The sequence below is a fragment of the Streptomyces sp. NPDC088554 genome (genome assembly GCF_044752945.1).
GTDB lineage: Bacteria > Actinomycetota > Actinomycetes > Streptomycetales > Streptomycetaceae > Streptomyces.
Map to the genome: position 1 here is coordinate 54,988 of NZ_JBIVMF010000003.1, position 112,193 is coordinate 167,180.

The window sequence follows — 112,193 nt, forward strand, 5'->3', positions numbered from 1 at the left end:
TTCGGCCCCCTCCTTGTCCCGGCCCCCTCCTTCGACGCCGCGGCCACCCTGCGCGCGGTCGAACAGGAGCGCCGTACCTCGCTGTACGGCGTCCCCACGATGTTCATCGCGGAGCTGAACCTCGGTGACGGTGTCCGGGAAGGTGCAAAAGGTCGAACTGCGCGAGCGGTTCTCCGGGTGACGGCCGGTCGGGGTGCGGTCGGTCGGAATATGGTCGGTCGGGGTGCGGTCAGTCCGGTGACGGCGCCCCGGCGGAGACCAGTTCGTCCGCCGGGCCGTTGACCGGTTGCGGGGCGCCCGTGAGGTCCAGGACGAAGAGCGGGATGCCGAGGGCGTCCGCACGGGCACGGGCGTCCTCCGCGTACCCGGCCAGCGAGAAGTAGACGCCGACGGCCGACGCCGCCAGCCCGTCGAGCCAGAGGCACTCGACGGCGCGCAGGGACGCCGGGCCGGTGCCCGGGTCGACCTGGGCGACGACATCGGGCCCGCGCAGATCGACCCCGGAGTCCGGCTCGCCCTCGGTCCGTACGACGCTCCTGAAACCGAGCCAGCGCAGATAGAGCGCGGCGGCGGACACCGCGTCCCGGGGCGTGCGGATGGTGGCCGGGTGGAAGGGCGTGCGCGGCGAGGTCGCCGCGCGGGGCGGCGGGACGCGGGTGGGGCGTTCGGCGGCGGGCCCGCTCTCCCGGACCTCGGGCGCGCCCGTCTCCCGTACGGGAATCCGCAGCATCGCCCCACAGGGGCAGCCCAGTTCGGGCCGGGGCCAGTCGCCGTCGCGCCCGCACGCCGCGCAGCGGACGGTCACCCACTCCTCGGCCCAGGTCCGGTACGTGACCGGCTCCACCGGCGCCTCCTTGGCCAGCGGTGGCGCCACCGGGGCGCCGCACAGGCAGGGGTGGACCGGTGCGACAAAGGTGTGACGGCCGCCGCAGGACGGACAGCACACCGAAACGTTCTCTCCCACAGTGCTCTTCCCGAACCTCTCGCCTGCCGTGCCGTGCCGTGCCGTGCCGTGCGATGCGATGCCGTGCCGGTCCCGGGCTCGGACCCGGTCCATCGGCCGCGTCCATCGTCCACCAGGAGCGAGGTGTTTGGGGAGAGGACGTTGATGCCCCGTCGGCCGGCCTCTACCTTGCCTCTACCTTGCTTCCGTATAGCTGAACGCAACTTACGCATCGCGGAATATGTGCGGGAATTGGGAAGTCGTCACGGAATCATCGTGGGATCGAGTGCCGGGAGTGCTCCATGGCCCGAATGACCGCTGCCCGAGCGGAAGTCGAGATCATCAAGCGCGAAGGCGTAACCCCATGTGGGGTCCGGTGGGTGCGGGTCCGTGGAGAGTGTGCATTTCTTCCGTATTGTGGAAGTTATTTTCTTGTGCATGGAAGATTGTCGGTAGGGCGGGGGCGTCAAGGGGGGATCGCGGGATGGGTGGGGTCTGATTTCGGCCCGCCAGGCCCAGGAATGTCCTGATTCATACTGCTGCGCGCGGCAACCAAAGGTATGCCGCACTTGTCTTGCTCGTGTGGGTCGGAAGTGGGTCGCGGAGGCGCGACCGGAGCCACGACGAGGCACAACCAGAGGTATGACCAGAAGGTATGACCGAGGGGGTTGTCCGTACATGAAACGCTGGGGAATCGTACTGACCGCGCTGGGGCTGGCCGTGACAGCGGGCGGCCTGGCGCCCGCGGTGGCCGTCGCCGACGCGCCGCGGAGCGCCGCCGTCTGCGCGACGGACTGGGGCAGCGGGCACAAGGAGCTGGAGAGCCACCCGGAGCAGCCGCTGACCAACGTCAGGACCGGCCGGCACGACTGCTTCGACCGGATGGTCTTCGACGTCCCGGGGATGACCACGGCCACCCCGGCCGGTCACTGGGCGCGGTACGTGGACGAGATCGTCCATGTCTCGGACACCCCGATCCCGGTCGCGGGCGGCGCCATCATCGAGATCAGGATCAGTACGCCCGTGTTCCGGCCCGGGACCACCATCCCGGCGTACCCGGTCAGCGCGCTCGCCGCGCCGCTCCCGGGGGTGAATCTCGCGGGGTACCAGACCTTCCGCGACGCGCGGTACGCCGGTTACCACCACGGCGCGACCACCATCGGGCTCGGCGTCCGGGCCCGGTTGCCCTTCCGGGTGCTGACCCTCCCGGACCGGGTCGTCGTGGATGTGGCGCACACCTGGTAGGTACGGGACGCGGCCCTGTCAGGTGGTGCGAACGGACGGACGTCGGCCCGGGAGAGGCCCCCGGCCGCCCCCGGGCGGGCGTCCTGTCTCAGGAGCCGGCGAGCCGGTCGGTGACCCAGCGGTGAAAGCCGCCGATGTGGTGTTCGCTGGGGACCAGCACACCACCGGCGCGGTAGGCCCGGGAGTCCATCGCGGGCTGGGTCCGCTCGCACGCTTCGAAGTCCTGCGCGTTGACCCGGTGAAACAGCTCCACGGACTTCGACACGTCCGCGCCCGACGCGACCACCTCGGGTGCGTACAGCCAGTCACACTCCACAACGGTGTGATCGGCCGCGAGCGGGAACATCCGGTGGACGATCACATGGTCGGGCACGAGATTGATGAACACCTGCGGTTTGACCGTGATCGCGTAGTAGCGGCGGTCCTGGTCGTCGGAGACCTCGGGGAGCCTGCCGAACCCCTCGCTGCCGTCGACGGTGAAGCCGAGCGCCTCCTCGGCGAACTCCGCGCCGTGGCCCACGTAGTACTGGGCGGCGAAGCCCTCGGCGAACTCCGGTAGCACATCGGTGAGTTCGGGGTGGATGGTGGCGCAGTGGTAGCACTCCATGAAGTTCTCGACGATCAGCTTCCAGTTGGCCCGTACGTCATAGGTGATCCGCCTGCCCAGCGCCAGCCCCTCGGTGCGGTAGCGCTCGATGGACGCGGTGTCGCCGAGCCGTTCGACGGCGGCGCCGATGACATGGTCCTCGAACGAGGGCGGGTCCTCGGCGAGACAGAGCCAGGCGTACCCCAGCCACTCCCGCAGCCGCACCGGGATCAGCCCGTACGCGACCCGGTCGACGTCCGGCATCTTCACCAGATTGGGGGCGGCGATCAGCTTGCCGTCCAGGTCGTACGTCCAGGCGTGGTACGGGCATTGGAGGTTCCGTCTGACCTGGCCGGACTCCTCGGTGCACAGCCGTGCGCCCCGGTGCCGGCAGACATTGAGGAATGCCCGCAGCTCGCCCGTACGGGAGCGGGTGACAAGCACGCTCTCCCGGCCGACACGCACTGTGCGGAAGGCGCCGGGGGTGGCCAGATCGGCGGACCGGACAGCGCAGAACCAGAGCGATTCGAAGATCTTCTCCTGCTCCTGCCGGAAGATCTCGGGGTCGGTGTAGTAGTGCCCGGGAAGGGTGGGGATCAGGGAGGGCGAAGGGCGGGTGGTCATGGCGAGATGGCTCCTCAGGCACTCTTGGCCGTGAGCCGGCCGACGGCGAAGAGATCGATGGGGTGTGCGGTGGTGCCGGTGAGCGCGAGGTCGGCGAGGATCTCCCCCACGACGGGGACGAACTTGAAGCCGTGACCGGAGAAGCCGCAGGCGACGACCACGGACTCGGGATGCCGCGGATGGCGGGCGATCACGAAGTGCTCGTCGGGGGTGTTGGAGTACATACAGGTCGCGGCCTTGAGGAAAATCCCAGGGAGCGTGGGGAGTTGGGCCGCGAGATGGTTCGCCATGGCGGCCACCTCATGCTCCTGGACGGTACGGTCGATGGTCTCCGGGGTGCAGACGGTGCCCTTCCGGAAGAAGGCGACCTTGGCGCCCGCGTCCGGGCCGTCGATGGCCGGGAAGCCGTAGATCTGGACGCGCTCCGCGTTCTCCCAGATGTAGATGGGATGGTGCTCCGGGCGGTACGGGCCGGTGCCGCCCTCGGGCTGGAACCAGTACATGACCTGCCGCTCGATGGTGAACGGCACCCCGAGATCGCCGAGCAGCTCCGGCGCCCAGGCGCCGGGGCAGATCACCAACTGGCCCGCCGTATAGGTGTTCTCGGCGGTGTGGACCCGCACACCGCCGGACGGCAACGGCTCCCAGCGGGTGACGGGCTCCTCGAAGCGCAGCTCGGCGCCGTCCCGGGTGGCGAGCTGGAGATGGGCGGCGACGGTGTTCTCCGGGCGGAGCAGCCCGGCCCGCTCCTCGTACAGCCCGACCTCGTCCGGGCCCGGGGTGAGGGTGGGGAAGCGCCGGTGGATCTCCTTGGCGTCCAGCATCTCGTGCGGCAGGTCCCACTGCCGGGCCGACTCGAGACTCCCCGCCACGGTACGGCTGTCGGGCGGTCCGAGCATGACACCACCGCACAGGGCGGCGACCGTCCGGCCGGTGTCGCGCTCCAGCCGTTCGTACAGCTCGTAGGCGCGCAGCAGCAGGGGGACGTACGCCGGATCCTCGAAGTACGACTGCCGGGTGATCCGCGAACCACCGTGGCTGGAGCCCCGGTTGTGGACCGGGCCGAACTTCTCCAGGCCGAGGACCCGGGCGCCGCGTGCGGCGAGATGATGGGCGGCGGCGCTGCCCATGCCGCCGAGGCCGAGCACGATCACGTCGTACGAGGGGGGCATGACTCTCCTGACGGTTATTCGGAAGTTCGGAAACAAGGAAGTCAGCGCCGGATGCGGTCCATCCCCGGGTCGAACAGGGGCTCTTCGGTGACGGTGGCCGCGACCGGCGCACCGAAGTAGTCGATCAGGACACCGGTTCCGGGGGTCAGCCGCGCGGGCAGCCAGGCATAGGCGATACACCGGCCGACGGTGTAGCCGTAGGCGGCGCTGGTGACGTATCCGGCGGTCGCCCCGTCCACCCGTACCGGCTCCTTGCCGAGCACCACGGCGGTCGGGTCGTCCAGGGTCAGACAGGTCAGCCGGCGCTCCGGCCGTTCCCGCTCCCCGCCGCGCGCGGCGAGCGCCGCCCGGCCGGTGAACTCGCCCTTGTCCATCCGTACGGCGAAGCCCAGACCGGCCTCATAGGGAGTGTGTTCGGCTGTCATGTCATGGCCCCAGGAGCGGTAACCCTTCTCCATTCGGAGGCTGTTGAAGGCCGAGCGCCCGGCCGCCACCACCCCGAGCCGCTGTCCGGCCTCCCACAGGGTGTCCCACAGCCGGGCGCCCAGATCGGCGGTGGTGTACAGCTCCCAGCCCAGCTCACCGACGTAACTCAGCCGCATGGCGGTCACCGGCACGAAGTCGAGGTGGGTCCGCCGGGCGCGGAAGTAGCCGAACCCCTTGTGCGAGAAGTCGTCCCGGGTCAGCGGCTGCACCAGCTCCCGTGCCAGCGGCCCCCAGACGCCGACACAACAGGTGCCCGAGGTGATGTCCCCGATCTGTACGGAGTCCGGCGCGTGCCGCAGCAACCAATCCAGATCGGCAGGGGAGTTGGCGCCGATCTGGAAGTGGTCGGGGCCCAGCCGGGCCACGGTCAGATCCGACCGGATGCCGCCCGCCTCGTCCAGCAGCAGGGTGTAGGTGACGGCGCCCGGCTTCTTGGCGAGGTTGTTCGTCGTCATCCGCTGGAGGAACTCCAGGGAGCCGGTGCCGGTCACCTCCAGGCGGCGCAGCGGTGTCATGTCGTACAGCGCGACCTTCTCCCGGGTCGCGCGCGCCTCGGCGGCGGCGATCGGCGACCAGTAGCGGGCCGCCCAGGCGTCCCGCTCGGGTGGCGAAACGCCTTCGGTGAGCGGTGCGTTGGCCTCGTACCAGTGCGGGCGTTCCCAGCCGCCGCCCTCCAGGAAGTACGCGCCCAGCTCGCGCTGCGCGGTGTGGAAGGGGCTGGTGCGCAGCGGGCGCGGGCGCTCCAGGGGCTGGAGCGGATGGACGATGTCGTACACCTCGATGAAGTTCCGGGCGCCGCGCTCCTCGACGTACGCGGGGGAGCGCTGGGCGTCCTCGAAGCGGTAGAGGTCGCACTCGTGGATGTCGGTGGTGGCCCGTCCCTCGGTCATCCACTGGGCGACGGCGCGCGCGACCCCGGCGGAGTGGGTCACCCACACCGCCTCCGCCAGCCAGAATCCGCGCAGCTCACGCGCCTCGCCGAGGACCGGCATACCGTCCGGGGTGAAGGAGAAGACCCCGTTGAACCCCTCCTCGGCCCGGCTCGCGCCGAGCGCGGGCAGCAGCTCGGCGGCATCCCGCCAGCTGGGCGCGAAATCCTCCTCGGTGAAGGGCAGCGAGGACGGCATCACGGGCGCGTCCTCGTATGCCGGGAGGGTGAACGGATCGACGGGCAGTGGCCGGTGGGCGTACGAACCGATACCGATCCGGTCGGTGTGTTCCCGGAAGTAGAGGTCCCGGTCCTGATGGCGCAGCACGGGCCGACTCGCCTCGGTACGCGGGTCGTTCACCCCGGCCAGCTCGGGCAGCGGCCCGGTCCTCGCGTACTGGTGCGCGAGCGGCAGCAGCGGTACGGGGACCCCGGCCAGCCGCCCGATCACCGGCCCCCAGAACCCGGCCGCGGAGACGACGTGGTCGGCGGGGAAGGTGCCCCGGTCGGTGACGACCCCGGTGACCCGGCCGTCCCGCGAGTCGATCCCGATGACGGTGTGGCGGTCCAGGAAGCGGGCGCCGCGCGCGGTGGCGCGCTCCTGCTGGGCCCGGCAGGCGAGCAGGGCGCGGGCCAGCCCGTCCCCGGGGGTGTGAAAGCCGCCGATGATTCGCTCCTCGTCCAGCAACGGCCATAGTTTCAGGCACTCCTGAGGGGATATCAGCTCACCGTGCACCCCCCACGACTCGGCCAGTCCCGCCTTGCGGTGCAGATCGGCCCAGCGCTCCTCGGTGGTGGCGACCTCCAGACCGCCGACCGGGTTGAAGCAGGAGAGCCCGTCCACGGAGAGCGAGGTGAACTTCTCCACGGTGTACGAGGCGAAGTCGGTCAGGGCTTTGGAGGGGCTCGTCCGGAAGACCAGCCCGGGGGCGTGCGAGGTCGAGCCGCCGGGCGCGGGCAGCGGGCCCTGGTCGAGGACGGTGACATCGGTCCAGCCGCGCGCGGTGAGTTCGTCGGCCAGCGAGCAGCCGACGATACCGGCGCCGATGATGACAACACGGGGAATATCGCTGGTGGTTGCGGACATACCACTCCTCGTTCCGGGTGAACGTTCGGCAACGTTGTGGGCGCTACGGGACGGGCGCTACGGGATGGGCGGTGCGGGGCCGCGCAGGGGGGGCGGTGCGATCGTGCGCGTGCGGCGTGCGAACGTTCAGAGTGTGACGACGGAGCGCAGCGCGCCGCCGCCCTCGCGCATCCGGGTGAGAACGGAATCCACCTCGTCCAGGGCGACGGTCTCGGAGACCAGGGCGCCCAGATCGAGTCTGCCGCGCAGATAGAGGTCGGCGAGGACCGGGAAGTCGCGGCTGGGCAGCGCGTCCCCGTACCAGGAGGACTTGAGCGCCCCGCCGCGCGAGAAGAGGTCGAGGAGCGGCAGCTCGATCAGTGCGTCCGGCTCCGGTACGCCGACCAGCACCAGCACCCCCGCCTGATCGCGCATGTCGAAGCCCTGCCGGTAGGTCTCCGGGCGGCCGACCGCGTCGATCACCGTGTCCGCGCCGAACCCGCCGGTCAGCTCCCGGACGGCCGCCACCGGTTCCGTACCAAGGGCGTTGACGGTGTGCGTGGCGCCGAAGCGCAGCGCGCCGTCGAGTCTGGCGTCGTCGACGTCGACGGCGATCACCTGCCGCGCCCCGGCGAGCGAGGCCCCGGCGATGGCGGCGCTGCCCACCCCGCCGCAGCCGATCACGGCGACGGTGTCCCCGCCGCGTACCCCCGCGGTGTGGACGGCGGCGCCGTACCCCGCCATCACCCCGCAGCCGATCAGCCCGGCGACCTCGGGCCGGGCTGCGGGATCGATCCGCACCGCCTGCGCGGCGGCGACCAGGGTCAGTTCGGTGAAGGCGCCGATGCCGAGGGCGGCGGAGAGCGGGGTGCCGTCGAGCAGGGTCATCGGCCGGCGGGCGCCCAGGCTGTCGAAGCAGTACCACGGGCGGCCCCGGCGACAGGACCGGCAGTTTCCGCAGGGCGCGCGCCAGGCCAGCACGACATAGTCACCGGGGGCGAGATCGGTCACGCCCTCGCCGACGGACTCGACGGTGCCCGCGGCCTCGTGCCCGAGCAGAAAGGGGAAGCCGTCGCCGACCGCGCCCTCCCGGTAGTGCAGATCGGTGTGGCAGACCCCGCTGGCCTGGACCGACACCAGGACCTCGCCGGGGCCAGGGTCGGGGACCAGGATCGTCGTCACCTCGACGGGAGCGCCCCTTTTTCTCGCGACAACAGCGCGGACCTCGTGTGACACGGCCTGACTCCTCTTGCGGTAGCCCTGCGTAGCCCTGTTCTCACACGCCCTTGTTGCGTATCGCACGATCGGTTGCGTGATGAGAGACATCTTGGGAACGGGGGAGTCCACCGTCAAGAGTGCCGAGTTAACCCCCGGTAAAAGGCCGCACGCCGGGGAGGGACGCGGCCGGAACGCTCCGGCCGCGTCCCTCCCCGGCGAGTTATCGCTCTTGATTTTTCCCTGAGGGGTACGCGAAATTCTCCTGACGGACCATCAGAAGGCGTACCCCATGCGCCGGGACAGCTCCGCCGCCGCGCCCAGCGTGCGTTCGGCCAGTACGGGAAGGCGCTCCTCGCCCAGCCGGTAGGCCGGGCCCGAGACGCTGATCGTGCCGATCACCGCCCCGTCGTGCGCCCGTACCGGCGCGGCCACCGCGTTCAGCCCGATCTCCAGCTCCTCCACCGTGCAGGCGTAGCCGCGCTCCACCGCCAGTTGCAACTGCTCGCGCAGCTCGCCGATATCGGTCACGGTCCGCTGGGTGAAGCGCGCCAGCTTGCGCGCCAGCACATGCTCCTGGCCGGACGGCGGCAGATGCGCCAGCAGGATCTTGCCGCTGGAGGTGGCGTGCAACGGGGTCCGCCGGCCCAGCCAGTTGTGAGCGGTGACCGAGGCGGCGCCGCGCGCCTGCATGATGTTGACCGCCGCGTCGTCGTCCAGCACCGCGATATTGACGGTCTCGCCCACCTCGTCGGCCAGTTCGCGGCAGAGCGGCGCGCTCTCCTGCGAGATGTCGAGCCGTACCGCCGCCGCGCCCGCGAGCCGGAGCACCCCGGCGCCCAGGTAGTACTTGCCGCGGTCCTTCGCCTGACCGACCAGGCCGCGGTTCTCCAGCACGCCGAGCAGCCGGAAGGCGGTCGACTTGTGGACCCCCAGCTCATCGGCGATCTCGGTGACCCCCACCTCGCCGTGGCGGGCGAGGATCTCCAGCACACTCACCGCGCGGTCGACGGACTGCACCGCGCTCGCGGCGCCCCTGGGCTGTGTCTTTTCCTCGTCGTCCGCCGTAATGGTGTTGTCCTTCCGCTGGGTCCTGCCTGTTCTGTCGGTCTTCCCGGTTCTGTTGGTCATCGGGTCTTTCTCACCCACCTGGCGGGCCTGATCCCGGCCGTCGTCCTCGGGGAGGTCTTGACGAGTCAGCTCCCCATTGCCGATTCTGTTGCGCATCACGCTCCCTGTTCGCGCGATACGGAACACCGATACGGAACACAAGGATACCGATGAGTGAGAGGGGGGCCAGTGATCCCCGTCTGTCGTCTTGAAGACCTCCCCGAGGGTGAGGCCATCCGCATCGACACCCAGCCACCGATCGCCGTCTTCCACTCCGAGGGCGAGTTGTACGCCATCGACGACACCTGCACCCACCAGGACGCCTCCCTCGCGGAGGGCTGGCTGGAGGGCTGTCAGGTCGAATGCCCGCTCCACGCCGCTTCATTCGACCTCCGAACGGGACAGCCGACCTGTCTGCCCGCGCGCCGTGCCGTACGCGTCCACCGCGTCACCGTCGACGACGGAATCATCCATGTGCACCCCACAGCCGAGGAGCACGTAGCGTGAACTCCAGTGGCACAGCAGGGGAGTTGGCTACGGGCACCGTGGTCGAAGCGGCTCGCTTCCTCTGCTGTCCCAACTCGGCCCGGACATGGCGGCGTTCTGCGCCGGACTGCACGCCGCGCACGGAGTGCCCCTGCTCTCCGGTACGGGAGTGGCCGCCCTCCTCGGCACCGGCGCGGGACGGGTGCGCGGGGTCGAGCCGGCGGACGGCCGCGTGCTGCCCGCGGAGGTGGTCGTGGTGGGCATCGGCGTTCGCCCCAACACCGGCTGGCTGGCGGTCTGCGGGCTGCCGCTCGACGACGGTGTGCGCTGCGACGCCGGTGGTGTGACCGCACTGCCCCGGGTGGCCGCGCTCGCCGCCGACCGCCCGCGCCCCTTCACCCGGCTGCGCCGCGAACTCGCCCGCACTCCGGAGTCGGCCGTCCGCTCATCGCTCCCCGCCGACGGGCGGTCCGTTAAGGTCGTATGACGGTGGACGGGGCTTGTCCGATGGAGGCGTCCCGCGATGGAGGCACAGTGCGGCTGAGAGTGGAGTTCACGACCGAGCCCTTCGACCTGGACGAGGCACCCGCGCACGCGCTGGTGGCCCGCGAGGTCGTCCGGGGCGCGGAGCTGGACGCGGTGGATGTCGGCCCCTTCGGCAACACCGCCGAGGGCGGCGCCGACGCGGTGCTCGCGGCCGTGGAGGAGCTGCTGCGCAGGTCGCTGGAGGCCGGGGCGACCAGGATCTCGCTCCAGGTCAATGTGATCGGGGCCGATACGTGAGCGAACCGCCGGACCACCCCTTCGTCACGGCGGTCAGACCACTGGTCGACGCCATGGGCGGCGAGCTGCTCCCGCCGCACGAGGCCCAGCCCGACGATGTCGTCCTGGCCTGGGAGGGCGAGGACCTCCTCGCCGTACGGCTGCCCCAGCTCTCGGAGTCCCTCGACCACATCCTGGCGGCCCTGGAGCGCGGACACGGCATGCCGCTGGCCGAACTGGACCGCAGGACCAAGCAGTCGATCGTACGGAACCTGGAGGCGCGCGGCGCCTTCGCCGTACGGCACGGGGTGGAGACGGTGGCGACCGCGCTCGGCGTCAGCCGTTTCACCGTGTACAACTACCTGAACCGCGAGGGCGCGGGCGAACAGCGCGCCAGGGGCGGCAGCGGCTGAACGCGCCTCGCGCGCCCGGCGCCCTCGGGGGAGGGGCACTGGACGCGCGAGGTCGGGTACGTCAGCGGCCGGGGGCCGACGGCCGGAATTCAGCGGCCGGGGGCCGACGGCCACGGCCACGGGCCGGTCGCCGGGGGGCAGCGGCCGGGGGCCGTGGATCAGCTGCCCGCGGCGGTCCTGCGGCGGCGGGTCACGATCATGACCGCGCCACCGGCGGCCAGCAGCAGGGCGGCACCACCGGCGATCGGGAGGACGCTGCCGCCACCGGTCTCCGCCAGGCCACCGCCACCGCCGGTGCTGCCACCGGCGGACGCCGGGCTCGGCTCGTTGGACGGGGTGGACGTCTCGGAGGTCGGCTCGGACGCGTCCGGCGTGGGCTCGGAGGCGTCCGGGGTCTCCGGGGTGGGCTCGCTCGCGGAGGGGGTCGGGCTCTCCGGGGTGCTCTCCTCCGGTGCGGGCGGCTCGGACGGGTTCTCGGTGGAGGGGGGCTCCGTGGCCGGCGGCTCCTCGGGCGTGGGCTCGCTCGTGGGCGGCTCCGGCGCCGGGGGGATCTCCTGCGCGGTGCAGTTCTTCGTGCCACCGTTCCAGGCCGCGATCAGCTTGTCCTTGATGACCTTGCGGCTGGGCCCGATCGGCAGGTCGCCGTGCTCGAACCCGTCGTTCGCGTCCTTGAGGCCGTCGTACTTGACCTTGCCCCGGTAGAGGTCGATCTGCGCGTAGCAGCCGACATCGGGGATGGCCACGTCGAGTGTGTCCTGGCCGCCCTGCTTGACGTCGACGGAGTCGAAGTCGTGGAAGACCTGCTCGCCGGAGGTCTCCCAGGTGGGGCCGTGGGTACGGTACGAGGCCAGCGACACCGTGCAGCTCGACGCGTCGGACGCGGTGCGCACCTTGACGTGCACCTTCCCGTCGTCGGCGGGCTTGAGGTTGATGTCGTCGACCTTGATCTGGGAGTACCAGCCGTTGCCGTCGAGTGAGAACTCGCACTTGTCGACCGCGGTGGTGGTGACCGGCGTACCGGCACCCGTGCCGGGCTTGTAGCCCCCGTGGTTGCCCTTGTCCCATCCCCGGCCGCCGGGGCAGTCGGTCGCCCAGGCGGAACCCGCCGCGGCGGTGGAGAGGGCCAGAACGGCGGCGCCGACTCCGAGGAGTCTCAGCGACGTGACACGTCTCGATATGGCCATGCGTTTCCCATCTTGTGCTGGGCTCGGCCCGGCCTGTGCCGTGTGCCTGTGCCGTGTGTTCTCGGACGTACGGACAACGGACACCACGACTCGACCCGCCGCACGCGGGAGCGGGGCAGGCAGAAACAGGGCCGGGCTGAAGTGGTTGGCAGCGCACCGGGCGTTGGGCTCTCGGTGGCACGACGCATATTCCTGGGGGCGCGACACCCATGTCAATCCGTCGCGGTGGCCGGAATTCGATGTTCCGTCGGGGCGTGACCGGGAGCGCCGACCCCCGGTACTTACGTGAAAAAGGCTCAAACGGCCCGGACAACGCCCTGGTCGGCGGCGGGTTCGGGCGCGCGCGGCGGTGCGGACCGTCCGGCGGCGGGCTCGATGATCAACATGCGGCCCGATGGTTGCGGTGAAGTCCAGCCGAGCAGTACGTGGAGAGACTGTAAATTCAACAAACTGTTGACGCCGTGTCGCGCAGGGCGTTAGCTGGACGCGTTACTCCGAAGTAGCGCCGTCTGCCCCCGCGGGCGGGACTTCGGAATGACGCGTCCAGGCCGGACAGGCCCGAGACCGGCCTGGTACAGCACAGCCACGGAGGCTCCCCGTGACATCGACATCCTCTGATACGTCCGTCCCGCCCGATCCACTCAGCGGATCGCGGGGCCTTGTCCGCCTCAATGCCGCCCCCGGCCCCGAGGCCCTGGCCGCACTGCGCGACGTGTGCGCCAGTACGGCGTGGGGGAACGCGGTGCTCGCCCGGCGCCCGTACGCCGGCGTGGCGGACCTCCTCGCCGCCGGTGACACCGCGACGGCCGGGCTGGACGGCGAGGATCTCGCCGAGGCCATGGCCGGACACCCACCGATCGGCCGCCCCCGCCCGGGTGACCCCACCTCGGCCCGGGAGCAGCGCGGGATGACCGACGCGTCCGAGCGGCTCAGGGCGGAGATGCTCGAACTGAACCTGGCCTACCAGGAGCGGTTCGGCCATGTCTTCCTGATCTGTGCCACGGGGGCGACCGGCGAGCAGATGCGCGACGCGATCGAGGAGCGGCTCGGCCACACGCCCGAGCGGGAGCGCGAGATCGCCCGCACCGAGCTGGGCAAGATCAACCGGATCAGGCTGACCCGTCTCGTCACGACGGAAGCAGCGACGGAAGCGGCGATGGAAGAAGCAACGGAAGAAGCAACGGAAGAACAGGCGGAAGCAGCGGCGGAGAACGCCGAGACCCCCGCCTCCGTCTCCACGCACATTCTGGACACCAGCCTCGGCCGCCCCGCCTCCGGTGTCCCCGTCGCGCTCGCCGCCCGCGGCGGCCCCGACGCGTCCTGGGTCGCGCTCGGCGCCTCGAAGACCGATGGCGACGGGCGGTGCAAGGATCTGCCGACGCTGCCCGCCGGGACCGTACAGGTGCGGCTGGAGTTCGACACCGACGTGTACCTCGCCGCCGCCACCGGCACGGCCACCACCACCATCACCGCCGGAAACGGCACCCCCCCAGCCGAGACGCGGCAGCAGCACACATCGCCGTTCTTCCCGGAGGTCGCGGTCACCTTCCGTGTCACCCCGGGCGAGCACTACCACGTACCTCTGCTGCTCAATCCGTTCGGCTACTCCGTATACCGAGGGAGCTAGCAGGAATGCCCACCATGCTCGGACAGAACCAGTACGGCAAAGCGGAGAACCGCGTCGTCAAGGTGGTACGGAACGGCGCCACCCACCACATCAAGGACCTGAACGTCTCCATCGCGCTCTCGGGTGACATGGCGGACGTCCATTACTCCGGATCCAACACCCACGTCCTGCCGACCGACACCACCAAGAACACGGTGTACGCGTTCGCCAAGGAGCACGGCATAGCGTCGGCCGAGCAGTTCGGCATCGAGCTGGCCCGGCACTTCGTGACCAGCCAGGAGCCGATCCACCGCGCCCGCGTCCGGATCGAGGAGTACGCCTGGGAGCGCATCGCCACCCCCGGCGAGGGCGAGCACTCCTTCGTCCGCAAGGGCCAGGAGACCCGCCTCGCCGAGATCACCTTCGACGGTGAGCGGCTCCAAGTGGTCTCGGGGCTGAAGGACTTGACCGTACTGAACACGACGGACTCCGAGTTCTGGGGGTACGCCAAGGACGGGTACACCACACTGAAGGAGGCGTACGACCGGATCCTGGCCACCGATGTGTCGGCGCGGTGGCGTTACGGCTGGACGGGCGGCGAGGGCGAGTCCGTCCCCGACTGGGACCGGTGCTACGCGGAGGCGAGACAACACATACTCGGCGCCTTCGCCGAGACCTACTCCCTCTCGCTCCAGCAGACGCTGTACGCGATGGGCACCCGGGTCGTCGAGCGGGGCGAGGGGATCGACGAGATCCGTTTCTCGCTGCCCAACAAGCACCACTTCCTGGTCGATATGGAGCCGTTCGGTCTGAAGAACGACACCGAGGACGGAGCCGTCTACTTCGCGGCGGACCGCCCGTACGGCCTGATCGAGGCCACCGTCCTGCGCGACGGGGCCGAGCAGCTCATCCCGGCGGACACCACCAACCTCTGAGCTGTACGCGGCCGTACGCGGCCGTACGCGCCGTACGAAAAAGAGCACGTACAACGTTTCACGCGCAACGTTTCACGCACACGTTTCACGAAGAAGAAAAGGACCCGTCATGGCGGCTACGCGCATCGTCATCGAGAACTGCGCCATCGCGACGGTGGACGCACACGACACCGAGTACGCCACGGGCCATGTCGTCGTCGCGGGCAACCGGATCGAGTCGGTCGGCGCGGGCGCCGCCCCCGCCGGGCTGGAGAACGTGGTCCGCCGCATCGACGGCACCGGCCATCTCGTCACCCCGGGCCTGGTCAACACGCACCACCACTTCTACCAGTGGATCACCCGGGGTCTCGCCACCGACCACAACCTCTTCGACTGGTTGGTCGCGCTGTACCCGACCTGGGCCCGGATCGACGAGCCGATGGTTCGCGCCGCCGCGCAGGGCTCGCTGGCCATGATGGCGCGGGGTGGTGTGACCACCGCGATGGACCACCACTACGTCTTCCCGCGCGGCTCGGGCGACCTCTCCGGCGCGATCATCGGAGCGGCGGCGGAGATGGGCGTACGGTTCACCCTGGCCCGGGGATCCATGGACCGGGGCGAGTCGGACGGCGGGTTGCCGCCGGACTTCGCGGTCGAGTCCCTCGACGGCGCCCTCGCGGCGACCGAGGAGACCGTCGACACCCATCACGACGCCTCCTTCGACGCGATGACCCAGATCGCCGTCGCGCCGTGCTCCCCGTTCTCCGTCAGTACGGAACTGCTGCGCCAGGGAGCCGAGTTGGCCCGCCGCAAGGGGGTGCGGCTGCACACCCACGGCAGCGAGACCGTCGAGGAGGAGCAGTTCTGCAAAGAGCTGTTCGGGATGGGCCCGACCGACTACTTCGAGTCCACCGGCTGGCTCGGCTCCGATGTGTGGATGGCCCACTGCGTCCATATGAACGACTCCGACATCGCCGCCTTCGCGCGTACGGGCACGGGCGTCGCCCACTGCCCCTCCTCCAACGCCCGGCTGGCCGCCGGGATCGCGCGCGTCCCCGACATGCTGGCGGCGGGTATCCCGGTCGGCCTCGGTGTCGACGGCACGGCCTCCAACGAGTCGGGGGAACTCCACACCGAACTGCGCAACGCCCTGCTCCTCAACCGCCTCGGCCCGCACCGGGAAGCATCCCTGACGGCCCGTCAGGCACTGCGCCTCGGTACGTACGGCGGCGCCGGGGTCCTCGGCCGCGCGGACCAGATCGGCTCCATCGAGGCCGGGAAACTCGCCGACCTGGTGCTGTGGAAGATGGACACACTGGCCCACGCGTCCATCGCCGACCCGGTGGTCGCGCTGGTTCTCGGCGCGGCGGCCCCCGTCACACTCTCGCTGGTCAACGGCAGGGCCGTCGTCGAGGACGGCCGACTGACCACGGTGGACGAGGACGCCATCGCCCGCGCCACCCGGAGCGAGGCGCGCCGGCTCGCCCGGATCGCGGCCGGTGAGTGAGGGCCGCCGGGGGCGTGGTCAGTCGATGCGGTAACGGTCCCCGTATACCTTCCAGTTGAGGGGTGTGTCGAGGTTCAGGTTGCCCTGGTCGAGGAAGACGCGCTGCGCGGTGTCGAGTCGGCTGGTGTCGTTGTGGGACGGCTCGCTGCGGATCGCGGCGACCCGCGCGTCGAGGAACGCGTGGAGATACGCGCTCTGATCCCCGCCGCGCCGGGGCGACCTGGCCGCGCGCAGGGCGTTGGCGCGGATCGTACGGAAGCCGACCGAGCCCTCCGTATCGCCGTAGCCGTGCATGACATAGGCGTCGTAGTAGATGAACTGTCCCAGGGCGCCGAGCCCGTCGGCCTTGGCCCGGGAGACCGCCGGGTCGAAGTACAGCAGGTCCCGCTCCTCGTCCTGGGCCCGCCGCAGCGCGGCGTCCCCGGCGGCCTTCCGCCAGGCGGTGGTGAAGGCGGTGCCGAGCCCTTCGTGGGAGGCGCTGCCCTTCACCGCCCGCAGCGCGGGCAGGAACCGCACGAGCCCGTTGTCCGGCACGGCCAGGGTGTAGCGCTCGACGACCTTGAGGAGATCGCCGCAGCCGGTGCAGAACCCGACGATGCCCGCCGTGTAGCCCCGGCCGTCGCCGATGTCCTCGATGTAGCGGTACTGGTCCTTCCAGTCCAGCGAGGAGTTCTCCGCACTGGACACCAGCCGCATCGCGATGTCCTTCTTCCCCGGGTCGTCCAGCCCCACGGCCGCACCGGAGGCCGAGGTACAGGCGGCGGTCATGGCCAGCACCGGCAGCAGCAGGACGAGCATCAGTCGGCGGAGCGTGTGGATCACGTACCGGCCCTTTCCCTGTGGGTGTGGTGTGCGCAGGCCCGGCCCCCGAGGGTACGTGAGCGGACCGGTATCACCCGGAAACGCCGGTACGGGGGGCACGGACCGTGCTACGTCCCTTCCGGTCCGCCCGGCTTGACGAACCGGCTTCGACACCCGCACCCCGCACGCGTGGACGGGCGCGGGCCCGGAGGCGGTGGAGTTCCTCAGCCTGTTCGGGCGGCAGGGCGAGCGCATGCACGTACAGGCCCGCCCCACGGAGAAGTGACCGCGCGCCCGACCCGCGCGCCCGCGCGCCTGAGGCCCGGCGGGTCGCGCCGGGCCTCAGGGTGCATCGGGGAAGGCGGTGGCCGTCAGCCGCGGAGCTGCTCGTACGCGGGGAGCGTGAGGAAGTCCGCGTAGTCGTCGTCGAGCGCGACGGTCAGCAGCAGGTCGTGGGCCTGCTGCCAGCGGCCCGCGGCGAACGCCTCGTCGCCGATGTCGGCGCGGATCGCGGCGAGTTCGCCGGCGGCGAGGGCGCGGGCCAGCTCCGGGGTGGCCCGTACGGTCTGTCCGTCGTGTTCGAACTCGACGCCCGCGTTGATCCACTGCCAGATCTGGGAGCGGGAGATCTCCGCGGTGGCGGCGTCCTCCATCAGGTTGAAGATGGCGACGGCGCCGCTGCCGCGCAGCCACGCCTCGATGTAGCGGATGCCGACCTGGACGGCGTTGTGCAGGCCGTCGTAGGTGGGCCTGGCGTCGAGGGAGTCGATGGCGATGAGATCGCCCGCGGCGACGGAGACGTCCTCGCGGAGGCGGTCCTTCTGGTTCGGGCGGTCGCCCAGGACCGCGTCGAAGGAGGCCATGGCGATCGGCACGAGGTCGGGGTGGGCGACCCAGGAGCCGTCGAAGCCGTCGGCGGCCTCGCGGTCCTTGTCGGCCTTGACCTTCTGGAAGGCGACCTTGTTGACCTCGGCGTCGTGCCGGGAGGGGATGAAGGCCGCCATGCCGCCGATGGCGTGGGCGCCGCGCTTGTGGCAGGTGCGGACGAGGAGTTCGGTGTAGGCGCGCATGAACGGCGCTGTCATGGTGACCGCGTTGCGGTCCGGCAGGACGAACTTGGCGCCGCCGTCACGGAAGTTCTTCACGATCGAGAAGAGATAGTCCCAGCGGCCCGCGTTGAGCCCGGAGGCGTGGTCGCGCAGCTCGTACAGGATCTCGTCCATCTCGTACGCGGCGGTGATCGTCTCGATCAGCACGGTCGCGCGGACGGTGCCCTGCGGGATGCCGACGTAGTCCTGGGCGAAGACGAAGATGTCGTTCCAGAGGCGGGCCTCCAGGTGCGATTCCGTCTTCGGGAGGTAGAAGTACGGACCCTTGCCCAGCTCGATCAGGCGCTTGGCGTTGTGGAAGAAGTACAGCCCGAAGTCGACCAGCGCGCCGGGCACCGGCTCGCCGTCCAGCTGGAGGTGGCGCTCCGCCAGATGCCAGCCGCGCGGGCGGGTGACGACGGTCGCCAGCTCGGCCGCGTCCTTGAGGGCGTACGACTTGCCGGTGCGCGGGTCGGTGAAGTCGATACGGCGGTGGTAGGCGTCCATCAGGTTGAGCTGGCCGCCGATCACGTTCTCCCAGGTGGGAGCGGAGGCGTCCTCGAAGTCGGCGAGCCAGATCCGCGCGCCCGAGTTGAGCGCGTTGATGGTCATCTTGCGGTCGGTGGGTCCGGTGATCTCCACCCGGCGGTCGTTCAGCGCGGCCGGTGAGGGGGCGACCCGCCAGCTCTCGTCCGCGCGGACGGAGGCGGTCTCGGGCAGGAAGTCCAGGCTGGAGGTACGGGCGATGCCGGCCCGGCGCTCGGCCCTGCGGGCCAGCAGCTCGTCACGGCGAGGGGTGAACCGTTGGTGCAGCTCCGCGACGAACGCGAGGGCCGCTTCGGTGAGTACCTCGTCCTGCCGGGGCAGGGGTTCGGCGTCGACGATGGCCAGCGGGGAGGGCGCCGGTGCGGACATGAGCTGTCACTCCTTCACGAGCGCCGTCAGGGTCGGGCGCCTCTGCTTTGTGGATATTAGTTTCCTTATCGTGGAACTTCAATGTTTTGTTGAAGTCCGGACATACCGGCCCGGTGCTCCGGACATACCGGCCCGGTCGCTCCGGGGCATACCGGCCCGGTGCTCCGGACATACCGGCCCGGTCGCTCCGGGACACACCGGCTCCGCGCTCCGGGCTCAGGGCGCGGGCTCCAGGCGCGCGAGATCCTCCTCCGTGTCGATGTCGTACGCCCGCGCGACATCGCCGCACTCGACCAGGACGATCTCGCTCCCGTGCGCCCCCAGATACCCGCGCGCCCCGCGGTCGCCCCGGGCCGCCGCCGCGACATCCGCCCAGCGGGCCGCGCCGAACAGCACCGGATGACCGCGCTCGCCGCCGTACGAGGCCGCGACGAGCGAATCGGGCGTACGGTACGCCGCCACCACCCGGGCCACCGCCGCCGCGCCGATCCCCGGCTGGTCCACCAGCAGCACCAGCGCCGCCCGTGCCCCCGTACCGGAGAGCGAGGCGAGCCCGGCGCGCAGCGAGGAGCCCATGCCCTCGCCCCAGCGCGGGTTGTCGACCAGGGCGCAGCCGGGCAGCTCGGCCCGGTCCCGTACCTCCCGCGCGGCCGCTCCCAGCACCACGTGCACCGGGCCGCAGCCGCCCTCGCGCAGTGCGCGCGCGGCGTGCTCGACCAGCGGGCGGCCCCGGTGCGCCAGCAGCGCCTTCGGCCGGCCGCCCAGCCTGCGGCCGCCGCCCGCGGCGAGCAGCAGCCCGGCGACCGGCGGGTCCGATGTGTCGTGTGTGCCTGCCATGAGCCCTGCATACCACCCCGGAGTGGCGCACACCGTACGGGATGGCGTTAACTTGCCCGCGAACCTTGGCGCTTGACCATCGTCCAGGGGGGAACGGCAAAGCGGGACAGAACCGTACCGGGCACAACGGCGTGCCGGGGCGAGCGCGAGGGGGAGTACGTTGCTGCGGAGTGTGGGGCAGACGCCGCCGACGGAGCGGGACGAGGATCCGAGAGTCGTGCGGCTGCGCGCCGCCGTGTCCCGGCTCCGGCGCGAACTGGCCGGTTACCAGGCGGAGTTCCAGGACCGGGCCATCGCCGAGGACGAGCTGGCCGCGCTCGCCGCGATGGTCGCGGACGGCGCTCCCGAGACCGCCAGGATGCGGCGTTCGCTGCTGCTGATCGTCGGCTCGACCGGCTCGGTCAGCGCGCTGGGACCGGCGCTGATGGGCGTACGGCACGCGGTCGACCTCTTCGGGGACGCGCCCCGGCGGGCCGCCGAAGTGCCCCGGCAGCCCGCCGACGTACCGCGCCTGCCGCGCTGACGCCGCGATCGTACGAGGGCCGAGCGGATCCGGCGTGTCCGGCCGATGCGTTCGGGGCGCGGCGGGAGTCTTGACCCCGACCGCACGCACCCGCAGCCGGAGGTGGCCCGATGACCAGCCTGAAGACCCTGCTGGACCAGCACGTCGACGAAGGCCCGGTGCCCGGGATCGTGGGCCTGGTGGCCCGGGGCGGCCGGGTCGAGGTGGCGGTCGCCGGCTCCGCCGACGCCGCCGGGACCTCCCCGCTGGCCAGGGACTCGATCTTCCGTATCGCCTCGCTCACCAAACCCGTCACCGCCGCCGCGACGATGGCCCTGGTCGAGGACGGCCGGATCGCGCTGGACGCCCCGGTCGCGACCTGGCTGCCCGAGCTGGCGGCGCCCGTCGTCGTCCGTACCCCAAACTCCCCGGTCGACGACGTGGTCCCGGCGGCGCGGCCGATCACGGTGGCCGATCTGCTCACCTTCCGCGCCGGATACGGCTTCCCCGCCGACTTCTCCCTGCCCGCGGTCGCGCCGCTGTTCGACGAGCTGAAGCAGGGGCCGCAGGTCCAGCAGGTGGCGGCGCCGGACGCGTGGATGGCCGCGCTGTCGCGTATCCCCCTGCTCGGCCAGCCGGGCGAGCTGTGGCTGTACAACACCTGCTCCGACATTCTGGGCGTGCTGATCGCCCGGGTCGCGGGCCGCCCGCTGCCGGAGTTCCTGGCCGAGCGGCTGTTCGACCCGCTCGGGATGGCCGACACCGGATTCGCCGTACCGGCGGGCAGCCTCGACCGGTTCACCAGCTATTACCGGCCCTCCCCGGCCGGGGGCGTCGAACTGGTCGACGCCCCCGACGGACAGTGGAGCCGCCCGCCCGCCTTCCCGTCCGGCGCGGGCGGGCTGGTCTCGACCGCCGACGACTGGTACGCCTTCGCCCGGATGCTGCTCGCGGGCGGCACGGCGGACAGCGGCGAACGGCTGCTGTCGGACGAGTCGGTCCGGCGGATGACCACCGACCATCTCACCCGCTCCCAGCGCGCGGCCGGACAGCTGTTCCTGGAGGGCCAGGGCTGGGGCTACGGCGGCTCGGTCGATGTCGCGACCATCGACCCGTGGAACGTGCCGGGACGCTACGGCTGGGTCGGCGGCACCGGTACGGCGGCGCACCTCACCGCCTCCACCGGCACGGTCACCCTCCTGCTCAGCCAGCTGGAGATGACCGGACCGACCCCGCCCGAGCTGATGCGCGACTTCTGGCGGTACGCGGCGGCGGACGCCTGAGCGCGGGCGCTCAGAGCTGCGCCTGCGCCGCCGTGTTCGTCAGCGCCGCCGAGAGATCCCGCGCGACCTCCTGGAGCACCGGTACGATCCGCCGCGTCGCCTCCTCCGTCACCCGGCCCGCCGGGCCCGAGATGGAGAGGGCGGCGGCGGTGGGGGAGCCGGGCACCGTCACGGCCAGACAGCGGACCCCGATCTCCTGCTCGTTGTCGTCGACCGCGTACCCCGTCGCCCGCACCAGCTCCAGGGCCTCCAGGAACCCCTCGGGCGTGGTGATCGTCCGCTCGGTGGCGGCCGGCATGCCCGTACGGGCCAGCAGCGCGCGTACCTCCTCCGGCGAGGTGTGCGCCAGCAGCGCCTTGCCGACGCCCGTGGAGTGGGGCAGTACCCGGCGGCCGACCTCGGTGAACATCCGCATCGAGTGTTTGGAGGGGACCTGGGCGACGTACACGACCTCGTCGCCGTCGAGCAGCGCCATGTTCGCGGTCTCGCCCGTCTCCTCGACCAGCCGGGCGAGATACGGCTTGGCCCAGCTCCCCAGCAGCCGGGACGCCGACTCACCGAGCCGGATCAGGCGCGGCCCGAGCGCGTACCGGCGGTTCGACTGCTGCCGTACGTAACCGGTGGCGACCAGCGTGCGCATCAGCCGGTGGATCGTCGGCAGCGGCAGACCGCTGCTGGCCGACAGCTCGCTCAGCCCGACCTCGCCGCCCGCGTCCGCCATCCGTTCGAGCAGATCGAAGGCGCGCTCAAGGGACTGGACGCCACCGCCGGAAGCGGATTTGGCGGCGTCGGAGGTGCTGGCGCTGGACGGCGGCACGTCAACGGTCCTTTCTGGGGGGTGAGGTGGGGCGGCGCGGGGGCAGGCACGCAGCCTACCGGCCGGGATGGCCGGGCAGTCCGGGGCAGGTCGACGCGGGGACGCGGACGGACCGCCCGGACCCACCGCTCTTGACGGGTCAGGTTCCGGCGTGAACACTCGTTCAACAGTTCGTTGAGCTCCAGTGGGCACGTTGCCATGGGTAAGGAAGCGAGGGCACGGGTGTCCGAGGTGAGCCTGATACTGCGGTCGACGCGTGTGATCACCCCCGCGGGGGAGCGGCCCGCAGCCATCGCGGTCACCGGTGGCACGATCACCGCGGTCCTGCCGTACGACACGGAGATCCCGGCCGGGGCCCGGCTGGCGGACGTCGGCGACGACGCCGTACTGCCCGGTCTCGTCGACACCCATGTCCATGTGAACGACCCCGGCCGCACCGAGTGGGAGGGGTTCTGGACCGCCACCCGCGCCGCCGCCGCGGGCGGGATCACCACGCTGCTCGACATGCCGCTGAACTCGCTGCCGCCCACCACCACCCCCGCCCATCTGGGCGTCAAGCGGGATGTCGCCCGGGGCAAGGCCCATATCGACGTCGGCTTCTGGGGCGGCGCCGTCCCCGACAACGTCAAGGAGCTGCGGCCGCTGCACGATGCCGGGGTCTTCGGCTTCAAGTGCTTCCTGTCGCCCTCCGGCGTGGAGGAGTTCCCCGAGCTGGACCAGGAGCGGCTGGCCCGCGCGCTCACCGAGATCGCCGGCTTCGACGGACTCCTGATCGTCCACGCCGAGGACCCGGCCGAGCTGGCCGCCGCGCCCCGGCGGGGCGGCCCGGCCTACGCCGACTTCCTGGCGTCCCGGCCGCGCGACGCCGAGAACACGGCGATCGGGAACCTGATCGCCCACGCCAAGCGGCTCGACGCCCGCGTCCATGTGCTGCACCTGTCGTCGTCCGACGCCCTGCCGCTGATCGCCGAGGCCCGCCGAGAGGGTGTCCGGATCACCGCGGAGTCCTGCCCGCACTTCCTCACCCTCACCGCCGAGGAAGTCCCGGACGGCGCCACGGAGTTCAAGTGCTGCCCGCCGATCCGCGAGGCCGCCAACCAGGACGCGCTGTGGCAGGGGCTCATCGACGGCACCATCGACTGCGTCGTCTCCGACCACTCGCCCTGCACCACCGACCTCAAGACCCCCGACTTCGCCTCGGCCTGGGGCGGCATCTCCTCGCTCCAGCTCGGCCTGCCCGTGATGTGGACCGAGGCACGCCGCCGGGGCCGCCCCCTGACGGATGTCGCCCGCTGGATGTCGACGGCCCCCGCCGCCCTCGCCGGACTGACCCGCAAGGGCGCCATCGAGCCGGGCCGCGACGCCGACTTCGTGGTCCTGGCGCCCGAGGCCGTCTTCACCGTCGACCCGGCGGAGCTGCACCACCGCAACCGGGTGACCGCGTACGCGGGCCGCGCGCTGTACGGCGTCGTCAGGTCGACCTGGCTGCGCGGCGACCGGATCGCCCACGACGGCCTGCTCGCCGGGCCGTCGGGCAGACTGCTCGACCGGGACCACCCCACCCACCAGGTGTCCACCCGCCACGTAAGGAATGACTGACTGTGCCCGAAGCCCCCTCCACCGGCTCCGCCATTCCCTCCTTCACCGGTGACGCCCGGCCCTACGGAGGCGGCGACCCGTACGCCGACTACCGCACCGCCGACTTCCCCTTCACCCGCTTCGTCGACCTCGCCGACCGGCGCCTCGGCGCCGGGGTGACCGCCGCCAACGACGAGTTCTTCGCCGAGCGCGAGAACATGCTGGGCATCGGGCCCGCCGAGTTCGACCCGGAGCGGTTCGGCCACAAGGGCAAGATCATGGACGGCTGGGAGACCCGCCGCCGCCGGGGCATCGGCGCCGACCAGCCGCACCCCACCGACGCGGACCACGACTGGGCGCTCGTACGCCTCGGCGCGCCCGGCGTGATCCACGGCATCGTCGTCGACACCGCCCACTTCCGCGGCAACTACCCGCAGGCCGTCTCCGTGGAGGCCACCTCGCTGCCCGGTACCCCGTCCCCCGAGGACCTCCTCGCCGACGACGTCACCTGGACGGTGCTCGTCCCCCGTACCGCCATCGGCGGACACGCCGCGAACGGCTTCGCCGTCGACGCCCCGGGACGCTTCACCCATCTGCGGGTCAACCAGCATCCGGACGGCGGGATCGCCCGGCTGAGGGTGTACGGCGAGGTCGCGCCCGATCCCGCGTGGCTCGCCGCCCTCGGTACGTTCGACCTGATCGCCCTGGAGAACGGCGGCCGGGTCGAGGACGCCTCCGACCTCTTCTACTCGCCCGCCACCCACACCATCCAGCCCGGCCGCTCCCGCCGGATGGACGACGGCTGGGAGACCCGGCGCCGCCGCGACAAGGAGAACGACTGGATCCGCTACCGGCTGGCCGCGCAGTCCGCGATCCGCGCGGCCGAGATCGACACGGCGTGCCTGAAGGGCAACGCCGCGGGCTGGGCCGCCCTCTCCGTACGCGACGGGGAGAGCGGTGAGTGGACCGAACTCCTGCCCAGGACCCGGCTCCAGCCCGACACCAACCACCGCTTCGTCCTGGACGCCGAGGTGGTCGCGACCGACGTACGCCTCGACATCTTCCCGGACGGCGGGATCTCGCGGCTGCGGCTGTTCGGATCGCTGACCGAGCGGGGTACGGCGGAGCTGGCCGCCCGCCACCGAGGGGCGTAGCCGTCCCCGACCGAAGTTCGGCCGTCCCCGGACTTCGGTCGCTGTCGCGCCCCCTCCCCTCGACAACCGGGTCCGGATCGCCCTGCTGGTCCACGACGCGGAGCTGTCGGACCCCCTGAGCGGTGAACGGCTACCAGCCGCCGGGGATCTCCTTCAGGGCCACCGAGCGGCGCTCGCGGCGGGACAGCTCGCAGGCCTCCGCGATCCGCAGCGCGTGCAGTGCCTCCCCGCCGTCGCACGGGTTCGCCAGCTCGCCGGTGACGACCTTGAGGAAGGCGTTCAGCTCCGCCTCGTACGCCGGGGCGAACCGCTCCACGAAGCCCGGCCACGGGTTGTCGCAGCGCGGCGGGCCCTTCGGCTCGGTGGAGGTGATCGGCGTCCGGTCGTCGAGCCCGACCGCGAACTGGTCCAGCTCGCCCGCCAGTTCCATCCGTACGTCGTAGCCCGCCCCGTTGCAGCGGGTCGCGGTCGCCGTGGCGAGCGTCCCGTCGTCCAGGGTGAGCACGGCGGCGGCGGTGTCGATGTCGCCCGCCTCGCGGAAGACCGCGGGCCCGGCGTCCGAGCCCGTCGCGTACACCTCCACGACCTCGCGCCCGGTCACCCAGCGGATCATGTCGAAGTCGTGCACCAGCGCGTCGCGGTACAGCCCGCCGGAGAGCGGCAGATACGAGGCGGGCGGCGGCGCCGGGTCCGAGGTGACCGTCCGTACGGTGTGCAGCCGGCCCAGCGCCCCCGACCGGATGAGATCGCGCGCACGGCCGTACCCCACGTCGAAGCGGCGCATGAACCCCAGCTGGAGCACGGTGCCCGCCGTCGCGACCCCGCGCAGCGCGGCCAGTGTGCCCGCCAGGTCCAGCGCGATCGGCTTCTCGCAGAAGGCGGGCAGCCCGGCCCGGGCGGCCCGGCCGATCAGATCGCCGTGCGCCGAGGTGGCCGAGGCGATCACCACGGCGTCCACGCCCCAGTCGAAGACCTCGTTCACGGAGGGCGCGGCGGTCGACCCCGTACGGTCGGCGACATAGGCGGCCCTGGCCGGGTCGGTGTCGGCGATGACCAGGGAGCCGACCTCGCGATGGCGGCTGAGCACGCCCGCGTGCAGGGTGCCGATCCGGCCGGCGCCGATGAGTCCGATGCGCATGGCCCCAAGGTGGCGGTCCGCCGCTCACGATGTCAAGCAATTGTCCGGACAATCGAACTACCCGACTTCCCGTCAACATTCCATGCGACTACGCTCGGTGCGTGCCCCAGCAGCCGAGATCATCCCGACCCGGACCGGAGACGGCCGACACCCGCGCCGACAGTGCCACGCCGCTTCAGCTCAGCGTCGACCGCACCAGTCCGGTCCCGCTCTATTTCCAGCTCGCGCAGCAACTGGAGGCGGCGATCGAACGGGGCCGGCTCGCGCCCGGCAGCCTGCTCGGCAACGAGATCGAACTCGCGGGCCGGCTCGGACTCTCCCGGCCCACCGTCCGCCAGGCCATCCAGTCCCTCGTCGACAAGGGGCTGCTGGTGCGCCGCCGGGGCGTCGGCACCCAGGTCGTCCACAGCCAGGTCAAGCGCCCGCTGGAGCTGAGCAGCCTCTTCGACGACCTGGAGGCGGCCGGCCAGCGCCCCGCCACCCGCGTCCTGCTCAACACCCTCATGCCGGCCACCGCCGAGGTCGCCGCCGCGCTCGGAGTGGCGGAGGGCTCCGAGGTGGTGTTCGTGGAGCGGCTGCGGTACGCCCACGACGAGCCGATGGCGTATCTGCACAACTGGCTGCCGGCCGGGCTCTTCGACTGCGACACCGGGCGCCTGCGGGCCACCGGGCTCTACCGCATGATGCGGTCCGCCGGGATCACCCTGCACAGCGCCCGGCAGTCGGTCGGCGCGCGCGCCGCCACCGAGGAGGAGGCCGAGCGGCTGACGGAACCGGTCGGCGCGCCGCTGCTCACGATGGAGCGGACCACCTTCGACGACACCGGCCGGGCCGTGGAGTTCGGCTCGCATCTGTACCGCGCCTCGCGCTACGCGTTCGAGTTCCAGCTGCTCGTACGGCCGTAGTGCCGCCGCCGCTTCGCCACTCCCGTACGACCGCCTCTGACCAGGGCCTGCGCGCCAACACGGTAAGCGCTCTCTCCGTACCCGATGCGTTACCGGCGGGTGCCCATGACCGATACTTGGGCAGGCCGGGCCGAGGCCTGTACGCGCCCCCCCGGCCGTATCCAGGGACACATGCGGAGAAGGGCACGGCACGTCGTGGCAACGGTTCGGACAGGGGTACGCGCGCTGGGCGCCGTGCTGGCGGCGACCGTGGGGGTCCTCGCCCTCGCGGGATGCAGCAGCACCGGCGGCAAACGCGCGGAGGAACGCGACCGGCGGGCCGCCGAGCAGGGCAGGGCCGCGGTGAACACACCCAGGTGGACCGTGGCCATGGTCACCCATTCGGGCGACGGCGACACCTTCTGGGACATCGTCCAGAGCGGCGCCGAGCAGGCGGCCGCCAAGGACAACATCAAGTTCCTGTATGCCAACAGCGACCAGGGCCAGGAGCAGGCCCAGCTCGTCCAGTCGTACATCGACAAGAAGGTCGACGGGCTGATCGTCACGCTCGCCAAGCCCGACTCCATGAAGGACGTCGTCACCAAGGCGGTCCGGGCCGGCATCCCGGTCATCACCGTCAACTCCGGCGCCGCCGACTCCAAGAAGTTCGGCGCGCTCACCCACATCGGCCAGGACGAGACCATCGCGGGCGAGGCCGTCGGCGAGGAACTGGACCGGCGGGGCCGGAAGAAGGCCGTCTGCGTCATTCACGAACAGGGCAACGTCGGCCACGAACAGCGCTGCGCCGGTGCGCGGAAGACCTTCGGCGGCACGATGCGGAACCTGTACGTCGACGGGACGAACATGCCCGACGTCCAGGCGTCCGTCGAGGCCAAGCTCCAGACCGACAAGAGCATCGACGCGGTCGTCACCCTCGGCGCCCCCTTCGCGGACGCCGCCGTCAAGGCGAAGCAGTCGGCGGGCAGCACGGCCGAGATCGACACCTTCGACCTCAACGCGCGCGTCGTCTCCTCGCTCAAGGCCGGCACGCTCGGCTTCGCCGTCGACCAGCAGCCCTACCTCCAGGGGTACGAGGCCGTCGACCTGCTCTGGCTCTACCGCTACAACGCCGATGTGCTCGGCGGCGGCCGGCCGGTCCTCACCGGGCCGCAGATCATCACCCGCGAGGAAGCCGGCGCGCTGGAGGAGTACACGAAGCGGAGGACCCGTTGAGCACGACCGCGCCCCCGGCCCCCGCGCCCGGCCGCTCCGGTGACGAGCGGCTGCTCCACACCTCCACGCTCCGCAAGCTCCTCGGCCGCCCCGAACTGGGCTCGGTCGTCGGCGCGGTGGCGGTCTTCCTCTTCTTCTCGGTGATGGCGGACTCCTTCCTCCGGCTGTCCAGCCTCGGCACCGTGCTGTACGCGGCCTCCACCATCGGGATCATGGCCGTCCCGGTGTCCCTGCTGATGATCGGCGGTGAGTTCGACCTCTCCGCCGGGGTGATGGTGACCAGCTCCGCGCTGGTCTCCTCGATGTTCAGCTACCAGATGACGGCGAACGTCTGGGTGGGCGTCGGGGTGTCGCTGCTGGTCACCCTGGCCTTCGGGGTCTTCAACGGAGTGATGCTGACCCGGACGAAACTGCCGAGCTTCATCATCACGCTGGGCACCTTCCTGATGCTCACCGGCCTCAACCTCGGGCTGACCAAGCTGATCAGCGGCACCGTCTCGACCAAGACCATCGCCGACATGGAGGGCTTCCCCTCCGCGCGGAAGCTCTTCGCCTCCCAGCTGACCCTCGGCGGGGTCGAGCTGAAGGTGACGATCCTGTGGTGGGCCGGGCTGATCGCGCTGGCCACCTGGATCCTGCTGCGCACCCGCTTCGGCAACTGGATCTTCGCGGTGGGCGGCAGCGCCGACGCCGCGCGCGCGGTCGGGGTCCCGGTGGCGCGGACGAAGATCGGCCTCTACATGGGCGTGTCCTTCGGCGCCTGGATCGCGGGCCAGCACCTGCTGTTCTCGTTCGACGTCGTCCAGTCGGGCGAGGGCGTCGGCAACGAGCTGATCTACATCATCGCGGCCGTCATCGGCGGCTGTCTGATCACCGGCGGCTACGGCTCCGCGATCGGCTCGGCGGTCGGCGCGGTCATCTTCGGCATGACGAGCAAGGGCATCGTGTACGCGGAGTGGAACCCCGACTGGTTCAAGTTCTTCCTCGGGGCGATGCTCCTTCTGGCGACCCTGCTCAACGCCTGGGTGCGCAAGCGGGCGGAGTCGTCCCGATGACCGCGCGGGCCCCGGCGGCGAGCCCGTCGACCGGACCGGCGACGCCGCTGGTCGCACTCGACACCATCAGTAAGTACTACGGCCATGTACGCGCCCTGGAGGGCGTCTCGCTGGAGGTCCGTGCCGGGGAGATCACCTGCGTCCTGGGCGACAACGGCGCCGGGAAGTCCACCCTGATCAAGATCATCGCCGGGCTGCACCAGCACGACAGCGGAGACTTCCTGATCGACGGCGTCCGGACCACCCTGGGCTCCCCGCGCGAGGCGCTGGACCGGGGGATCGCCACGGTCTACCAGGACCTCGCCGTCGTACCGCTCATGCCGGTCTGGCGGAACTTCTTCCTCGGCTCGGAACCGAGGAAGGGGCGCGCCCCCTTCACCCGGCTCGATGTCCCGCTGATGCGCGCGACCACCCGTTCCGAGCTGCTGCGGATGGGTATCGCCCTGCGCGATGTCGACCAGCCGATCGGCACGCTCTCCGGCGGTGAGCGCCAGTGCGTGGCCATCGCCCGCGCCGTCCACTTCGGCGCGAAGGTCCTCGTCCTGGACGAGCCGACCGCCGCCCTCGGGGTGAAGCAGTCCGGCGTGGTGCTCAAGTACGTGGCCGCCGCGCGTGACGCAGGACTCGGAGTGGTACTGATCACTCACAACCCGCACCACGCCTATCTGGTCGGTGACCGTTTCGTCCTGCTCAAGCGGGGCGCCATGGCGGGCAGCCACACCAAGGACTCCATCACCCTGGACGAGCTGACGCGCCAGATGGCGGGCGGTTCCGAGCTGGAGGAGCTGAGTCACGAGCTGCGGCGGGCACCCGGCCCGCAGGGCTGACCCGGGGCGGTCACCGGCCCCTTTCCGGCGCCCGCCACCCGGGCCGTGCGGCGCCTCCGCCCGGCCCGGATGGCACAATCTGGCACGGCGGACTCCGTCCGCGGCCGCCTGCCCACCCGGGCGGGCCGGTCCCCGACCCCGCAGGGACGACACGACTCGTGCGAGCATCCAGCCGCTGTTCCACCCGGTACGGCAAGACCGAGCCGACGGACACGGGGAGGCCGCGCCGATGAGTACGTACCGTGATTTCGCCCATCGGGGCACCGCCCGCGCCACCGTTCTGCGCACCGTCGGCACCCGGGAGCGCCGCTCCCTGCTCACCGCGCCCCGGGTACCGACCGTCGGCATCGACATCGGTGGTACGAAGGTGATGGCCGGGGTCGTCGACCCGGACGGCAACATCCTGGAGACGCTCCGCACCGAGACTCCGGACAAGTCCAAGAGCCCCCGGGTCGTCGAGGACACCATCGTCGAACTGGTCCTGGACCTCTCCGACCGCCACGATGTGCACGCGGTCGGCATCGGCGCGGCGGGCTGGGTCGACGCGGACCGCTCCAGGGTGCTGTTCGCACCGCATCTCGCCTGGCGCGACGAGCCCCTCAGGGACGCGCTCTCCGACCGGCTCGCGGTTCCCGTGATGGTCGACAACGACGCCAACACCGCCGCCTGGGCCGAGTGGCGCTTCGGTGCCGGACGCGGCGAGGACCATCTCGTCATGATCACGCTCGGGACCGGCATCGGCGGGGCGATCCTGGAGGACGGCCAGGTCAAGCGCGGCAAGTTCGGCGTCGCGGGTGAGTTCGGCCATATGCAGGTCGTCCCCGGTGGCCACCGCTGCCCGTGCGGCAACCGCGGCTGCTGGGAGCAGTACAGCTCGGGCAACGCCCTCGTCCGGGAGGCCAGGGAGCTGGCCGCGGCCGATTCGCCGGTCGCGTACAACATCATCGACCGCGTCAAGGGCAACGTCCACGAGATCACCGGACCGCTGATCACCGAGCTCGCCCGCGAGGGCGACGCCATGTGCATCGAGCTGTTCCAGGACATCGGCCAGTGGCTCGGGGTCGGCATCGCCAATCTGGCCGCCGCGCTCGACCCGTCCTGCTTCGTGATCGGCGGCGGGGTCAGCGCGGCCGACGATCTGCTCATCGGACCGGCCCGGGAGGCGTTCCGTCGTAACCTCACCGGCCGCGGCTACCGCCCCGAGGCCCGGATCGCCAAGGCGCAGCTCGGCCCCGAGGCTGGCATGGTCGGCGCCGCCGATCTCTCCCGGCTGGTGGCCAGACGCTTCCGCCGCGCCAAGCGCCGCCGGGTGGAGCGCTACGAGCGGTACGAGCGCTACACCCAGGCCATCCGCAGTCCGCGCGCACCGCAGGACCCGCCGTCATGACCCTGGAACGCCCCCTGCCGTCCCCGGACGGGGACGGCAGGGGAAACAGAGAGCGGCCCGCCGCCCCGGCCGGTACGGGCGCCCCGGGCGGCGCCGGTACCGGCGGCCCGCCGCCGGAGGCCCGCCGCCACCGCAACCGGCGCCGCTGGCTCACGGCCATCGTGATCGTGCTGCTCATCGGCATCCCGGCCGGCTATCTGGTGATCTCGGCCGGGCAGAGCCGCGAGAGCGGCCGCGACAAGGAGGCCGAGTCCTCCGCCACCGGCCTCCAGCAGGTGCGCCCCTCCAGGATGAAGCGCAACATCTTCGAGGTCCCGATCCCGCTGGGCGCCACGGGCGTGCGCTACTACGAGACGAGCAACTGGCGCACCAGCAGGCTGTACGTCCAGTTCGACGTCACCTCGGGACGCCTCGACACCTTCCTGACCGAGCTGGGCACCACCCGCTCCGCGCTCCGGGCCGGCTCGATCACGATCACCCCCCGCGACCGTTCCGCCGTCGGCTGGAACTTCGACCTCCCCGGCCACGACTGGGCCGGAGTCAGCCACCGGCAGAAGAGCCCGCGCCCCAGCCAGGACATCGTCGTGGACCTCACCGACCCCGGTTTCCCCCGGGTGTTCGTCGTCTCCACCACCACTCCCTGAGCGGTCGCCGGCCCGCGCGTGTCCGCCGGCGGCCCGTGGTACCGGATCTTCACACCCGTGATGACGGCCACCCCGTGACCGGCACCCGCCACCGCCTCACTAACCTGGCGCGGGTGAGTGAGACGACGCCCCCCAAGACCCTGCAGTACCGCATGGACGGTCCGGAGGACGCCCCCGTACTGATCCTCGGCCCTTCTCTCGGGACGACCTGGCACATGTGGGACCGCCAGGTACCCGAACTGGCCCGGCAGTGGCGGGTGCTCCGCTTCGACCTGCCCGGCCACGGCGGCGCCCCCGCGCACCCCGCCACCAGCGTCCCCGAACTGGCGGAACGGCTGCTGGCCACGCTCGACGGACTCGGGGTGCAGCGCTTCGGCTATGTCGGCTGCTCCATCGCCGGGGCCATCGGCGCCGAGCTGGCGCTGCGCCGCCCCGACCGGATCGCCTCGCTCGCCCTGGTGGCCGCCTCGCCCCGGTTCGGCACGGCCGACGAGTTCCGCCAGCGCGGGGTGATCGTCCGGGCCAACGGGCTGGACCCGATGGCCCGGACCGCCCCGGAACGCTGGTTCACCCCCGGCTTCGCCGCCGCCCAGCCCGCCATCGTCGAATGGGCGGTCCAGATGGTCCGCACCACCGACCCCGGCTGCTACATCGCCTCCTGCGAGGCGCTGGCCGCCTTCGACATCCGGGCCGAGCTGGGCCGTATCGCCGTGCCCACCCTGGTCCTGGTCGGCGCCGAGGACCAGGTCACCGGCCCCGCCGAGGCCCGCACCCTGGTCGCGGGGATACCGGACGCCCGGCTCGCGCTGGTGCCGGGCGCCTCCCATCTGGCCCCCGTCGAGCAGCCCGCCGCCGTCACGGACCTGCTCGTCCACCACTTCTCCACCGCCTGGTACAACCCGTCCGACACCTCCACCAGCCTGACCGTGATGCCCGACCGGATGGCCCAGCCCGTGGCCTCCGCGTCGCCGGGACCGGTCGCCGAGATCGCCCCGGCCGCCGAACAGCCCCAGGCCGTGTTCACCGGGCGCGCCGACCCGTACGACGCGGGGATGCGGGTCCGCAGGGAGGTCCTCGGCGACGCCCATGTCGACCGGGCCACGGCCGGCGCCGACAGCTTCACCGGCGACTTCCAGGAGCTGATCACCCGCTACGCCTGGGGCGAGGTGTGGACCAGGGACGGTCTGGACCGCCGTACCCGCAGCGCGGTCACACTGACCGCGCTGATCTCCGGCGGACATCTGGAGGAGCTGGCCTTCCACACCCGGGCCGCGCTGCGCAACGGCCTCACCCCGGCGGAGATCAAGGAAGTGCTGATCCAGACGGCCGTCTACTGCGGGGTCCCGGCGGCGAACACGGCGTTCCGGGTGGTCGGCACGGTGATCCGGGAGGAGACCACCCCCGAGGCGTAGCAGGATTGACGTACGAGGACCACAGGGGAAAGCCACAGAGAGGCGGTCAGCGGTGAAGCTCACCAAGAAGACGCACGCGTGTGTCCGGCTGGAGAAGGACGGGCACACGCTCGTCATCGACCCAGGTTCCTTCACCGAGGAGGACGCCACCAGCGGCGCGGACGCCATCCTCGTCACACATGAGCATCTCGACCATTTCAGCGAGGACCGGCTGCGGGCCGCGCTGGAGGCGAACCCGGCCGCCCGGCTCTGGACGCTGCGCAGCGTCGCGGACCGGCTCTCCGCGGCCTTCCCCGGCCGGGTCCGTACGGTCGGCCACGGCGACGCCTTCTCGGCGGCGGGCTTCGAGGTCAGGGTCTACGGCGAGCTGCACGCCGTGATCCACCCGGACATCCCCCGGATCACCAATGTCGGCTATCTCGTCGACGGTACGGTCTTCCATCCGGGTGATGCGCTGACCGTCCCCGACCATCCGGTCGACACCCTGCTGCTGCCCGTGCACGCGCCCTGGAGCAAGGTCTCCGAGGTGATCGACTACGTACGCGAGGTCAAGCCCCGGCGAGCCCTGGACGTCCACGACGGGCTCCTCGCCGGTCTCGCCCGGCCCGTCTACGACAACCTGATCGGCTCCCTGGGCGGTACGGACCACGGCAGGCTGGACCCGGGCGGCTCCACCGAGCTGTGACGTCCGTTGTCGTACCCCGCCGATAGGCTGTCCTCCATGCGCATCGCCACCTGGAACGTCAATTCGATCACCGCCCGGCTGCCCCGCCTGCTGGCCTGGCTGGAGAGCAGCGGTACGGACGTGCTGTGCGTCCAGGAGACCAAGTGCGCCGAGGAGCAGTTCCCCGCCGCCGAGCTGCGCGAGCTGGGGTATGAATCGGCGGTGCTGGCCACCGGGCGGTGGAACGGGGTCGCGCTGATCTCCCGGGCCGGCCTGACGGACGTCGTCCACGGCCTGCCCGGCGGCCCGGAGTACGAAGGGGTGGCGGAGCCCCGGGCGATCTCCGCGACCTGTGGTCCGGTCCGGCTCTGGTCGGTCTATGTGCCCAACGGCCGCGAGGTCGGCCACGACCACTACGCGTACAAGCTCGCCTGGCTGGAGGCGCTGCGCGCGGCGGTGGCCGAGGACGCGGCGGGCCCGCGCCCGTTCGCCGTCCTCGGCGACTTCAACGTGGCCCCGGGCGACGACGACGTATGGGACCTCGCCCCGTTCGAGGGCGCCACCCATGTCACCCCCGCCGAGCGGGCCGCGCTCGCGGCCCTGCGCGAGCAGGGGCTCACCGATGTGGTGCCCCGCCCGCTCAAGTACGACCACCCGTACACCTACTGGGACTACCGCCAGCTGTGCTTCCCCAAGAACCGGGGCATGCGCATCGACCTGGTCTACGGCAACACCCCGTTCGCGGAGGCCGTCAAGGACAGCTACGTGGACCGTGACGAGCGCAAGGGCAAGGGCGCCTCGGACCACGCCCCCGTGGTGGTCGATCTCGACGTCTGAGCCGCTCGCACGGCCCCGCAGGTCCGCGCGTCCTATGGTGCCCCGCTCGGGGGGAATGGCAGGCTGAGTGGCATGAACATCCCTTTCTTGGACAACTGGCGCAGGCGGCACGGCGAAGCGGGCCAGGAGCTCGCCTCCGCCGTGGGCGACGACCCGGCGGGCGTGGCCGAGCTGCTCTCCGAGTGCGAGCTGCTCCGGGCCAGGGCGACACGCGAGGGGCTCGAACTGGACGACTCCCCGGCCTCGTTGGAAGCGCTCGACCAGCTTCCGCCGCGCTGGCGCGACGACCCGGAGGAGCTGCCCTGGCTGGGTAACGACGCGGGGCTGTATCTGGGCACGGTCATCGTCCGTACGGTCCCGGGCGCCCGCTGGCGGATCTGGCCGGGCGGCCATCCCGTGGTGTGCCTGGCCTCCGGACGGGAGCTCCCGGTGGTCGAGGCCGGTCTGGACTGGGCGGCCACCGGCGCGCCCGAGCTGTCCCAGGTGTACGCGGAGGCGGCCGAAGCCTGACCCCCCCTCCCGGGGCGACTCCCCATTAAATACTGCTTATGCCCCATATGTGCGTGTCGAGTGCGAAGTCCGTTGCCCCGCTGGATAGTTTGCGCGGACCTCGACACAGCCGAGAGTGGGTGGGGCAGGGTATGGCCGTCGATCCGTTGATCGAGCTTCGTGATGTGAACAAGCACTTCGGAGAGTTGCACGTCCTCCAGGACATCGACCTCACGGTCGCGCGCGGCGAAGTGGTCGTGATCATCGGGCCCTCGGGTTCCGGCAAGTCCACGCTCTGCCGGTGCGTGAACCGGCTGGAGACGATCGAGTCGGGCACCATCACCATCGACGGCGTCCCGCTCCCCGCCGAGGGCCGCGGACTCGCCCGGCTCCGGGCCGAAGTCGGCATGGTCTTCCAGTCGTTCAACCTCTTCGCCCACCGGACCGTGCTGGCCAATGTCTCCCTCGCGCAGATCAAGGTCCGCGGGCGCGGGAAGGGCGAGGCCGACCGGCGCTCCCGCGAGCTGCTGGAGCGGGTGGGCCTCGCCGACCAGGCCGACAAGCTGCCCGCCCAGCTCTCCGGCGGCCAGCAGCAGCGCGTCGCCATCGCCCGCGCGCTCGCCATGGACCCCAAGGTCATGCTCTTCGACGAGCCCACCTCGGCGCTCGACCCGGAGATGATCAACGAGGTCCTCGAAGTCATGCGGCAACTGGCCGCCGAGGGCATGACCATGGTCGTGGTCACCCATGAGATGGGCTTCGCCCGCTCCGCCGCCAACCGCGTCGTGTTCATGGCGGACGGCCGCATCGTCGAGGACCGCACCCCGGAGGACTTCTTCACCGCTCCCCGGAGCGACCGGGCCAAGGACTTCCTCTCCAAGATCCTCAAGCACTGACGGGGGTGCGGTTCATGATGTCCGTCCGCATGCCGCGCCGGAGCGGGACCCGGCTCGCCGCGTTCCTCCTCCTGGCGCTCCTGCCCCTGCCCGTCCTCGGCTGCGGCAAGGAGGGCAGCCCACCTGTGAAGGGGCCGCGCCCCGAAACCCTGCCCCAGTACCGGGTCGACCGGGGTTTCACGCTGCCCGACTCGCCCACCTGGAAGAAGGCGAAGCGGCGGGGCCATCTCGTCGTCGGCGCCAAGGAGGACCAGCCGTACATGGGCGAGAAGGACCCGGCCACCGGTGTCTACTCCGGCTTCGACATCGAGATCGCGAAGATGATGTCCGCCTCCCTCGGCTTCGCGCCGAAGAGCGTCAGCTTCCGCACGATCGCCTCGGCCAACCGCGAAACCGCCCTCCAGAACGGGCAGATCGACTACTACGTCGGCACCTACACCATCAACGACAACCGCAAGAAGCTCGTCGGCTTCGCCGGCCCCTACTACATGGCGGGCCAGTCCCTCCTCGTACGGGCCGGCGAGAAGCACATCAAGGGCCCCCGCGACCTCGACGGCAAACGCGTCTGCTCGGCCGCCGGATCCACCCCGTACCAGCGGATGCGGGACGACTACCCGCGCGTCGAACTCGTCGGGTACGACACCTACTCCGTCTGCGTGGACAACCTGCTCACCTATCAGGTCGACGCCGTCACCACCGACGACACCATCCTCCAGGGCTTCGCGGCCAAGGTCCCGAACGAGCTGAAGGTGGTCGGCGCGCCCTTCTCGAAGGAGCCGTACGGCATCGGCGTACCCCGGGGCGACAACGCGCTGCGGCTCGCGCTCGACGACGCCCTCGCGGTCCACGAGCGCAACGGCGACTGGCAGAAGGCGTACGACGCGACGCTCGGCCTCTCCGGACGCGCGGCGACCCCGCCCCCGCCCATCGACCGCTACCCGGCGAGCTGAGGCCGACGCCATGGACGTACTCACCAAGAACTTCGCCCTCTACGGCAAGGGCTTCCTCGGCACCCTGGAGCTGACGGTATACGCCTCGCTGCTCGCGCTCGCGCTGGGCTTCGTCATGGCCTCCTTCCGGGTCGCGCCCGTCCGCGCGCTGCGGGCGCTGGGCACTGTCTGGGTCACCGTGCTGCGCAACACCCCGCTGACGCTGCTCTTCTTCGCGGTCGTGCTCGGCCTGCCGCGCTTCGGGCTGATCCTGCCCTTCCAGCTCTTCGCGGTCCTCGCGCTCGGCTGCTACACCTCGGCATTCATCTGCGAGGTGCTGCGCTCGGGCATCAACACCGTGCCCAAGGGGCAGGGGGAGGCGGCACGCAGCCTCGGGATGAGCTTCGGTCAGACCCTCGGCACCGTCGTACTGCCGCAGGCGTTCCGTACGGTCATCCCGCCCGTCGGATCCACGCTGATCGCCCTCGCCAAGAACTCCGCCATCGCGGGCGCGTTCAGCGTCACGGAGCTGCTCGGCACGTACAAGGACCTCAACGAGAGGGGCTACAGCATCGTCTGGACCTTCGTCTGGATCGCTGTCGGCTATCTGATCATCACGTTGTCCATCAGCGCGCTGTTCACCTTCCTGGAGAAGCACTACGGAGTCGCCCGATGACCGAGTCGACCGCGCTGTACGACATCCCGGGCCCGGCGACCCGCCGCCGCCACCGCGTCTACGGCGTGCTGGCGTCGGCCGCGATCGTCGCGCTCCTCGGCTGGCTGCTCTATCTGCTCTTCGACACCGGGCAGTTCACCGCCGCCAAATGGACGCCCTTCGAATACCGGGGCATCCAGGAGCTGTTGCTGCGCGGGCTCGGCAACACCCTCAAGGCATTCGCGTACGCCGCGGTGCTCTCGCTGGCACTCGGCGCGCTCCTCGCCTCCGGGCGGCTCTCCGAACACCGCCCGGTGCGCTGGATCTCCACGGCCCTGGTCGAGTTCTTCCGCGCCATGCCCGTACTGGTGATGATCTTCTTCATCTTCGTGGCGCTCAAGGTGCAGGCCCTGCCGGCGCTGGTGGCCGGTCTCACGCTCTACAACGGCTCCGTGCTCGCCGAGGTGTTCCGTACCGGAGTCAACTCGGTGGAGCGCGGTCAGCGGGAGGCGGCGTACGCGCTCGGCATGCGCAAGACGCAGGTCATGTCGTACGTGCTGGTGCCGCAGGCGGTCCGCGCCATGCTGCCCACGATCATCAGTCAGCTGGTGGTCGCTCTCAAGGACACATCACTGGGTTATTTGATCACCTATGAGGAGTTCCTCCATGCCGGAAAGCTCATCGCCTCGAATCTCGACTACGATTTGCCGTTCATCCCCGTGGTGATGGTGATTTCGCCGATCTACATCGGGATGTGCATGCTGCTCTCCTGGTTCGCCCACTGGATGGCCAGGCGTCAGCGGCGCAGTCCGAGAACAGAGGCCGCGGGCATCGCCCCGGCCTCCCCAGGGACGCTACTGCCGGGCGGGCGGTAGCACAGGGGCAGTGGCCCGCCCGGCGGCAGCCGGAGATCACTTCTCGTACGACAGAGCCCGACTCTCGTACGGACGGGGAGAAGGTCAGCTGCGCGCCGGGTCGGGTCGTGTTCCCGTGGGTCGACCACCCGCCTCCGGCCTCCGCGCACCCATGGGCGCGCACGTCGGCGCTCCCGCTCCGTGATGAGACGGTCCTGACGTGGCGGGCCCGGTGAAGTTACGCTGCGCGGACTGTTCTCGACTGGAGGTCCGGAAATGCGTCGCTCCGCTTCGCGGAATGTCCCTGTGACGGCTGTTGCCGTGGCCCTGCTTGCGGTGGGCGCCGCGGCGCCGCCCTCCCACTCCGCGACCGCGCCGCCACCGGAGAAGACCCCGGTGGCGGCCGGCTACGGGGGAGCGGTCGCCAGCGTCGACGCCGACGCCTCGGCCGCCGGGATCGAGGTGCTGCGGCGCGGCGGGAACGCCGTGGACGCGGCCGTCGCCACCGCCGCCGCGCTCGGAGTCACCGAGCCGTACTCCGCGGGCATCGGCGGGGGCGGCTACTTCGTCTACTACGACGCCCGCTCCCGTACCGTCCACACCATCGACGGCCGTGAGACGGCGCCGCGTTCGGCCGACAGCTCGCTCTTCCTGGAGGACGGCAGGCCCATCCCGTTCGCGGAGGCGATGACCAGCGGCCGGGGCGTCGGCACCCCCGGCACCCCCGCCACCTGGGACGCCGCGCTCGGCGCGTGGGGCAGCCGGTCGCTGGGGCAGCTGTTGAAACCCGCAGAGCGGCTCGCGAAGCACGGCTTCACCGTGGACGCGACCTTCCGCGCGCAGACCCAGTCCAACCAGGAGCGGTTCGCGGACTTCCCCGACACGGCGAGGCTCTTCCTGCCCGGCGGTGCGCTGCCGGTCGTCGGATCGGTCTTCAAGAACCCCGATCTGGCGCGCACCTACGCGGAGTTGGGCCGCAAGGGCACCGGGGCGCTGTACCGGGGCGAGCTGGGCCGCGACATCGTCCGTACGGTACGCAATCCCCCTGTCTCCCCGGACGCCACCCGGGTCGTCCGGTCCGGCGACCTCACCGCCGGGGACCTCGCCTCGTACCGGACCAAGCGGCAGGCGCCGACGAAGGTCTCGTACCGGGGGCTCGATGTGTACGGCATGGCGCCGTCCTCCTCGGGCGGTACGAGCGTCGGCGAGGCGCTCAACATCCTTGAGGGGACGGACCTTTCGAAGGCGTCCCAGGCGCGGTACCTGCACCGTTACATCGAGGCGAGCCGGATCGCCTTCGCGGACCGGGGCCGCTGGGTCGGTGACCCGGCCTTCGAGGACGTACCGACCGAGGGACTGCTCTCTCAGCGGTTCGCGGACTCGCGCGCCTGCCTCATCAAGGACGACGCGGTCCTCAAGAGCCCGCTGGCGCCCGGCGATCCGGCCGATCCCACTCCGTGCGCGACCGGCGGGACCGCCGCGCCGACCACCTTCGAGGGCGAGAACACCACGCATCTGACGGCCGCCGACAAGTGGGGCAACGTCGTCGCGTACACCCTGACCATCGAGTCGACCGGCGGCAGCGCGATCACCGTGCCGGGGCGGGGTTTCCTGCTCAACAACGAGCTGACGGACTTCTCCTTCGCCCCGGCCAACCCGGCGGTCCACGACCCGAATCTGCCGGGCCCCGGCAAGCGGCCGAGGTCCTCGATCTCCCCGACGATCGTGCTCGACCGGCACAACAGGCCGGTCCTGGCGGTCGGTTCGCCGGGCGGCTCGACCATCATCACCACCGTGCTCCAAACCCTGACGGGCACGCTCGACCGGGGGCTGCCACTGGTCGACGCCATCGCGGCGCCGAGGGCCAGCCAGCGCAACACGGCGGCGACGGAGCTGGAGCCGGGGCTGTGGAACAGCCCGGTGCGTCAGCAACTGGAGGCGCTGGGGCACGTGTTCACCCAGAACCCCGAGATCGGCGCGGCGACCGGGGTGCAGCGGCTGCCGGACGGCCGCTGGCTGGCGGCGGCCGAGACGGTACGCAGGGGCGGCGGTTCGGCGATGGTCGTCCATCCGGCGCGCGGGAGGTAACCGACTGCGGCTCCCCCGGAGTCGACCGGGGGAGCCGGGGTGGGAGCGGTGAACGGTCGGGGCGCGGACGGTCAGAGCGCGGTGAGGATCCGCGGGCCGGCGTCGGTGATCGCGACGGTGTGTTCCGCGTGGGACGCGCGGCTGGAGTCCAGGGTGCGGATCGTCCAGCCGTCGCGGGCCGTGTAGTGCTGGTCCGTACCGCTGCCGGTCAGCATCGGCTCGATCGCCAGCACCATGCCGTGGCGCAGGGGCATCCCGCGCCCGGGGCGCCCCTCGTTGGGCACGCCCGGGTCCTCGTGCATGGTGCGGCCGATCCCGTGGCCGCCGTAGCCGTCGGGGATGCCGTAGCCCGCCGCGCGGCAGACCCGGCCGACCGCGTGGGCGATGTCCCCGATGCGGTTGCCGACGACGGCGGCCGCGATACCGGCCTCCAGCGCCTCATTGGCCGTGTCGATCAGCCGGAGGTCGTCGGGGCGGGCGCGGCCGACCGTGAAGCTGATCGCGGAGTCCCCGACCCAGCCGCCGAGTACGGCGCCGCAGTCGATGGAGACGAGGTCGCCGTCCCGCAGCCGGTACGCGTCCGGGATGCCGTGCACGATCGCGTCGTTCACGGAGGTGCAGATGACGGCCGGGAAGGGCGTCGGTGCCCAGGAGGGGTGATAGTCGAGGAAGGGCGAGCCCGCGCCCGCCTCCCGCAGGACGGCGTGCGCGATCGTGTCGAGGGAGCGCAGGGTGACCCCCACGGCCGCGGCTTCGCGCACCGCCGCCAGCGCTTGTGCGACGACCCGGCCCGCGGCACGCATGGACTCCAGGGACGCATCGGTTTTGATCTCCATCATTCCAATAACTATACCGGTCCGGTGGGTGGAGCGGAATCCATGGGGCCGGTATTACAATGACGGAATGGTACGCAGCCCCCTCACCCAGGAAGAGCGCGAACGCGGCGAGCGGCTCGGCCGCCTCCTCCGCGAGGCGCGCGGCACCCGCAGCATGGTGGAGATCGCCGCCGTCGCCGGGCTCTCCGCCGAGACCCTCCGCAAGATCGAGACCGGCCGCGCCCCGACGCCCGCCTTCTTCACGGTGGCGGCGCTCGCGGGGGCGCTGGGGCTGTCCATGGACGAGATCGCGGCGAGCTGCGTACCGGTGCCCGCCTGACGGGGCTTCACGGGGCCGGGAGGCGTAGTCTCCTCGACTGTGACCATCCTCGAAGAACTCGGCCGAAGCCGCTATCTGAGCCTCACCACCTACCGCAAGGACGGTACGGGGGTCGCCACCCCGGTCTGGCACGCGGTGGACGGAGGCGAGCTGTTCGTCTGGACCCGCTCCGACTCCTGGAAGGTCAAACGCCTCCGCAACGACACCCGGGTGCTCGTGGCCGCCTGCGATGTGCGCGGGCGCATCGCGCCGGGCGCGCCGAGCGCCGAGGGCACGGCCCGGCTGCTCGAAAGCGCCGATGGGGTGGGCCGGGTGCGCGGACTGATCGCACGCAAGTACGCCTGGCAGTTCTGGCTGGTCGATGTGCCCGCCATGGTCGTACGGCGGGGCAAGCGCCCGCACACCGGCATCGCGATCACCCTCTGACCCCGCGTCGGCCGGTGTCGGGGCGGGAATACCGGAACCGCTCCCGCAAAGTGTCCTTAGCGCTCCCGTAACACGGCTGGGGTCCAATGCCTGCGGAGCGAAGTGTTCTTCCGTAGGGGCAAGGGCCCGGCGCGGCTCGGTAGGGACGGGGCAGCGATGGTGGTGCATCAACTCCCGGCGGAACGCAGGGAGTTCGCGCGGTATCTGAGAGATCTGGCGGCACTGCTCGATCCGGCCGGCGGCTGGTACGAAGTCTTCGGGCACCGTGACCCCGACGGGCTGCGCGCCTGCTTCGACGGCGCGCAGATCCCGCCCTGGGACGTGGTCGAGTCACTGCTCCAGGACTTCGCCGCCGAGCGCGACGAGCGGACCCTGGCCCACGAGACGGCGCGGGCGCGACGGCTGTACGCGGCCGCCGTCGCCGTCCACGACCGGCTCCCCGGCGGGGGCGACGCGCTCTCCGGACGGTTGCGGCTGATGTTCCGGGAGCAGAGCTACGCGGCGGGCCGCGCCGAGGAGTTGGTACGTACGCTCCGGACGGTCCCGGAGGGCTCGCCCGGAGCCGAGCGCCTCACCCACGACCTGGCCTGGATCCGCGACGACCACGCCCGGGCCACCGCGCGAATCGCCGAACTCTCTTCCAGGATCGCCGCGTTGGCGGTGCCAGGGCACACCGCCCCGGGGCCGCGCCCACCGGCCCCGGACGAGGGGCCACCGGACGAGGAGCCACGGGGCAGGGCGTCCACCCTGTTCAAGTCGTCCAGGGCAGGAAAAGAGTCGTCCAGGGACAGGAGAGAGAAGAAGGAGAGGGGGAAGGAGAAGAGGCCCGCGCCCCAACGCAAGCCGCGCGGCGCCCGGTTCGCGGGACTCGATGAGGACGAGACCGAAGAGCCAGGCCAGGAGCCCGCCCCAGCCCCCGCCGTCCCCACCGCGCCCAGGGGCGCGCGCTTCGTCGCGGTCCCCGCCGAGCCGCTGAAACCGGAGACGGCCACCGTCTCGCCGGAGGACCGGTGGGCCGCCACGGGGATCGTCGCGGAGCTGATCCGGCTGCGTGCCGAGGGCCGCTCGGGCGAGGCGCACGTCGTACTCTGCGAGGCCGCCGGACGGCCCCCCGGGCAGCTCCCCCTGCTCGCCGCCGAACTGCACCGCGCCGGACTCGGCGCCGACTGGGCCGAGCTGCTGTGGGAGGCGTCCTTCCTGCCGCCCGCGCAGCTCGCCGCGGCCGCCGGGGCGCTCGCGGTGGCGGGCCGGGACGACGACTGCGGGCAGTTGCTGCGCCAGGTCGTCTCCCGCCCGGCCGAGGACATCGCCGACGCCGTGCTGGCGCTGGGCGGGGCGGGGCGCGGCCAGGAGGCGAAGGCGCTGCTCAGCGCCTTCGTACAGACGCGTGCGCCCGAGGATGCCGCGCTGGTGGCCACCCCCGACCCGCGCCGCCTCGTCCCGCAGCTGATCGAGGCGGCCCGCGCGGTCTCGGCGGCCAGGGAACGTGCTCTCGTCCACGCCCTGCGGGCGGCGGGACTCCTGGCGTCCTGACGCGTCGTCCCGCCCGGCCGGTCCGACCCGAACTGTCCTCTGTCGACCGCTCGGGTATGAAACTTGATCGACTCAGCGGGTTAACGACGATGGTCTTGCCCCCGTGTGGGACGCGGTTTACGTTCTCCTCCTACGCATCGGTCTACGTGCGTAGAGTTACGGAAGCACCCGCCGAAGGAGCAGCTCGTGGCTTCAGTCGTACGTGCCGCACTTGTCCAGGCGACCTGGACGGGTGACACCGAGTCCATGATCGCCAAACATGAGGAGCATGCCCGCGAGGCGGCCCGGCAGGGCGCGAAGATCATTGGATTCCAGGAGGTCTTCAACGCGCCCTACTTCTGTCAGGTGCAGGAGCCGGAGCACTACCGCTGGGCCGAGGCGGTTCCGGACGGGCCGACTGTCAGCAGGATGCGGGAGCTGGCCAGGGAGACCGGGATGGTGATTGTCGTCCCCGTCTTCGAGGTCGAACAGTCCGGTTTCTACTACAACACCGCCGCGGTGATCGACGCCGACGGTTCGTATCTCGGCAAGTACCGCAAGCACCACATCCCGCAGGTCAAGGGGTTCTGGGAGAAGTACTACTTCAAGCCGGGCAACGCGGGCTGGCCCGTCTTCGACACCGCGGTCGGCAAGGTCGGCGTCTATATCTGCTACGACCGTCACTTTCCCGAGGGCTGGCGCCAACTCGGCCTGAACGGCGCCCAGATCGTCTACAACCCCTCCGCCACCTCGCGTGGACTCTCCAGCTACCTCTGGCAGTTGGAGCAGCCGGCCGCCGCCGTCGCCAACGAGTACTTCATCGCCGCGATCAACCGTGTCGGCCAGGAGGAGTACGGCGACAACGACTTCTACGGCACGAGCTACTTCGTCGACCCGCGCGGCCGGTTCGTCGGTGAGCCCGCCAGCGACAAGTCGGAGGAACTCGTCGTCAGGGATCTGGACTTCGCCCTGATCGATGAGGTACGTCAACAGTGGGCGTTCTACCGTGATCGCCGCCCCGACGCGTACGAAGGACTGGTGCAACCGTGACCGAGCTCTACAACCGCCACCGCGAGGTTCTCCCCGACTGGCTCGCTCTCTACTACGACCGGCCGATCGAGATCACCCACGGCGAGGGGCGCCATGTCTGGGACGCCGACGGCAATCGCTATCTCGACTTCTTCGGCGGCATTCTCACCACGATGACCGCCCACGCGCTCCCCGAGGTCACCAAGGCGGTGAGCGAGCAGGCCGGACGGATCATCCACTCCTCCACGCTCTACCTCAACCGCCCGATGGTCGAACTCGCCGAGCGCGTCGCCGCGTTGTCCGGCATCCCGGACGCCCGGGTCTTCTTCACCACCTCCGGCACCGAGGCCAATGACACCGCGCTGATGCTGGCGACCGCGTACCGAGGGTCGAACCAGATCCTGGCGATGCGCAACAGCTACCACGGCCGGTCCTTCTCCACCGTCTCCGTCACCGGCAACCGCGGCTGGTCGCCGACCGGGCTCTCCCCGCTCCAGACGCTGTACGTGCACGGCGGCGTCCGCAACCGTGGCCCGTACGCGGGCCTTACCGACGAGCGGTTCATCGACGCCTGTGTCGAGGACCTGGAGGACCTGCTCGGCCACGTCCGTACGCCCGCCGCGCTGATCGCCGAACCGGTGCAGGGCGTCGGCGGGTTCACCGCTCCGCCGGACGGGCTGTACGCCGCGTTCCGTGAAGTTCTCGACCGTCACTCCATCCTGTGGATCAGCGACGAGGTGCAGACCGGCTGGGGCCGTACCGGCGAGCACTTCTGGGGCTGGCAGGCACACGCCGAGAACGGCCCGCCGGACATGCTCACCTTCGCCAAGGGCATCGGCAACGGCATGTCGATCGGCGGTGTCGTCGCCCGCGCCGACATCATGAACTGCCTTGACGCCAATTCCATTTCGACCTTCGGCGGCAGCCCCGTCACCATGGCGGCCGGCCTCGCCAACCTCGCCTACCTCCAGGAGCACGACCTCCAGGGCAACGCCCGCCGCGTCGGCGGCCTGCTGATCGAGCGGCTGCGGGCCATCGGCGCCGGCATCGACTCCGTACGGGAAGTGCGCGGCCGGGGGCTGATGATCGGCATCGAACTGGCCAAGCCCGGTACGGGGGAGGCGGTGCCCGAGGCGGCCGGTGCCGTCCTCGAAGCGGCCCGCGAGGGCGGGCTCCTGATCGGCAAGGGCGGCGGTCACAACACCAGTGTCCTGCGGATCGCGCCCCCGCTCTCGCTGACCGTCGCCGAGGCGGAAGAGGGCGCGGCCGTTCTCGAACAGGCCCTGCGCGGCGTCTAGTCGTACCGAACAGGCCCTGTGCAACGCCCAGTCGTACCGAACGGGCCCTGTGCAACGCCCAGCCGCATCGAACCGCCCCTGCGTAACGCGTAGTCGTACCCCGAACAGCGAGGGAGCGCCACCCGTATGAGCAGTACCCGCACCCTGATCCGCGGTGGTCTGGTCATCACCGCGTCCGACGAGATCCACGCCGATGTGCTGATCGAGGACGGCCGGATCGCCGCGCTCGCCGCGCCCGGTTCCGGGGCGGCCGAGGGCTGGACCGCCGGCCGTACGATCGACGCCACCGGGAAGTACGTCATCCCGGGCGGGGTCGACGCGCACACCCATATGGAGCTGCCGTTCGGCGGCACGTTCGCCTCGGACACCTTCGGGACGGGCACCCGGGCGGCGGCCTGGGGCGGCACCACCACCATCGTGGACTTCGCCGTCCAGTCCCGGGGGCGGGCACTGCGCGAGGGGCTCGACGCCTGGTTCGCCAAGGCGGACGGCAACTGCGCGATCGACTACGCGTTCCACATGATCATGTCCGACGTCACCGAGAGCACCCTGAAGGAGATGGACCTCCTCGTCCAGGAGGGGGTCACCTCCTTCAAGCTCTTCATGGCGTACCCCGGCGTCTTCTACAGCGACGACGGCCAGATCCTGCGGGCCATGCAGCGCGCCTCGCACAACGGCGGGCTGATCATGATGCACGCCGAGAACGGCATCGCGATCGATGTCCTCGTCGAACAGGCCCTGGCCGCCGGCCGGACCGACCCGCGCTACCACGGGGAGGTGCGGAAGGCCCTGCTGGAGGCCGAGGCCACCCACCGTGCCATCCAGCTCGCCCGGGTCGCGGACGCGCCGCTCTATGTGGTGCACGTCTCGGCCGAGGAGGCCCTCGCCGAGCTGGCGACCGCCCGCGACAAGGGGCTGCCGGTCTTCGGCGAGACCTGCCCGCAGTACCTCTTCCTCTCCACCGACAACCTCGCCGAGCCGGATTTCGAGGGCGCCAAGTACGTCTGCTCCACACCGCTGCGGCCCGTGGAGCACCAGGCGGCCCTCTGGCGCGGGCTGCGGACCAACGACCTCCAGGTGGTCTCCACCGACCACTGCCCCTTCTGCTTCTCCGGCCAGAAGGAGCTGGGCCGGGGCGACTTCTCCAAGATCCCCAACGGACTGCCGGGGGTGGAGAACCGGATGGATCTGCTCCATCAGGCCGTGGTGGAAGGCAAGTTGAGTCGCCGTCGCTGGATCGAGATCGCCTGTGCCTCCCCGGCCAGGATGTTCGGTCTCTACCCACGCAAGGGCACCATCGCGCCGGGCGCCGACGCCGATGTGGTCATCTACGACCCGCTGGCCGAGCAGACCGTCTCCGCCGAGACACACCACATGAACGTGGACTACTCCGCGTACGAGGGCAAGCGGATCACCGGACAGGTGGAGACGGTGCTCTCCCGCGGTGAACTCGTCATCGACCGACGGGAGTTCACCGGCATGGCCGGACACGGCCAATACACCCCCCGTGCCACCTGCCAGTACCTTTCTTGAGAACCAGGAGCGCCACGTCATGGACTTCGGACTCGTCCTCCAGACCGACCCGCCCGCCTCGGCGGTCATCGGTCTCATGCAGCGCGCGGAACGCAACGGCTTCACCTACGGCTGGACCTTCGACTCGGCAGTCCTCTGGCAGGAGCCGTTCGTCATCTACAGCCGCATCCTGGAGCACACCACCAAGCTGACGGTGGGGCCCATGGTCACCAACCCGTCCACCAGGACCTGGGAGGTGACCGCCTCCACCTTCGCCACACTCAACGACATGTACGGCAACCGCACCGTCTGCGGCATCGGCCGGGGCGACTCCGCGATGCGGGTGGCCGGCCGCAAGCCCAACACACTGGCCCAGCTCGGCCGGGCGATCGAGGTCATCCGCGATCTGGGGGAGGGGCGCGAGGCCGTCATCGACGGCCGGCCGCTGCGGATCCCCTGGGTGAAGGACGGCAGCCTGCCGGTGTGGATGGCGGCGTACGGGCCGAAGGCGCTCGCCCTCGCGGGGCAGAAGGCCGACGGCTTCATCCTCCAGCTCGCCGACCCGTTCCTCACCGAGTGGATGGTCAAGGCGGTCCGTACGGCCGCCTCCGACGCCGGGCGGGACCCGGACTCGATCACGATCTGCGTCGCGGCGCCCGCCTATGTCGGTGACGATGTCGCGCACGCGCGGGAGCAGTGCCGCTGGTTCGGCGGGATGGTCGGCAACCATGTCGCCGACCTGGTCTCGCGCTACGGGGAACACTCCGGACTGGTGCCCGAGGCGCTGACGGAGTACATCAAGCGCCGCCAGGGGTACGACTACAGCCACCACGGCCGCACCGGGAACCCGGACGCGGACTTCGTACCGGACGAGATCGTCGACCGGTTCTGTCTGCTGGGTCCCGCCGAGGCGCATATCGAGAAGCTCGGGGTCCTGCGGGACCTGGGCGTCGACCAGTTCGCCGTCTACAACATGCATGACGCGCGGGAGGCGACGATCGACGCGTACGGTGCCGAGATCATCCCCGCGCTCCGGGGCTGACCCGCCGCGACCGTCCCGTACCCACGACTCCCTCCGTGCCGCCTCGGTAACTCCCCTTTGCGCGCAGCCACTCGACCGCCCGCACGGCCTCGTTCGAACGTCCCCGACAGCTGTCCTCGAACCCCCGCGCGGTGCTCGCCTTCACCGTCGGGGGCGTCCTGGCCGTGGGCGGGTCCCACTCCGCCCCGGGCAGGGGGACCTTCCCCGAGGACGGACTGGTCCCCTTCCTGAAACCGCTCGCCGACTACGGCTGGGCGGTGGGACTGGCGGCCTCGCCGGCGCTGTACGTCGCGCTCATGCTGCCGGGCCGACGGAATCCGTGAACACACGGCGACGGAATCCGTGAACACACGCCGACGCAACCCGTGTGCACACCACGGCGTGCACGGTACGGTCAGGCCGGGCCGTCGACGTCCCGGATTCCGCCCGCCGACGCGTGGGGGAGCACCGGCAGGCCGGTCAGCTCCGCCGACCGCTCCCACAGCAGCTGGGCCAGACGCGCGTCGCGGGCCTGCTCGTTCTTGGGCTCCTCACGGTTCAGCAGGTGGAAGTAGGCGCCGTTCACGGACTGGGGGTCGGCCACGCCTGCCAGGTGCAGCAGGGGAGCGGCGCCCTGTTCGGGGGAGAGCAGCAGGATCTTGCCCAGCGGGGACTTCATGATCGCGCGTTGCAGTGTGTTCTCGCGGGTGACCTCGGTGGCGACCGCTCCGGGGTGGAAGGCCGAGGTGGTGAGGCCCGTCCCCCGGGTGCGGTGGGCCAGCTCACGGGTGAAGAGGATCGTACCGATCTTGGACGCCCCGTACGCCTCCAGCTTGCGGTAACGGACCCCGGTGCCGTTCAGGTTGTCGAGATCGAGACGCGCCTTGCGGTACTGCAAGCTGCCCGTGTTGATCACCCGTGCGTCGGGGGACTGGGTCAGCCGGTCCAGGAGGAGGTTGGTGAGGAGGAACGGCGCCAGATGGTTGACCTGGATGCTCATCGCGTGGCCGTCGCCGCTGATCCGGTGGCTCTCGAAGATGGCGCCCGCGTTGTTGGCCAGGACATCGATCCGGTCGTACGTGGTCAACAGGTCGGCGGCGAGCGCGCGTACGGAGTCCAGCGATCCGAAGTCCGCCAGATGAGCCTTGCCGCCGACCTGGGCCGCGACGGCCGCGGTCTTCTCCGGGGAGCGGCCCACCACCGCCACGCTCGCGCCCCGCTCGGCGAATGCGCGGGCCGCCGCGGCGCCGATTCCGGCACTGGCACCGGTGATCACCACCGTCTTGCCCCGGAAGTCCTGTGCCGCAGTGTTCATCATGCTCCTCGTGCTGGTCTGTGAACTGTGGTGCTCTTACGTGTTTTTACGCGCTCCGACGTGTTTTCGTCGTGGCCGCCCGAGGCGTCCGCGCGGTCAGTTCGGGCCGATCATGCTCTGGATCGCGGCCGACATCGTCTGCGTGGACTGCTCGCCCGCCGGAACCCGGACGGCCGTGTCGGTCAGTTCCCTCACCCGGCTGCTCGGGACCGGCGCACCCGGGTTCTGGAACATCCAGCCCAGCGCCTCCTGCTCGCTCAGGCCCTGCGGGGGCTTCGGCAGGTACGGCAGGACGTACACCTGGGTGCCGGGTTCGCTGCGCCAGCTCTCGGCAAGGGGGCCGATGTCCACGGCGTCGTAGCCGAGGACGTCCAGCAGCCGGGCCGCCTCGGCCTTGGCGGCCGTGTGGTCACCGGCGATGGGCAGCGCGCTGCGGTCACCGGTGCCGGCGGGGCGGGCGGCGGTGGACAGGCTGAAGAAGCCGATGCTGTTGAACGCCTTGACCACGTGGGAGTCGGCCAGATGGCGCTGGACCAGCTCGCTGGAGGTCGCCCCGCCCGAGTCCAGCTCGGCGAGGTGGCCGTCGCGGTCCGGGTAGTAGTTCATCGTGTCGATCACCGTCTTGCCGGCCAGGGCGGCGGCGGGCAGCCTGTCGTGGGAGCTGAACGGGATGGTCGCCACGATCAGGTCGGCGGCCTCGGCCACTTCGGCCGGGGTGGCCGCGCGGGCACGGGGGCCGAGTTCGGCGACGAGGTCGCTGAGGGTCTCGGGGCCGCGAGAGTTGCTCAGTACGACATCCAGGCCGGCGGCGACGGCCAGCCGGGCCAGGCCGCTGCCGATCATGCCGGTGCCGATGAATCCGAGGGTCTTCGTCATGTCAGGTCTCCAAGTCATCGATAGGCGGGGGGTTGGGATGGGCTCGGTCGTGGAGGGAGCGGCACCGGAGCCGCTCCGGTCTCACTCGCGCAGGCTCATGCCGCCGCATATCGACCAGATTTGGCCGTTGACCCATTCCGCGTCGTCGGAGAGCAGGAAGGCGACGGTGCCGGCCAGATCGGCGGGCTCGCCCGGCCGGTGGCTCCGTGTGGCCAGCAGATACGCGGCCGGCGCCTGGCCGTCCTGCTGCTTGTCGCCCAGGACCAGGCCGGGGGCGACGGCGTTGCAGCGGACGCCCTCCTTGCCCCAGCGGGAGGAGACGTGGCGGGTCAGCGCGTTGATCCCGGCCTTGGACGCGGCATACGCGGGCCGCTCCGGCTCGCCTATCCACGCGGCGGCGGAGGACGTGTTGACAATGGCACCGCCTCCCTGTCCCAGCAGATGCGGAAGGACCGCCCGGCAGGCGACCGCGTAACCGAGCAGGTTCACCTCATGCGTACGGCGCCACACCTCCGGATCCATCTCCAGCAGATCGAAGTCCCGGCCGATGGTCCCCGGCGAAAGATCCGCGCCCACGTTGTAGAGCCCGTCGACCCCACCGAACTCGGTGACCGCCCGGTCGACCAGCGCCCGGATCGAGTCCCCGTCCGCAAGGTCGAACTCCACGGCGAAGGCAGTACCACCGGCCTCACCGATCCGCTCGGCCGTGGCCCGCGCACCCGCCAGATTGATGTCACCGACAACGACCGACGCACCCTCCTCGGCAAGCCGCTCGGCCGTAGCCGCACCGATCCCCGTCGCACCCCCGGCGATGACGATCCGCTTGTCCCGCAGTCCCCTCATGTCCGCTTCTCCTCACACACTGCCTGGCCACCGAAGCTGTCCACCAGGAGCCGGATAGAATCGATATTCGGCTATCGATTGCTCCACCAGCCAACCTCATTTCGTATCGATAGTCAACTATCGACTGTTGGTGTCGGGCAGTAGAACCTCCGGATTCCTCCCCGTTCGCGGACGTGGGGCGTTCGCGAATGTCGCCGCTGTCCCGTTCGTGTCGCGCCCCGCGTCGTTCACGTGGCGTCTTCGGCTGTGCGGTCTGCGTGATGTGCGTGCGCGTGCGCCCCGGTCCGCCGAAGCGCCTCGGGGGAGGAATTCCGCTGCGGGACCCTCTCCGCCCTCGCCCCGGACGGCAGGCGTGATCGCCGCGCTCGCGGCCGTCGGCGCTGCGGCGGGGCCGCCCTGGTCGTAGCCCCGGTGGCCGTGCTCATCCCGGCATCCCGGGGTGCCGGGACCGTTCGGGTCACCCGACATCGGCAGTTGATAGTTGACTATCGATACGACATGGGGTTGAGTAGTGGCTAAGCGATAGTCGAATATCGCTTCAGATCCTATGGTGTGTCCCGCCGCCGACGAAGGCGTGAAGCCGGATCGGCGGATCCGCACCCGTCCGGTGCGGTCTCGGGGGGCGAAGCGAGCGGGTGCGGCCGGAAAATAGAGGAGGTTCCCCATGAAAGTGGAGATCGAGGAAGCCAAGTGTGTTGCCGCCGGGCAGTGTGTGCTGGTCGCGCCCGAGGTCTTCGACCAGCGTGACGAAGACGGTGTGGTCGTCCTGCTGACCGATACGCCCGGACCGGACCAGCACGAAGTGGTCCGCGAATCGGCGATGATCTGCCCGGCCGCCGCGATCCGCCTGGTCGAGTCGTGAACCGGATCGTCATCGTCGGGGCGTCGGCCGGCGGGCTCGCCACCGCGGAGGCGCTGCGCCGGTCCGGATACGGCGGCGGGATCACGGTCCTCGGCGAGGAGCCGTACCTGCCGTACGACCGTCCGCCGCTGTCGAAGCAGATTCTGACCGGGGAGTGGCAGCCCGACAGGCTGCCACTGCGGGCCAAGGCGGACATCGACGCGCTGGACCTGGACCTGCGCCTCGGCGTACGGGCGACCGGGCTGGATGTGGCGGCGCGGACGGTGACCCTGGCCGACGGCTCCCGCCTGCCGTACGAGGGCCTGGTCGTCGCGACCGGGGTGCGCCCCCGCCGCCTGCCGGGCTGCGAGGGTGTGACCGGAGTGCACACACTGCGCACCCTGGAGGACGCCCTGACCCTGAAGGCGCGCCTCCTTCCGGGGCGGCGGCTGGTGATCGTCGGCGCCGGGTTCATCGGCGCGGAGGTGGCCGCCGTGGCGCGTGGGCTCGGGGTCGAGGTCACGGTGCTGGAATCGGGCCCGGTCCCGCTGGCGCTGGCCGTCGGCGAGCGGACCGGACGGTGGCTGGCCCGGTCCCACCAGGACCACGGGGTCCGGATACGTACCGGAGTCTCGGTGTCCGAGGTGCTCGCCACCGACGGCGAGGTCACCGGTGTCGCCCTGGCCGACGGGAGTGTGATTCCGGCGGACGACGTGCTGGTCGCCATCGGCTCGGTGCCCAACACCGAGTGGCTGGAGGGCAGTGGGCTCACCGTGGACAACGGGCTGGTGTGCGACGAGTTCAGCGCCGCCGCACCCGGTGTGTACGGGGTCGGGGACGTGGCCCGCTGGGACAACCCGCTGTTCGGTACGGCGATGCGCGTCGAGCACCGTACCAACGCAGCCGAGCAGGCCATGGCCGTGGCCCGGAACCTGCTCGCCCGGGAGCCGGTCCCGCGCAGGCCGTTCGCGCCGGTGCCGTACTTCTGGTCCGACCAGTACGAGATGAAGATCCAGGCGTACGGGTATCTGCGCGGCCACGACGAAGCGGTGGTCGTGGACGACGACGCCTCCCGGGGACGTCTCCTCGTCGCCTACCGCACGGGAGACCGGCTGGCCGGAGTGCTGGCCGTCGGCGTACCACCGAAGACACTGCGCTCATGGCGGGCGCTCATCGCGGCGGGCAGCCCCTGGGCGGACGCCCTCGGCACCGAGGTCGCCGCGTAACTCCTCCACACCTCCACCTCATTGGAGCACATCATGAGTACGACCCACCCGACGACGCACACCGACGACGCCGCCGCTCTGCCCACCTTCCCGGGCGTACGCGACGCGCGCTGCCCCTTCGACCCGCCCGCCGAGCACACCGGCTGGCGGGAGCGGGAAGGGCTCCAGCGGGCGATGCTGCACGGCGAACCGGTGTGGATGGTGAGCCGCTTCGCCGACATCCGCGAAGCCCTCAACGACCCGCGGATCAGCGCGGACAGCACCCGTCCCGGCTTCCCGCAGGCCCAGGTGGGCAGTGGGGAGATGCCTCGGGCCTTTCCCCGGATGGACGACCCGGAGCACGCCCGGCTGCGCCGCATGCTCACCGGAGACTTCACCGTCAAGCGGATGGAGCAACTGCGCCCCAAGATCCAGGAGGTGGTCGACGGCATCCTCGAGGAGATGATCAGCCGGGGGCAGCCGGCCGATCTGGTGCGCGACTACGCGTACCCCGTGCCGTCCGTCATGATCTCCCTGCTGCTCGGTGTCCCCTACTCCGACCACGAGTTCTTCCAGCACCACAGCGAAACCCTCATCTCCCACGGCGCCGCGCCCGAGGAGAAGGGGGCGGCCATCATGGCGCTCTTCCAGTACCTGATGGAGCTGGTGGCGCGCAAGGAGAAGGATCCGACGGACGACATCATCAGCCGTCTGGTCCACGAGCGGGTCGCCACCGGCGAGATCGACCGGGAAACAGTGGTGATGAACGCGCTCACCATCCTGTTCGCCGGTCACGAGACCACGGCCAACATGATCGGTCTGAGCACACTGACCCTGCTGCGGAACCCCGACAAACTCGCCCGGATCCGCGACACCGACGACCCGGCCCTGATCGCCAACACGGTCGAGGAACTGCTGCGCTATCTGACCGTCCCCCAGGACGTGGTCCTGCGGGTGGCGAGCGAGGACATCACCGTCGGCGGGCAGCTCGTCCGGGCCGGTGAGGCCCTGCTCATGAACATGCCCACGGGCAATCGCGACGGGGCCTTCTTCGACCGGCCCGACGAATTCGACATCGACCGCAACACACGCGGCCACCTCGCCTTCGGCTACGGCATCCACCAGTGCCTCGGGCAGGCGCTGGCGCGCGTGGAGCTCCAGATCGCACTGCCCACACTGCTGCGCAGGCTGCCGGGGCTGCGGCTGGCGGTGCCGATGGAGCAGGTGATGTTCCGGACCGACCTGAGCACCTACGGCGTACGCGAACTGCCCATCGCCTGGTGACACCAGCTCACAACAGCGGCAACGAAACAGCATCGAGAAAAGGAGAAGGAATATGAGGGGACTGCGGGACAAGCGGATCGTCATCGCCGGGGGTGCGACGGGGATCGGTGCGGCTACGGCCGAGCGGCTTGCCGAGGAGGGTGCGTCGGTCGTTGTCGGTGACATCAATCTGGCGGGTGCGCGGGCCACGGCCGAGCGGATCGGTGAGGCCGGTGGTACTGCCTTCGCCGTGGAGTTCGACCTTGCGGACGGGGACTCGATCCGGGCGCTGGTCGACCGGGCGGTCACCGAGTTCGGTGGGGTCGACGGGCTCTACAACGTGGGCGCGGATCTTTCGCCGGGGACCATCGGCCGGGACTTCGATCTGCTGGAGATGGATCCGGAGGTGTGGCGCCGTACGCATGAGGTGAACCTGCTCGGTTACGCGGTCGCCTGCCGGGCGGTCCTTCCGTATCTGCTGGGGCAGGGGGGCGGTGCCATCGTCAACACGTCCTCCGCCGCCGCGTGGGGCGGCGAGCCGGCACGGCCCGCGTATGCCGCGTCCAAGGCCGGGGTCAACGCGCTGACCCGGCACATCTCCTCCCGCTGGGGCAAGGAGGGCGTTCGCTGCAACGCCGTCGCCCCCGGCCCGGTCGTCACGGAGGCCCTGGGTCGGACGCTCGACGAGCAGACGCAGGCCGAGGTGCTGGGGATAGTACGCAGTCCCCGTCTGGGCAAGCCCGATGACCTGGCCGGCACCGTCGCCTTCCTGCTCTCCGACGACGCGGAATGGATCAACGGCCAGACCTGGTCGATCTGCGGCGGTTCGAGCCTGCGCGAGTGAAACCGGTGCCGGTGCCCGAGTCCGTGGCTCGGCAACACCGTTTCCACCCTACGGAGTTCATCCCTGAATCCACACCGAAGTTCAGCTATGAAATGGAGAAGTGACACCATGACGAAGACCCTCGGATTCATCGGCACCGGCATGATCGGCAGTGCACTGGCCAGGCTGGCCGTCGCGGGCGGCCTGGATGTCGTACTGAGCAACGCGGACGGTCCCGAGAGCCTCACCGAGCTGGTCGCCGAACTCGGGGAGCGCGCGCGGGCGGCCACGGTCGTCGAGGCGGCCGAGGCGGGCGACGTGGTCGTGGCGACCATTCCCCTGAGCGCCCACGACCAGCTTCCGGCCGCCGCCCTGGCGGGCAAGATCGTGATCGACACGATGAACTACTACCCGCAGCGTGACGGCCGTGTCGCCGTGCTGGACGCGCAGGAACTGACCTCCAGCGAGCTGGTGCAGCGGCACCTGGCCGGCTCCCGTGTGGTCAAGGCGTGCAACACCATCGACTTCCGGCGTCTGTTCACCCTCGCCCGGCCCTCCGGCGCCGACGACCGCAGCGGTATGGCCATCGCGGGCGACGACCCGGCGGCCAAGGCGGAGGTGGCCCGGCTGCTCGACCTGATGGGGTACGACGCGGTGGACATCGGCACCCTCGCCGACAGCTGGCGCAGCGAACCGGAGACCCCGGTCTATGTCCAGCCCTACTTCCCGGCGCAGCCGCCCGCGGGCATCACCCAGGAAGAGGCGTACCGCTGGCACTTCGAGACGCCGGGGGCCGTGGTGCCCGCGGGCCGGGTCGAGGAGCTCGTCGGCAGCGCCGTCCGGGGCCCGGCGGGCGGGCATGTCTCCGCGGAGGCGTCGGCGCTCCGCAAGGACGACAACCAGGAATGGTCGGCCTGACCATCGGCCACGAGGACAAGGCCGGGGCGGAGGCGGCGTACGTCTTCTCCGCCCCCGCCGCCCGGCCAGAACCGTACACCCGTGCGTATCTGACCACTTGGGGCGCATTATGAGCGATCGACTGATGTACCGGAACGAGTTCTACATCGGGGGCGAGTGGGTCAAGCCGGCGGGTGCCGAGCGGCTCGGTGTCGTGTCCCCGTCGACCGAGGAGATCGTCGGGGAGGTGCCGGTGGCGACGGCCGAGGACGTGGCCCGGGCCGTCGCGGCGGCCCGGGCCGCGTTCGACGAGGGCCCCTGGCCCCGTATGACACCGGGCGAGCGGGCCGATGTGCTGGAGCGGGCGGCCGAGAAGCTGCGCGAGCGTCTCCCCGACCTCGTGGAGGTCGCCGTCGACGAGATGGGCATCGCCGTCGGCCATGCCGCCATGCACCACTTCATGGTGGCTCCGGTGTTCGAGTACTACGCGCAGTTGATCCGGACCTTCGCGTTCGAACGATGGGTCGTGGCGGGGGAGTCCGCGGCTCTGGTGATCTCCGAGCCGGTCGGGGTGGTCGCCGCGATCGTCCCCTGGAACGCCCCCGTCAACCTGGCGGCGTGGAAGGTGGGACCGGCGCTGGCGGCCGGCTGCGCCGTGGTGCTCAAGCCGCCGCCCGAGGCGCCGCTGAGCAACTTCATCCTGGCCGAGGCGCTGCACGACGCCGGTGTCCCGGCCGGTGTGATCAACGTGGTGCCGGGCGGCCGGGAGGTGGGCGAGTATCTGGTGACCCACCCGGGAACCGACAAGGTCGCTTTCACCGGCTCGACGGAGGCCGGCAAGCGGATCATGAGCCTCTGCGGTGAGCAGGTCAAACGCGTCTCCCTCGAACTCGGCGGCAAGTCGGCGGCGGTCGTCCTGGACGACGCGGACCTGACCGAGGCCGTCCCCACGCTGGTGGGCGGGGCGATGTACAACTCCGGGCAGGTCTGCGCCGCCCAGACCCGGATCCTGGTGCCCCGTTGGAAGTACGCCGAGGTGCTCGCCCTCGCCGAGGCCGTGGCGTCGGGCCTGCCCGTCGGAGACCCGCACGATCCGGCCACCGCGGTCGGGCCCCTCGTCGCCGAGCGGCAGCGCGCCCGGGTGGAGGGCTATATCGAACTGGCCGGCAAGGAGGGCGCCCAGGTGGTCAGCGGTGGCCGCCGACCGCGCCACCTCCCCAGGGGCTGGTACGTCGAGCCCACCGTCCTCGGCAATGTGGACAACACGATGCGCGTCGCCCAGGAGGAGATCTTCGGACCGGTCGTGTGCGCCATACCGTACGACAGCGAGGAGGAAGCGGTCCGTATCGCCAACGACTCCCGCTACGGGCTGTCGGGCAGCGTCTGGACCGGCGACCCGGCCCGGGGGCTCGCCGTCGCGCGGCGCGTGCGCACCGGGGTGCTGACGATCAATCAGCACCACGCCCCCATGCCGATGGTTCCCTTCGGCGGTTTCAAGGAGTCGGGCCTCGGCCGTGAACTCGGCCCCGAGGGGCTGGCGGGCTGTCTGGAGAGCCGCACTATCGGCATCCCTCCCACGCTCGCCCGAGGAAATTCCCCTCGTTCCGTGTGAGGCCCGGAAACCGAAGGCATCCGAGCCCCGGAACCGAAGACATCCGCATCCGAAGGAGCAGTTCCATGAAGGTCGCCGTTTCCTACGAGACCGGTACGCCACTCGTGGTCGAGGACGTACCCACCCCCGCCATCGGGCCGCGCGACGTCCTGATGACCGTCGCGGCCAGCGGCATCTGCCACACCGACGTCACCATGATCAGGAACGCCGGGCGGACCACACCCGTCGTGCCCGGCCACGAAGCCTGCGGCATCGTCGAGGCCGTCGGCCCCGAGGTGCGCCGGGTGAAGGCGGGGGACCGGGTCCTGGCCTCGGTCGCGCCCGCCTGCGGCGCGTGCTGGCCGTGTACGAACGGGATGTCCCAGCACTGCGAGCGCGGGGCGCTGGTGTACACGCCCCGCTTCGAACTCCCCGACGGGCGGAAGGCGCCCGCGCTGTGCGGCTGCGGCTCGTTCGCCGACGCCATGGTCGTCGACGAGGCGTCTGTCGTCGCCGTACACACCGATCTGCCCGACGAGCAGCTCGCCCTGCTGGGCTGTGGAGTGACGACGGGACTCGGCGCCGTCCTGAACACCGCCCGGGTCGCGCCCGGTTCGAGCGTGGCGGTCATCGGTTGCGGCGGCGTCGGCCAGTCGGTGATCCAGGGCGCGCGCATAGCCGGCGCGTCCACCGTCATCGCCATCGACCTGGCACCCGGGCGCCGGGAGTCGAGCCTGCGCGTGGGCGCCACCCACGCCCTCGACCCGGCTGAGGGCGACCCGGTCGAGCGGGTGCGCGCCCTGACCGGCGGGTGGGGCGTCGACCACTCCTTCGAGGCGGTCGGACTGCCCTCGCTCATGAATCAGGCATTCGACATGGCGCGGGTGGAGGGCACCGTGACGCTCGTCGGGATGCCTCCGGCCGCGGATGCCGTCCTGTCGCTCTCGGCGATGATGGCCGTCTTCTCCGGCAGGCGCCTCCAGGGCTCCGTCATGGGAGGCTCCCAGATCCTGCGGGACTACCCCCGTTACATCCGCCTGGCCGAGACCGGGCAGCTGGACCTCGGCTCGATGGTCTCCCGCCGCATCACACTCGACCGGGTCAACGACGGCATCGCCCTGCTGGACCGGGCCGAAGGCGTCCGTTCAGTGATCGTTCCGGGATAGGCGGCGGTCTTCGGCGCGGACCGAAGCGCTTATCACCATGGGGATGTGACTGTCACACGGGTCCACAGGTCGCCCGTCGCCCAACCGCCCGAGGCCATCGGGAGTCCCCGGGTGACCCCGCAGATATGTGATAGTCGAATCTCGAATGGTATTGTTCATGGTATGTCCACCGATACTTCACGGCGGTTGCGCGCCGACGCCGTGCGAAACTCCGAGCGGATCCTGCGGGCCGCGCGGGAGGTGTACGCAGAGAACGGCCCCGACGCCATGCTCGAAGACATCGCGCGCCGGGCCGATGTGGGAATCGCCACGCTCTACCGCCGTTTCGCCAACAAGGAGACGCTCGTCCGGGCCGCGCTCGAACAGGGCGTCACCGAGCAGCTCACCCCCGCCATCGAGCGGGCGCTGGCCGACGACGACCCCGGCAGGGGCCTGGTCACCCTGCTGGAGGCGACCCTGTCCATGGTGGCCCGCGAACGCAACACACTGGCCGCCGCCGACAACTCCGGCGCCCTCACCGCCGAGGTCACCGCCCCGTTCCTCGACTCCCTGATGCTGCTCGTCCGCCGAGGTCAGGAGGCCGGTGTCATCCGCGCCGACCTCGTCCCCGAGGACATGCAGCGGGTGCTGGGGATGCTCGTCAGCGTCCTGTGGAACGTGGATCCCGCCAGTGAGGGCTGGCGGCGCTATGTCGTACTCGTCATGGATGCCCTGTCCCCCACCGGCGCGAGTCCCCTGCCGCCCGCCTCCCCGATGATGGAGTGCCCCGAGGGCGTGCAGATGCCCCCCGCGCTCGGCGGCCCCGGCCTCGGAGCGGGCGAGGCGCGCAGGCCCCGGCCGTGAAGGTACGCGCTCACGCGGCGGTGGACCGAGCGGTACGGTACGGCTCTCCCTGCCGCGCGACGCCGAGGCGTGATTGGCTGGACGCATGATCGATGACTCTGTGAACGGAACGGTTCCTCTGCCAGGGGGGGCCATCGGCCCCCGCGTGTCCGCCGTCGAGGAGGCGGTGCGCAAAGCGGCCGCCGCCGAGATCATGCCGCGATACCGGCAACTGGCCGCCCACGAGATCATCGAGAAGAGCGGCCCGCACGATCTGGTGACGGTCGCGGACCGGCGCGCCGAGGAGCACCTCACGGCCGCCCTCACCGCGCTGCTCCCGGGCTCCGTGGTGGTCGGCGAGGAGGCCGTCCACGCGGACCCCTCGGCGTACGAGGCGCTGCGCGGCGACGCGCCCGTCTGGATCGTGGACCCGGTCGACGGCACCCGCCAGTTCGTCCTGGGCGAGCCGGGCTTCTGCACGCTCGTCACCCTCGCGCAGGGCGGCGAGCTGCTGGCGTCCTGGACCTACGCGGCGGCGGTCGACACGATGGCCGTCGCCGTACGCGGCCGGGGCGCCACGCTGGACGGCGCCCCGCTGCGCTGCGGGGCCGTCGGGCCCGGAGCCGTACTGAAGGTCGCGCACTCGCACCCGGACTACACCACGCCCGTACAGAAGCGGGCCCTGCTCGGTCTGCGCGCCGAGGGCATCGACGCGCGGCCCTGTGGCGCGGCGGGGCTGGAGTATCTGAGCGTGGCGCGCGGCACGCTCGACGCGCTGGCGTTCAACTGGGAGCTGGCCTGGGACCACGCGGCGGGTCTGCTGCTGGTCACGGAGGCGGGCGGCGCCCAGATGACGCTCACGGGCGAGCCGTACGACATCGCGGGCGGCAACGTGCTTCCTTTCACCGTGGCGAGGGACGCGGCCACGGCCCGACGGGTGCGGGAACTGCTGCTGGCCGGGGGCTGACCGGCCCACCGGGCCCGGCGGCGGGGTCAGGTCAGCAGTCGCAGCAGATGCGCGCAGGCGGCCTGCTCGTCCGGGTGGCGGGTGACGGTCTCGTACACCCCGCGCTCGTACACCCCGGTCTCCCACACCCCGTCCGGGCCCTGTCGCAGGAACAGGAAGTCGGGGGGCGTGGGGACCGGTTCATGGACGCCCTCGACGCGGTAGCAGCCATCGGGTACCCCTGCCGCGCGCAGCGCGGTCCGCAGTGTCCGGCGATCCATGACGGCGAGGCTACACGCCGGCCGGCGTCAGATAGCCGTGGTCCAGCAGCCACTTCACATTGAGCCGCTGGTCCTGGCCGGGGTCGAGGAAGACCGGGTCCAGCTTGATCTGCTGTCCCCGGCCCGGCTGCTCGAACCAGGGGGCTATGCTGCCCTGCCACACCGAGAACGGCTTCGTCACCTTGTAGACGCGGTAGTCGCACGGCACCGAGGCGTCACGGGTGTTGAGGTTCTGCGGGGGCAGCGCACGCTTGCCGTACGCGTCACCGGCGGGCGCCAGGTAGGACCCGTACTCCGAGCCGAACCGGTCCAGCCGCTGGCCGCTGCGCAGCTCGGTGGCCTTCTTGTCGAGCTCGCCGTTGACCTCGGCGAAGCCGTCGTTGGGCGGATACTTCCAACTGCCCGTGTCCGCCGGTCCCTCCCAGTACTTCCGCAGGAAGGCGGCGGGGGACAGGGAGCCCGTCCGGTGGTAGTTCTTCAGCAGCGGGCCCACCGGCTCCTGCCACCGCTTCGGCAGCCACTTCGGCCCGAGCCGCGCGTCATCGCGGAACTCCCCGGTGCAGGGGTCGTGCCGGGTCGCCACGGACGCTGTCGCGGATGCCACCGCGGCCGTCCGGTCCTCCGGCTGCTGCGGAGCCGCGTTCGCGGCGGGCGCCATCGCCAGGGCGACGGTGACGCCGAATCCGGCGAGGAGGGAGCGCAATCGGTTCACTCGGAAAATCCCCTTCTGTACTGAGGCCCCATCGAACGTGGGGCCGGGCAACGCAGAGTAGTAGAACACATGCGCGAAGTGACCGTGGGGGTCTGTGGAAAACCGGGGCGGCCGATCGGTCCGTACCGGCCGATCGCCGCGCGCGACACCGGCGTTCGGGCTGTCGGTGCCCCGGAATATCCTGGGACTCCTGGCCGCCGGCTGACAGAGGAGTCCGAGGATGACGTCGATGCTCGATGCCGTCGTGGTGGGGGCGGGGCCCAACGGGCTGACCGCCGCCGTCGAGCTGGCCAGACGGGGTTTCTCCGTCGCCGTGTTCGAGGCCAAGGACACCGTGGGCGGCGGCGCCAGGACGGAGGAGCTGACCCTCCCCGGCTTCCGGCACGACCCCTGCGCGGCGGTCCACCCGCTGGGGCTGGCGTCGCCCGTCTTCCGCACCATGCCGCTGGAGCGGTACGGACTGGACTGGCTCCACCCCGAGCTGCCGATGGCGCACCCCTTCGACGACGGCACGGCCGCCGTCCTCGCGCGCTCCGTCGCCGAGACGGCCGCCTCCTTCGGGCCGCGGGACGCCGGTGCGTACCGCCGCCTGGTCGCGCCCTTCGTCGGCAGATGGGACACCCTGCTCAGGGACTTCATGTCCCTGCCGTCGACCGCGCTGCCGCGCGACCCCGTCACCCTGGCCCGCTTCGGGCTCGCCGGGCTGCCGCCGTCGACCTGGCTGATGCGGCGTTTCCGCGACGAGAAGGCGAAGGCCCTGTTCGCCGGGCTTGTCGCCCATGTCATCGCCCCGCTCGGCGGGATCGCCACCGGGGCCGTCGGCCTGGTCTTCGCCCTCGCCGCGCACACGGGCGGCTGGCCCATGGCCCGCGGCGGCTCCCAGTCGGTCTCCGACGCGCTCGCCGCGTACCTCCGCGAGCTGGGCGGCACGATCCACACCGGGTACGAGGTGAAGCGGCTGGACGACCTGCCGCCGGCGCGCGCGTACGTCTTCGACACCTCACCGACCGCGCTGGCCCGGATCGCGGGGCTCGGCAGGGTGTACGACAACTACCGCTACGGCGCGAGCGCCTTCAAGATCGATTACGCGCTGGACGGCCCCGTGCCCTGGACCGCCGAGGAGCCCCGCCGGGCCGGCACCGTACAGATCGGCCCCACCAGCCGGGAGATCGGCACCGCGCTGCGGCAGGCCGCAGGGGGCCAGGCGCCCGAGAAGCCGTTCCTGATCACCGCCCAGCCCAGCCTGGTCGACCCGTCCAGGGCGCCCGAGGGCAAGCATGTCTTCTGGGCGTACGGCCATGTCCCGCACGGCTGGGACGGCGACCTCACCGACGCCGTCGAGCGCCAGATCGAGCGCTTCGCCCCCGGCTTCCGCGACCGGATCCTGGCCCGCGCCACCGCGGGCCCGCCGGAGCTGGCCGCCCGCAACGCCAACTACGTGGGCGGGGACATCGCCTGTGGCGCCGCCTCCGGGCTCCAGCTGATGCTGCGCCCGAAGCTGTCGCTCTTCCCGTACTCCACCCCGCACCCCGCCGTCTTCCTCTGCTCCTCCGCGACCCCGCCGGGGCCCGGGGTGCACGGGATGTCGGGCCACAACGCGGCCAAGGCGGTCTGGCGGCGGCTGCGCGAGGTCTGACGCGCTGGTCCGGCCCGGGCGGACGGGGCGCGGACGGGTGCGGACAGGGCGCGGACGGGTGCGGACAGGGCGCGGACGGTCAGGGGCGGACCGGCGGGGGGACGGGAGCGGCGCTCAGATCGCACTGCATGAGCAGGGTGTCGATCCAGCGGCCGTGCTTGTACCCCACCTCCAGCAGCCGCCCCGCGTCCACGAAGCCGAACCGGCGGTGCAGCGCGGCCGACGCGTCGCTCCCGGTGTCGGCGATGACCGCGATCATCCGGCGCATACCGGCCCGGGCGCTGTGGGCGATCAGCTCGGGCAGCAGTACGGCGCCCAGGCCCCGGCCGGTGTGGTCCGGGGAGAGGTAGATCGTGTCCTCCACGGAGTGCCGGTAGGCCGGCTTCGCGCGCCAGGGGCCCGCGTAGGCGTATCCGGCGATCTCACCCGCCACCTCGGCCACCAGGAACGGGAGCCCCCGGCCGGCGAAGTCGTCCAGCCGTATGCGCCAGTCCGCGACGGACGGCGGTGTCTCCTCGAACGTGGCCACGCTGTGGGCGACATAGTGGGCGTAGATATCGGCCACGGCCTGGAGATCGGCGGGGGCCACGGTACGGATGACCGCGCCCGGGGACGGCGCGGACGGTGAGGGCGGCAGGGGGGACACAGGTATCTCGCTTCTCCGGGGAATCTTCGGGGACCTTCTCCGGGAAATCTCCGGGACTCCCGGGGCAAAGGGCGGGGGCGGAACAGGCGTGAGTACAGGAAACGTACTGGACGCCCCCGTCCAGTACGTACAGGGTTCATCGACCGGTGCGAGCGGCCGCACGGGTCGGCCGCCGGGCGGCCCGACACCCCCGCCCACCCTGATGTCGTTTTTCCGCCAGCCCGCGCCCGTTCGGTGCCGGATGCTTGAACCATGCACACCGACACCGAACGCTGCGTACGCGCCGTGAGATCCAAGGACGCGCGGTTCGACGGCTGGTTCTTCACCGCTGTTCTGACCACCCGGATCTACTGCCGGCCCAGCTGCCCTGTCGTACCGCCGAAGGCCGAGAACATGACCTTCTACCCGAGCGCCGCCGCCTGCCAGCAGGCCGGGTTCCGCGCCTGCAAGCGCTGCCGCCCCGACACCAGCCCCGGATCCCCGGAGTGGAACGCCCGCGCCGACACCGTCGCCCGTGCCGTCCGGCTCATCCAGGACGGGATCGTCGACCGCGAGGGCGTCCCCGGGCTCGCGGGCCGGCTCGGCTACTCCGCGCGCCAGATCGAGCGCCAGCTCCTCGCCGAGCTGGGCGCGGGCCCGCTCGCCCTGGCCCGCGCCCAGCGGGCCCAGACCGCCCGCGTCCTCATCGAGACGACCGCGCTGCCGATGGCCCAGGTCGCCTTCGCGGCGGGCTTCGCCTCGATCCGGGCGTTCAACGACACCGTCCGCGAGGTCTTCGCGCTCTCCCCGAGCGAGCTGCGGGTACGGGGCTCCCGCACCCCCGACCGCCCGGCGCCCCCGGGCGTGATCCAGCTCCGGCTGCCGTTCCGCGCGCCCCTCACCCCGGACAACCTCTTCGGCCATCTCGCCGCGACCGCCGTCCCCGGCGTCGAGGAATGGCGCGACAGCGCGTACCGGCGCACGCTCTCCCTGCCGTACGGGCACGCCATCGTCGCCCTCTCGCCGCGCCCCGACCACATCGCCTGCCGGCTCTCCCTCACCGACCCGCGCGACCTCACCCTCGCCATCAGCAGCTGCCGCCGGATGCTCGACCTGGACGCCGATCCCGTCGCCGTCGACGAGCAGCTGCGCGCCGACCCGCTGCTCGCCCCGCTGGTCGACAAGGCACCGGGCCGTCGGGTGCCCCGTACGGTCGACGCCGCCGAATTCGCCGTACGGGCCGTGCTCGGCCAGCAGGTCTCCACCGCCGCCGCCCGCACCCACGCGGCCCGGCTGGTCACCGCGCACGGCGTGCCCGTCGACGACCCCGAGGGCGGCCTCACCCATCTGTTCCCGGCCCCCGAGGCGCTGGCCGGGCTCGACCCCGAGGCGCAGGCCCTGCCGCGCAGTCGCCGTACGACCCTGACCACCCTGATCGCGGCCCTCGCCGACGGATCACTGCGGCTGGGCCCCGACAGCGACTGGGACCGGGCCAGGGCGCGCCTCACCGAGCTGCCCGGATGCGGACCCTGGACCGTCGAGGTGATCGCGATGCGCGCACTCGGCGACCCGGACGCGTTCCTCCCCACCGACCTCGGCGTCCGCCGGGCCGCCGCCGGCCTCGGCCTGCCGTCCACCCCCGCCGCCCTCACCGCCCGCGCCGCCGCCTGGCGGCCCTGGCGGGCCTATGCCGTCCAGTATCTCTGGGCCACCGACGACCACGCCATCAACCTGCTGCCAGCCTGAGGAAGCCCGTCATGACCACCCGACCCGATGTCGTGCACACCGTGATCGACAGCCCCTACGGGCCACTCACCCTTGTCGCGACCGACGCGGCACTGAGCGGCCTCTACATGGTCGACCAGCGCCACCGCCCGTCCGAGGAGTCCTTCGGCGCCCCGGACCCCCGGCCGTTCACCGAGACGATCCGCCAGCTCGGCGCCTACTTCGACGGTGAGCTGACCGATTTCGACCTGCCGCTGTGCCTGCACGGCACCGCGTTCCAGCGCTCGGTCTGGGAACAGCTCAGGAAGATCCCGTACGGGGAGACCCGTTCGTACGGCGAACTCGCGGCGGCCCTCGGCAAGCCGGGCGCCTCCCGCGCGGTCGGCCTCGCCAACGGCAAGAACCCGATCGGCATCATCGTGCCCTGCCACCGGGTGATCGGCTCCACCGGCGGCCTCACCGGATACGGCGGCGGCCTCGAACGCAAGCAGCGGCTGCTGACGCTGGAGGCGTGGCGGCCGTAGGCCCGCCGTACAGCACAAGGACGTAGCGGGGCAACGAAAGGTCCCGCAGGCCGTCAACAGGGACGACGGCCTGCGGGACCTTCCCATGGACCATGAACCCGGGCGTCAGCCCAGGATCGCGAGGGCCTCGTTGAAGCTCTTCGACGGGCGCATGACGGCTGTCGCCTTGGCGGGGTCGGGCTGGTAGTAGCCGCCGATGTCGGCCGCCGAGCCCTGGACCGCGTTCAGCTCGCCGACGATCGTCTGCTCCTGCTCGGTGAGCGTCTTGGCGAGGGCGCCGAACGCCTCCGCGAGCTGCGCGTCGGCGGTCTGCGCGGCCAGCTCCTGCGCCCAGTAGAGCGACAGGTAGAAGTGGCTGCCGCGGTTGTCGATGCCACCGACCCGACGGCTGGGCGACTTGTCCTCGTTGAGGAAGGTCGCGGTCGCGCGGTCGAGGGTGTCCGCGAGCGCCTGGGCGCGCGCGTTGCCCGTGGTCTGCGCGAGGTGCTCGAAGCTGACGGCCAGCGCGAGGAACTCGCCCAGGCTGTCCCAGCGCAGGTAGTTCTCCTTGACGAGCTGCTGGACGTGCTTGGGAGCGGAGCCGCCGGCCCCGGTCTCGAACAGTCCGCCGCCGTTCATGAGCGGGACGACCGAGAGCATCTTGGCGCTGGTGCCCAGCTCCAGGATCGGGAAGAGGTCGGTCAGGTAGTCACGCAGTACGTTGCCGGTGACCGAGATCGTGTCCTCGCCGCGGCGGATGCGCTCCAGGGAGAACGCGGTCGCCTCGACCGGCGACAGGATCTTGATCTCCAGACCCTCGGTGTCGTGGCCGGCGAGGTAGGTCTTGACCTTCTCGATCAGCCGCGCGTCGTGCGCACGGGTCTCGTCCAGCCAGAACACCGCCGGGACGCCGGTCGCGCGGGCGCGGGTGACGGCGAGCTTGACCCAGTCCTGGATCGGCAGGTCCTTGGCCTGGCACGCGCGGAAGATGTCCCCGGCGGCCACGTCCTGCTCCAGTACGACGGCGCCGCCGCCGTCGACGATCCGCACCGTGCCGGGCGCGGAGATCTCGAAGGTCTTGTCGTGGCTGCCGTACTCCTCGGCCTTCTGTGCCATCAGACCGACGTTGGCCACCGAGCCCATCGTCGACGGGTCGAAGGCGCCGTGGGCGCGGCAGTCGTCGATGACGACCTGGTAGACACCGGAGTAACTGCTGTCCGGGAGGACCGCGAGCGTGTCGGCCTCCTGGCCGTCCGGGCCCCACATGTGCCCGGAGGTGCGGATCATGGCCGGCATGGAGGCGTCGACGATGACATCGCTCGGGACGTGCAGGTTGGTGATGCCACGGTCGGAGTCGACCATCGCCAGCGCGGGGCCCTCGGCCAGCTCGGCGTCGAAGGACGCCTTGATCTCGGTGCCCTCGGGCAGCGCGGCCAGGCCCTTGAGGATCCCGCCGAGCCCGTCGTTGGGGCTCAGACCGGCGGCGGCGAGCTTCTCGCCGTACGCGGCGAACGTCTTCGGGAAGAAGGCGCGCACGACATGGCCGAAGATGATCGGGTCGGAGACCTTCATCATGGTGGCCTTGAGGTGGACGGAGAACAGTACGTCCTCGGCCTTGGCGCGGGCGATCTGGGCGGTGAAGAACTCACGCAGCGCCGCCACGCGCAGGACGGCCGCGTCGACGACCTCGCCCGCGAGCACCGGTACCGACTCGCGCAGGACCGTGGTGGAGCCGTCGGCGCCCACCAGCTCGATCCGGAGCGTGCCGTCCTCGGCGATGACCGCGGACTTCTCGGTGGAGCGGAAGTCGTCGGCGCCCATGGTCGCCACATTGGTCTTGGAGTCGCCGCTCCAGGCGCCCATCCGGTGCGGGTGGGCCTTGGCGTAGTTCTTGACGGAGGCGGGGGCACGCCGGTCGGAGTTGCCCTCGCGCAGCACCGGGTTGACGGCGCTGCCCTTGACCTTGTCGTACCGCGCGCGGGTGTCCCGCTCCTCGTCGGTCTTCGGGTCGTCCGGGTAGTCCGGCAGCGCGTAGCCCTGCTCCTGGAGCTCGGCGACGGCGGCCTTGAGCTGCGGGACCGAGGCCGAGATGTTCGGCAGCTTGATGATGTTGGCACCGGGTGTCTTCGCCAGCTCGCCGAGTTCGGCGAGCGCGTCCTCGATGCGCTGCCCCTCCTCCAGACGCTCCGGGAAGCTCGCGATGATCCGCCCGGCCAGGGAGATGTCACGGGTCTCCACCCGCACGCCCGCCGTCGAGGCATAAGCCTGGACCACCGGCAGGAACGAATACGTGGCCAGGGCCGGGGCCTCGTCGGTGTGCGTATAGATGATGGTCGAGTCAGTCACCGGTACTCCGCTTCACGTCGACAACGTCTCGACATCAAGATATCTCCTGGCCGCCGCTTCCCGACACCGACCCCCACGGTCGGAGGCGGCCACGGCTGTCATACGTGACCGGGGGCCACCGGTGCGAAGGGGTTCGGGGGCCGTCCCGTCCAGTGGTGCAGGACCGCGCGGCCGGTCTGCAGCGTCTGCCCGCCGTCCTGGACCGTGCCCGCCTCGCCGACGTAGTAGCGGCCGTCGCCGAGCGAGACCAGACCGTACTGGCCCGCCGCCTCCCAGCCGTACACACCGGAGGCGCTGTCGTGCAGACCGTGCGGCAGCAGCGACAGCAGCTTGCCCTCCTCGGGCTCGGGCTGGCCGCGCACGGCGCCCGTGACGGCGGGCCGCGAGCCGTCGACGGTGAAGAGGGTGTAGTTCGGGAAGTGTGTCTTCTTCCCCCGGTACGCGGCCAGCAGCCAGTCGCCGCTGTGCTCGTCGTACGCCAGGTTCTGGGTGCCGAAGGTGGTGTTGCCGGTGTACGCGAAGTACTTGCCGGCGGGCGAGGGCGGGCCGCTGGTGTGCGGGGCGTCCTCGGACAGCGGGCGTTCGTAGCGCTTCCACCGCTGTACGTCGTACTGGAGCAGGACCTGGTGATCGTTGTCCCGGCGGCCGGAGTTGGCGTACACGCCGTACGCGACGGTGAGCAGGGTGCCGCCCCCGCCGCCGAGCGAGGGCCCGAAGGCGACCCCGTCGATGCCGCTGCATCCGTACCGGTGGTCGGGGGTGTCGGCGGTGTCGCCGTCGAAGACACCGTCGCCGTTCATATCGGCGGTGTAGTCGCGCACGACCTCCCGCAGATGGACGGTGGAGACCACTCCGGTGGAGGCGGCGTCCATGTTCATCCGGGTGATCCGGTCCCCGTCGAAGGCCGCGATGTAGAACGCCTTGGCCGCCTTGTACTCGAGGGAGCCGTAGACCCTGCCGTCCCGTTCGTCGAAGTCCAGATCGCCGAGATGGCCGGTGAACCCGGTGACGGAGCCGAGCGGGGTGCCGCGCAGATCGGTCTTCACCAACAGGTTGGTGAAGGAGAAGTACATCCGGCCCGCGCGGCGGTCCACGGCCATGCCCTGAAGATGCCCGGACCGCCAGGCGCCCCCGTCGACCGTGGTGGGCGCCGGGGGCGGCTGGGGCGGTTGGTCCGGCCGCCGCTCGGCCCCGGCCGTGCTCGGGGCCGTGAAGCCGCTGGTGAGGACAGCGGTGACCATGACGGCGCAGACGGCCAGGATCGTCGGGCGCGGTCCGCGCGGGCGAGGGCGTCGAGGACTTCGCAAGGGTTCCTCCGGGGTGGTCGGGGAATCCAGCATGATGCCGGGCGCGGGTGCACGACAGGGCAACACGGCATGAACACCCGACCGGATCCGTCCGAAGCCGTCAACCGGGACGGTCCGTTTCTGCCGGAGCGTCAGTTGCCTTACGGGGCAAGGCCGATGGGCATCACCAGCATGGTGAATCCGCCCTGGTCGGCGGAGCGCACCACGACCGGGCCGGTCGCGGCGGAGATCTCCAGCAGCACATCGGGGCCGACGCTCGACTCCAGGGCCGGGATCAGTACACCGGGGTCGAAGCCGATCCGCGGCGGCGCCCCGCCCACCAGCACGGCGGGCACCGCGGTCGTCCGGGAGCCGTCCGGCAGCGATACGCACAGCTCGTCCGCGCCCGGCCCCAGCGCCACCCCCGGGGTGTCACCGCACGCGCCGACCGCGTCGATCAGGGCCCGCCGTCCCACGATCACCCGGTGCCCGTGCGGCGGCAGTTCGGCCAGCATCTCGTGGTAGGCGGGGAAGTCGCCGTCGGACAGCGCGAGCTCGCGGGAGTCCGAGCCGTCCGTGTCCCGTACGGCCGTGCCGTCCGGGCCGCTCTCGACCGTCACCGCCGTACGCCGCGCGGCCCACGCTCCGACCTCGGCCAACTGGTCCGCCGCCACCAGAAGTTGGCGCGCGGGACCCTCCAGCGACACGACCGGCTTCAGATCGCGCAACGCCAGCCGGTACCGGTCGGTGGCCACCAGCCGTACCTCGTACTGGTCGATCTCGATCAGCACACATCCCAGGACCGGGTGCTCCGGATCCCGTCCCGCCGCCGGTACGACCTGACGCACCGCACTCGCCAGCTCCGCGCCGCCGAGCCGCACCAGGGTGGCCGGCTCGGCCATGGGCTCCTCGGGCACCGGTACCACCGTGGGGTCGGCGACGGAGAGCGACCGCAGCACCGCCTCGATCGTGGCGTCCGCCGCCCGTGATCTGTCCCGTACGGTCCTGCGGTGCCGCTCCAGCACGGCGCGGGCCGCGCTCTCCTCGCCGTCCAGGACGACGCCCACATCGGCCAGCGGCAGCCCCGCGTCCCGCAGGCTCCGGAGCATCTTGGCCCGCAGCGCCTGGTCGAGGCCGTAGGAGCGGTAGCCGGTCGCCTCGTCGACCCGGGCGGGCGGCAGGACCCCGCAGTCGTCGTAGAACCGCAGCGCGCTCGGCGTGAGACCGACGCGCTGCGCGAAGGCGCCGATGCTCAGCAGCTCGGGGCTGCCGAGGGTGAGACCGGCCGGGACGCCGCCCGAGGCGTCGACCGGGGTGAGGGAGAGGGTGGTACGGCGCGGGGGCGTCGTACCGTCGGGGGTGTGGTCCGCAGTGCTGTCCATGGCGGCGATTGTCGGCGTTCATGCCGCTTGAAAGTCAACTCCGCACGTCACACGTCACAGCACACGTCAGCGGCGGTGGCCGTTCTCCAGCTCCACCGTGCCCGTGCCCGACCCCAGCGCGTCGAGCGCCGCCAGCACCCGGGACCCGAGCGAGCCCGGCAGATGGGCGGGAAGGTCCGCGCGCTCCACCAGCCGCCACGACAGCAGCTCCTCCTCCTGGAGCACGATCGCGGCGAGCCGCTCCTTGTCGAGCACCCCACCGTCGTAGAGGTACGCGACGAGCGGCGGCCTGGCCGTCCCCGGCACCCAGTCGACGGCCAGCAGCCGCCCCGGCTCGATGTCGAGGCCGATCTCCTCCAGGGTCTCGCGCCTGGCCCCCTCGCTCGGGGTCTCGCCCGCGTCGGACTCTACGGTCCCGCCGGGCAGCGCCCAGCCCTCCCGGTAGTTGGGCTCGACCACCAGCACCCGGCCCCGGCCGTCCCTGAAGAGCATGGCCGCGCCCGCGAGAACGCGCGGAAGTCCGGCGATGTACGCGGCATAACCGGCGTCCGTTCCCTCGGTCGCGCCGCCGACGGGCGGGGCCTGGTCCTGCGTATCGGTATCCGTCACGGTGGAAGCCTATCCGCGTGCCAACTCCGCACAGAACATGGGCGTATCGCCCATCGGGTGGCGATTCGCCGCGAGAGGAGCGTCGGGACCATGGGCAGGGAGCCATCGGGACGGATAGGGTCGGACCGGCGCGACTGCCTGTTCGACAGCGAGGGATGACAAGGTGACGGACGGACCGGTGGCCAGAGCCGCGCATGTACTGATCGCGGCGGACAAGTTCAAGGGATCGCTCACGGCCGTCCAGGTCGCGGAACGGGTGACGGCCGGGCTGCGCCAGGTCGCCCCCGGGGTGCCGGTCGAGGCGCTGCCCGTCGCGGACGGCGGCGACGGCACGGTCGCGGCGGCCGTGGCGGCCGGATTCGAGCGCCGCGAGGTACGCGTCACCGGGCCGCTCGGCGCCGAGGTGACCGCCGCCTACGCGCTGCGCGACACCACCGCCGTCATCGAGATGGCGGAGGCGTCGGGCCTCCAGCACCTTCCCGAAGGGTTCTTCGCGCCCCTCACCGCGACGACCCACGGCTCCGGCGAGCTGCTGCGCGCCGCCCTCGACGCGGGCGCGCGGTCCATCGTCTTCGGCGTCGGCGGCAGCGCCACGACGGACGGCGGCGCGGGGATGCTCACGGCGCTCGGCGCCCGCCTCCTCGACGCGGCCGGCCGGCCGGTCGGCCCCGGCGGCGGCGGGCTGCGCGCCCTCGCCACCGCCGACCTCTCCGGCCTCGACCCCCGGCTGGCCGCCACCGACATCGTCCTCGCCAGCGATGTCGACAACCCGCTGACCGGCCCCAAGGGCGCCCCCACCGTCTACGGGCCGCAGAAGGGCGCGAGCCCCGAGGAGGTCACCCTGCTCGACGCCGCCCTCGCCCACTACGTCACGGTGCTGGAGGCGGCTGTCGGCTCCCGGGCCGCCCATCTCGCGTACGCGCCCGGCGCCGGCGCGGCGGGTGGCATCGGCTACGGCGCGCTGGTCGGCCTCGGCGCCCGCTTCCGCCCCGGCATCGAGGTCATGCTCGATGTCCTGGGCTTCGGGCCGGCGCTGGCCAGGGCCACCCTCGTCATCACCGGCGAGGGCTCCCTCGACGAACAGACCCTGCACGGCAAGGCCCCCGCGGGCGTCGCGGCGGCCGCCCGCGCCCGGCACATCGAGGTCATCGCGGTCTGCGGCCGGCTCGCCCTCCTCCCGGAGGCCCTCGGCAGGGCGGGGATCCGCCGCGCGTACGCCCTCACCGACCTGGAGTCCGACCCCGCGGTCTGCATGGCCGAGGCGGGCCCGCTGCTGGAGCGGCTGGCGACGGACATCGCGCGCGACTTCCTGACCTGAGTGGGCCCGGACGCGGATCCGGCGGGACCGGACGCGGATCCGGCGGGCCCGCCCCGGCGAGGCACGGGCGCTGACCGCGCTCGTGCCGCGCTCCAAGGGGCACTGGAGGTACGCCCCCGAGCAGCTGGCCGCCTCCCGTGACGAACTCGCCCTGACCGTACGGCGACCATCGCGACCAGGGCGTCGTAGGGGCGTTCCGTGCAGATGGCGATGGCGATGGCGATGGCGATGGCGACGGCGATGGCGACGGCGACGGGGGCGGGGTCCGGCAGCGCGCGGCTCGCGGTGAGATGGGCGGCCGGCCGGTTGGCCGCCGTGTCGAGCTCCCGGTAGCCGATCAGCTCACGTTCCGTGACGACGGCGAGCCGGTCGGGTGCCCGTTGTGCATGATCTTCGAACAGCTGAAGTATCGATCCATCGGTCATGGCCGGGAATCATTACCGGGAATCATTACAGAGAGGGCCCGGGTGCGGCATGCACCCGGGCCCTCTGTGGTCGTACGAAAATCCTTACGGCAGCTGGGCCGCCCGTGCCTCGCGGCGGTTGCCGCGGAAGGTGTTCACCCGGCGCGCCGTGGCGAAGAGCGGGATCACCGCGGCCGCCACCACCTGGAGCGCGCAGCCTGTCTGGAGCAGCAGCTGACCGCCCGGGGCGTCGAACGCCCAGCCCGCCAGCAGCCCGATCGCCGCCACGATCCAGCTGAGCATCGCCACCGCGAGGACGCCCCGCGGCTTGGGGTACTCGACCCGGCTCACCATGAGCCACGCCACACCGATGATCGCGAGCAGCGTCGGTACGAAGGGGAGCTCCAGCAGCACGATCGAGATGACCGTGAGCGCCCCGAAGGGGCTCGGCATGCCCTGGAACATGCCGTCCTTCATGGTCACGCAGGAGAATCTCGCCAGCCGCAGTACCACGGCCAGCAACACCACGATGGCGGCCAGCGCCGACACCCGTTGATGTGCGTCGTCCGCGACCATTCCGTACACCAGTACGAAGTAGGCCGGGGCGAGGCCGAAGCTGATCAGGTCGGAGAGGTTGTCCAGTTCCGCGCCCATCGGCGAGCTGCGGAGCTTGCGTGCCACCAGTCCGTCGAACAGGTCGAAGATCGCCGCAGCGAGCATCAGGATGACGGCCGTCGCGGCGGAGTGCCGGGCCATGCCGCTCTCGTCGCTGCCCGTCAGATGTGGGATGAGGATGCCGGTCGTGGTGAAGTACACGGCCATGAATCCACAGGTCGCGTTACCGAGAGTAAGCGTGTCCGCTATCGACAGCCGCATCGACAGCGGCATGTCCTCCGCGTCGTCCTCCGCCTTGGCCTCGGCCGTCGGGACCCAGCCGGCCTGGGTTTCGGGATCAATCACGGTCAATTCGAGTCACCCCCGCGGTCGTGGTCTGACCGACCTCGACGGCGACATCGACACCTTCCGGAAGGTAGATGTCGACGCGCGAGCCGAATCGGATCAGGCCGATGCGCTCGCCCTGTTCCACCTTGCTGCCCTCGGGCAGATACGGCACGATGCGCCGGGCCACCGCACCCGCGATCTGCACCATCTCGATGTCGCCCAGCTCCGTGTCGAAGTGCCAGACAACGCGCTCGTTGTTCTCGCTCTCCTTGTTGAACGCCGGGACGAATCCGCCGGGGATGTGCTCCACGGACGTCACCGTTCCCGCGAGGGGAGCGCGGTTGACGTGCACGTTGAGCGGGCTCATGAAGATGGCGACCCGGGTGCGCCCGTCCTTCCACGGCATGATGCTCTGCACCACACCGTCGGCCGGGGAGATGACCCGGCCCTGCGCGATCTCACGCTCCGGGTCCCGGAAGAACCACAACATGCCCGCCGCGAGCGCGGTGGCGGGTACAGCGAGAACTGCGGCACGCTTGGAGCTGCGCGCGCGCACCAGGCCGATCGCTGCGGTGGCGACGGTCGGCAGGAGCCACGGCGATGCTCCGCGTGCGATGCGGACCCGGCCGCGTGGTGCAGAGGTTTGGCTGTGGGGCATGAATGACCTTCGTAGCGGAGGATGCCGCGCTGGCAACGGGGGGACGGCGGCTTTTCAGCGATGGTACTGGTTGTGAGCCGCAACTGAGCAAGCCAGCACCCGAGTCGGGCGGCCCGAAGCGTGCGACCGGGGTCGGTCGGGTGTGATTTTCTTCGCCGTCAAATCGGCTGAAAAGTGACTCTTAACCCTGGAATCGGTACTCCTCCAGTAGTCGGCGGCCGATGATCATTTTCTGGATCTCGGCGGTACCCTCGCCGATCAGCAGCATCGGTGCCTCGCGGTAGAGACGCTCGATCTCGTACTCCTTGGAGAAGCCGTAACCGCCATGGATACGGAAGGCGTCCTCGACGACTTCCTTGCAGTATTCGGAGGCGAGGTACTTCGCCATCCCTGCCTCCAGGTCGTTTCGTTCCCCGGAGTCCTTTTTGCGTGCCGCATTCACCATCATCGCATGGGCCGCCTCGACTTTGGTAGCCATTTCGGCCAGCTTGAACTGGATGGCCTGATGCTGGGCGATGGGTTTGCCGAATGTATGGCGCTGCTGGGCGTACGAGACGCCGAGTTCGAATGCGCGCTGTGCTACTCCACAACCACGCGCGGCGACATTCACCCGGCCGACCTCGACGCCGTCCATCATTTGGTAAAACCCTCGGCCGGTGGTGCCGCCGAGTACCCGATCGGCCGGAATGCGTACTCCGTCCATGATCAACTCGGTGGTGTCGACGCCCTTGTAGCCCATCTTGTCGATCTTCCCGGGGATGGTGAGACCGGGCCGCACCTCGCCGAAGCCGGGCTCCTTCTCGATGAGGAACGTGGTCATCGACCGGTGCGGAGGCGCGCCTTCCGGCAGTCCCTCGTCGCTGCGGCACAACACCGCGACCAAGCCGGCGGTGCCACCGTTGGTCAGCCACATCTTCTGGCCGGTCAGGACGTACTCGTCGCCGTCCCTGACCCCCTTGGACGTGATGGCCGCCACGTCGGAGCCGAGCCCCGGCTCCGACATCGAGAACGCCCCGCGCACCTCACCGGCCGCCATCCGCGGCAGGAAGGCGTCCTTCTGCTCCTGGGTGCCGTGCTGCTTGAGCATGTACGCCACGATGAAGTGGGTGTTGATGATGCCCGAGACGGACATCCAGCCCCGGGCGATCTCCTCCACGCAGAGCGCGTAGGTGAGCAGCGACTCGCCCAGACCGCCGTACTCCTCCGGGATCATCAGCCCGAACAGGCCGAGCTCCCGCAGGCCCTCGACGATCCGCGTCGGGTATTCGTCGCGGTGTTCCAGTTCCCCGGCGACCGGGAGGATCTCCTTGTCGACAAAGTCTCTTACCGTCGAGAGAATCTCCCGCTGGATATCGGTCAGCCCGGCGGTCTGGGCGAGTCGGCTCATCTCACTTCTCCTGCTTCGGCGGGGACAAAGGCTGCGGCGAGGGGGTGGACAAGGGCTCCGGACGGCCCGGCTGTTCGCCGCCGCGTTCCTCGACGTACGCCTCGGTGGGAACCATCACCTTGCGGCGGAACACACACACCACCGTGCCGTCCTGCTTGTAACCCCGGGTCTCCACATACACGATTCCGCGGTCGCTCTTCGACTTCGACGGAGTCCTGTCCAGGACCGTCGTCTCGCCGTAAAGCGTGTCCCCGTGGAAAGTCGGCGCGATATGCCGCAGCGACTCCACCTCCAGATTGGCGATGGCCTTACCGGATACGTCGGGCACCGACATGCCGAGCAGCAGTGAGTAGACGTAGTTGCCGACGACGACGTTCTTTCCGAAATCCGTCGTGTTCCGCGCATAGTTGCTGTCCAGATGCAGCGGGTGATGATTCATGGTGAGCAGACAGAAGAGATGGTCGTCGTACTCCGTGACCGTCTTTCCGGGCCAGTGCTTGTAGACGGCCCCGATCTCGAACTCCTCAAAGGTGCGCCCGAACCGCATCGCTCACACCTCCGGCGCTTCGAACGAGGTGGTGCGCCGCATCCCCGCGGCCCGGCCCTTGCCCGAGATCACCAGCGCCATCTTGCGGCTGGCCTCGTCGATCATCTCGTCGCCCAGCATCGCGGACCCCTTCGCGCCGCCCGCCGCCGAAGTGTGGAACTCGTACGCGTCCAGGATCAGCTCGGCGTGGTCGTAGTCCTCCTGCGACGGCGAGAAGATCTCGTTCGACGCCTCGATCTGGCCCGGGTGCAGCACCCACTTGCCGTCGTAGCCGAGCGCCGCCGCACGGCGCGCCACCTCGCGGTAGCCGTCCACATCGCGGATCTGGAGGTAGGGGCCGTCGATCGCCTGGAGATCGTGGGTACGGGCCGCCATCAGGATGCGCATCAGGATGTAGTGGTACGCGTCGGCGCCGTACCCCGGCGGCTGCTCGCCCACGACCAGGGACTTCATGTTGATGGAGGCCATGAAGTCGGCCGGGCCGAACACGATGGTCTCCAGCCGGGGCGAGGCCGCCGCGATCTCGTCGACGTTCACCAGGCCCTTGGCGTTCTCGATCTGCGCCTCGATCCCGATCCGGCCGACCTCGAAGCCCATCGTCCTCTCGATCTGGGTCAGCAGCAGATCGAGGGCGATGATCTGCTGGGCGTCCTGGACCTTCGGCAGCATCAGACAGTCCAGGTTCTGGCCCGCGCCCTCGACGACCGTGATCACATCGCGGTACGTCCAGTGTGTCGTCCAGTCGTTGACCCGTACGACCCGTGTCTTGCCCGTCCAGTCGCCCTTGTTGAGCGCGTCGACGATGGTGTGCCGGGCCCCCTCCTTGGCGAGGGGCGCGCAGGCGTCCTCCAGATCCAGGAAGACCTGGTCGGCGGGGAGCCCCTGCGCCTTCTCCAGGAAGCGCGGGTTCGAGCCCGGCACGGCCAGGCAGGAGCGGCGCGGCCGCAGCCGGTGGGCGCGGCTCTCGGGGACAGTCATGCGGAGACCTCCAGTGGGTCGAGCTTGTTGGCGATACGGATCTCGTCGACGATACGGCCGATGATCTCGGTGATTCCGAAGTCCTTCGGGGTGAAGACGGCGGCCACCCCGGCCGCCCGCAGCTCCTCGGCGTCGGCGTTCGGGATGATCCCGCCGACGATCACCGGAAGATCGCCCGCGCCGGCCTCGCGCAGCCGCTCCAGCACATCGGGTACGAGGGCGGAGTGCGACCCGGACAGGATGGACAGGCCCACGCAGTGCACGTCCTCGGCGAGCGCGGCCGAGACGATCTGCTCGGGCGTGAGCCTGATGCCCTGGTAGACCACCTCGAAGCCGGCGTCCCTGGCACGTACCGCGATCTGCTCGGCGCCGTTGGAGTGCCCGTCCAGGCCGGGCTTGCCGACCAGCAGCCGCAGCCGCCCGCAGCCCAGCTCCGTCGCCGTACGGGACACCTTCTCCCGTACGGCCGCCAGCGGGGTGCCCCGCTCGGCGGAGACCGCGACGGGCGCGCCGCTCACCCCGGTCGGCGCCCGGAACTCGCCGAAGACCTCGCGCAGCGCCCCGGACCACTCGCCGGTCGTCACCCCGGCGCGCGCGCACTCCACGCTGGCGGCCATCAGACTGCCGGTGCCCGTGGCGACCGCCTTCAGCGCGGCCAGTGCGTCGGTGACCCGTGCTCCGTCGCGGGTGGCGCGCCAGGTGCCCAGGGCCTCGACGACCCGGGCCTCGTTCGCCGGGTCGACCATCATGATCGCCGTGTCGAGATCCGCGGTGAGCGGGCTGGGCTCGGTCGACTCGTAGCAGTTGACGCCGACGATCCGCTCCTCGCCCGACTCGATCCGCGCACGCCGCTCGGCGTGCGCGGAGACCAGCCGCGACTTGAGATAGCCGGACTCGACGGCGGCCATCACCCCGCCCATCCCCTCGATCCGGTCGATCTCCTCGAAGGACTCGGCGACCAGGGCGGCCACCTTGGCCTCGACCACGTGCGAGCCCTCGAAGAGGTCCGGGTACTCCAGCAGATCGCTCTCGTGCGCCAGGACCTGCTGGATCCGCAGCGACCACTGCTGGTCCCAGGGTCGGGGCAGCCCCAACGCCTCGTTCCAGGCGGGAAGTTGGACGGCGCGGGCGCGGGCGTCCCGGGAGAGGGTGACGGCCAGCATTTCGAGGACGATCCGCTGGACGTTGTTCTCCGGCTGGGCCTCGGTCAGGCCCAGCGAGTTGACCTGGACGCCGTAGCGGAAGCGGCGCTGCCCGGCGTCCTCGATCCCGTACCGCTCCCGGGTGACGCGGTCCCAGATGCGGGAGAAGGCCCGCATCTTGCACATCTCCTCGACGAAACGCACCCCGGCGTTGACGAAGAAGGAGATCCGCGAGACGACCTCGCCCCTGCGCTCGTCGGGGATCCGGCCGGACGCGAACACCGCGTCGAGTACGGCGACGGCGGTGGACATCGCGTAGGCGATCTCCTGGACCGGGGTGGCCCCCGCCTCCTGGAGGTGGTAGCTGCAGATGTTGATGGGGTTCCACTTGGGGATACGGCCGACCGTGTAGGTGATCATGTCGGTGGTCAGCCGCAGACTGGGCCCCGGCGGGAAGACATGCGTCCCGCGCGACAGGTACTCCTTGACGATGTCGTTCTGGGTCGTCCCCCGGAGCAGCGCGAGATCGGCGCCCTGCTCCTCCGCGACCACCTGATAGAGCGCCAGCAGCCACATCGCGGTGGCGTTGATGGTCATCGAGGTGTTCGTGCGCTCCAGCGGGATGTCCTGGAAGAGCCGCCGCATGTCGCCGAGATGGGAGACCGGCACGCCGACCCGGCCGACCTCGCCGCGCGCGAGGACATGGTCGGGGTCGTACCCCGTCTGGGTCGGGAGGTCGAAGGCGACGGAGAGACCGGTCTGCCCCTTGGCGAGATTGCGGCGGTACAGCTCGTTGGACGCCTCGGCGGTCGAGTGGCCGGCGTAGGTCCGCATGAGCCACGGCCTGTCCTTCTGGCGGTCGGTCATACCGTTGATCATGAGCGAACCTCACGCGTTCCGGAAGAGATTGATGGAGTCCAGATGCCGGGCCCGCAACTCCTCGTCCCGCACCCCCAGCCCCTCCCGCGGTGCCAGCGCCAGCACACCGACCTTGCCCTGGTGCAGGTTCCGGTGGACGTCGTACACGGCCTGGCCGGTCTCCTCCAGGGGGTGGACCCGGGAGAGCGTGGGATGGATCCGCCCCTTGGCGACCAGCCGGTTCGCCTCCCACGCCTCACGGTAGTTGGCGAAGTGCGAGCCGACGATCCGCTTCAGCGACATCCACAGATAGCGGTTGTCGTACTCGTGGGTGTAGCCGGAGGTCGAGGCGCAGGTGGCGATCGTGCCGCCCTTGCGGGTGACGTACACACTGGCGCCGAAGGTCTCGCGGCCCGGGTGCTCGAAGACGATGTCGACGTCCTCGCCGCCGGTCAGTTCGCGGATGTGCCGGCCGAAGCGCTTCCACTCGCGCGGGTCCTGGTGGTGTTCGTCCCGCCAGAACCGGTAGTCCTCGGCGCTGCGGTCGATGACGGCCGTCGCGCCCATCCGGCGGCAGATCTCCGCCTTCCGGTCGCTGGACACCACACAGACCGGATTGGCCCCGCCGGCGAGCGCGAACTGCGTGGCGTACGAGCCGAGTCCACCGCTCGCGCCCCAGATCAGCACGTTGTCGCCCTGCTTCATCCCGGCGCCGTTGCGGGACACCAGCTGACGGTACGCGGTGGAGTTGACCAGGCCGGGCGACGCGGCCTCCTCCCAACTGAGGTGCTGGGGTTTGGGCATCAGCTGGTTGGACTTCACGAGCGCCAGCTCCGCCAGACCGCCGAAGTTGGTCTCGAAGCCCCAGATCCGCTGCTCCGGGTCGAGCATCGTGTCGTTGTGTCCGTCGGACGACTCCAGCTCGACGGAGAGGCAGTGGGCGACGACCTCGTCACCGGGGCGCCAGGCGTTGACACCGGGGCCGGTGCGCAGCACGACACCGGAGAGGTCGGAGCCGATGACGTGGTACGGGAGGTCGTGCCGTCCGGCGAGTTCGCCGAGCCTGCCGTACCGCTCCAGGAAGGCGAAGGTCGGCAGCGGTTCGAAGAGGGAGGTCCAGACGGAGTTGTAATTCACCGAGCTGGCCATGACGGCCACCAGGGCCTCGCCGGGGCCGAGCGCGGGCACCGGCACCTCGTCGAGATGGAGGGAGTTGCGGGGGTCCTTCTCCCGGGAGGGGAGACCGGCGAACATCTCGGTCTCGTCCTTGTGCACGGTGACGGCGCGGTACGAGGCGGGCAGGGCCAGTGCGGCGAAGTCGGCGGGCGTGCTCTCCGGCGACTGGATGGCGTCCAGGATTTCCTTCACGGTGGTGCCTCCGGCGAAGCTGAGGGTACGTCGGGGGACCGGCGCGGGACGGCGCCGGGTGCGGTGGAGGTGTGCCGTCGGTTCGGCGGTGCTGCTGCTGGGCGGCGCCGGGTGGGCGCGGGCGGTGCGGTGCTGAAGTGCCTGTGACGCAGGCGTCCGGGGTCACGGGGAGATGGCCCGTGGAACGGCCGGACGACATCAACGTATGGCACGGCGTGACAGGTGGCAAGGCACTGGGTGCCAAAGCTCTGGAAGTGCCGCCCTCGCGGAAGCCGGGGCGGGCGGCTACGCGTCCTTGAGCGCCTGCTGGATGGTGCGCATGACCTCGTCCAGTGGGGCGTCCGTACGCGCCACGGCCACCAGGACATCGCCGCTGGTGTGTGTCGTGGCGGCGGGCCGCCGGGGCTCGCCGCCCATGATCGGGCCCACGCCGATGCCCCGGCCGAAGGTGGTGCGGACGATGGCGAAGGCGTGGTCGAGCTGCCCCTCGACATCGCCCCGCCCGCCCGCCCGCAGCCAGCGCCGCAGCACATGGTTGTGCGCGGTGACGACGGCGGACGCGGCCACCTCCGCCATCAGCGGGTCGTCGTTGCCGTCGATGTGGTCGCGCTCGTCGAAGTGGCCCAGCAGATAGCGGGTGAACAGCCGCTCGTAGCGGGCCACCGACGCGATCTCGGCCTGCCGCAGGGTGGGCACCTCGCGGGTGAGCTTGTAGCGCGCGACGGAGACGGCCGGCGACGCCGCGTACATCCGCATGACTTCCTTGATGCCCTGGCAGATGGTGTCGAGCGGATGTTCGTGGGCGGGCGCGGCGTTGAGGACCGCCTCCGCCCGTACGAGCGTGTCGTCGTGGTCCGGGAAGATCGCCTCTTCCTTCGAGCGGAAGTGCCGGAAGAAGGTCCGGCGGGCGACCCCGGCCGCGGCGGCGATCTCGTCGACGGTCGTCGCCTCGTACCCCTTGGCCGCGAACAGCTCCATGGCCGCCGCCGCCAGCTCGCGGCGCATCTTGAGCCGCTGGGCGGCGGCCCGGGTGCCGACGGCACTCTCCGGGACGTCGGACTTGGGGCTGGTACGGGCGGACCTGGCGGGCTGGGACATGAGGTGAACGTACTGCATTCGCGCAGCAGGGCGCGCTGGTGGGGGCGGGCCGTCGGGTCCGTCCGGCGGTGCGTCCACCGGTCTGTTCACCGGTCCGTCCGGCGGTCCGTCCGGCGGTCCGTCCCGGGCGGCCGGACGGACCGGTTCCCCCGACGGGGTCACCGCTTGGCATATTCGCGGAAGCCGCGCCCCGTCTTGCGGTCCGGACAGCCCGCCGCCACGGCGTGCGGAGCGGAGAAGGTACGGAACCGGCCGAGCACCGTGCGCCGTTCCTCCTCGCCGATCCGGCCGCGCGCCACGGAGCGCGCGGTGGACGCTTCGAGCGCGGCCACCGCGCGGGCGGCGGCCGCGTCACTGATGTCGATGCCGATGACCTCGCGGCCGGCCCGCGCGAGGACCTCGGCGATGCCGGATCCCATCGTGCCGAGGCCGACGACGGCGATCGTGGAGAGAGCGGCGCTGTCCGTGGGGACGGCGGAGGTGTCCGCGGGGATGTCCATCGGGGGACTCCAGAGGAAGAGTGACGGCTGAGGAACGCGCGTGAGGCGCGCGGCGGTCGGGCGGGAGGTGCGGAGAGGCGGCGGGCCCTGTCCCGGGGCGCGCCGTACACGCGGTGCCGCTGAACCGACAGCGGTGGTACTCATGGCGGCTGCGTCACCAGGCCGTCATGGATCGCGGAGGGTGTCCGCCCACCCGAGGTTAACCGACGGGTAACGAGCGCGCCAGAGGCATGCGTCGGTGGTGTGCGTCAGCGATGCGCGACGGTGGTGTGCGTCGGCGGTGGGCCGCGACTGTGCGCTGGGGCACGGCGGTACGGATCGCTACGCTGGCCGCATGGACGAGGACCTCCGCGCGCTCGCGGACCGCGTACGGGCCGAATCCGGCGGGACGGACGTCTGCGAACGGCTTCTCGCCACCGAGGACCGGGAAGAGCTCGCCGCGGTCCTCACCGCACGCGAACGCCCCCTCTGGGCACGGGAGACCGCCGCGTTCCGGCTCGGCTGCGCGGGCGACCGGCGGGCCTTCGAGACGCTGGTGCTGCTCCTGAACCACCGCGACCCCGAACGCTGTGTCGCCGCCTCCCACGCCCTGGCCCGGCTCGGCGACCCCCGCACCGCCAGAGCCGCCGCCGCGCTCGCCACCAACGCGCTGCGGACCGCGTACGCCCTGCATCCCGTACGGCTGCTCGCGGAGCTGGCCGCCCCCGAGTCCGTACCGGCGCTGACCGCCACGCTGCGCCGGCTGCTGGCGCCGGACGAGCCGCACTGGCGCGTCGCACTCGCCTGCGTGGAGGGTCTCGGGCGGCTCGGGGACGGCGGGGCGCGGGACGTCCTCGAAGCCGCGCGGGCTCACCCGAGGCTGGGCCCGGCCGCCTCCGACGCGCTCAGCCGCATCGCGTAACGCACCTCGGGGACCTGGGCCCCGGCCACCTCGAAGGCCGCCTCCGCGCCGTCCGGCGCGAAGCCGGCCTTCGCGTAGAAGCGCCGGGCCCGCGCGTTCTCCCGCAGGACCCAGAGCAGCAGCGACCGGTAGCCGTCCGCCCCGGCCCGGGACGTCAGCGTCTCCATCAGGGCCAGGCCGACCCCGGTGGATATCTGCTCGGGCAGCACATACAGCGCGTACAGCTCGGCGGACCGGTCCCGCGCGTCCTGGTCCCGGCCCGGTCCGTAACACCCCCATCCGACGACCCGGCCGTCGCGCTCCGCCACCAGGGCGACCGTCCGTCCCGCGCCCTCCGCGAACCGCTCACGGCGTACGGATATCTCCTCCTGGACGCTCATCGCGTCCAGATACGGCTGTGGCACGCGTCCCACGTACGCGTACTGCCAGCCGCGCACCCGGATTTCGGCCACGGCCTCGCAGTCGTCGTCGGCCATCTCCCGGACGTGTGGACGCGTGAGCTCGGTCATGGGGACATCCTCCACGACACCACTGACAACGCCGGATCCATGGTGCTCACAGCAGGGTGAGCTGGGTGGCCTCCGGCTCGGGTCCCGGCCGCTCCCGGCCGGTGACGCGCCGGGCCCGGCCGCCGCTCGCGGGGCCGATGCCGAATTCGGCGGCCAGCTCGTGCACCTGCCGGGTGATCCGGCGCCGGTACCACTTCGGGGCGTACGCGCCGTCGGCGTACAGCTGTTCGTACCGCGCCACCAGCCCCGGATGGTGGCGCCCCAGCCACTCCATGAACCACTCGCGCGCGCCCGGCCGCAGATGCAGGGCGAGCGGGGTCACCGAGGTCGCCCCGGCGGCGGCTATCGCCCGTACCGTCTCGCGCAGCTGGTCGGGGCGGTCGCCCAGGAAGGGGACGACCGGCGCCATCAGGACCCCGCAGTCGATGCCCGCGGTGGCCATGGCGCGTACGACGTCGAGGCGGCGGCCGGGGGACGGTGTGCCCGGTTCGACCGTGCGCCACAGCTCCTCGTCGACGAAGCCGACCGAGACCGAGATCCCCACCTCGGTGACGGCGGCGGCCTCCCGCAGCAGCTCCAGATCGCGCAGGATCAGGGTGCCCTTGGTGAGGATGGAGAAAGGATTCGCCCGGTCGCGCAGCGCCGTGATGATCCCCGGCATCAGCTGGTAGCGTCCCTCCGCCCGCTGGTAGCAGTCGACATTCGTGCCCATCGCGATATGCGCGCCCCGCCACTGGGGGGAGGCCAGCTGCCGCCGTACCAGCTCCGGTGCGTTGATCTTGACGACGATCTGCGAGTCGAAGCCGAGCCCGGTGTCCAGATCCAGATAGCTGTGGGTCTTGCGGGCGAAACAGTAGACACAGGCGTGGGTACAGCCACGGTACGGATTCACCGTCCATTCGAACGGCATCCGGGACGCGCCCGGCACCCGGTTCACGATCGAACGGGCGCGGATCTCGTGGAAGGTGACGCCGCGGAATTCGGGCGTGTCAAAGGTGCGGGTGGTGACCGCGTCCGTACTGAAGAGCGCGATGGCCCCGGATGGCCCGGTCACCGTGGTGTTCTCGACCAGATTGTCCCAGCGCATGGCTGCCTCCTCGGTGGTGCTGCCCGAAGAATAGAACATATGTTCACTTGATCGCCGCGCCCCGGATTTGGGCGGGTGCGCCGGAGGGTGGTTGGCTGACCGCACCCCACCGAAATACCGAGTGCTGGAGGAAGATCCATGGCGCAGGTCGAGGCCACGACGGAGCGAATCATCGCGGCGGACCCGGAGACGGTGTTCGATGCGCTGGCCGATTACGAGAACACCCGCGCGAAGCTCATGCCGGGCCAGTTCAGCGAGTACGAGGTCCGGGAGGGCGGTGACGGTGAGGGCACCCTCGTCCACTGGAAGCTCCAGGCCACCAGCAAGCGCGTACGCGACTGCCTGCTGGAGGTGACCGAGCCGACCGACGGGCAGCTCGTCGAGAAGGACCGCAACTCCTCGATGGTCACCACCTGGACCGTCACCCCGGCCGGTGAGGGCCATTCGAAGGCCGTCGTCGTGACGGTCTGGGACGGCGCGAGTGGGGTCGGCGGCTTCTTCGAGCGGACCTTCGCGCCCAAGGGGCTGGCGCGCGTCTATGACGAACTGCTCGAAAAGCTCGCCGCCGAGACCGAGTCGCAGCCCAAGGACTGAGCCGGGGCCATGAATCGGAGGTGTGTCCGGGAGATCGTTGCCGGAGTCACCGATTCGAGTGGTCTTGCCCTCGACGCACCCCCCGCGGGCCTGCGCGACACGTCGCGGGAAAGCCCCTGATGAGCGCCTCGACACCCTATCCGTCCGCCCAACTTGCCCTTCTCCCGGGCCTCTTCGAGCTGGAAGAGCCCGCTTGCTCCCGCTTGGCGCGCGATGTGAACAATGACGCCGCGCAGGTGTGACGAGGGGAGCGGTACGTGGGCGGGACCACTCTGGTGAAGGGTGTCGGGCGGGGCGCCGGACCGGGCGGGGAGGACACCGGGCGGGCCGGGGCCAGGCCGCTCCCGCACCGGCCGGCTCGCCGCCCCCGTCGGCCCGGCGGGGGGCTCCCCGCCGGGACACGCGGCCCGCGTCAGGTGCGGCTGGTCTTCGCCGGGCTGATGCTCGCGCTGCTGCCGGCCGCGCTGGAACAGGGGGCGAGGTGGTCGCCTCCACCCGCAGCGGGCGCGAGGGCGGCTATGTGATCTCGGAGCTGGTGGCCGGGGAGTACACCCTCGCGGCCGGCGCCCCGGCCTTCCGGCCCTCCGCGCTGCCGGTCGGTGTGCAGTCGTCGCGCGAGACCCGGCAGGACATCGAACTGGCGGGCGGAGCGGTGCTGCGCGGTACCGTTCGCGCCGGGGGAGAGCGGCCCGTCGAGGACGCGCGCGTGACCTTGCTCGACGCGGCGGGGAATGTGGTGGACACCCTCATCACCGGTCCCGACGGTGTCTTCCGCTTCGTTGACCTGTCGTCGGGCGAATACACGGTGATCGCCGCGGGCTGCCCGCCGGTGGCCACGGTGCTCCGGATGGCGGGCGGCGGACGCACCGAGCGCGATCTTCTGCTGAGCCACGAGGACTGACTGAATTTCAGTCAGAAAAAGGTTGTGCGCGGGCGCACTACCTATTAGTTCATTGCCCGGCGCATTGAGTGCGAAGGGCCGTACGGTGGAGGGCGGAGCCGCGGATCCGGGCGGCAGGGAAGGAGCCTTCCAGCCATGGACAGTGGCATTCCGCCGCGGTCGCCGGAGCAGTTCGGCGCGGCCGGCCGGATTCCGCTCGCCGTGGTCGTCGTGGACGGCGGCGGCCTGGTGTCGCACTGGTCGTCCGGCGCCCGCCGGCTGTTCGGCCGGGCGAAGGACGAGGCGGTCGGCCTGCCCGCGGCCGATCTGATGCCGGTCGCCGGAGCCCTCGCCGCCGAGGAGTACGGCGTCGCCCACGGGACGTACGACATCTACGACGAGCTGGGCCCGGAGCTGCACGCGCGCGGCTCCTACCCCACCGCCGGACGCGCGAAGGTATCCGAGCCGGGGTGCGACCGGCTCGATGTGCTGTGGTGGGCCTATCCGCTGGTCGGCCCGGGAGCCGGGCGCCATCTCATCCTCGCGGCGGACGCCGGACAGTTCGCCGCCGAGGACCGCGGTGACGATACGTCGGTTCTGCGGATCGCCCCGGGCTTCGCCCTGCACACCGAGTTCCCCGACGCCGACGCGCTCGCCAAGCGGCTGCCGGACATCCTGCCGAACATGGGCCCCGCCGAGTCCAACCGCGTCGTCGCACAGGTACTCGAACTGGGCTACCCCGTACTGGAGTTCAGCCACCACGACCGGGTCCCCGTCACCCCGGACTGGGGCGTGCCCCGCCGCTCGGCCGGGCACCCCGCCCCGGAGGACGATGACGGTACGCGGACCGCGCGGACCGCGCGCCGGGCCGCGCCCCGGCCCGAACTCGACCTGGAATACGCCGCGGTGCGTGAGCGGCTGGAGTTCCTGAACGAGGTCAGCGGCCGGATCGGATCCTCCCTCGACCTGGCCCGCACCATCCGCGAGGTCACCAGCGCGGCGGTCCCGCGCTTCACCGACTTCGCCGGTACGCATCTGCGCGCCGCCGTCCTCGCCGGTGAGGGGTTCCCGGACGGGCCGCCCGATGTGACCACCATCTGGCACCGGGTCTGGGTCGAACACAACGACGAGCCGGGCCGCTGGGACGACACCGTGCCGGTCGGCGAGGCCATCGCCTTCCCGGAACACACTCCGTTCTTCCAGTGCATGGTCACCGGCGAACCCGTCCTGATCACCCGGATCAGCCAGGAGGCGGGCGACCGTATCTCCGCGCAGTTCGAGAAGCGCGATCTGCGCCCGCTCATCAACCACCGCTCGATGCTGCTCGTACCGCTCAAGGCGCGCGATGTGGTGCTCGGCTTCATGGTGCTGATGCGCCGCGGGGAGCGCGAGCCGTTCGACGACATGGACCGCACGACCGGCGCCGAACTCGCCGCCCGCGCCGGGCTCGTACTCGACAACGCCCGCATGTACACGTACCAGGAGAACGTCGCCGAGACCCTCCAGGACAGCATGCTGCCGCAGGTCCCGCCGCGGATGGCGGGATGTGACATCGCCACCCGCTATCTGCCGGGCACCCGGCTCGGCCGGATCGGCGGCGACTGGTTCGACGCCGTCAAACTGCCCGGATCGCGCACCGCGCTCGTCGTCGGCGATGTCATGGGCCACGGCCTCAACTCGGCCGCGATGATGGGCCAGTTACGCACCGCTGTCCAGACGATGGCGACCATGGAAATGGAGCCCGCCCAACTGCTGCGCAATCTCGACGACTTGGCGCAGCGGCTCGGTGAGCTGTATCTGGCGACCTGTCTGTACGCGGTGTACGACCCGATCAGATCCGAGATCCAGATCGCCAACGCCGGACATATCCCTCCGGTGCTCGTCCGTGTCGAGGACGGCAGCGCCGAGGTCCTCGACGTACCCACCGGGGCGCCGATCGGTGTCGGCGGTGTGGCCTTCGAGACCATGACGGTACGGATCCGGCCCGGCGACCGGCTGGTGCTGTGCACCGACGGGCTGGTCGAGGTGCGCGGCGCGGACATCGGGGACGGGCTCGCGGCGCTCTGCGAGTCCGCCGCCCACCCCGCCGCCTCGATGGACGGCGCCTGCGACACCATCATCCGCGCGCTGAACACCCGGGGCGGGCGCAAGGACGATGTGGCGCTGCTGATGGCCAGGCTCAACGGCATCCCGGACGAGGCCGTGGCCGAGCACCGGCTCGCCCTGGAGCCACGGGAAGTGGCCAGGGCCAGACGGCGGGTCCGTGCCCAGTTGCTCGCATGGCAACTGCCGGACGCGGTGGAGACGGCCGAGCTGATGGTCAGTGAGCTGGTCACCAACGCGATCAACCACGCGCGCTCCGAGCCGGTCGTCCTGCGGCTGGTCCGTACGGACGCGCTGCTGTGCGAGGTCGTCGACGACGATCCGGCCCCCGCCACGCTGCTCGGCGCCGGCCGGGACGACGAGGCCGGGCGCGGGCTGCGGGTGGTGAGCAGCCTGGCGCGACAGTGGGGCTCCACCAGCTCGGCGCGGGGAAAGACGGTCTGGTTCGAACAGGCGCTTACCAAAGCGGCGCCCATATGGTCGAACTGAGGGCGGGAAACGCCACCGTCCTCTTGTTCCCCGGCCCGAGCGGACGGTATTCCTCTCCTACAGCCCGTCTCCGGCGGGCCGGACACCGGGGAGACCGCAGATGGACGTTTCACGCCGCTACCGCGCGTCATGGGAAGGCTTCTGGCGCGAGACCTCCGACGCGCCCGGCGAGGCGATCTGGGACACGGATCCGTCACTCGCCGCCGCCCCCCACTGCGACCTGCTCCTTCCGTACGCCGACCCCGCACTGCCCGTCGTCGATCTCGGCTGCGGGAACGGCACCCAGACCCGCTATCTCGCCACCCGGTTCACCCGTGCGATCGGGGTCGACCTCTCCCATGCGGCGATCGAGCACGCGCGGCGCGCGGACACGGCGAAGAGCGCCGAGTTCGAGCAGCTCAATCTGGTCGATCAGGATCAGGTCGGTGCGCTGCGTGACCGGATCGGTGACGCCAATGTCTATATGCGTGCGGTCATCCACCAGAGCGACCCCCAGGACCGGCCCGCCGTCGCCGCCGCCGTCGCCACACTGCTCGGCCCTCGGGGCCGGGCCTTCGTCGCCGAACTGACCAGCGCCTCCCATACCGTCCTCCAGCAGGCGGCGAGCGCTCCCGGCGGCCCGCCCGAGAAGCTGCGCCGGGTCTTCGACCACGGTCTCAAACCGGCCGGCGCCCGGGACGAGGAGGTGGTGGAGCTGCTGGACACGGCGGGTCTGACCGTCCTGGCGAGCGGGGACACCGTACTCCCGCAGACCGAGTTCCTGGCGGACGGTACGCGGATCGATCTGCCGGCCCGGTGGTTCGTACTGGCCCGTACGTGACCGCATGACCCGGCCTCAGTCTCGGCCTCGGCCGAGCGAGCGGTAGAAGGCGACATGGCGCCGGGCCGCCTCGGCCCAGGTGTGGCGGGCGGCGAGCGCGCGGCCCGCCCGCCGCCGTGCCGGGCTGTCGTCGGTGAGGGCCGCGTCCAGCTCGGCGGCGAGGGCGGCGGGCGTGGCGGCGAAGCGGGCAGCGCCGGAGAACACCTCGCGCAGGACCGGGAGATCGCGGACGACGAGGGGCACCCCGGCGGCGAGGGCCTCCATCGCGGCGAGGCCGAACCCCTCCTTGAGGGAGGGAAAGGCGAACACGTCGGCGGCGGCGACCAGGGAAGGAAGATCCTGGTCAGGTATCTGACCGAGAATGACCGGTTCGATACCCAGTTCCGCCACCCGGGTGTCCCATCGGGTCCGGTAGTCGCGGTAGTCGAAGAGCGTCTCCCCGCCCGCGACGACCAGCGCGGTGTCCGGACGCCGGTCCCGCAGCAGGGCGTACGCCTCCAGCAGATCGAGGGAGCCCTTGCGCGGTTCGATGCCGCCGACCGTCAGGACATAGCGGCCCAGCCGCTCCCGCCACCGCCCCCGGTCGGCGGGTGCGGTGGCCGCGAACCGTTCGTACGCCACCCCGTTGGGGATGACCTCGGCCTTCAGCCCCCACCCGGCGGCCAGTTCGTCCGCGACGGTACGGGAGACGCAGAGGTGCGCGTACGGGTCGGTGAGGGCCCGCTCGTGACAGGCGGCCAGCTCGGGGGTGGTGAAGTGGTCGAGATGGTGGACGGTACGGACACAGCGGTCGACCGCGTTGGCGCTGATGCAGTCCTGGGCGTGGACGATGTCGTACGGGACCGGGTCGAAGGCGTCGCGGAGCACGGCGATCGAGCGCAGGATGCGCGCACCGACGTCCTCCCCGGGCGGGCCGTCCGGGAAGGGGACGATCCGCAGGGTCACGGCCGGGTCGACCGTGCGGAAGAACCCGCTGTCGCCGCCGCGCCCCAGCGACCAGACCGTCACCTCCTCGCCGATGGCGGCCAGCGCCTCGGCCAGCGCGAGGGTGTGGACGACACCGCCGCGCGGTTTGGTGGAGTAGCTGAGCAGCGCGATCTTCACGGGCGGGTCTCCCGGTAGGTGTCGGGCCGGCGTTCCTCAAGATGGTGCAGGACCCGGCGGGCACGGTCGATCTCGGTGATGATGTCGACCTCGGCGACGGCCAGCCCCGCCTTGGACCAGGTACGGGCGAGGATGTCGCCGCCGGGACCGACGACCTTGGCCTGGCCGAGGAAGCGCATACCGCCGAGGGTGCCGGTCTGGTTGGAGGAGGCCAGCACGGTCTGGTTCTCGGCGGCGCGCGCCTGGTCGTACAGGTCGAAGAGCCTGGCCTGACGGTCCTGCGCCATGCGCGGGGCGCGGTTGGTGATGCTGGTGGGCCAGGCGGAGAGACAGGCGAGGACCTGCGCGCCGTCCAGCGCCAGCGAACGGGCGGACTCCGGGAAGGTCTTGTCGTAGTCGATGAGCATCCCGATCCGGCCGACCGGGGTGTCGAACGCGTCGAAGCGGTCACCCGGTGTGTACGCGGCGGTCTCGCCCGCGGGGAGGTGCACCTTGCGGTGGCGGCCCAGGACACCGTCGCCGCTGACACACACCGCCGCGTTGAAGTGTGTTCCGTCGCCGCCGTCCTCGCGGTAGCCCACACACACCACCATCTCGGCGGCCAGCTCCGCCACCCGGTGGATCAGTGGATGGTCGGGGGCCAGCGCGGGTGGCAGTGTGTCGGGGTCGGGGTGGCGCAGATCGGTGAGATAGCCGCCGAGGGCCGCGTCGGGCAGGACGAGCAGCCCCGCGCGCTCCTTGCGGGCGTCGTCGATCAGCTTGCTGATCCGCGCGAGGTCGAACTCCAGGTCACGGCCGAAGTGGGCGGCCACGGCCGCGATCCGGACAGTGCTCATACGCTGACCGCTCCCGGGGAGGTGTCGTAGGTTTCCGGGCGCCGGTCGCGCAGATGCCCCATGGACCGGCGGGCGGTCACCAGAGCCCGCGCCACATCCAGCTCGGCCACCGCCATACCGGCCGTCACCCCGGTCTCGGCGAGGATCTCACCGCCCGGGTCGACGACCTTGGCACTGCCGACAAAGCGTAGCGAACCGAAGGTACCCGTCTGGTTGGCGGACACCCACACGATCTGGTTCTCCAGGGCGCGGGCCCGGTCGAACAGGTCGAAGCGGCGCTTCCACCGGTCGGCGGCCAGATCGGTGGAAGCGGCGGTCCGCGCGCCGGGCCAGGCGGACACGCACACCCCGATCTCCGCGCCGTCCAGGGACAGGGCGCGGGCGGACTCGGGGAACGCCTTGTCGTAACAGATCATCATGCCCAGTCGGCCGACGGGGGTGTCGAAGGCGCGGAACCGGTCGCCGGAGGCGTAGGAGGCGTCCTCGTTCAGCGGCTGGTGGACCTTGCGGTGGTTGCCGAGGACACCGTCGCCGGTCACACAGACCACGCTGTTGTAGCGGGTGTCGCCGGCGGCCTCGCAGTACCCCGCGACCACGGTCATCTCCCCGGCCAGCGCGGCCAGTCGCCGGATCTCGGGACCGTCCACCGCCAGCGGCGGCGGACCCGGATCCCCGGCCGCGCCACGGTCCGCCGCGCCGCCGTCCCCCGTACCGTCCCCGTCGAGGCTCAGGAGATAGCCGCCGAGACACGCCTCGGGGAGGGCGAGGAGCTGTACGTTCTGCTTCCTGGCCTCCCCGATGAGCCGTTCGACGGTGGCGAAGTCCTCTTCGAGGTCGCGGCCGAAGGAGGCCGAGACGGCTGCCATGCGCAGGGTGTTCATGCGGTTCCCATTCCGGTCACCGTAGTGGTGACCGCTGCTGTGATGTCTCCGTCGGGCCAGCGCAGCCCGACCCCCGCTCCCGCGGTCAGCTCCCCGCACACCGCCCCGGTGGCGGGCCCCGCGGGCAGCGCGGGGGCGCCCGGTGCGCCGGTGGTGAGCATGGCGTACCCCGGGAAACAGGTGAGCCAGTCGCCCATGGCCGTACCACCGGGACGGGGCACGGCCGCCACGTCCAGCACCGCCGCGCAGCCGCTCGCCTCGGCGAGCATGCCCAGGGTGCCCGCGATCCCGGCCATCGACACGTCCTTGGCGGCGGCCGGGCGGGCGGTGGCGACCGCGCCGAGCATCGTGCGCAGTTCACCGCTGCGCCGATGGCTGGTCGAGTCCCACTGGCGGCCCCGGTATCCGGCCCGCCAGGCCCCACCGAGGTCGGCGGTCAGCCGTACGGTGTGACCGGGCCGGCCGCCGCCGCCCGGCACCGGCCGGTCCGTACGGCCCAGCGCGGTCACCGACAGGGCGGCGGGCACCCCCAGTTGGGTGTGGCCGCCCAGGACCGGCACCCCGTACGTGTCGGCGGCCCGCTTCAGCCCCGCCAGGACCTGGGCGGCATGCGCCCGGTCCGGGGCGCCGAGCGCGTCCAGCAGGCCCAACGGGGCGGCGCCCATCGCGGCCAGGTCGTTGAGGTTGACCAGTACCGCGCACCAGCCCGCCCACTCCGGGTCGCGCTCGACCATGGACGGCACGATCGCGTCACACGCGGCGATCATGTCCGTACCGGGTACGGGGGCCCCGTCGTCGCCGAGGAACCCGGCACCGCCGGGCGTCAGCCCCGCGAGCAGCCCGCCCAGCGCCGCCTTGGTCGCCGCGACCTGGGCGGCGATCCGTCCGATCGGCCAGCGCATCAGCACATGCGGGGCACCGGCCACCGGCACCTCGCGTATTCGCTCCCAGCCGAGCCGCCGGAACAGCGTCTCGTTGCGCGTCTGTACGGTCGCGTCGAACCGCAGCGCGCCCTCGGCCTCGGCCCTGGCACAGGCCGCGCGGACGAGCGCCGGGCCGATACCGCCGAGCCGGCGGGCGGCGGGCGCGACGGCCAGCCGGCCGCCGGCCCACCAGCCCAGGTCGGGTCCGTCGTCGACGGGCCCGAGCCGCACGCCGCCCACCACCGCGCCGTCGCGGTCGAGGGCGACGAGCACCGAGGTCCGGGGATCGGAGTCCCGGTCGTCGAGATCGTGCCCCTCGAACAGCCCCTGCTCATGGACGAACGCGTCCCTGCGCAGCCGCCGGTAGGCGCTCAGCGCCCCGGCGTCGTCGGCCTGCTCGATCCGGCACACCGGCTGCCGGTCCAGTGTGCTGCGGTCCCCCAGCAGCGCCAGGATGTCCTGTGGCCGGTCCGTGACCGGCACCGTGGTGGATCCGTCGAGATTCACCGGCTCACCCGCCTGCCGAGGGCAGCACACTGCACGCCCCGCAGGCCGCGCAGCCGGCCTTCTGGTCGACGCCGCGCATCCCGGCCGCGCGCAGTTTCGCCGCGACGCCCTCGGTGACGTACCGCAGCAGCTCCGCGCCCGGCCCGGTGATGCCGTCGCGGGCGGCGAGTGTGCCGCTCATCGGCCGGAAGGGGACCACGAACGGATAGACGCCCCGATCGATCAACCCGCCTGCCCCCGCGATCAGTTCGTCGGGATCCTCGCCGAGCCCGACGAGCAGGTACGTGGAGACCCGGTTCGGTCCGAAGATCCGGACCGCCTCGTCCCACGCCGCCTCGTACTCCGTCAACGGGACGGTCGACTTGCTGGGCATCCACCGCCGTCGTACGGAATCGTCCAGTGCCTCGACATGGATGCCGATCGCCGTCGCCCCGGCGTCGTGCAGCGCGCGGATCCATGCCAGATCGCGCGGTGGTTCACACTGCACCTGGACCGGCAGTCCGGGCACGGCGCCGAGCACCGCCCGCACGGAACGTACGAGAACCCGCGCACCCCGGTCGGGGCCTGTGGTGGTGCCGGTGGTCATCACCATCTGCCGGACGCCGTCGAGCCGTACGGCCGCCTCCGTGACCTCGGCGAGCTGCGTCGGGGACTTGGCGGCGACGGTGGCTCCGGAGCGCAGCGACTCCTCGATGGTGCAGAAGCGGCAGCGGTCCGCCTCGGAGTAGCGGATACACGTCTGGACGACGGTGGTGGCCAGCACATCGGCGCCGTGCAGCCGGGCGATCCGCTCGTACCGGATACCGTCCGCCGTCATCAGGTCGTAGAACTTCGGCCGCCGTACGGGCTCCAGGGTCAGCCCGGTGTCCTCGTCACCGAGCCAGACCCTGCCGTCGCGGACGCTGTAGGGACTGTCCGGGTTGGTGGGCAGCGCGGCGTTGGCACAGCCGACGAGACCGTCCCCCAAGACGAACTGGCCGTCGTCGCTGGGGCCCGCGCCGTCCGGCCGCCGGACGGGCGCCTCCAGCGCCACTCCGCGCAGGGCGAGTTCGGCGCGGGTCATGATCCGTACGTCCACCGGCATGGTGGCCGTCGTACTCGTCGATTCGGTGCCAACGCTCACGACGTGCCCCTTAGAGCTGGTAGGTGGAGTTGATGATGGCGCCCTTGCGCGCATAGTGGATCAACGCGTCCTGGACATCCAGCGGATGGGTCGGGATGACCCCCTCGATGAGGTCCTCCTCGCGGGCGCCGTGCAGGGAGAGGCCGAAGCGACAGCAGTAGACCTTGCCGCCCTCGGCGATAAACGTTTTGAGCTGGTTGTTGATGTTGTGCTCGCCGGGGAACGCCGAGTTGCCGACCGTCGGAAAGCCGCGGGTGGCAAGGCAGTTGAGCGAACCGGGACCGTAGAAGTAGATCGCGGTCTCGAAGCCCTTGCGCAGCGCGCGGGTGGCCTGGAGGACGGCGACGAACGACACGGACGACTCGTGGGCGATGCCGTGGACCAGCGTGAAGTACGTCTCGCCGTCCTCGGCCCGGTAGTCGGGGAAGACCTTGGTCGACCCGTAGATGCTGGCGCCCTCCGGCAGGGACGGGTGCGGGATCTCCTCCAGGGACTTCTTCTCGATCTCGGACAGTCCGGGCGTGGTGTCGGACATGGCTGTCTCCTTGTACGTATGGAAGCGGGGCTGGGGAAGGTCAGTCGTAGAGCGCGGCGAAGGTGTCCCGGAAGACGAGTTCGCCGAGTTCGCCGTCGCCGGTCGCGGCGGCGAGGCGGGCGTACTCGCCCTCGAAGTCGCCCCACGGCTGATCGCTGGCGAAGAGCACCCGGTCGTGGCCGATGCCGCGGCGCTCGATCTCCCGGACCAGCCAGCGCGGCGCGAAGCCGATGGCCCAGGAGAGATCGGTGTACACGCGCTTGCCGTCCTCGATCCAGTCGAAGAACCGGGACCCGGCGAGCTTGATATGGCCACTCATCCCGCCGCCGAAGTGCACCAGATGCACCGACACCCGGTCGGCGTACCACTCGACCAGCCGGCCCACCTGGTCGATATCGGACGCGGCGCCCGGCGAGGTGTGGACATGGACGATCAGATTGAGCCGCTCCGCCTCGGCGAAGATCCGGTCCAGCATCGGCCGGCACTCCGGATCGGTGGGGCTGCCGCCCAGCAGAAAGCTGAGCTTGAGCGCCCGAACCCCCCGCTCACCGGCCAACGCCAGTGCCAGCGAGGTGCGTTGTTCGTCCTCCGGGCGCGGCGAGACCCATAACCCAGCCCGGATCCGATCGTCCAACTGGGCCGCCTCAATGGCCAGTTCATTGAAGGAGAAGGCGATATCCGGGTCGGGCACCCCGTAGTTGGGGATCAGCAGGGCGCGATCGGTGCCCTCGGCGTCGAGATCCGCGATCAGCTGTCTGATCGTGGCACGGGCCGTGATGTCCGGCTTGACCGGAGGACCGCCGTAGAAGGGGAAGGGGGGAAGCACGCCGATATGCCGGTGCGCGTCGTAAACCATGGGGGAGACCGGGACCTTCAGCCGACGGGGAGCGCGGAGGAGAGAGCGGTGGGTGCCCCGGTGAGGGCGCCGCAGACATCGGCGAGCCGACGGGAGGCGTCGATGTGGTTCGCGAGGAACTCCGCGTCACGGCCCACGGCTTCGAACCGTCCCGATCCCCAGGAGTGCTGCCATGGCAGACCCACGAAGTAGAGCCCGGGGCAGTTGGTCGCGCCGCGCTGGTGCATCGGATAGCCGCGGCCGTCGAAGGCGGGTATCTCTATCCAGTGGTGGTCGCGGGTGAAACCGGTCGACCAGATGACGGAGGTGATCCCGGCCTCGGTCAGATCCAGCGTGCCCTGCGGCTCGGTGGGCTTCCACACCGGCGTGTACCGCTTCTCGTCGGGGGCGTGGATGCCGCGCGCGGCGATGTGGGCGTCGATGGCGTCCTTGATGGACTCGGAGACCGCGTCCGCCCGGTCGAGGTTGGCGCCGAGATCGTCGGCGAACTCCAGTGAGGCGCCCCCGATTTCGGTGAGCCGTCCGTACAGCCGCATGCCGTCCCGGGCGAAGGCCCGCAGATCGATGTCGCGCCCGCCGTCCCGGCCGGTGACGTAGTGGTTGGCCCGCATCCGGATCGTACCGGCGTCGCGGAACGCGTCGATGCTCTTGGCGTAGTGCCCCATCTCGTCCAGCCAGGCCACACAGTCGCGGCCCCGGTAGAACCGGGCCACGCGCGGTGCGCTGCCGACCGCGAGATGCACCTGACGTCCGGCCAGCTGGAGGTCCTCGGCGATCTGGCAGCCGGACTGGCCGGTGCCCACCACCAGTACACCGCCCTCGGGCAGCAGATCGGGGCTGCGGTAGCGGGAGGAGTGGAGCTGCTCGATGCCGGTGGGGATGCGCTCGGCCATCCTCGGCACGGCCGGGGTGTGGTACGGACCGGTGGCGACCACGACCTGATCGGCGGTGATATCGCCCTCGGTGGTGCTCAGTTGGAAGAGTCCGTCGGCGGACCGGCGCAGCGAGGTGACGGCCACGTTCTGGACCAGCGGCGGGCGGAAGGAGGCGACATAGTCCTCCAGGTACCCGATGATCTCGTCGCGGCCCATGAACCCGTCGGGGTCGGGGCCGGCGTACGGGAAGCCGGGGAGTCTGCACTGCCAGTTCGGTGTGACGAGGCAGAAGCTGTCCCAGCGGTGCTCGCGCCACTCGTGGCCGACCTGATGGGCCTCGATGACGATGTGCTGGATGTCGCGTCTCCCCAGCCAGTAGCTGACCGAGAGCCCCGCCTGACCGCCGCCTATCACGGCCACCGGGTAGTGGGCTCCACCGAGCCATCGCGCGCTCAACGCTCGCTCCCGTCCGCGTACCGCAGCGATTCGACCGTGACGCTCGCTCCGGGTAAGGAGGCGTAGGCGGCGGCGGTCCGTTCGATCTCGGCGAGCTGGTCGGAGGCCCCGGTGCAGAAGAATCCGTACTTCTCCCGGACGCGCTCCCCGGCTATGGAGAGCGAGGTACGGCTGCGCTCGACGAAGTCGGCGAGTTCGTAGACGTCGCCCTTGGCGAAGTAGTCCTCGACCACCGTGGAGGGCGAGTAGCAGCGGCCGACCTCGCCGTCCGGCCAGCGCACATGAAAGTAGAGCTCGGGCATGAAGCCTCCATGCGGGGCAGCGCGGCTGTGAGGTGCCGACGCTGCTTGTGGACACCCACTCCAGCCAGCCCGTATTGCGGAATGAAGTCATCCGGAATAAAGGCGTGTTACCGAATCCTCACAGTGTCACGAGATTGATTGTGAGGGCATGGTACGGGGAAGAGCGCGGGCGCGATGCGCGGGCGTGCGCCGGGCGCGCGGCGCGTACGGTGAGGGCACCCGCGGGGAGGGAGGGCCGTGGTCACGATCCCTGTGAACGATCCGGGGACGACCGTGAACGATGCGGGGAACGGCCCAGGGGAACGATCCCGCGGACGACTTCCGCGGACAGCTCCTCACCTGCGACAAGCGCCTGCGATAAGAGTGGTACATGCGAAAGATCCTCATCAGCGCCGACATGGAGGGCGCCACCGGGGTGACCTGGCCGGCGGACGTCCTGCCGGGCACTCCCCAGTGGGAACGCTGCCGCTCCCTGTTCACCTCCGATGTCAACGCCGCCGTCCTCGGCTTCTTCGACGGCGGCGCCGACGAGGTGCTCATCAACGAGGCGCACTCGACCATGCGCAATCTGCTGCTGGAACAGCTGGACGAGCGCGCCCAGATGCTCACCGGACGCCACAAGGCGCTCTCCATGGTCGAGGGCGTCCAGTACGGCGATGTCGACGCCGTCGCCTTCGTCGGCTACCACACCGGGGCCGGGACGGAGGGCGTCCTCGCCCACACCTATCTCGCCAACTCGATCACCGAGGTCCTGCTGAACGGCGTACGGGCCAGCGAGGGCCTGCTGAACGCCCGGGTGGCCGCGGAGTACGGAGTCCCGGTCATCCTGGTCACCGGCGACGACCTGACCTGCGAGGACGCCCTCGACTACGCGCCCGAGGCGCGCAAGGTCGCGGTGAAGGACCATGTCTCGCGGTACGCGGCGGTGTGCCGTACCCCGGCCCGTACCGCCGCCGACATCCGGGCCGCGGCGAAGGACGCCATGGAGCTGGCGGGACGGCGCGAACCGGCCGACGACGGGCCGTTCACCGTGGAGGTGGAGTTCGACGCGGCCCATCTTCCGGCCGCCGCCACGGTCGTCCCGGGCGTGGCACTGTCCCGCGAACGGCGGGTCGCGTACACCAGCGGGACGATGTACGAGGCCATTCGTACCTTCAAAGCGGTCACGACGATCGTTTCGGCCGCGTTGGAGGAGCAGTATGGCTGACATGACGCCCGACACGCGTGACGCTCTCGATGCGACGGCGCTGGACGAGGTGGTCACCTTCACCTCCGACCTCATCCGCATCGACACCACCAACCGAGGCGGCGGGGACTGCCGGGAGCGGCCCGCGGCGGAGTACGTCGCCGAGCGGCTCGCCGACGCGGGGATCGAACCCACCCTGGTGGAGCGGACCCCCGGACGGACCAATGTGGTGGCCAGGATCGAGGGCACCGACCCGTCCGCCGAGGCGCTGCTCGTCCACGGCCATCTCGACGTGGTGCCCGCCGAGCCCGCCGACTGGGCGCTGCACCCCTTCTCCGGTGAGGTCAGGGACGGGGTGGTGTGGGGCCGGGGCGCGATCGACATGAAGAACATGGACGCGATGATGCTGTCGGTCGTCCGCTTCTGGGCCAGGGCCGGGATCCGGCCGCGCCGGGACATCGTGATCGCCTACACCGCCGACGAGGAGGCCAGTGCCGAGGACGGCTCGGGCTTCCTCGCCGACCGGCACCCCGAACTGTTCGAGGGCTGCACGGAGGGCATCGGCGAGTCCGGGGCCTTCACCTTCCACGCCGGCCCCGGCATGGCCCTCTACCCGATCGCCGTCGGGGAACGCGGCACCGGCTGGCTCAAACTCACCGCCCGGGGCAGGGCCGGACACGGCTCCAAGGTCAACCGCGCCAACGCGGTCAGCCGGCTCGCCGCCGCCATCGCCAGGATCGGCGACCACCCCTGGCCGGTCCGGCTCACCCCGACCGTCCGGGCCGCCCTCGCCGAGCTGGCCGCGCTGCACGGCATCGACGTCGACGTCCACGCCGCCGACTTCGACACGGACGGGCTGCTGGGCAAGCTGGGACCGGCCGCGGCCCTGGTCGAGCCGACCGTGCGCAACAGCGCCAACCCGACGGTCCTGGAAGCCGGTTACAAGGTCAATGTGATCCCGGGACAGGCCACCGCGATGGTCGACGGACGCATCGTGCCCGGCGGCGAGGAGGAGTTCCGCGCCACCCTGGACCAGCTGACCGGACCCGATGTCGCGTGGGAGTTCCACCACCGGGAGGTGGCGCTCCAGGCGCCGGTCGACTCCCCGGCCTTCGCCAAGATGCGGGCGGCCGTGGAGCGCTTCGACCCGGCCGGGCACGTCGTGCCGTACTGCATGTCGGGCGGCACCGACGCCAAGCAATTCTCCCGGCTCGGCATCACCGGCTACGGCTTCTCGCCGCTCAAGCTGCCTCCGGGCTTCGACTACCAGGCGCTCTTCCACGGTGTGGACGAACGGGTGCCCGTCCCGGCGCTGCACTTCGGTGTCCGCGTACTCGACCACTACCTCAAGTCCGCCTAGGAGTCATGCTGATGGAGACCGTCGCGGCCTATGGCAGCTGGCCGTCACCGATCGACGCCGCGCTCGCCGCCTCGCACGACGGACGCCCCGAATATCTGGGTGCGGTCGGCGACGAGCTGTGGTGGACGGAGCCGCGCCCCGCCGAGGGGGGCCGCCGCGCGCTGGTGCGCGGGACGGCCGGGGGCGGGGGAGCGGTGGTGCTGCCCGCCCCGTGGAACGTGCGCAGCCGGGTGATCGAGTACGGCGGTGTGCCCTGGGCCGGGGCCGCGCGCGCGACCGGCGGCCCGCTCGTCGTCTTCGTCCACTTCCCCGACCAGCGGCTGTACGCGTACGAACCGGACGGCGCGGCCGGACCCCGCCCGCTCACCCCGCTCTCGGCGACCGGCGGCGGACTGCGCTGGGCCGACCCTCGTATTCAGCTGGAGCGGGGCGAAGTCTGGTGCGTACTCGAGGAGTTCACCGGGGAGGGGCCCACCGATGTGCGGCGGGTGATCGCCGCCGTACCACTGGACGGCTCGGCCGCCGAGGATCGTACGGCCGTGACCGAGCTGTCCGACGACCGGCACCGGTTCGTCACCGGGCCCCGGCTCTCGCCGGACGGGCGCCGGGCGGTGTGGATCGCCTGGGACCATCCGGACATGCCCTGGGACGCCACGGTGGTGATGCTGGGCCAAGTCCCTGTGGGGAAAGGCCCGTTCACCGAGGTGCGGCCCGTCGTCGGTGGCGATGGCGAGTCGGTCGCGCAGGCCGACTGGGCGCCGGACGGCTCGCTGCTGTTCGTCACCGACATCGGCGGCTGGTGGGAGCCGCACCGCGTCCGGCCCGACGCGCTCGGAGCGGCCGCGAGTACGTCCCTGTGCCCCGGCCGGGACGAGGAGTTCGGCGGACCCCTCTGGAAGATCGGCCTCCAGTGGTTCCACCCCCTGGACAACGGCCTGATCGCCGTCATCCACGGCCGGGGCACCACCACCCTCGGGGTGCTCGACCCGGCGACCGGCGAACTGACCGACGTGGCGGGGCCCTGGACGGAGTGGTCCGCCACCCTCGCCGTACGCGGCGACCGGGTGGCCGGTGTGGCGGCCGGACCGCACAGCGCGTACGAGATCGTGGAGCTGGACACCACCACCGGGCGCACCCGGGTGATCGGTGCGGCACGCCACGACCCGGTGGACCCCGCGTACTACCCCGAGCCCCGCGCCCGTACCTTCACCGGACCCGGCGGACGCGAGATCCATGCCCGGATCCACCCGCCGCGCCACCCCGAACGAACCGGACCCCAGGGCGAGTTGCCGCCTTACGCGGTATGGGTCCACGGCGGGCCCACCGGGCAGGCCCCGCTCGTACTCGACCTGGAGATCGCCTACTTCACCTCCCGGGGCATCGGTGTCGCCGAGGTCGACTACGGCGGCTCCACCGGCTACGGCCGCGCCTACCGCGAACGGCTGCGCGGGCAGTGGGGGATCGTCGACGTCGAGGACTGCGCGGCCGTCGCGCGGGCGCTGGCCGAGGAGGGCGCCGCCGACCCGGCCAGGCTCGCCGTACGCGGCGGCAGCGCGGGCGGCTGGACGGCGGCCGCCTCGCTCACCACCACCGGGGTGTACGCCTGCGCCACCGTCAAGTACCCCATCCTCGACCTGCTGGGCTGGGCCACCGGCGAGACCCACGACTTCGAGTCCCAGTACCTCGAATCGCTGGTCGGCCCGCTCGCCGAGGTCCCCGGGCGCTACCACGACCGCTCACCGATCCACCACGTCGACCGGATCGCCGCGCCGTTCCTGCTGCTCCAGGGGCTCGACGACACCATCTGTCCGCCCGCGCAGTGTGAACGGTTCCTCGACCGGGCCGCCGGACGCGGCATCCCGCACGCGTATCTCGCCTTCGAGGGCGAGGGTCACGGATTCCGCCGGGCCGATACGATGATCCGCGCTCTGGAGGCCGAACTCTCCCTGTACGCCCAGACCTTCGGGTTCGCGCGCCCCGACGTACCGCGCCTGGAACTGACACGGTGACCGTCACACCGCTGCTCCGGCCCGCCCGGCTGCGCGCCCCGGCTCCCGGGTCGCCGTCGTGGCCCCCAGCGGCCCTGTCCCCGCCGACCGGCTCGACGCCGGGCCGGACATCCTGCGCGGCTGGGGCCTCGACCCCGTGGTGGCCCGCACGTCCTCGCCGCCCACCCCTCCGGCCATCTCGCCGGGGCCGACGAGGAGCGTGCCCGCGACCTCGCGGACGCCTGGTGCGACCCGTCCGTCAGCGCCGTGCTGTGCGCCCGGGGCGGCTGTGGCGCGCAGCGCGTGGTGGAGCTGCTCGACTGGGACGCGGTGCGCGCGGCCGGGCCCAAGGTCTTCGTCGGCTACAGCGACCTCACCGCGCTGCGCGAGGCGTTCGCCGTACGGCTGGGACTGGCCACCCTGCACGGCCCGATGACCGCCACCGTGGCCTTCCTGAACGACGCCACGCCCCGCGAGTCGCTGCGCGCCACCCTCTTCGCGCCCGAGTCGGTGCGCGCCCTCGGCCTGGACACCGCCAGGACCCTGGTCCCCGGCCGGGCGCACGGGGTCATCTTCGGCGGCCGCGCGAGCCTGCTCGCCCCCGGGACCGGCACTCCGTACGCCCGGCCCTCGGCGGCGGGCGGGCTGCTGCTCATCGAGGACATCGACGAGGAGCCGTACCGCCTCGACCGTATCCTCACCCGACTCCTGCGCTCGGGCCGGCTCGACGGGGTCGCGGGGATCGCGCTCGGCTCCTGGGCGCGGTGCGGCCCGTACGACGCCGTACGCGCGCTGATGCTCGACCGGCTCGGCGGTCTCGGCGTCCCGGTCGTCGAGGAGCTGGGTTTCGGCCAGGGCGATCCCGCGCCGACGATCCCGCTGGGCGTACCGGCGGTCCTGCCGCGCCGGCGGGGAAGGCTGGGCGAGCCTCACCCCGGAGACGCCCGCGCTGGCCTGAAACAGGCTCTAGGCTGGCCGGATGCCCGGTCGCCATCCTTCCGCCCCGCTCGCCGAGGGCCCCCGTACGCTCCTGCGCTCCTTCCGCCCCGGCGACGCCGACGAGTTCACCGCCCGTGCCCGCGAGAGCGGGGACCTGCACCGCCCCTGGCTCTTCCCGCCCACGGACGCGGGCGCCTACGCCGCGTACGCGGGCCGGATCATGGAGGACCCCACCAGGGCGGGCCACCTCGTCTGTGACCGCGCCGATGGCCGGATCGCGGGTTTCATCAACATCAACAACATCGTCCGGGGCGCCTTCCGCTGCGGCGCGCTCGGATACGGGGCCTTCGCGCACGCCGCCGGACGCGGCCTGATGGCCGAGGCGCTCGCCCTGGTCCTGCGCCGGGCGTTCGACCCGCACGGCCCGCTCGGCCTGCACCGGCTGGAGGCCAACATCCAGCCGGGCAACACCGCGTCCATCGCCCTCGTACGCCGCGCGGGCTTCCGGCTGGAGGGCTACTCGCCGGACTTCCTCCACATCGACGGCGCCTGGCGCGACCACGAACGCTGGGCGATCACGGCGGACATGGGGGCGGCGGGCGCCGGGAGCCCTTCCGCCTGATCCGCCGTCCGGTGGTCGGCCGGGGTCAGCCGGTGGGGTCCGGCCGGCCCCGGTCGACGTACTCGAAGACCGAGCCGTCCGGGTGTGCCGCGATCAGGTTGCGTCCCGCCGGGGTCACCACCGGGCCCACGACGACCTTGGCGCCGACCTCGGTGAGGGCGGTGTGCGCCGCGTCGAGATCCTTGACGGCGACGGTCGCCGTCACCTTGCGCAGGATCTCCATCTCCGCCTCGGGGCCGCTCATCAGGAGGAAGCAGCTGACGGCGGCGACCGATACCCCGCCGCGCTCGAAGCGGAGCGCGGGACTTCCGGTGAGGCGTTCGTAGAACGCCGCCGAGGTCTCCAGGTCGTCGACGTAGATACGCAGAGTGGTTCCCAGGATTTCCATGCGCAACAGGGTAGTTGGCGAGGGCAGGAGGTGCGCGCGGCCGAGTTGGCGGCGGTACGCCAGGTGTGCGAGCGGAGCACCGACTCGTGGTGCCCATGGGTGTAGACGGCGGTCTCTTTCGGCATGACCGGACTCCCTGGTCGTACGGGTGGAGCGGTGGGGCCGCGCTACGCCTCCGCGCCGGATGGTGAGATGCACATCTCGCCATGTGAGCGGTGCGGTTCTTCTTCCGGGGGCGCCGCACGCGGTCGCTCCCTGAGCGCCGGGCGCGAAACCTCCGTATAACTGGCTCAAGGGATGAAGTGGTGCGAAGCGGCTCCATCAGGCGCGGGAGGTGGCGGTATGTGTCCCACGGTGGTCGGGGGGCGTGGCCCCGTACGGTTCGCGCCGGCCGCGCCCGGGGCCGGGCTGCCCGCGCTGCCCGAGCTGGTCGGGGTCTGCGCGGCGGCGGCCGGCCGGACCCTGCCGGAGCCGCCCGGCGGCTCCGCGGTCCTGCGGGCGGCGGCCTGCGGCTACTGGCGGCGCCGGGGGCTGCGCGGCGGTCCCCGGGACATGGCGGTGGCGCCCGGCGCGCAGCCGCTGCTGTTCGCGCTGCTCGCCGCGTACGGCGGGGACGTCCTGATGCCCCGCCCCTGTCCCGCCTGGTGGACTCCACAGGTCCGGCTGCTGGGCAGACCCGCCTACCACGTGCCCGCCCCGGCGGACGCGGGCGGCGTGCCCGACCCGTACGCCCTGCTGGAGACCGTGCGGCGGGTACGGGCCGAGGGCGGCGTCCCCACCGTCCTGCTGCTCTCCGTCGCCGACGACCCCACCGCCACCGTCGCTCCGCCCGAACTGGTCCACGAGGTCTGTGAGGCGGCCATCGGAGAGGGGCTGCACGTCATCAGCGACGAGACCTGGCGCGACACCCTGCACCGGCCGCACGAGACGGTGCTGCTCAGCCCCGCCGAGATGTGGCCCGACGAGGTCGTGATCGTCTCCGACGCGGCGGGCTCGCTGCTCCCGGCCGCCTGGCCGATGGCCGTCGCCCGCTTCCCCACCACCGCGACGGGCGCCGCCCTGCGGGCGAGGACGGTGGACATCCTCACCGCGCTCGGCGCGCTGGTCGCGGGGCCGGTCGGGGCCGCCGCCGCCCACGCGCTCGACGAACCCGCCGCCGTCACCGCCAGGGCGCGCGCCGCCGCCGCGCTGCACGCGCGCGTGGCCGCCGCCGCGCACCGGGCGGTGCTCGACTGCGGCGGACTCGCCAGGACCCCGCAGTCGGGCCGCCACCTCTACGCCGACCTCGGCCCGTTGCGCGCCCGGCTGGCGGACCGGGGCGTGGGCGACTCGATGGAGCTGGAGGACCATCTCGGCGCGCGCCTCGGGATGCCCGTCGCGGGCGGCCATCGGTTCGGCGACGAACTGGGCGCGCTGCGCGTACGGTTGCCGACCGGACCGCTGCTCGGCACCGCCCCGGCCGAGCGCCTGGAGTCCCTCGCCGCGCCGGACCCGCTGGCCCTGCCGCAGGTCGCCCAGGCGCTGGACATGCTCAGGTCCGTACTCGACGAGCTGCGCTGAGGGCCGCTCAGCCCGTACGGCGCCGTCTGCGCCAGAACGCGGGCGCGGCGCTCAGCAGCACCGTCAGGGCCACCGCCGCGAGCACCCCCTCCCACGGCTCGGGGAAGAGCGCGCCGCCGCCCACCCCGATCAGCATGTACGTCGCCGACCAGGCCAGACAGGCCGGCGCATCGCCCCGGGCGAACCGGCGCAGCGGCCACTCGCCGAGCAGACAGGCCAGCATCACCGGGATCCGCCCGGCCGGCACCAGCCGGGACAGCACCAGCACCGTCACCCCGTTCTCCCGCAGCTTGAGCCGCGCCTGCTCCAGCCGGTCGGGCGGGGCGTGTCTGCGCAGCGCGGCCAGCCGGCGCGAGCCGTTCTTCGAGCGCACCCCGCGTTGCCCGAGCCAGTACAGCGAGATGTCGCCGAGGAAGGCGGCGCACGACGCGACGAGGAAGACGCAGACCATCGGGAACGGACCGCTCTGGTGGAAGGCCACCACGGCGGCCGAACTCACCACCGCGCCCGTCGGCACCACCGGCACCAGCGCGCCCAGCGCCACCAGCAGAAACACCGACGGATAGCCGACGGCCTGCTGGGTGGACTCGGGCGGCAGCTCCGCCAGCCGCGAGACGATCCGGTCGATCATGGTTCGCCCCCCGCCGCCACGCTCTCCCCGTGCCGCAGCAGATGCACGGTCACCTTGGGGGCCAGCTCGGCGGCCTTCCGCACGAACTCGTCACCCGGGCCGTGGAACTCGTACGGCCTGACCGCGTCCAGACCGATCGGCCAGTAGGTGCCGTAGTGCACCGGCACCGCCGCGCGCGGCGCCAGCCGGACCAGCGCCTCGGCCGCCCGCCCGGCGTCCAGATGCCCGGCCCCCAGCCGCGGCCCCCAGCCGCCGACCGGCAGCAGCGCCACATCGACGGGCCCCACGGCGTCCGCCATCGACGCGAAGAGCCCGGTGTCGCCCGCGAAGTACGTCCGGGACGCGCCGCTGATCACATAGCCGAGCGCGGGGGAGCGGTGCGGCCCGACCGGCAGCCGCCGCCCGTCGTGCGACGCCGGGACCGCCCGTACCCGTACCGCCCCGATCTCGACCTCGTCGCCCACGTCGACCTCGGTGATCCGCAGCCCGGCGGGGTGACGGCGCGCGTCCAGCCGCCGCAGCCCCGGCACCGAACGCTCCGCGTCGCGCGGCACGATCAGCCGGGTGCCGGGCGCGAGCCCGGCCAGCGACGGCAGATGCAGATGGTCGGAGTGCAGATGCGAGATCAGCACGGCGTCGGCGACCGACGCCCCCGGCGGCGGTACGGGCCCCCGGCGGCGGCGCAGATGGGCCATCCGGCGGACGAAGAGCGGGTCCGTCAGCAGCCGGACCCCGGAGTCCTCGACCGTACAGGCGGCATGGCCCCACCAGGTGATGACAGTTCCCAACCCGACCACCGCTCCTGTCCGCGCCCCTGACCGGCTTTCAGCGTACGGCGCCGGTGCCAGGGGGCGTGCGGGACGGAGCGCGGCCCTCGCCGACGCGCCCGTCCACGCCCTCGCGACCACCTGCCGCGCGCCTGCCCCGCCGGGGTGCGCGCGGGTTAGGGTCTGGCGGACGGAGCACAGGTCAGGGGGACGGGGAGACGGGGGACCGGCATGGGCGAGCTACGTGTGGCGGTGATCGTCAGCCGGACCCCGCTGGAGGAACTCGACCGGGAGCCCTTCCTCGTGGACACCCGTGCCCAGCACGCGATGTGCGCGCGCTGGGCCGAGGCCAAGGGGTACGCCGTCGTGCGGCAGCTGCTCCTCTACCGGCTGCGTCCCGACCACGGCGGCGTGTGGCGGGATGTCGACGCGGGGCTGGTGGACGTCTTCGTCGCGGCCAGCGAGCGGGTGCTCGACCGCGCGTTCACCTCGGTGCCCGGGTTCCTGGCGGAGTGCGGACGCCGGGGCGTACGGCTGGAGACGGTGGGCCTGGCCGAACCCCGGTACGACGCCGCGATGAAGGCCGAGGTCCACCGCAGACTCTCGATACCGACGGTCGGGTACCGCGGCGGCTGACCGCACGGCCTGTGCGACGCTGGGGACGGAGCCCGTGAGCCGTACGGGCGGGCCCTGACATGAGGTGGGAGAAGCGGTGCGCAAGGGGCGATGGCGGACGACGGTCGGCGCCCTGCTGCGGGTGATCGTCGTCTGGGCGGTGTCCACCCTGACGATGCTGGCGCTCGCCGGGATCCTGCCGGACTTCAGCCTCCAGTCCGCCGACGGGGACAGCCCCACCCGGATCGCGGTCACCGCCGCCTGGGGCGCGGGCGCGTTCGGTCTGCTCGGCGCGCTGGTCTGGCCCGTGCTCGTACGGGCGTTGCTGCTCGTCCCCGCGCTCGTCCTCGGGCTGCTGGTGTTCTTCCTCAACGGCTCGCTGCTGTGGATCGCGCTGCGGCTCATCCCGGACGGCCGGGGCGCCGCCGACCCGGAGACGGCGGTGGTGGTCGCCGCCGTGATGTCCGCCGTCGCCTCCGCGACCTCCACCGCGCTCGCGGTCGGTGACGACGACGCGTACCGGCGGCGTCTCTCGCGCCTCGCCGACCGGCGCCGCCGCAGGACCGGCGAGGACGGACGGCACGGCGGGGTGCCCGGCACGGTCTTCCTCCAGCTCGACGGGGTGGGGCACCGGGTGCTGCTGGACGCGGTGGAGCGGGGGCTGATGCCGCAGGTCGCGACCTGGCTCGGGGCGGGGACCGGCGGGGCCGCGGCCACCCACCGGATCACCCCCTGGCGTACCGACTGGTCCAGCCAGACCGGCGCCACCCAGCTGGGCATCCTGCACGGCAGCAACCATGACGTCCCCGCCTTCCGCTGGTACGAGAAGGACACCGGCCGGATCGTGGTCAGCAGCCGCCCGGCGAGCGCCGCCGAACTCCAGCGCCGGGCCATCGAACGGACCGGGGACGGCGGGCTGCTGACCGTGGACGGCGCCAGCCGGGGCAACCTCTTCAGCGGCGGCGCGGACCAGCTCGCGCTGGTGCTGTCGATCGCCGCCCGACGCGGCCGGGCCAACCGCTCCAGGGCGGGCTACTTCGCGTACTTCTCCGACCCGGCCAACGCCGTCCGTACCGCTGTCTCCTTCGTCTCCGACGTCGGCCGCGAGATCGCCCAGTCCGTCCGGGCCCGGCTGCGCGGTGACCGGCCGAGGGTGAGCAGGGGCGGGCTCTATCCGCTGATCCGGGCCTTCGCGACGGTCGTCCAGCGGGACGTGGTGGTCACCGCGGTCATCGGCGACATGCTGGCGGGCCGTACCGCCGTCTACGCCGACCTCGTCGCCTACGACGAGGTCGCCCACCACTCGGGCCCGCACAGCCGGGACGCCGCGCAGGTCCTGTCCCGGCTCGATCGCGCGGTGGGCCTGATCGCGAGGGCCGCCGAGCACGCGCCGCGTACGTACCGGATCGTGCTGCTCTCCGACCACGGGCAGAGCCCCGGCGAGACCTTCGAGGGCGCCTACGGGCTCACCCTGCGGGACCTGGTCAGGGCGGGCTGCGGACTGCCCGTGCCCCGCAGGGCCGAGCGGACGCGGAGCGGCGCGGAGGCGCGCGACGCCGCGCGCCACGCGGTGCGCGGTGCGCTCCACCGGCCGGAGCCCACCGGGGAGAAGCCGGTACGGGGCTCCGACCCGGTCGTGCTGGCCTCCGGGAACCTCGCCCTGATCTCGTTCCCCGACGCACCGGGGCGGATGACCCGCGAGCACATCGACCGGCGCCACCCCGCGCTGCTGCGCACCCTCGCCGGCCACCCGGGGATCGGCTTCCTGCTGGTCGCGAGCGAGGAGCACGGCTCGGTGGTGCTCGGCCCCGGCGGCGCGGAGATCCCGGTGGCCGCGCTGACGGACGACGGCCCGCTCGCCGCGCTGGGCCCCGGCGCCGCCGAGGCCGTACGGCGCACCGACGGCTTCCCGCACGTCGCCGACATCATGGTCAACTCCATGTACGACCCCGGGACCGGCCGGGTGCACGCCTTCGAGGAACAGATCGGCTCGCACGGCGGACTCGGCGGCGACCAGGCGCGCCCCTTCCTGCTGTCGCCGCTGGCGCTCTCGGAACCGGTCCCGGCGGGCGGTGAACTCGTGGGCGCCGAGCGGGTGCACGGGGTGCTGCGGCGCTGGCTGCGCGAGGGCAGCGGGCCGCAGGTGCCGCTGGGAACGACCGGGGCGGCGACCGGTCCGGTGGCGAATGCGCGCACGACCGGCGCACGAACCACCGAGGGTGAGCCGGACTCGGCGTAACTCCGGTCCTCCCTGCGGGCGATTTCCGCCGGTAGCAGGACGGGGTGCGTGCGTACC

Annotated in this window: 104 protein-coding genes and 7 pseudogenes (1 of these 111 running past the window's edge); 64 read left to right on the forward strand and 47 right to left on the reverse strand. The window is 71.5% G+C overall.

The window, feature by feature from the left end:
- Positions 1 to 129 (forward strand): annotated as a pseudogene (locus ACIP8W_RS04125) (AMP-binding protein); its annotated part reaches 168 nt to the left of the window's first position; the annotation flags it as partial.
- A 100-nt stretch (positions 130 to 229) separates the two neighbouring features.
- Here ACIP8W_RS04125 and ACIP8W_RS04130 read toward each other — a convergent pair.
- Positions 230 to 964: a hypothetical protein gene (locus tag ACIP8W_RS04130; protein ID WP_401956946.1), complete on the reverse strand. Its 735-nt coding sequence runs from the start codon at positions 962 to 964 to the stop codon at positions 230 to 232.
- A gap of 657 nt (positions 965 to 1,621) precedes the next feature.
- Here ACIP8W_RS04130 and ACIP8W_RS04135 point away from each other — a divergent pair.
- Complete coding sequence (locus ACIP8W_RS04135; protein ID WP_401956944.1) at positions 1,622 to 2,188, forward strand: hypothetical protein; 567 nt, start codon at positions 1,622 to 1,624, stop codon at positions 2,186 to 2,188.
- 88 nt (positions 2,189 to 2,276) lie between these two features.
- Here ACIP8W_RS04135 and ACIP8W_RS04140 read toward each other — a convergent pair whose 3' ends face one another.
- The 5 genes from ACIP8W_RS04140 to ACIP8W_RS04160 form a co-directional block, all read right to left on the reverse strand.
- Positions 2,277 to 3,398, reverse strand: a complete 1,122-nt coding sequence (locus ACIP8W_RS04140; RefSeq protein ID WP_402201879.1) for an aromatic ring-hydroxylating dioxygenase subunit alpha — start codon at positions 3,396 to 3,398, stop codon at positions 2,277 to 2,279.
- A 14-nt stretch (positions 3,399 to 3,412) separates the two neighbouring features.
- Positions 3,413 to 4,570, reverse strand: a complete 1,158-nt coding sequence (gene solA, locus ACIP8W_RS04145) for an N-methyl-L-tryptophan oxidase (protein WP_402201881.1) — start codon at positions 4,568 to 4,570, stop codon at positions 3,413 to 3,415.
- Between the two features lie 41 nt (positions 4,571 to 4,611).
- Complete coding sequence (locus tag ACIP8W_RS04150; protein ID WP_402201883.1) at positions 4,612 to 7,071, reverse strand: FAD-dependent oxidoreductase; 2,460 nt, start codon at positions 7,069 to 7,071, stop codon at positions 4,612 to 4,614.
- 126 nt (positions 7,072 to 7,197) lie between these two features.
- The gene (locus ACIP8W_RS04155) at positions 7,198 to 8,286 is read right to left on the reverse strand and encodes an S-(hydroxymethyl)mycothiol dehydrogenase (protein ID WP_402201885.1); all 1,089 of its coding nucleotides are present in this window, start codon (positions 8,284 to 8,286) and stop codon (positions 7,198 to 7,200) included.
- A gap of 255 nt (positions 8,287 to 8,541) precedes the next feature.
- Positions 8,542 to 9,285: an IclR family transcriptional regulator gene (locus ACIP8W_RS04160; RefSeq protein WP_401957037.1), complete on the reverse strand. Its 744-nt coding sequence runs from the start codon at positions 9,283 to 9,285 to the stop codon at positions 8,542 to 8,544.
- A 279-nt stretch (positions 9,286 to 9,564) separates the two neighbouring features.
- On the opposite strand from ACIP8W_RS04160, the gene ACIP8W_RS04165 reads away from it, so the two are divergent.
- The 4 genes from ACIP8W_RS04165 (at position 9,565) to ACIP8W_RS04180 (ending at position 11,036) form a co-directional block, all read left to right on the forward strand.
- Entirely contained in the window at positions 9,565 to 9,882 is a 318-nt protein-coding gene (locus ACIP8W_RS04165) for a bifunctional 3-phenylpropionate/cinnamic acid dioxygenase ferredoxin subunit (RefSeq protein WP_401956933.1), read from the forward strand.
- An 85-nt stretch (positions 9,883 to 9,967) separates the two neighbouring features.
- A complete protein-coding gene (locus ACIP8W_RS04170; protein WP_402201887.1) occupies positions 9,968 to 10,348 on the forward strand; it encodes an FAD-dependent oxidoreductase in 381 nt (126 codons plus the stop codon).
- Between the two features lie 47 nt (positions 10,349 to 10,395).
- Positions 10,396 to 10,644 (forward strand): hypothetical protein, encoded by a 249-nt coding sequence (locus ACIP8W_RS04175; protein WP_401956928.1) that lies wholly within the window; start codon positions 10,396 to 10,398, stop codon positions 10,642 to 10,644.
- Between the two features lie 53 nt (positions 10,645 to 10,697).
- Positions 10,698 to 11,036, forward strand: coding sequence for a helix-turn-helix domain-containing protein (locus ACIP8W_RS04180; protein WP_401957036.1), 339 nt, complete (start codon positions 10,698 to 10,700; stop codon positions 11,034 to 11,036).
- Positions 11,037 to 11,194: 158 nt separating this feature from the next.
- Here ACIP8W_RS04180 and ACIP8W_RS04185 read toward each other — a convergent pair whose 3' ends face one another.
- Positions 11,195 to 12,220 (reverse strand): LAETG motif-containing sortase-dependent surface protein, encoded by a 1,026-nt coding sequence (locus ACIP8W_RS04185; RefSeq protein ID WP_401956925.1) that lies wholly within the window; start codon positions 12,218 to 12,220, stop codon positions 11,195 to 11,197.
- A 598-nt stretch (positions 12,221 to 12,818) separates the two neighbouring features.
- Between ACIP8W_RS04185 and uraD the strand changes: the two genes are divergently transcribed.
- The 3 genes from uraD (at position 12,819) to ACIP8W_RS04200 (ending at position 16,247) form a co-directional block, all read left to right on the forward strand.
- Positions 12,819 to 13,847, forward strand: a complete 1,029-nt coding sequence (uraD, locus tag ACIP8W_RS04190) for a 2-oxo-4-hydroxy-4-carboxy-5-ureidoimidazoline decarboxylase (RefSeq protein WP_401956923.1) — start codon at positions 12,819 to 12,821, stop codon at positions 13,845 to 13,847.
- A gap of 5 nt (positions 13,848 to 13,852) precedes the next feature.
- Complete coding sequence (gene pucL / locus ACIP8W_RS04195; protein ID WP_401956920.1) at positions 13,853 to 14,761, forward strand: factor-independent urate hydroxylase; 909 nt, start codon at positions 13,853 to 13,855, stop codon at positions 14,759 to 14,761.
- 109 nt (positions 14,762 to 14,870) lie between these two features.
- Complete coding sequence (locus ACIP8W_RS04200; protein WP_401956917.1) at positions 14,871 to 16,247, forward strand: 8-oxoguanine deaminase; 1,377 nt, start codon at positions 14,871 to 14,873, stop codon at positions 16,245 to 16,247.
- Positions 16,248 to 16,265: 18 nt separating this feature from the next.
- On the opposite strand, the gene ACIP8W_RS04205 is transcribed toward ACIP8W_RS04200, so the two are convergent.
- A complete protein-coding gene (locus tag ACIP8W_RS04205; RefSeq protein ID WP_401957033.1) occupies positions 16,266 to 17,045 on the reverse strand; it encodes a chitosanase in 780 nt (259 codons plus the stop codon).
- A gap of 169 nt (positions 17,046 to 17,214) precedes the next feature.
- Here ACIP8W_RS04205 and ACIP8W_RS04210 point away from each other — a divergent pair.
- A pseudogene (locus tag ACIP8W_RS04210) lies at positions 17,215 to 17,334 on the forward strand (XRE family transcriptional regulator); the annotation flags it as partial.
- A gap of 85 nt (positions 17,335 to 17,419) precedes the next feature.
- Here the strand turns inward: ACIP8W_RS04210 and aceB are convergent.
- Positions 17,420 to 19,051 (reverse strand): malate synthase A, encoded by a 1,632-nt coding sequence (gene aceB / locus ACIP8W_RS04215; RefSeq protein ID WP_402201890.1) that lies wholly within the window; start codon positions 19,049 to 19,051, stop codon positions 17,420 to 17,422.
- 216 nt (positions 19,052 to 19,267) lie between these two features.
- Positions 19,268 to 19,888 (reverse strand): NTP transferase domain-containing protein, encoded by a 621-nt coding sequence (locus ACIP8W_RS04220; protein ID WP_402201892.1) that lies wholly within the window; start codon positions 19,886 to 19,888, stop codon positions 19,268 to 19,270.
- 160 nt (positions 19,889 to 20,048) lie between these two features.
- On the opposite strand from ACIP8W_RS04220, the gene ACIP8W_RS04225 reads away from it, so the two are divergent.
- A complete protein-coding gene (locus ACIP8W_RS04225; RefSeq protein ID WP_401956909.1) occupies positions 20,049 to 20,411 on the forward strand; it encodes a DUF5955 family protein in 363 nt (120 codons plus the stop codon).
- A 110-nt stretch (positions 20,412 to 20,521) separates the two neighbouring features.
- Entirely contained in the window at positions 20,522 to 21,673 is a 1,152-nt protein-coding gene (locus ACIP8W_RS04230; protein WP_402201894.1) for a serine hydrolase domain-containing protein, read from the forward strand.
- 10 nt (positions 21,674 to 21,683) lie between these two features.
- On the opposite strand, the gene ACIP8W_RS04235 is transcribed toward ACIP8W_RS04230, so the two are convergent.
- Entirely contained in the window at positions 21,684 to 22,490 is an 807-nt protein-coding gene (locus ACIP8W_RS04235) for an IclR family transcriptional regulator (protein WP_402201896.1), read from the reverse strand.
- 198 nt (positions 22,491 to 22,688) lie between these two features.
- On the opposite strand from ACIP8W_RS04235, the gene allB reads away from it, so the two are divergent.
- Entirely contained in the window at positions 22,689 to 24,089 is a 1,401-nt protein-coding gene (allB, locus tag ACIP8W_RS04240) for an allantoinase AllB (RefSeq protein ID WP_402152054.1), read from the forward strand.
- A 2-nt stretch (positions 24,090 to 24,091) separates the two neighbouring features.
- The gene (alc, locus tag ACIP8W_RS04245; protein ID WP_402152057.1) at positions 24,092 to 25,222 is read left to right on the forward strand and encodes an allantoicase; all 1,131 of its coding nucleotides are present in this window, start codon (positions 24,092 to 24,094) and stop codon (positions 25,220 to 25,222) included.
- Positions 25,223 to 25,352: 130 nt separating this feature from the next.
- Here alc and ACIP8W_RS04250 read toward each other — a convergent pair whose 3' ends face one another.
- Positions 25,353 to 26,360 (reverse strand): Gfo/Idh/MocA family oxidoreductase, encoded by a 1,008-nt coding sequence (locus tag ACIP8W_RS04250; RefSeq protein WP_401956897.1) that lies wholly within the window; start codon positions 26,358 to 26,360, stop codon positions 25,353 to 25,355.
- Positions 26,361 to 26,461: 101 nt separating this feature from the next.
- Between ACIP8W_RS04250 and ACIP8W_RS04255 the strand changes: the two genes are divergently transcribed.
- From ACIP8W_RS04255 to ggt, 15 genes are all read left to right on the forward strand, one after another.
- Complete coding sequence (locus tag ACIP8W_RS04255) at positions 26,462 to 27,265, forward strand: GntR family transcriptional regulator (protein ID WP_401956895.1); 804 nt, start codon at positions 26,462 to 26,464, stop codon at positions 27,263 to 27,265.
- A gap of 195 nt (positions 27,266 to 27,460) precedes the next feature.
- On the forward strand, positions 27,461 to 28,477 hold the full coding sequence (locus tag ACIP8W_RS04260) for a sugar ABC transporter substrate-binding protein (protein WP_401956892.1): 1,017 nt from the start codon (positions 27,461 to 27,463) through the stop codon (positions 28,475 to 28,477).
- A complete protein-coding gene (locus ACIP8W_RS04265) occupies positions 28,474 to 29,532 on the forward strand; it encodes an ABC transporter permease (protein WP_401956890.1) in 1,059 nt (352 codons plus the stop codon). Before ACIP8W_RS04260 ends, ACIP8W_RS04265 begins: the two co-directional genes overlap by 4 nt.
- The gene (locus ACIP8W_RS04270) at positions 29,529 to 30,359 is read left to right on the forward strand and encodes an ATP-binding cassette domain-containing protein (protein ID WP_401956888.1); all 831 of its coding nucleotides are present in this window, start codon (positions 29,529 to 29,531) and stop codon (positions 30,357 to 30,359) included. Before ACIP8W_RS04265 ends, ACIP8W_RS04270 begins: the two co-directional genes overlap by 4 nt.
- A 229-nt stretch (positions 30,360 to 30,588) precedes the next feature.
- Positions 30,589 to 31,746, forward strand: coding sequence for an ROK family glucokinase (locus ACIP8W_RS04275; RefSeq protein WP_401956885.1), 1,158 nt, complete (start codon positions 30,589 to 30,591; stop codon positions 31,744 to 31,746).
- Positions 31,743 to 32,390, forward strand: a complete 648-nt coding sequence (locus ACIP8W_RS04280; RefSeq protein WP_401956882.1) for a hypothetical protein — start codon at positions 31,743 to 31,745, stop codon at positions 32,388 to 32,390. Before ACIP8W_RS04275 ends, ACIP8W_RS04280 begins: the two co-directional genes overlap by 4 nt.
- Positions 32,391 to 32,503: 113 nt before the next feature.
- Positions 32,504 to 33,802, forward strand: a complete 1,299-nt coding sequence (pcaC, locus tag ACIP8W_RS04285; RefSeq protein ID WP_401956880.1) for a 4-carboxymuconolactone decarboxylase — start codon at positions 32,504 to 32,506, stop codon at positions 33,800 to 33,802.
- Between the two features lie 52 nt (positions 33,803 to 33,854).
- Positions 33,855 to 34,487: an MBL fold metallo-hydrolase gene (locus ACIP8W_RS04290; RefSeq protein WP_401956877.1), complete on the forward strand. Its 633-nt coding sequence runs from the start codon at positions 33,855 to 33,857 to the stop codon at positions 34,485 to 34,487.
- 36 nt (positions 34,488 to 34,523) lie between these two features.
- The gene (locus ACIP8W_RS04295; protein ID WP_401956875.1) at positions 34,524 to 35,303 is read left to right on the forward strand and encodes an exodeoxyribonuclease III; all 780 of its coding nucleotides are present in this window, start codon (positions 34,524 to 34,526) and stop codon (positions 35,301 to 35,303) included.
- A gap of 72 nt (positions 35,304 to 35,375) precedes the next feature.
- Positions 35,376 to 35,813: a DUF6278 family protein gene (locus tag ACIP8W_RS04300; protein WP_401956872.1), complete on the forward strand. Its 438-nt coding sequence runs from the start codon at positions 35,376 to 35,378 to the stop codon at positions 35,811 to 35,813.
- A gap of 131 nt (positions 35,814 to 35,944) precedes the next feature.
- Positions 35,945 to 36,688, forward strand: a complete 744-nt coding sequence (locus ACIP8W_RS04305) for an amino acid ABC transporter ATP-binding protein (protein ID WP_401956870.1) — start codon at positions 35,945 to 35,947, stop codon at positions 36,686 to 36,688.
- A 14-nt stretch (positions 36,689 to 36,702) separates the two neighbouring features.
- Positions 36,703 to 37,638, forward strand: coding sequence for a glutamate ABC transporter substrate-binding protein (locus ACIP8W_RS04310; protein ID WP_401956867.1), 936 nt, complete (start codon positions 36,703 to 36,705; stop codon positions 37,636 to 37,638).
- A 10-nt stretch (positions 37,639 to 37,648) separates the two neighbouring features.
- The gene (locus tag ACIP8W_RS04315) at positions 37,649 to 38,293 is read left to right on the forward strand and encodes an amino acid ABC transporter permease (protein ID WP_401956864.1); all 645 of its coding nucleotides are present in this window, start codon (positions 37,649 to 37,651) and stop codon (positions 38,291 to 38,293) included.
- Positions 38,290 to 39,147, forward strand: coding sequence for an amino acid ABC transporter permease (locus ACIP8W_RS04320; RefSeq protein ID WP_401956861.1), 858 nt, complete (start codon positions 38,290 to 38,292; stop codon positions 39,145 to 39,147). The genes ACIP8W_RS04315 and ACIP8W_RS04320 overlap by 4 nt, the downstream gene beginning before the upstream one ends.
- Before the next feature lie 255 nt (positions 39,148 to 39,402).
- The gene (gene ggt / locus ACIP8W_RS04325; RefSeq protein WP_401956859.1) at positions 39,403 to 41,214 is read left to right on the forward strand and encodes a gamma-glutamyltransferase; all 1,812 of its coding nucleotides are present in this window, start codon (positions 39,403 to 39,405) and stop codon (positions 41,212 to 41,214) included.
- A gap of 71 nt (positions 41,215 to 41,285) precedes the next feature.
- Here ggt and map read toward each other — a convergent pair whose 3' ends face one another.
- A complete protein-coding gene (gene map, locus ACIP8W_RS04330) occupies positions 41,286 to 42,053 on the reverse strand; it encodes a type I methionyl aminopeptidase (protein ID WP_401956857.1) in 768 nt (255 codons plus the stop codon).
- Between the two features lie 64 nt (positions 42,054 to 42,117).
- Here map and ACIP8W_RS04335 point away from each other — a divergent pair, with 64 nt between their 5' ends.
- The 8 genes and pseudogenes from ACIP8W_RS04335 to ACIP8W_RS04370 all read left to right on the forward strand — a co-directional run.
- On the forward strand, positions 42,118 to 42,369 hold the full coding sequence (locus ACIP8W_RS04335; protein ID WP_401956855.1) for a helix-turn-helix domain-containing protein: 252 nt from the start codon (positions 42,118 to 42,120) through the stop codon (positions 42,367 to 42,369).
- Positions 42,370 to 42,414: 45 nt separating this feature from the next.
- On the forward strand, positions 42,415 to 42,795 hold the full coding sequence (locus ACIP8W_RS04340) for a PPOX class F420-dependent oxidoreductase (protein WP_401957031.1): 381 nt from the start codon (positions 42,415 to 42,417) through the stop codon (positions 42,793 to 42,795).
- Positions 42,796 to 42,951: 156 nt separating this feature from the next.
- Positions 42,952 to 44,328 (forward strand): hypothetical protein, encoded by a 1,377-nt coding sequence (locus ACIP8W_RS04345; protein ID WP_402201903.1) that lies wholly within the window; start codon positions 42,952 to 42,954, stop codon positions 44,326 to 44,328.
- Between the two features lie 186 nt (positions 44,329 to 44,514).
- Entirely contained in the window at positions 44,515 to 45,357 is an 843-nt protein-coding gene (locus ACIP8W_RS04350) for a nitrilase-related carbon-nitrogen hydrolase (protein ID WP_401956849.1), read from the forward strand.
- Positions 45,354 to 46,634, forward strand: a complete 1,281-nt coding sequence (locus ACIP8W_RS04355; RefSeq protein ID WP_401956847.1) for an aspartate aminotransferase family protein — start codon at positions 45,354 to 45,356, stop codon at positions 46,632 to 46,634. Before ACIP8W_RS04350 ends, ACIP8W_RS04355 begins: the two co-directional genes overlap by 4 nt.
- Positions 46,635 to 46,760: 126 nt before the next feature.
- Positions 46,761 to 48,167 (forward strand): dihydropyrimidinase, encoded by a 1,407-nt coding sequence (gene hydA, locus ACIP8W_RS04360; RefSeq protein ID WP_401956845.1) that lies wholly within the window; start codon positions 46,761 to 46,763, stop codon positions 48,165 to 48,167.
- Positions 48,168 to 48,186: 19 nt separating this feature from the next.
- Positions 48,187 to 49,188, forward strand: coding sequence for a TIGR03842 family LLM class F420-dependent oxidoreductase (locus ACIP8W_RS04365; RefSeq protein ID WP_401956842.1), 1,002 nt, complete (start codon positions 48,187 to 48,189; stop codon positions 49,186 to 49,188).
- A gap of 119 nt (positions 49,189 to 49,307) precedes the next feature.
- A pseudogene (locus ACIP8W_RS04370) lies at positions 49,308 to 49,511 on the forward strand (nitrate reductase); the annotation flags it as partial.
- 71 nt (positions 49,512 to 49,582) lie between these two features.
- Here ACIP8W_RS04370 and ACIP8W_RS04375 read toward each other — a convergent pair.
- From ACIP8W_RS04375 to ACIP8W_RS04385, 3 genes are all read right to left on the reverse strand, one after another.
- On the reverse strand, positions 49,583 to 50,485 hold the full coding sequence (locus ACIP8W_RS04375; RefSeq protein WP_402201906.1) for an SDR family NAD(P)-dependent oxidoreductase: 903 nt from the start codon (positions 50,483 to 50,485) through the stop codon (positions 49,583 to 49,585).
- A gap of 93 nt (positions 50,486 to 50,578) precedes the next feature.
- Entirely contained in the window at positions 50,579 to 51,358 is a 780-nt protein-coding gene (locus tag ACIP8W_RS04380) for an NADPH-dependent F420 reductase (protein WP_401956838.1), read from the reverse strand.
- Between the two features lie 81 nt (positions 51,359 to 51,439).
- Positions 51,440 to 52,201: an SDR family NAD(P)-dependent oxidoreductase gene (locus ACIP8W_RS04385; protein WP_402201908.1), complete on the reverse strand. Its 762-nt coding sequence runs from the start codon at positions 52,199 to 52,201 to the stop codon at positions 51,440 to 51,442.
- A 664-nt stretch (positions 52,202 to 52,865) separates the two neighbouring features.
- On the opposite strand from ACIP8W_RS04385, the gene ACIP8W_RS04390 reads away from it, so the two are divergent.
- The 10 genes from ACIP8W_RS04390 to ACIP8W_RS04435 all read left to right on the forward strand — a co-directional run bounded on the left by ACIP8W_RS04390 (position 52,866) and on the right by ACIP8W_RS04435 (position 61,776).
- Complete coding sequence (locus tag ACIP8W_RS04390) at positions 52,866 to 53,063, forward strand: ferredoxin (RefSeq protein WP_401958917.1); 198 nt, start codon at positions 52,866 to 52,868, stop codon at positions 53,061 to 53,063.
- Positions 53,060 to 54,268 (forward strand): NAD(P)/FAD-dependent oxidoreductase, encoded by a 1,209-nt coding sequence (locus tag ACIP8W_RS04395; RefSeq protein ID WP_402201910.1) that lies wholly within the window; start codon positions 53,060 to 53,062, stop codon positions 54,266 to 54,268. The genes ACIP8W_RS04390 and ACIP8W_RS04395 overlap by 4 nt, the downstream gene beginning before the upstream one ends.
- Before the next feature lie 33 nt (positions 54,269 to 54,301).
- Positions 54,302 to 55,531, forward strand: coding sequence for a cytochrome P450 (locus ACIP8W_RS04400; RefSeq protein WP_401958921.1), 1,230 nt, complete (start codon positions 54,302 to 54,304; stop codon positions 55,529 to 55,531).
- Between the two features lie 52 nt (positions 55,532 to 55,583).
- Positions 55,584 to 56,354: an SDR family NAD(P)-dependent oxidoreductase gene (locus ACIP8W_RS04405; protein WP_401952854.1), complete on the forward strand. Its 771-nt coding sequence runs from the start codon at positions 55,584 to 55,586 to the stop codon at positions 56,352 to 56,354.
- A gap of 108 nt (positions 56,355 to 56,462) precedes the next feature.
- Complete coding sequence (locus tag ACIP8W_RS04410) at positions 56,463 to 57,251, forward strand: NADPH-dependent F420 reductase (protein WP_401952857.1); 789 nt, start codon at positions 56,463 to 56,465, stop codon at positions 57,249 to 57,251.
- Positions 57,239 to 57,364, forward strand: a complete 126-nt coding sequence (locus tag ACIP8W_RS04415; protein WP_401952860.1) for a hypothetical protein — start codon at positions 57,239 to 57,241, stop codon at positions 57,362 to 57,364. Before ACIP8W_RS04410 ends, ACIP8W_RS04415 begins: the two co-directional genes overlap by 13 nt.
- A complete protein-coding gene (locus ACIP8W_RS04420; protein WP_402153938.1) occupies positions 57,361 to 58,842 on the forward strand; it encodes an aldehyde dehydrogenase in 1,482 nt (493 codons plus the stop codon). The genes ACIP8W_RS04415 and ACIP8W_RS04420 overlap by 4 nt, the downstream gene beginning before the upstream one ends.
- Positions 58,843 to 58,907: 65 nt before the next feature.
- Positions 58,908 to 59,987 carry a Zn-dependent alcohol dehydrogenase gene (locus ACIP8W_RS04425; RefSeq protein WP_401952865.1) on the forward strand — a complete coding sequence of 360 codons (1,080 nt, stop codon included), beginning with the start codon at positions 58,908 to 58,910 and terminating at the stop codon, positions 59,985 to 59,987.
- Between the two features lie 162 nt (positions 59,988 to 60,149).
- Positions 60,150 to 60,830: a TetR/AcrR family transcriptional regulator gene (locus ACIP8W_RS04430; protein WP_401952868.1), complete on the forward strand. Its 681-nt coding sequence runs from the start codon at positions 60,150 to 60,152 to the stop codon at positions 60,828 to 60,830.
- Between the two features lie 85 nt (positions 60,831 to 60,915).
- A complete protein-coding gene (locus ACIP8W_RS04435) occupies positions 60,916 to 61,776 on the forward strand; it encodes an inositol monophosphatase family protein (protein ID WP_401952871.1) in 861 nt (286 codons plus the stop codon).
- Between the two features lie 26 nt (positions 61,777 to 61,802).
- Here ACIP8W_RS04435 and ACIP8W_RS04440 read toward each other — a convergent pair whose 3' ends face one another.
- Complete coding sequence (locus tag ACIP8W_RS04440) at positions 61,803 to 62,036, reverse strand: hypothetical protein (protein ID WP_401952874.1); 234 nt, start codon at positions 62,034 to 62,036, stop codon at positions 61,803 to 61,805.
- 10 nt (positions 62,037 to 62,046) lie between these two features.
- Positions 62,047 to 62,748 carry a TNT domain-containing protein gene (locus ACIP8W_RS04445; protein ID WP_401952877.1) on the reverse strand — a complete coding sequence of 234 codons (702 nt, stop codon included), beginning with the start codon at positions 62,746 to 62,748 and terminating at the stop codon, positions 62,047 to 62,049.
- 220 nt (positions 62,749 to 62,968) lie between these two features.
- Here ACIP8W_RS04445 and ACIP8W_RS04450 point away from each other — a divergent pair, with 220 nt between their 5' ends.
- Positions 62,969 to 64,384: a phytoene desaturase family protein gene (locus ACIP8W_RS04450; RefSeq protein ID WP_401952879.1), complete on the forward strand. Its 1,416-nt coding sequence runs from the start codon at positions 62,969 to 62,971 to the stop codon at positions 64,382 to 64,384.
- Between the two features lie 79 nt (positions 64,385 to 64,463).
- Here the strand turns inward: ACIP8W_RS04450 and ACIP8W_RS04455 are convergent, their stop codons facing one another.
- Positions 64,464 to 65,030 (reverse strand): GNAT family N-acetyltransferase, encoded by a 567-nt coding sequence (locus tag ACIP8W_RS04455; RefSeq protein ID WP_402152976.1) that lies wholly within the window; start codon positions 65,028 to 65,030, stop codon positions 64,464 to 64,466.
- A 252-nt stretch (positions 65,031 to 65,282) separates the two neighbouring features.
- On the opposite strand from ACIP8W_RS04455, the gene ACIP8W_RS04460 reads away from it, so the two are divergent.
- Together ACIP8W_RS04460 and ACIP8W_RS04465 are read left to right on the forward strand one after the other, a co-directional pair.
- A complete protein-coding gene (locus ACIP8W_RS04460) occupies positions 65,283 to 66,755 on the forward strand; it encodes an AlkA N-terminal domain-containing protein (protein WP_401952885.1) in 1,473 nt (490 codons plus the stop codon).
- A gap of 11 nt (positions 66,756 to 66,766) precedes the next feature.
- The gene (locus ACIP8W_RS04465; protein ID WP_401952888.1) at positions 66,767 to 67,258 is read left to right on the forward strand and encodes a methylated-DNA--[protein]-cysteine S-methyltransferase; all 492 of its coding nucleotides are present in this window, start codon (positions 66,767 to 66,769) and stop codon (positions 67,256 to 67,258) included.
- A gap of 105 nt (positions 67,259 to 67,363) precedes the next feature.
- Here the strand turns inward: ACIP8W_RS04465 and ACIP8W_RS04470 are convergent, their stop codons facing one another.
- The 4 genes from ACIP8W_RS04470 to ACIP8W_RS04485 all read right to left on the reverse strand — a co-directional run bounded on the left by ACIP8W_RS04470 (position 67,364) and on the right by ACIP8W_RS04485 (position 72,779).
- Positions 67,364 to 69,583, reverse strand: a complete 2,220-nt coding sequence (locus tag ACIP8W_RS04470; RefSeq protein ID WP_401952891.1) for an NADP-dependent isocitrate dehydrogenase — start codon at positions 69,581 to 69,583, stop codon at positions 67,364 to 67,366.
- Positions 69,584 to 69,681: 98 nt separating this feature from the next.
- The gene (locus tag ACIP8W_RS04475) at positions 69,682 to 70,824 is read right to left on the reverse strand and encodes a hypothetical protein (protein WP_402152968.1); all 1,143 of its coding nucleotides are present in this window, start codon (positions 70,822 to 70,824) and stop codon (positions 69,682 to 69,684) included.
- Between the two features lie 206 nt (positions 70,825 to 71,030).
- On the reverse strand, positions 71,031 to 72,251 hold the full coding sequence (locus ACIP8W_RS04480; protein WP_402152966.1) for a MerR family transcriptional regulator: 1,221 nt from the start codon (positions 72,249 to 72,251) through the stop codon (positions 71,031 to 71,033).
- Between the two features lie 66 nt (positions 72,252 to 72,317).
- Complete coding sequence (locus tag ACIP8W_RS04485) at positions 72,318 to 72,779, reverse strand: NUDIX domain-containing protein (protein ID WP_402202037.1); 462 nt, start codon at positions 72,777 to 72,779, stop codon at positions 72,318 to 72,320.
- A gap of 244 nt (positions 72,780 to 73,023) precedes the next feature.
- Between ACIP8W_RS04485 and ACIP8W_RS04490 the strand changes: the two genes are divergently transcribed.
- A complete protein-coding gene (locus tag ACIP8W_RS04490; RefSeq protein ID WP_402201916.1) occupies positions 73,024 to 74,178 on the forward strand; it encodes a glycerate kinase in 1,155 nt (384 codons plus the stop codon).
- Positions 74,179 to 74,687: 509 nt separating this feature from the next.
- Here ACIP8W_RS04490 and pssA read toward each other — a convergent pair.
- The 9 genes and pseudogenes from pssA to ACIP8W_RS04535 form a co-directional block, all read right to left on the reverse strand.
- The gene (gene pssA, locus ACIP8W_RS04495; protein ID WP_401952901.1) at positions 74,688 to 75,542 is read right to left on the reverse strand and encodes a CDP-diacylglycerol--serine O-phosphatidyltransferase; all 855 of its coding nucleotides are present in this window, start codon (positions 75,540 to 75,542) and stop codon (positions 74,688 to 74,690) included.
- On the reverse strand, positions 75,535 to 76,182 hold the full coding sequence (locus tag ACIP8W_RS04500; RefSeq protein ID WP_401952904.1) for a phosphatidylserine decarboxylase: 648 nt from the start codon (positions 76,180 to 76,182) through the stop codon (positions 75,535 to 75,537). Before ACIP8W_RS04500 ends, pssA begins: the two co-directional genes overlap by 8 nt.
- Before the next feature lie 181 nt (positions 76,183 to 76,363).
- The gene (locus tag ACIP8W_RS04505) at positions 76,364 to 77,569 is read right to left on the reverse strand and encodes an acyl-CoA dehydrogenase family protein (RefSeq protein ID WP_402149517.1); all 1,206 of its coding nucleotides are present in this window, start codon (positions 77,567 to 77,569) and stop codon (positions 76,364 to 76,366) included.
- Between the two features lies 1 nt (position 77,570).
- The gene (locus ACIP8W_RS04510) at positions 77,571 to 78,116 is read right to left on the reverse strand and encodes a MaoC family dehydratase (protein ID WP_401952908.1); all 546 of its coding nucleotides are present in this window, start codon (positions 78,114 to 78,116) and stop codon (positions 77,571 to 77,573) included.
- Positions 78,117 to 78,119: 3 nt separating this feature from the next.
- Positions 78,120 to 79,094 (reverse strand): HpcH/HpaI aldolase/citrate lyase family protein, encoded by a 975-nt coding sequence (locus ACIP8W_RS04515; RefSeq protein WP_401952911.1) that lies wholly within the window; start codon positions 79,092 to 79,094, stop codon positions 78,120 to 78,122.
- Entirely contained in the window at positions 79,091 to 81,103 is a 2,013-nt protein-coding gene (locus ACIP8W_RS04520; RefSeq protein WP_402201919.1) for a protein meaA, read from the reverse strand. Before ACIP8W_RS04520 ends, ACIP8W_RS04515 begins: the two co-directional genes overlap by 4 nt.
- A gap of 21 nt (positions 81,104 to 81,124) precedes the next feature.
- On the reverse strand, positions 81,125 to 82,462 hold the full coding sequence (gene ccrA, locus ACIP8W_RS04525) for a crotonyl-CoA carboxylase/reductase (protein ID WP_401952916.1): 1,338 nt from the start codon (positions 82,460 to 82,462) through the stop codon (positions 81,125 to 81,127).
- Between the two features lie 285 nt (positions 82,463 to 82,747).
- The gene (locus tag ACIP8W_RS04530) at positions 82,748 to 83,560 is read right to left on the reverse strand and encodes a TetR family transcriptional regulator (protein WP_401952919.1); all 813 of its coding nucleotides are present in this window, start codon (positions 83,558 to 83,560) and stop codon (positions 82,748 to 82,750) included.
- A 215-nt stretch (positions 83,561 to 83,775) separates the two neighbouring features.
- A pseudogene (locus ACIP8W_RS04535) lies at positions 83,776 to 84,060 on the reverse strand (3-hydroxyacyl-CoA dehydrogenase NAD-binding domain-containing protein); the annotation flags it as partial.
- A 334-nt stretch (positions 84,061 to 84,394) separates the two neighbouring features.
- Between ACIP8W_RS04535 and ACIP8W_RS04540 the strand changes: the two are divergent.
- Entirely contained in the window at positions 84,395 to 84,961 is a 567-nt protein-coding gene (locus ACIP8W_RS04540) for a HEAT repeat domain-containing protein (protein WP_401952921.1), read from the forward strand.
- On the opposite strand, the gene ACIP8W_RS04545 is transcribed toward ACIP8W_RS04540, so the two are convergent.
- Both ACIP8W_RS04545 and ACIP8W_RS04550 read right to left on the reverse strand, forming a co-directional pair.
- Positions 84,910 to 85,470, reverse strand: a complete 561-nt coding sequence (locus ACIP8W_RS04545; protein ID WP_401952924.1) for a GNAT family N-acetyltransferase — start codon at positions 85,468 to 85,470, stop codon at positions 84,910 to 84,912. The genes ACIP8W_RS04540 and ACIP8W_RS04545 overlap by 52 nt on opposite strands.
- 46 nt (positions 85,471 to 85,516) lie before the next feature.
- Positions 85,517 to 86,557: an Rv2578c family radical SAM protein gene (locus ACIP8W_RS04550; protein WP_402149518.1), complete on the reverse strand. Its 1,041-nt coding sequence runs from the start codon at positions 86,555 to 86,557 to the stop codon at positions 85,517 to 85,519.
- Between the two features lie 138 nt (positions 86,558 to 86,695).
- On the opposite strand from ACIP8W_RS04550, the gene ACIP8W_RS04555 reads away from it, so the two are divergent.
- The 4 genes and pseudogenes from ACIP8W_RS04555 to ACIP8W_RS04570 all read left to right on the forward strand — a co-directional run bounded on the left by ACIP8W_RS04555 (position 86,696) and on the right by ACIP8W_RS04570 (position 91,443).
- Positions 86,696 to 87,151: an SRPBCC family protein gene (locus ACIP8W_RS04555; protein WP_402201922.1), complete on the forward strand. Its 456-nt coding sequence runs from the start codon at positions 86,696 to 86,698 to the stop codon at positions 87,149 to 87,151.
- Positions 87,152 to 87,623: 472 nt separating this feature from the next.
- Positions 87,624 to 88,052 (forward strand): annotated as a pseudogene (locus ACIP8W_RS04560) (collagen binding domain-containing protein); the annotation flags it as partial.
- Positions 88,053 to 88,187: 135 nt separating this feature from the next.
- Complete coding sequence (locus ACIP8W_RS04565) at positions 88,188 to 90,623, forward strand: SpoIIE family protein phosphatase (RefSeq protein ID WP_402201924.1); 2,436 nt, start codon at positions 88,188 to 88,190, stop codon at positions 90,621 to 90,623.
- Between the two features lie 100 nt (positions 90,624 to 90,723).
- The gene (locus ACIP8W_RS04570) at positions 90,724 to 91,443 is read left to right on the forward strand and encodes a class I SAM-dependent methyltransferase (RefSeq protein ID WP_402149511.1); all 720 of its coding nucleotides are present in this window, start codon (positions 90,724 to 90,726) and stop codon (positions 91,441 to 91,443) included.
- A 15-nt stretch (positions 91,444 to 91,458) separates the two neighbouring features.
- On the opposite strand, the gene ACIP8W_RS04575 is transcribed toward ACIP8W_RS04570, so the two are convergent.
- From ACIP8W_RS04575 to ACIP8W_RS04615, 9 genes are read right to left on the reverse strand one after another with little or no spacing between them, the layout of a single operon-like run.
- A complete protein-coding gene (locus ACIP8W_RS04575) occupies positions 91,459 to 92,547 on the reverse strand; it encodes an MSMEG_0565 family glycosyltransferase (RefSeq protein ID WP_401952935.1) in 1,089 nt (362 codons plus the stop codon).
- Entirely contained in the window at positions 92,544 to 93,383 is an 840-nt protein-coding gene (locus ACIP8W_RS04580) for a carbon-nitrogen hydrolase family protein (RefSeq protein WP_401952937.1), read from the reverse strand. Before ACIP8W_RS04580 ends, ACIP8W_RS04575 begins: the two co-directional genes overlap by 4 nt.
- Entirely contained in the window at positions 93,380 to 94,264 is an 885-nt protein-coding gene (locus ACIP8W_RS04585) for a carbon-nitrogen hydrolase family protein (protein WP_402201926.1), read from the reverse strand. Before ACIP8W_RS04585 ends, ACIP8W_RS04580 begins: the two co-directional genes overlap by 4 nt.
- Entirely contained in the window at positions 94,261 to 95,694 is a 1,434-nt protein-coding gene (locus tag ACIP8W_RS04590; RefSeq protein WP_402201927.1) for an MSMEG_0567/sll0787 family protein, read from the reverse strand. Before ACIP8W_RS04590 ends, ACIP8W_RS04585 begins: the two co-directional genes overlap by 4 nt.
- Positions 95,695 to 95,698: 4 nt before the next feature.
- Positions 95,699 to 96,817: an MSMEG_0568 family radical SAM protein gene (locus ACIP8W_RS04595; protein ID WP_402149503.1), complete on the reverse strand. Its 1,119-nt coding sequence runs from the start codon at positions 96,815 to 96,817 to the stop codon at positions 95,699 to 95,701.
- Positions 96,818 to 96,827: 10 nt separating this feature from the next.
- Positions 96,828 to 97,352, reverse strand: a complete 525-nt coding sequence (locus tag ACIP8W_RS04600; RefSeq protein WP_401952948.1) for an MSMEG_0572/Sll0783 family nitrogen starvation response protein — start codon at positions 97,350 to 97,352, stop codon at positions 96,828 to 96,830.
- Positions 97,353 to 97,392: 40 nt separating this feature from the next.
- Positions 97,393 to 98,208 carry an amidohydrolase family protein gene (locus tag ACIP8W_RS04605; RefSeq protein WP_401952951.1) on the reverse strand — a complete coding sequence of 272 codons (816 nt, stop codon included), beginning with the start codon at positions 98,206 to 98,208 and terminating at the stop codon, positions 97,393 to 97,395.
- A gap of 17 nt (positions 98,209 to 98,225) precedes the next feature.
- Positions 98,226 to 99,539 carry an MSMEG_0569 family flavin-dependent oxidoreductase gene (locus tag ACIP8W_RS04610; protein WP_401952953.1) on the reverse strand — a complete coding sequence of 438 codons (1,314 nt, stop codon included), beginning with the start codon at positions 99,537 to 99,539 and terminating at the stop codon, positions 98,226 to 98,228.
- Positions 99,536 to 99,841, reverse strand: coding sequence for an MSMEG_0570 family nitrogen starvation response protein (locus ACIP8W_RS04615; RefSeq protein WP_401952955.1), 306 nt, complete (start codon positions 99,839 to 99,841; stop codon positions 99,536 to 99,538). Before ACIP8W_RS04615 ends, ACIP8W_RS04610 begins: the two co-directional genes overlap by 4 nt.
- A 370-nt stretch (positions 99,842 to 100,211) precedes the next feature.
- Between ACIP8W_RS04615 and ACIP8W_RS04620 the strand changes: the two genes are divergently transcribed.
- From ACIP8W_RS04620 to ACIP8W_RS04640, 5 genes and pseudogenes are all read left to right on the forward strand, one after another.
- Positions 100,212 to 101,048: a M55 family metallopeptidase gene (locus ACIP8W_RS04620; RefSeq protein ID WP_401952958.1), complete on the forward strand. Its 837-nt coding sequence runs from the start codon at positions 100,212 to 100,214 to the stop codon at positions 101,046 to 101,048.
- A gap of 1 nt (position 101,049) precedes the next feature.
- The gene (locus tag ACIP8W_RS04625) at positions 101,050 to 102,387 is read left to right on the forward strand and encodes a M20/M25/M40 family metallo-hydrolase (RefSeq protein WP_401953515.1); all 1,338 of its coding nucleotides are present in this window, start codon (positions 101,050 to 101,052) and stop codon (positions 102,385 to 102,387) included.
- A gap of 11 nt (positions 102,388 to 102,398) precedes the next feature.
- A complete protein-coding gene (locus tag ACIP8W_RS04630; RefSeq protein WP_402201931.1) occupies positions 102,399 to 104,396 on the forward strand; it encodes a prolyl oligopeptidase family serine peptidase in 1,998 nt (665 codons plus the stop codon).
- Positions 104,393 to 105,333, forward strand: a pseudogene (locus tag ACIP8W_RS04635) (LD-carboxypeptidase). Before ACIP8W_RS04630 ends, ACIP8W_RS04635 begins: the two are co-directional and overlap by 4 nt.
- A 21-nt stretch (positions 105,334 to 105,354) precedes the next feature.
- Positions 105,355 to 105,936, forward strand: coding sequence for a GNAT family N-acetyltransferase (locus ACIP8W_RS04640; RefSeq protein WP_401952964.1), 582 nt, complete (start codon positions 105,355 to 105,357; stop codon positions 105,934 to 105,936).
- 25 nt (positions 105,937 to 105,961) lie between these two features.
- On the opposite strand, the gene ACIP8W_RS04645 is transcribed toward ACIP8W_RS04640, so the two are convergent.
- Both ACIP8W_RS04645 and ACIP8W_RS04650 read right to left on the reverse strand, forming a co-directional pair.
- Positions 105,962 to 106,324 (reverse strand): VOC family protein, encoded by a 363-nt coding sequence (locus ACIP8W_RS04645; RefSeq protein ID WP_401952966.1) that lies wholly within the window; start codon positions 106,322 to 106,324, stop codon positions 105,962 to 105,964.
- 35 nt (positions 106,325 to 106,359) lie between these two features.
- Positions 106,360 to 106,449, reverse strand: a pseudogene (locus tag ACIP8W_RS04650) (SAM-dependent methyltransferase); the annotation flags it as partial.
- Between the two features lie 217 nt (positions 106,450 to 106,666).
- Between ACIP8W_RS04650 and ACIP8W_RS04655 the strand changes: the two are divergent.
- Positions 106,667 to 107,884 carry an aminotransferase class I/II-fold pyridoxal phosphate-dependent enzyme gene (locus ACIP8W_RS04655; RefSeq protein WP_401952969.1) on the forward strand — a complete coding sequence of 406 codons (1,218 nt, stop codon included), beginning with the start codon at positions 106,667 to 106,669 and terminating at the stop codon, positions 107,882 to 107,884.
- Between the two features lie 7 nt (positions 107,885 to 107,891).
- Here ACIP8W_RS04655 and ACIP8W_RS04660 read toward each other — a convergent pair whose 3' ends face one another.
- The gene (locus ACIP8W_RS04660; RefSeq protein WP_401952972.1) at positions 107,892 to 108,515 is read right to left on the reverse strand and encodes a DedA family protein; all 624 of its coding nucleotides are present in this window, start codon (positions 108,513 to 108,515) and stop codon (positions 107,892 to 107,894) included.
- Entirely contained in the window at positions 108,512 to 109,303 is a 792-nt protein-coding gene (locus ACIP8W_RS04665) for an MBL fold metallo-hydrolase (RefSeq protein ID WP_402201933.1), read from the reverse strand. The genes ACIP8W_RS04660 and ACIP8W_RS04665 overlap by 4 nt, the downstream gene beginning before the upstream one ends.
- A 210-nt stretch (positions 109,304 to 109,513) precedes the next feature.
- On the opposite strand from ACIP8W_RS04665, the gene ACIP8W_RS04670 reads away from it, so the two are divergent.
- On the forward strand, positions 109,514 to 109,918 hold the full coding sequence (locus ACIP8W_RS04670) for a hypothetical protein (RefSeq protein ID WP_401952978.1): 405 nt from the start codon (positions 109,514 to 109,516) through the stop codon (positions 109,916 to 109,918).
- Positions 109,919 to 109,994: 76 nt separating this feature from the next.
- Positions 109,995 to 112,136: a phage holin family protein gene (locus ACIP8W_RS04675; protein ID WP_401952980.1), complete on the forward strand. Its 2,142-nt coding sequence runs from the start codon at positions 109,995 to 109,997 to the stop codon at positions 112,134 to 112,136.
- Positions 112,137 to 112,193 lie beyond the last annotated feature (57 nt).

Bases quoted from the DNA above. Each gene is read 5' to 3' on its own strand.
- ACIP8W_RS04185 (WP_401956925.1), bottom strand. From the start codon at position 12,220: ATGGCCATATCGAGACGTGTCACGTCGCTGAGACTCCTCGGAGTCGGC.
- ACIP8W_RS04570 (WP_402149511.1), top strand. From the start codon at position 90,724: ATGGACGTTTCACGCCGCTACCGCGCGTCATGGGAAGGCTTCTGGCGC.
- pucL (WP_401956920.1), top strand. From the start codon at position 13,853: ATGCCCACCATGCTCGGACAGAACCAGTACGGCAAAGCGGAGAACCGC.
- ACIP8W_RS04300 (WP_401956872.1), top strand. From the start codon at position 35,376: ATGAACATCCCTTTCTTGGACAACTGGCGCAGGCGGCACGGCGAAGCG.
- ACIP8W_RS04625 (WP_401953515.1), top strand. From the start codon at position 101,050: ATGACGCCCGACACGCGTGACGCTCTCGATGCGACGGCGCTGGACGAG.
- ACIP8W_RS04295 (WP_401956875.1), top strand. From the start codon at position 34,524: ATGCGCATCGCCACCTGGAACGTCAATTCGATCACCGCCCGGCTGCCC.
- aceB (WP_402201890.1), bottom strand. From the start codon at position 19,051: ATGTCCGCACCGGCGCCCTCCCCGCTGGCCATCGTCGACGCCGAACCC.
- solA (WP_402201881.1), bottom strand. From the start codon at position 4,570: ATGCCCCCCTCGTACGACGTGATCGTGCTCGGCCTCGGCGGCATGGGC.
- ACIP8W_RS04640 (WP_401952964.1), top strand. From the start codon at position 105,355: ATGCCCGGTCGCCATCCTTCCGCCCCGCTCGCCGAGGGCCCCCGTACG.
- ACIP8W_RS04630 (WP_402201931.1), top strand. From the start codon at position 102,399: ATGGAGACCGTCGCGGCCTATGGCAGCTGGCCGTCACCGATCGACGCC.
- ACIP8W_RS04565 (WP_402201924.1), top strand. From the start codon at position 88,188: ATGGACAGTGGCATTCCGCCGCGGTCGCCGGAGCAGTTCGGCGCGGCC.
- ACIP8W_RS04645 (WP_401952966.1), bottom strand. From the start codon at position 106,324: ATGGAAATCCTGGGAACCACTCTGCGTATCTACGTCGACGACCTGGAG.
- ACIP8W_RS04550 (WP_402149518.1), bottom strand. From the start codon at position 86,557: ATGCGCTGGGACAATCTGGTCGAGAACACCACGGTGACCGGGCCATCC.
- ACIP8W_RS04505 (WP_402149517.1), bottom strand. From the start codon at position 77,569: ATGAGCCGACTCGCCCAGACCGCCGGGCTGACCGATATCCAGCGGGAG.
- ACIP8W_RS04530 (WP_401952919.1), bottom strand. From the start codon at position 83,560: ATGTCCCAGCCCGCCAGGTCCGCCCGTACCAGCCCCAAGTCCGACGTC.
- ACIP8W_RS04270 (WP_401956888.1), top strand. From the start codon at position 29,529: ATGACCGCGCGGGCCCCGGCGGCGAGCCCGTCGACCGGACCGGCGACG.
- hydA (WP_401956845.1), top strand. From the start codon at position 46,761: ATGAGCAGTACCCGCACCCTGATCCGCGGTGGTCTGGTCATCACCGCG.
- ACIP8W_RS04380 (WP_401956838.1), bottom strand. From the start codon at position 51,358: ATGACGAAGACCCTCGGATTCATCGGCACCGGCATGATCGGCAGCGGC.
- ACIP8W_RS04180 (WP_401957036.1), top strand. From the start codon at position 10,698: ATGGGCGGCGAGCTGCTCCCGCCGCACGAGGCCCAGCCCGACGATGTC.
- ACIP8W_RS04500 (WP_401952904.1), bottom strand. From the start codon at position 76,182: ATGCCCCACAGCCAAACCTCTGCACCACGCGGCCGGGTCCGCATCGCA.
- ACIP8W_RS04345 (WP_402201903.1), top strand. From the start codon at position 42,952: ATGGTGGTGCATCAACTCCCGGCGGAACGCAGGGAGTTCGCGCGGTAT.
- ACIP8W_RS04335 (WP_401956855.1), top strand. From the start codon at position 42,118: ATGGTACGCAGCCCCCTCACCCAGGAAGAGCGCGAACGCGGCGAGCGG.
- ACIP8W_RS04150 (WP_402201883.1), bottom strand. From the start codon at position 7,071: ATGTCCGCAACCACCAGCGATATTCCCCGTGTTGTCATCATCGGCGCC.
- ACIP8W_RS04415 (WP_401952860.1), top strand. From the start codon at position 57,239: ATGGTCGGCCTGACCATCGGCCACGAGGACAAGGCCGGGGCGGAGGCG.
- ACIP8W_RS04275 (WP_401956885.1), top strand. From the start codon at position 30,589: ATGAGTACGTACCGTGATTTCGCCCATCGGGGCACCGCCCGCGCCACC.
- ACIP8W_RS04660 (WP_401952972.1), bottom strand. From the start codon at position 108,515: ATGATCGACCGGATCGTCTCGCGGCTGGCGGAGCTGCCGCCCGAGTCC.
- ACIP8W_RS04450 (WP_401952879.1), top strand. From the start codon at position 62,969: ATGACGTCGATGCTCGATGCCGTCGTGGTGGGGGCGGGGCCCAACGGG.
- ACIP8W_RS04310 (WP_401956867.1), top strand. From the start codon at position 36,703: ATGATGTCCGTCCGCATGCCGCGCCGGAGCGGGACCCGGCTCGCCGCG.
- ACIP8W_RS04620 (WP_401952958.1), top strand. From the start codon at position 100,212: ATGCGAAAGATCCTCATCAGCGCCGACATGGAGGGCGCCACCGGGGTG.
- ACIP8W_RS04440 (WP_401952874.1), bottom strand. From the start codon at position 62,036: ATGGATCGCCGGACACTGCGGACCGCGCTGCGCGCGGCAGGGGTACCC.
- ACIP8W_RS04390 (WP_401958917.1), top strand. From the start codon at position 52,866: ATGAAAGTGGAGATCGAGGAAGCCAAGTGTGTTGCCGCCGGGCAGTGT.
- ACIP8W_RS04205 (WP_401957033.1), bottom strand. From the start codon at position 17,045: ATGCTCGTCCTGCTGCTGCCGGTGCTGGCCATGACCGCCGCCTGTACC.
- ACIP8W_RS04425 (WP_401952865.1), top strand. From the start codon at position 58,908: ATGAAGGTCGCCGTTTCCTACGAGACCGGTACGCCACTCGTGGTCGAG.
- ACIP8W_RS04600 (WP_401952948.1), bottom strand. From the start codon at position 97,352: ATGTCCGACACCACGCCCGGACTGTCCGAGATCGAGAAGAAGTCCCTG.
- ACIP8W_RS04460 (WP_401952885.1), top strand. From the start codon at position 65,283: ATGCACACCGACACCGAACGCTGCGTACGCGCCGTGAGATCCAAGGAC.
- ACIP8W_RS04305 (WP_401956870.1), top strand. From the start codon at position 35,945: ATGGCCGTCGATCCGTTGATCGAGCTTCGTGATGTGAACAAGCACTTC.
- ACIP8W_RS04540 (WP_401952921.1), top strand. From the start codon at position 84,395: ATGGACGAGGACCTCCGCGCGCTCGCGGACCGCGTACGGGCCGAATCC.
- ACIP8W_RS04545 (WP_401952924.1), bottom strand. From the start codon at position 85,470: ATGACCGAGCTCACGCGTCCACACGTCCGGGAGATGGCCGACGACGAC.
- ACIP8W_RS04365 (WP_401956842.1), top strand. From the start codon at position 48,187: ATGGACTTCGGACTCGTCCTCCAGACCGACCCGCCCGCCTCGGCGGTC.
- ACIP8W_RS04400 (WP_401958921.1), top strand. From the start codon at position 54,302: ATGAGTACGACCCACCCGACGACGCACACCGACGACGCCGCCGCTCTG.
- ACIP8W_RS04480 (WP_402152966.1), bottom strand. From the start codon at position 72,251: ATGGACAGCACTGCGGACCACACCCCCGACGGTACGACGCCCCCGCGC.
- ACIP8W_RS04520 (WP_402201919.1), bottom strand. From the start codon at position 81,103: ATGACCGACCGCCAGAAGGACAGGCCGTGGCTCATGCGGACCTACGCC.
- ACIP8W_RS04615 (WP_401952955.1), bottom strand. From the start codon at position 99,841: ATGCCCGAGCTCTACTTTCATGTGCGCTGGCCGGACGGCGAGGTCGGC.
- ACIP8W_RS04555 (WP_402201922.1), top strand. From the start codon at position 86,696: ATGGCGCAGGTCGAGGCCACGACGGAGCGAATCATCGCGGCGGACCCG.
- ACIP8W_RS04420 (WP_402153938.1), top strand. From the start codon at position 57,361: ATGAGCGATCGACTGATGTACCGGAACGAGTTCTACATCGGGGGCGAG.
- ACIP8W_RS04170 (WP_402201887.1), top strand. From the start codon at position 9,968: ATGGCGGCGTTCTGCGCCGGACTGCACGCCGCGCACGGAGTGCCCCTG.
- ACIP8W_RS04200 (WP_401956917.1), top strand. From the start codon at position 14,871: ATGGCGGCTACGCGCATCGTCATCGAGAACTGCGCCATCGCGACGGTG.
- ACIP8W_RS04230 (WP_402201894.1), top strand. From the start codon at position 20,522: ATGACCAGCCTGAAGACCCTGCTGGACCAGCACGTCGACGAAGGCCCG.
- ACIP8W_RS04280 (WP_401956882.1), top strand. From the start codon at position 31,743: ATGACCCTGGAACGCCCCCTGCCGTCCCCGGACGGGGACGGCAGGGGA.
- ACIP8W_RS04580 (WP_401952937.1), bottom strand. From the start codon at position 93,383: ATGAGCACTGTCCGGATCGCGGCCGTGGCCGCCCACTTCGGCCGTGAC.
- ACIP8W_RS04475 (WP_402152968.1), bottom strand. From the start codon at position 70,824: ATGGTCACCGCTGTCCTCACCAGCGGCTTCACGGCCCCGAGCACGGCC.
- ACIP8W_RS04140 (WP_402201879.1), bottom strand. From the start codon at position 3,398: ATGACCACCCGCCCTTCGCCCTCCCTGATCCCCACCCTTCCCGGGCAC.
- ACIP8W_RS04135 (WP_401956944.1), top strand. From the start codon at position 1,622: ATGAAACGCTGGGGAATCGTACTGACCGCGCTGGGGCTGGCCGTGACA.
- ACIP8W_RS04410 (WP_401952857.1), top strand. From the start codon at position 56,463: ATGACGAAGACCCTCGGATTCATCGGCACCGGCATGATCGGCAGTGCA.
- ACIP8W_RS04435 (WP_401952871.1), top strand. From the start codon at position 60,916: ATGATCGATGACTCTGTGAACGGAACGGTTCCTCTGCCAGGGGGGGCC.
- ACIP8W_RS04585 (WP_402201926.1), bottom strand. From the start codon at position 94,264: ATGAACACCCTGCGCATGGCAGCCGTCTCGGCCTCCTTCGGCCGCGAC.
- ACIP8W_RS04385 (WP_402201908.1), bottom strand. From the start codon at position 52,201: ATGAGGGGACTGCGGGACAAGCGGATCGTCATCGCCGGGGGTGCGACG.
- ACIP8W_RS04510 (WP_401952908.1), bottom strand. From the start codon at position 78,116: ATGCGGTTCGGGCGCACCTTTGAGGAGTTCGAGATCGGGGCCGTCTAC.
- ACIP8W_RS04465 (WP_401952888.1), top strand. From the start codon at position 66,767: ATGACCACCCGACCCGATGTCGTGCACACCGTGATCGACAGCCCCTAC.
- ACIP8W_RS04250 (WP_401956897.1), bottom strand. From the start codon at position 26,360: ATGCGCATCGGACTCATCGGCGCCGGCCGGATCGGCACCCTGCACGCG.
- ACIP8W_RS04430 (WP_401952868.1), top strand. From the start codon at position 60,150: ATGTCCACCGATACTTCACGGCGGTTGCGCGCCGACGCCGTGCGAAAC.
- ACIP8W_RS04320 (WP_401956861.1), top strand. From the start codon at position 38,290: ATGACCGAGTCGACCGCGCTGTACGACATCCCGGGCCCGGCGACCCGC.
- map (WP_401956857.1), bottom strand. From the start codon at position 42,053: ATGATGGAGATCAAAACCGATGCGTCCCTGGAGTCCATGCGTGCCGCG.
- ACIP8W_RS04670 (WP_401952978.1), top strand. From the start codon at position 109,514: ATGGGCGAGCTACGTGTGGCGGTGATCGTCAGCCGGACCCCGCTGGAG.
- ACIP8W_RS04655 (WP_401952969.1), top strand. From the start codon at position 106,667: ATGTGTCCCACGGTGGTCGGGGGGCGTGGCCCCGTACGGTTCGCGCCG.
- ACIP8W_RS04515 (WP_401952911.1), bottom strand. From the start codon at position 79,094: ATGACTGTCCCCGAGAGCCGCGCCCACCGGCTGCGGCCGCGCCGCTCC.
- allB (WP_402152054.1), top strand. From the start codon at position 22,689: ATGGGTAAGGAAGCGAGGGCACGGGTGTCCGAGGTGAGCCTGATACTG.
- ggt (WP_401956859.1), top strand. From the start codon at position 39,403: ATGCGTCGCTCCGCTTCGCGGAATGTCCCTGTGACGGCTGTTGCCGTG.
- ACIP8W_RS04375 (WP_402201906.1), bottom strand. From the start codon at position 50,485: ATGATGAACACTGCGGCACAGGACTTCCGGGGCAAGACGGTGGTGATC.
- ACIP8W_RS04405 (WP_401952854.1), top strand. From the start codon at position 55,584: ATGAGGGGACTGCGGGACAAGCGGATCGTCATCGCCGGGGGTGCGACG.
- ACIP8W_RS04220 (WP_402201892.1), bottom strand. From the start codon at position 19,888: ATGGCAGGCACACACGACACATCGGACCCGCCGGTCGCCGGGCTGCTG.
- ACIP8W_RS04315 (WP_401956864.1), top strand. From the start codon at position 37,649: ATGGACGTACTCACCAAGAACTTCGCCCTCTACGGCAAGGGCTTCCTC.
- ACIP8W_RS04605 (WP_401952951.1), bottom strand. From the start codon at position 98,208: ATGGTTTACGACGCGCACCGGCATATCGGCGTGCTTCCCCCCTTCCCC.